The organism is Saccharopolyspora sp. NPDC003752 (assembly GCF_053605825.1).
Genome location: NZ_JBSGJZ010000015.1, coordinates 1 through 113,831 on the forward strand (window position 1 = coordinate 1; position 113,831 = coordinate 113,831).

Sequence of the window (113,831 nt, forward strand, 5' to 3'; positions counted from 1 at the left end):
GTTTCGCGCGAAAGCGGCGTTCGCCACGCCTGAGCGCGCCGCTTTCGCGCGAAACCGCCGCCCGCACCACGCCGCTTCGAGGGCAGGAGCGCGCCGCGCCGCATCCCGAAGAGCGCCTGCAGCAACCGAAAACGCTCAAGCGGCGGGCGCTTCCGCGAGTTCTCGGGACTTGGGCTCGCGGGCCGGGTCGGGCCTGGTGCCGAGCACGCATGCCACGGCTCCCAGGGCCATTCCCAGCACGGCGGTGAGGGACGGCGTTTCGCCCAGGATCGGCCAGGACAGCAGGGCGGACACGGGCGGGACGACGCAGAACAGGGCGGTCGTCCGGCTCGCGCCGCCGACCGCGATCGCCCGCAGGTAGAACGCGGTCCCGGCCACCGATCCCGCCAGGACCAGCCACAGCAGCACCGCGGTCGCCTGCCCCCAGTGCGTGACGTGGCCCTGCTCGAACACCGCGATCACGCCGACCGCCAGCGCCGCCGCACCCGACTGCACGGCGCCGCCGGCCCGGACGTCGACCCCGGCGCAGTACCGCTGCTGGTAGAGCCCGCCCGCGGAGAAACCGAGCAATCCCAGCAGGGTGAGCAGGATTCCCGGGTTCACCGCGCCGTCGGCGAGCACCTGGCCGCCGAGCGTGACGACGACGGCGAGCACGCCGAGGACGAGCCCGATCGCGCGGATCCGGCTCAGCCGCTCGCCCAGGAATCCGGCCGCGAGCGCCGCGGTGAGCACCGGGTTCATGGCGAGCACCAGCGCGGTCACCGATGCCGGGACCCCGACGGCCATCCCGCCGTAGCACCCGGCGAACTGCGCTCCGCTGGTGAGGATTCCGGCGACGGCGGTGTGCCCGAACCGCTTGCCGCTGGGCCAGGTCGCGCGGGAGCAGACCGCGATCGCCGCGAACACCGCCGCGGCCAGCGCGAGCCGCACGGAGGTCAGGAGGAACGGGGGAGCGGCGCCGACACCCAGCTTCCCGGTGGGGAATCCGCTGGCCCAGATGACGACGATCGGCGCCGCCAGCGGCAGCGGGATCGAGCGGGTGCTCTGCATGATCCCAAGCCTCGCCCGTCCGGCCCGGCCGCGTCCAACGACGATAAGTAATCGCGATCGATTTCAATCGCTGATCGGTTAGGGTGGTCGCATGGGTGCAGTGCTGGACATCGTCGCGTTGCGCAGCATGGTCGCGGTCGCCGACTGCGGCGGGTTCCACCGGGCCGCCGCCGCGCTGTCCCTGACCCAGTCAGCGGTCAGCCAGCACCTGCGCAAGCTGGAGCGGGTGCTGGACCGGAAGCTGGTGGTCCGGGAGGGGCGGCAGGCCAAGTTCACCGCGTCCGGAGAGCTCCTGCTGGCCGAGGCGCGGCGCATCCTCGGCGCGCACGACGAGGCGCTGCGCCGGCTCGGCGCGGAGGAACGCCGCACGCTCGTCTTCGGCTCCACCGAGCACGCCGCCGACCGGCTGCTCCCCGAGCTGGCGACCCGGATGCGAGCCGCCTTCCCGGCGTTCGAGGTGCGGTTCCGCCTGGACCGGACGGCGCGGCTCGCGGAAGCCGTGGACCGCGGCAGCGTCGACATCGCGCTGCTGATCGACCCGTCGGTCGGCGGGCGGAGCCGGGACGCGGGCTGGCTCCGGCTGGACTGGTACGCGGCACCGGACTGGGCGCCGCCGGGCCCCGGCGAGCCGCTGCCGATGGTCGTCTTCGACGAGCCGTGCACCACGCGGCGGCTCGCGGTCGACGCGGTGACCGGGATCGGCCGGCGTCCGGACCTGGTGTGCGAGGCCGCCGATCTGGCCGGGGTGCTCGCGGCCGCGCGGTCCGGCCTCGGCGTCGCGCTGCTGCCGTCGGCGAAGCCGCGCCTGGAAGGGCTGGTGGTGCGCGACGACCTCCCGCAGCTGGATCCCGCGCCGCTGCGGGTCCGGGCCCGCCCCGGACTCGACGACGACCTCGCGGACCTCGTCGCGAAGACGGCGCGCGAGGTGGTCGAAGCGCATTCGTGAGACATGCCGGAGGGCGCCCCCGGCGGGTCGGAGACGCCCCCGGCTCCGCGTCAGGCGGGCAGGTGCACGCGGCGGTGCAGGCGCTCGCCGATGTCGCTGGCCGCGTTGTCCAGCAGCTTGTGCGCCAGTTCGAACAGGGCGCGGGCGATCGCGATCTCGTCGCCGATCTGCGGTACCTCCGGGTCGTCCGGGTGGCGGCGCGCGGTGCCGTGCCCGTGCAGCGCCTGACCGCCCGGGGTGGTGAACCCGACGTCGGCGGTGGTCTTCGCGCCCGCCTCCACGACCTGCAGGTTCAGCGTGATGGTGTGGGTCTCGTTCATGGTCGCCTCCTGTCCCCGTCGGCCCGCGTTCCCGCAGGCCCTTGAGGTCGCCGTAGCCCAAGCATGCGCTGGCCGACCAGAGCAGCGGAAGACCGGTGTTCACCCGTCCGGGTTGCCCCGTTCGGCCGCGCAGACCGGTAAGCGCGACGTACCCAACCGGCCCTCGTCGCCAAACAAGGCCTTCGCGTGATCGGCTTCACCCGGGGTTTGACCTCGGGTCGCGGGGCAGGCAAGGATACGGCCGCCGACAGTGCAGGAACCCGGTGCGAATCCGGGACGGTCCCGCCACTGTGACCGGGGAGTGGGCCCCACTCGTTGCCACGGCTGCGTGCAGCTGGAAGGCCGGGGTGCCGCGTCGATTCGGGAGTCAGGAGACTGCGCGCCGGCCCCGCGCCGCGCCGCGGCGTGCGGACACCGAGCCCCTCGGGCGGGAAACCCAGGAGGTCGGATATCCCATGTCTCGGGATGCCGAAGAGAGTCGGCCGCAGGCCGGCTGGGGCGCCATCGAGCGCCGGAAAGCAGCGGTCGTGCTGGCCGCCGTCGGAGTGCTCCACCTGGCGGGTTGGGGCGCGTACCTGCTGCAGCAGCAGGAGTTCGGCGCTGTGGGAGGGCTGGCCGCCGCGGGGATGACCGCGTACCTGCTCGGATTGCGCCACGGGTTCGACGCCGACCACGTCGCGGTGATCGACGACGCCACGCGGCTGCTGATGCAGCGCGGCAGGCGACCGGTGTCGACCGGCATGTGGTTCGCCCTCGGGCACGCCAGCGTCGTGCTCTTCCTCGCCGTCGCGGTCGCTTTCATCGCCGGGCCCGCCGCGCAGCAGTGGGCCGAGGAGGCCGGCGTGCGGGTCGCCACGGCGGTGGACCTGATCGTGATCGCGGTCCTGACCGCGCTGGCCGTGCTCAACGCGCTGGTGCTGCGCGATGCCCTGCGGCTGCTGCGCCGCGCCCGCCGCGGCGCGGTCGACGAGGCCGAGGTCGAGCTGGTGCTCGGGCGGCGCGGCCTGCTCGCCCGGGTGCTGCGGGGGCGGATGCGCAACGTGGCCCGCTCCTGGCACCTGTTCGGCATCGGGCTGCTGTTCGGGCTCGGCATGCAGACCGCCACCGAGATCACCGTGCTCGCCATGGTCTCCCCGACCGAGCACCTGTCCGCGATCGCCGTGCTGAGCCTGCCGCTGCTGTTCGCCGCCGGAATGTGCACAGTGGACAGCGTGGACGGCATGCTGATGTCCCGGGCCTACACGTGGTCGCTGGCGCGGCCGCTGCGGCGGTTGTGGGTCAACGTGACGACCACCGCGCTGACGGTGGTGCTCGCCGCGGTCGTCGCGCTGGTCGTCCTCGCCGGGTTGCTCCAGGAGCTCGGCGCGTCCTTCGCGGAGCCGGTCGCGGCCATCGGCGACCACTTCGAGCTGCTCGGCTATCTGACGCTGGCCGCTTTCATGGCAGTATGGGGCGGCGCCGCGCTCTGGTGGAAAGTCGCCGCCCGCGGCGACGACGCGGAACGCGCGTGACCGGCGTCCACCGGCTGTGCCAGGTGGCGCCCCGAGGTCAGGCCGGTGATCGTGAGCCACGACGAGGTGGCCTACCGCGTGGCTGCGCCCCCGAGCACAAGGCCCCGGCGAGTTCGCCGGGGCGGAGCCGACATGGACTACGGACATGACCAAGCACACTGAACAGCACTACTTCGCCGGGCTCGACCTCGCCGGGAAGCGGGTGGTCGTCGTCGGCGCGGGCACCGTCGCGCAGCGCCGGGTCCCGCGCCTGATCAACTCCGGTGCGCTGGTCGACGTGATCGCGCCGGAGGCGACCCCGGCCGTCGAGGCGATGGCCGAGGCGGGCGACCTGACGTGGCACCGGCGCCCCTACGCCGACGGCGACCTGGAAGGTGCTTGGTACGTCGTGGCGTGCGCGACCGGGGCCGAGGTGAACGCCGCGGTCGCGGCCGAAGCCGAGCAGCGCCGCATCTTCTGCGTCCGCGCCGACGACGCCTCGCAGGGGACCGCCGTCACGCCCGCGGTGGCCCAGCACAGCGGGCTGCTGCTCGGGGTGCTGGCGGGCGGCGACCACCGGCGTTCCGCCGCCGTGCGGGACGGGCTCGTGGAGGCGTTGCGCACCGGTGTGGTCGACGAGTGGTCCGAGCCGCCGGCGCCGGGCGTCGCGCTCGTGGGCGGCGGCCCGGGCGACCCGGACCTGATCACGGTCCGCGGGCGCCAGCTGCTGGGCCGCGCGGACGTGGTGATCACCGATCGCCTGGCGCCGCGCGAGCTGCTCGAAGAGCTCGGCCCGCACGTGGAGGTGGTGGATGCCTCGAAGATCCCCTACGGGCGGGCGGCCAACCAGGACGTCATCAACTCGCTGCTGATCGAGCACGCCAAGGCCGGCAAGTTCGTGGTCCGGCTCAAGGGCGGCGACCCGTACCTGTTCGGGCGCGGGTTCGAGGAGCTGCTGGCGTGCGTCGAGGCCGGGATCGCGGTGACCACGGTTCCCGGGATCACCAGCGCTTTCTCGGCTCCCGCCGCGGCCGACGTGCCGGTCACCCACCGCGGCGTCGCGCACGAGGTCGTGGTCGTGTCCGGGCACGTCGGGCCGCACGACGAGCAGTCGCTGGTGGACTGGCCGGCGCTGGGCCGGCTGCGCGGCACCCTGGTGCTGATGATGGCGGTCAAGCGGATCAGGGAGTTCGCGGCCGTCCTGATCGAGCACGGCCGCGACCCGAAGTCGCCGGTCGCGGTGGTGCAGGAAGGCACCACGCGCAACCAGCAGACGCTCCGCACCACGCTCGGCGAGGTCGCCGACGCCGTGCGGGACGCGGAGATCAAGCCGCCCGCGGTGATCGTCGTCGGACCGGTGGCGGACCTCGCCCCGCAGTCGCGCCGGTAGTGTCGAAGTCCCGCAATTTCCATTGAAATCGGACCTTCGATTTCAATGGAAATTGCGGACCGTCAGCGTGTTGCGCCAGGACACGCCGATGGCTGTGGACAACCTCCGCAATTTCAATGGAAATTGCGGGACGCCGGGGCGGGGTCTGGTAGCTCTGGCCCGCCCCGGACCGGTTGTCAGCGCTGGCCGGGCCCGTCCTCCAGATCGCCCTCGGTCTGCAGGTAGACGTCTTGCAGCGCCTGCAGGGTGTCCGGGTTCGGCTCCTGCCACATCTGCCGGTTGGCGGCCTCCAGCAGCCGCTCGGTGATGCCGTGCAGCGCCCACGGGTTGGACTCGGTGAGGAACCGCTGGTTCTCCTCGTCCAGCACGTAGGTCTCGGCGAGCTTCTCGTACATCCAGTCGGCCACGACGCCGGTCGTGGCGTCGTAGCCGAACAGGTAGTCCACCGTCGCCGCCAGCTCGAACGCGCCCTTGTAGCCGTGGCGGCGCATCGCCGCCAGCCACCGCGGGTTGACGACGCGGGCCCGGAACACCCGCGACGTCTCCTCGGTCAGGGACCGGGTGCGGATCGAGTCGGGGCGCGTGCTGTCGCCGATGTAGGCCGCCGGGGCCTTGCCGGTCAGCGCGCGGACCGTGGCGATCATGCCGCCGTGGTACTGGAAGTAGTCGTCGGAGTCGGCGATGTCGTGCTCGCGCGTGTCGGTGTTCTTGGCCGCCACGGAGATCCGCTTGTAGGCGCTCTCCATGTCGGCGCGGGCCGGTTCGCCGTCCAGCTCGCGCCCGTAGGCGAAGCCGCCCCACACCGCGTACACCTCGGCCAGGTCGGCGTCGTCGCGCCAGTTCCGGCTGTCGATCAGCGGCAGGATCCCCGCGCCGTACGCGCCCGGCTTGGAGCCGAAGATCCGCATCGTGGCGCGCCGCTCGTCGCCGTGCTCGGCGAGGTCGGCGTGCGCGTGCGCCCGCACGAAGTTCTGCTCGTCCGGCTCGTCGAGGGCGGCGACCAGGCGCACGGCGTCGTCGAGGAGCGCGACCACGTGCGGGAAGGCGTCGCGGAAGAAACCGCTGATGCGGACCGTGACGTCGATGCGGGGGCGGCCCAGCTCGTCGAGCGGGATCACCTCCAGCCCGTTGACCCGGCGCGACGCCTCGTCCCAGGTCGGCCGGACGCCGAGCAGCGCCAGCACCTCCGCGATGTCGTCGCCGGAGGTGCGCATCGCGCTGGTGCCCCACACCGACAGGCCGACCGAGCGGGGCCAGTCGCCGGTGTCGGCGCGGTAGCGGTCGAGCAGGGATTCGGCGATGGCCCATCCCGTCTCCCAGGCCAGGCGGCTGGGCACGGCCTTGGGGTCGACCGAGTAGAAGTTGCGGCCGGTGGGCAGGACGTTGACCAGCCCGCGCAGCGGCGACCCGCTGGGACCCGCGGGAACGTACCCGCCTTCGAGGGCGTGCAGCGTCGCGGTCATCTCGTCGGTCGTCGCGGCGAGCCGCGGCACCACCTCGGTCGCGGCGAACTCCAGCACCCGCACGACCGCGTCCTCGGCGCTGCCGAGGACCTCCCGGCACACCTCGGGCGCCGAATCCGGGCTCCAGCCGCGGTCCTCCATCGCCTGGACCAGGGCGTGCGCGCGGGTCTCGACGTCGTCGACCTGCTCCCGGGCGGCGCTGCCGTCCTCGGCGAGCCCGAGCGCTTCCCGCAAGCCGGGCAGCGCGGCGCTCTGCCCGCTCCACATCTGGCGCGCGCGCAGCATCGCGAGCACGAGGTTCACCCGGGCCTCGCCGGCCGGGGCGTCGCCGAGCACGTGCAGGCCGTCGCGGATCTGGGCGTCCTTGACCTCGCAGAGCCAGCCGTCGACGTGCAGCAGCATGTCGTCGAATTCCGCGTCGTGCGGCCGTTCGTCGAGCCCCAAGTCGTGGTCGAGCTTGGCGGCCTGCATGAGCGTCCAGATCTGGCTGCGGATCGCGGGCAGCTTCGCCGGGTCCATCGCCGAGATGTTGGCGTGCTCGTCGAGGAGCTGTTCCAGCCGGGCGATGTCGCCGTAGCTCTCCGCGCGGGCCATCGGCGGCACGAGGTGGTCGACCAGGGTGGCGTGCACCCGGCGCTTGGCCTGGGTGCCCTCGCCGGGGTCGTTGACCAGGAACGGGTAGATCAGCGGGAGGTCGGCGATCGCGGCGTCCGGGGCGCACGAGGCGGACATGCCCGCCGTTTTCCCGGGCAGCCATTCGAGGTTGCCGTGCTTGCCCAGGTGCACCATGGCGTGCGCGCCGAACTCGTCGATCAGCCAGCGGTAGGCCGCCAGGTAGTGGTGGCTCGGCGGCAGGTCCGGGTCGTGGTAGATCGCGATCGGGTTCTCGCCGAAACCGCGCGGCGGCTGCACCATGAGCACGACGTTGCCCGCGCGGACGGCGGCGAGCACGATCTCGCCTTCCGGGTCCTGGGAGCGGTCGACGAACAGCTCGCCCGGCGGCGGTCCCCAGTGCTGCTCGATGGCGGTGCGCAGGTCCTCGGGCAGCGTCGCGAACCAGCTCGCGTACCGGCGCGCGGGGATGCGGACCGGGTTCCCGCTGAGCTGCTCCTCGGACAGCCAGTCGCGGTCCTGGCCACCGGCGGCGATCAGCGCGTGGATCAGCGCATCGCCGTCCTGGTCCGCGACGCCTGGCAGCGCGTCGGGGCCATCCTCGGGTCCGATGTCGTAGCCCCGCTCGCGCAGCGCCCGCAGCAGGCGGACCGCGCTGACCGGCGTGTCCAGGCCGACGGCGTTGCCGATCCGGGAGTGCTTGGTCGGGTAGGCCGACAGCATCAGCGCCAGGCGCTTGTCCTGCGGCGGCACGTGCCGCAGCGTCGCGTGCCGGACCGCGATGCCGGCGACCCGGGCCGCCCGTTCGCGGTCGGCCACGTAGACCGGCAGCCCCTCGGCATCGTTCTCCTTGAAGGAGAAGGGCACGGTGATCAGGCGGCCGTCGAACTCGGGCACGGCGACCTGCGTGGCCATGTCCAGCGGCGACAGGCCCTCGTCGTTGTCCTCCCAGGCCTCGCGGCTGCTGGTCAGGCACAGCCCCTGCAGGATCGGGATGTCGAGTTCGGCGAGCGCGCCGACGTCCCACGCCTCGTCGTCACCGCCGGCGGAAGCGGTGGCGGGCTTCGTGCCGCCCGCGGCGAGCACGGTGACGACCAGCGCGTCCGCCCGGCCGAGCTGCTCCAGCAGCTGCGGATCGGGCGCCCGCAGGGAGGCGCAGAACAGCGGCAATGCCTGGCCACCGGCGTCTTCGATGGCCTCGCACAGCGCGTTCGCGAACGCGGTGTTGCCCGCCATGTGGTGCGCGCGGTAGTAGAGCACGGCGACGGTCGGGCCTTCGGTGCGCCGCGGGGTCCGCTCCAGCACGCCCCAGGTCGGGGTCTCCGCCGGCGGCTCGAAGCCGTGCCCGGTGAGCAGGATCGTGTCGGACAGGAAGCGGTGCAGCTGAGCCAGGTTGTCCGGGCCGCCGTGGGCGAGGTAGCGGTGCGCTTCGGCGCACACCCCGCCCGGCACGGTCGAGCATTCCATCAGTTCCGCGTCCGGCGCCTGCTCGCCGCCGAGCACGATCACCGGGCGCGGGCCCGCGAGCAGCGAGTCCAGGCCCTCTTCCCAGGCCCGGCGGCCGCCGAGCAGCCGCACGACGACGAGGTCGACGTCCTCCAGCAGCGGGGGCAGGTCGTCCACGCCCAGCCGCGCCGGGTTGCCGAGCCGGTACTCGGCGTCGGCGGCCCGCGCGCTGAGCAGATCGGTGTCCGAAGTGGACAGAAGTAGGATCATGCGGACCGCTCCTCGGCGTGGCGACCGGCGTCGCGGGGCCTGGGCGCGCGTGCGCAGCGCATGACGGCACCTCCCTCGGGGTCCTCGCCCCGGTTCGTAGGTCGCGGCGACCGGAGTCTCCTGGCTCCCGGATCAGCGCTCGCTCCGTCTTCCCGTCCAGTTAGGACAGTGACTTCCCTGGAGTCCGCTCCCCGGTGACAGTGGCGGGACCGCGCCGGATTCGCACCGGCTTCCTCCACCGTCGCCGCTGAATGCTGCGACCACTCTTCGCAACGGGGTGATCTTACGTCAAGCGGCGCGGGCATGACGCACGTCGCACCGCGCTTGTTTTGCGTCCGCAACTACCTGGGTCCGTAGTATCAGCCGGGTGTTGCACAGAGCCAGACCAGAGCGGGACGCGTGTCCCGGCGCGCTGCGGGTGCACGAGGCAGCCGACGGCGGACTGGCCCGCATCCGCGTCCCGGGCGGCGTGCTCACGCCGCCTCAGGTCCGGGCGATCGCGGCGGCCGCGGCGCTCGGCGACGGCGGCGCGGAGCTCACCTCGCGGGCGAACGTGCAGGTGCGCGGACTGCCCGCGGGAGCGGAGGAGGAACTCGCCGCCGGGCTCCGGGCGGCGGGGCTGCTGCCCTCGGCAACGCACGAACGGGTCCGCAACATCATCGGCTCGCCCTCGGCGGACGGCCGCGAGCTGGTCGACGTGCGGGCGGTGGCCCGGGAACTCGACGCGGCGCTCTGCGCGACGCCGTCGTTGGCGGACCTGCCCGGACGTTTCCTGTTCGCCATCGACGACGGCCGCGCGGACGTCATCTCGCTTGGCGCCGATGTCGGCCTGCTCGCGGAGCGCGCGGACACCCTGGCGCTGGTGCTCGCCGGCGTGGATTCCGGAGTGCGATCGACCCCGGACCAGGCCGCCGGCGTCGCCATCGCCGCGGCGGAGGCGTTCCTGGCGGAGAAGGCCGAGCAAGGGCTCTCGGCTTGGCGGCTGGCCGAACTCGACGACGGTGCGCGCCGGATCGCCGACCGCCTCGGCGCCGTCCCGGGCGGGCCGCTCCCGTCGAACCCGCCGGCGACGCATTCGCAGGTCGGCGCGGTGGAACGGTCCGACGGAACGGTCGGGGTGGTGGCCGGGGCACCACTGGGCCGCCTGTCGCGGGACCAGCTGGATATCATCACCGCCGCGTCCGACGCCGCGGGCGAACTTCGCCTGACGCCGTGGCGGACCGTCGTCCTGCCCGGCTTGCGGCTGGACGAAGCCGGTCGGTGGCTCTCGGAACTCGGCGCGCACGGCCTGCTCGTCGATCCGTCCTCGGCCGGTGCCGGGGTGACCGCGTGCGCCGGTCGTCCCGGCTGCGCGAAGGCGCGGGCCGACGTCCGCGAAGACGCCCAGCGCGCATCGGCGGGCGGCGCTCTTGCGGTGCATTGGTCGGGTTGCGAACGGCGCTGCGGCCGACCGCAGGGGCGCGTCGTGGAAGTGCTGGCCACCGGTGCCGGCTACGAGGTCGGTCTCGACGGCGAGACGCGGGCATCCGGCGCCGATGTCGACCAGGTATCCGCCGCGCTCGTCGCGGCACGGAGGACAGTGTGAACGAGAACAACGGGGCGACCCGCTACCGAGGGGTGCCCGAATACGTCCGGGAAGGCGCGGAGATCTACCGCCGCTCCTTCGCCACGATCCGCGCGGAAGCGGCCCTGAGCGGCCTGCCGCCGGAGGTGGCCGGGGTAGCGGTGCGGATGATCCACGCCTGCGGCATGGTCGACCTGGTCGACGACCTGGCGTACTCGGCGAACGCGGTGCTCAACGCGCGCGCGGCCCTCCGCGCCGGTGCGCCGGTGCTGTGCGACGCCGCGATGGTTGCCGCCGGCGTGACCCGGCGCCGCCTGCCCGCGGACAACGACGTGATCTGCACGCTGTCCGACGAGCGGGTCCCGGGCCTGGCCCGCGAGCTGGGCACGACGCGCAGCGCCGCGGCACTGGAGCTGTGGCGCGACCGGCTGGCGGGATCGGTCGTCGCGATCGGCAACGCTCCGACGGCGCTGTTCCGGTTGCTGGAGATGATCGAGGACGGCGCCCCGAAACCCGCCGCGGTGCTGGGGCTGCCCGTCGGCTTCATCGGTGCCGCGGAATCGAAGGAGGCGTTGGCGGCGCACCCCGCCGGGCTGGACCACCTGGTGGTGCACGGCCGCCGCGGCGGCAGCGCCATGGCGGTGGCCGCCATCAACGCGATCGCGAGCGAGGAAGAGTGAGCAGCAACGGCAAGGGCACGCTTTTCGGCGTGGGTCTCGGCCCCGGCGACCCGGAGCTGGTGACGGTCAAGGCCGCCCGGCTGATCGAACGGGCCGAGGTGATCGCGTACCACAGCGCCCGGCACGGCAGGAGCATCGCGAGGTCCGTCGCCGAGCCGTACCTGCGGCCGGGGCAGATCGAGGAGGCCCTCGTCTACCCGGTGACCACCGAGACCACCGACCACCCGGGCGGCTACCAGGGCGCCATCGACGAGTTCTACGCGGACTGCGCGGCCCGGCTCGCGGCGCACCTCGACGCCGGGCGGGACGTCGTCGTGCTCGCCGAGGGCGACCCGCTCTTCTACGGCTCCTACATGCACATGCACAAGCGGTTGGCCGGCCGCTTCCGCGCCGAGGTCGTCCCGGGCATCACCTCGGTCAGCGGCGCGTCGGCGGCGCTAGGGCGCCCGCTGGCCGAACGCGACGAGATCTTCACCGTGCTGCCGGGCACCCTCCCACCGGACGTCCTCGCCGAACGGCTCGCCACGACCGATGCCGCCGCGGTGCTCAAGCTGGGGCGCACCTTCGAAGGAGTGCGGCAAGCATTCGAGAAGGCGGGCCGCCTGGACGAGGCCTGGTACGCCGAGCGTGCGACCACGGATCGGCAGCGCCTGCAGCCGCTCGCGGACGTCGACCCGGAAACCGTCCCGTACTTCTCGCTGGCGCTGCTGCCCGGACCGGCGAATTCGGACACCGCGCTCCACGCCGCCGCTGCGGCCGCCGACCGCGGCGCGGAGCGGGGCGAGGTCGTGGTGGTCGGACTCGGACCCGGCGGCCGCGAGTGGGTGACGCCGGAGGCGCAGGCGGCGCTCGCCGCGGCCGACGACCTGGTCGGTTACGCCCCGTACCTCGCCCGGATCCCGGACAACCCGCGGCAGCGCAAGCACGCGTCCGACAACCGGGTGGAGGCCGAACGCGCGGAGTTCGCGCTGGAGCTGGCCAGGCGCGGGTCGCGGGTCGCGGTGATCTCCTCCGGCGATCCCGGCGTGTTCGCGATGGCCAGCGCGGTGCTGGAGGTCGCGGCGGAGCGATCGGACGTGCCCGTGCGGGTCCTGCCGGGCATGACGGCGGCGCAGGCGGTGGCCAGCCGCGTCGGCGCGCCGCTGGGCCACGACTTCTGCGTGCTGTCGCTTTCCGACCGGCTCAAGCCGTGGGAGGTGATCGTCGAGCGGCTGCGCGCCGCGGCGTCGGCGGACCTGGTCATGGCGATCTACAACCCCGCTTCGCGCAGCCGGACCTGGCAGGTCGCGGCCGCCCGGGACGCGGTCCTGGAGCACCGCTCGCCCGACACGCCGGTGGTCATCGGCCGGGACGTCGGCGGCCCGGCGGAGAGCATCGAGGTGGTGCGCCTGGCCGACCTCGATCCGTCCGATGTGGACATGCGGTGCCTGCTGCTGATCGGCTCGTCGACGACGCGGCTCGCCGTCGGCGCCGACGGGCGCGACGTCGTGTTCACGCCGCGGCGCTACCCGGCGTGATCTCGTTGGCGCAGCGCGGAATCGAGCCAGGCGACGGCGTCCTCGACGGTCTCGGCCGAGGGCGCGGTGGGCTGGGGCGGTCGCTGGACCACCACCACCGGCAGCCCGAGTTCGCGGGCCGCGGTGAGCTTCGCGCTGGTCATCGAACCGCCGCTGTTCTTGGTGACGACGATGTCGATGCGGTGCTCCCGCAGCAGGGCGAGCTCGTCGTCGACTGTGAACGGCCCGCGGGCGAGCAGCACCGTGGTGTGCGGCGGCAGCGGCGGTTCCGGCGGATCGACGGTCCGCACCAGGAACCGCAGGTCGAGCGCGGCGAAGTGCGCGAGGCCCTGCCGGCCGGTGGTGAGGAAGATCCGTTCGCCCAGCTCGGGCAGCAGCTCCGCGGCCGCCGCCAGGGACGGCGCCGCCCGCCAGTCGTCCCCGGGACCCGGCCGCCACGCGGGGCGGCGCAGCACCAGGATCGGGCACCCCGCGAGTTCCGCTGCCGCCACGGCGTTCTCGGTGATCGCGCCGGCGAACGGGTGGGTGGCGTCGACGACCGCGTCGACCTGCTCGCGCCGAATCCAGTCGGCCAGCCCGTCGACACCGCCGAAGCCGCCGACGCGCACTTCGCCCGGCGGCAGCTTCGGCTCGCGGACCCGGCCGGCGAGGGAGGACGTGACGCGCAGGTCTGGCCGCTCGGCAAGCCGTTCGGCGAGCTTCCTGGCCTCGCCGGTGCCACCGAGGACGAGCACGCGGGTCATCCGACCCGCCCCGTTGTCGCTGCGAACCGCATGAGGAGCATTCTCCCGGTATGAGCGGGCGAGGGGAGGGATCGGGCCTCCGGTACGGCTGGACGACGGGGGCCTGCGCCACGGCGTCGACGGCGGCTGCCTACACGGCGCTGCTGACCGGGACGTTCCCAGATCCCGTCGAGATCGTCCTGCCGAAGGGGCACCGCCCGGCCTTCGCGCTCGCGCGCGAGCGGCTGGGCGACGGCTGCGCGACGGCCGGTGTGATCAAGGACGCCGGCGACGATCCCGACGTCACGCACGGCGCTCTCGTGTCGGTCACGGTCTGTCCTGCGGAACCGGGGCAGGGCGTGGTGTTCCGAGCGGGAGAAGGGGTGGGCACCATCACCAAGCCCGGTCTGCCGCTGCCGGTCGGCGAACCGGCGATCAACCCCGTGCCGCGGCAGCTGATCCGCGACGTCGTCGCGCGCGTCGCCGCGGAGCACGGCGGCAGCGGCGACGTCGTCGTCGAGGTGTCCGTCGACGACGGGGCGGAACTCGCCCGGCACACCTGGAACCCGCGGCTGGGGATCCTGGGCGGACTGTCCATCTTGGGCACCACGGGCGTCGTCGTGCCGTACTCGTGCTCGGCGTGGATCGACAGCATCCGCCGCGGCGTCGACGTCGCCCGGGCGGCAGGGCTCGAACACGTCGCCGGGTGCACTGGGAGCACCTCGGAGAAGGTCGCCGCGGAACTCCACGCGCTGCCCGGCGAGGCGCTGCTCGACATGGGCGACTTCGCCGGCGCGGTGCTGAAGTACCTGCGGCGGCACCCGGTTCCCCGGCTCACGATCGCCGGCGGCATCGGGAAGATCTCCAAGCTCGCCGACGGGCACATGGACCTGCACTCCAAGCGGTCCCAGGTCGATTTCGCCTCGCTCGCCGGGATCGTGCACGACGCGGGCGGCAGCGGCGAACTGGTCTCCCGGATCAGGGGCGCCAACACCGCGCTCGAAGCGCTGCAGCTCTGCCTCGCCGCGAGCCTCCCGCTAGGCGATCTCATCGCCGAGCGGGCACGGGCGGTGTGCCTCGAAACCCTGCGCGGGGCACCGGTTTCGGTGGACGTCGTCGTCATCGACCGAGCAGGCACCATCGTCGGCCGCACCGAGGCGGACTAGCGCGCGGGCCGCCGCAATCCGGTGGTGCTCTCAGCGGAAGTCGGGAAGGCTCGCGCGCATGGTTTCGGTATTGCAGAACGTGGCAATCGACTGCGCGGACGCCTACGAGCTCGCCCGGTTCTGGAGCGGCGTGACCGGCCGTCCGCTGCATCCGGAGTGCGAGCCGGGCGACCAGGAGACCGAGGTGATGCTGGCCGAGGGGCCGGTGCTGCACTTCAACCAGGTGCCCGAGCCCAAGGAGATCAAGAACCGGATCCACCTGTGCTTGCGCCCCGAGACCTCGCGCGAGCAAGAGGTGGAACGGCTGCTGGGCCTCGGCGCCACCTTCGTCGCCGATCGCCGGAACGCGGACGGCTCGGGCTGGGCGGTCCTCGCCGACCCCGAAGGCAACGAATTCTGCGTTCTCCGCAGCGAATCCGACCGGGCCGCGATGGATTCACACACCATCCCGACGGGCGACGCATGACCACCGCCACCACCTGAGAGCTCGTCCGGCGAACGGTGTCCCGCAATTTCCATTGAGCCTTTTTCATCCTGGTCGGCCCGCAACCGCGGGTCGCAAAGCCACACGTCGATGAGGTGTCGCATGCGCCGCAGGCGCATAGCCCACCTACGACACCGGCACCGCCGCGGGTTCTCAGAGGCTTCCTGGCGAGGACGGCCCCTCCGCCGTGTATTGGACATACATCAGGAGGGGCACCCACAGTCCAGGGAGCCTCTGAGGTTCCGCTACCCGCACCGCCACGCAGAACGAGGTTGGAAAAACCTCATTGAAATCGAACCTTCGATTTCAATGGAAATTGCGGGACACCCAGGGCCCAAGCCCTAGTCGCGGCAGCGGGCGGCGGAGTAGAGGTGGCTGTCGGGGAACTCCGACGCGGTCAGCACCTGGCCCACCACGACGACGGCGGTTCGCACGATGCCCGCGGCGCGCACGCGTTCCGCGATGTCGGAAAGCGTTGCGCGCAGGACGATCTCGTCCGCGCGGCTCGCGTTCGCGACCACGGCCACGGGGCAGTCCGCACCGTAGTTGGGCAGCAGCTCCTCGACGAGCTGCTCGATGCGGTTGACCGCGAGGTGCAGCACCATCGTCGCCCGGCTCCGGCCGAGCGTGGCGAGGTCCTCGTGCTCGGGCATCGGTGTCGCACGTGCGGAGGTGCGGGTGAGCACCACGGTCTGCCCAACCCCTGGCACGGTGAACTCCCGCTTCAGCGAGGCCGCCGCGGCCGCGAACGCCGGCACGCCCGGCACCACCTCGTAGGGGATCCCGGCCGCGTCGAGCCGGCGCATCTGCTCGGCGACGGCGCTGAACACCGACGGGTCCCCGGAGTGCAGCCGCGCCACGTCGAGCCCGGCCCCGTGGGCGGCCACCATCTCGGCGAGGATCTCGTCCAACGTCAGCTTCGCCGTGTCCACCAGCCTGGCGTCGGCCGGGCAGTGCGCCAGCAGCTCCGCCGGGACCAGGCTGCCCGCGTACAGGCACACCGGCGACGAAGCGATCACGTCGCGCCCCCGCACGGTGATCAGGTCTGCGGCGCCCGGCCCGGCACCCACGAAACGCACTGTCATCGCTTGCTCACCGCCCACTGCGTCACCGGCATCGCCGGTCGCCAGCCGGTGTAGCCACCGATCGGCGCCGCGCGCTCCACCGAGATCCGGACCAGCTCACCGCCGTGGCGGCCGTACCAGTCGGTCACCAGCACCTCCAACTCCAATGTGACCGCGTTGACCACCAGCCGACCGCCTCGCCGCAGAGCAGCCCAGCACGCCTCCAGCACGCCCGGTGCGGTGCCACCGCCACCGATGAAGATCGCATCGGGTTCGTCCAGCCCGTCCAGCGCGCGCGGCGCGGCTCCGGTGACGACCTGGACGCCGGGGACGCCCAGCGCGCTCGCGTTCGTCGCGATGCGCCGTGCCCGGTCCTCGCGGTGCTCGATCGCGATCGCCCGGCAGGCCGGATCGCTGCGCATCCACTCGATCGCGATGCTACCGGCGCCCGCACCGACGTCCCACAACAACTGACCGGGCGTCGGGGCCAGCCGCGCCAGCGTGATCGCCCGCACGTCGCGCTTGGTGAGCTGCCCGTCGTGCTCGAAGGCGTCGTCGGGCAGACCTGGCGTGCTGGGCAGGAGTTTCGCGTCGGGAGCCGGGCGGCACTCGACCGCGATCACGTTGAGCGGACTCACCGCCGGCCGGTCCCAGTCGTCCGCGGTGGAACTCGTCCGGCCCTCCTGCACGCCCCCGAGGTCGGACAGCACCGTCATGCTGCTCGGCCCGTAACCGCGGACCCGCAGCAGCGCGGCCACCTCGTCCGGCGTGCCGCCGTCGGAACTGAGGACCAGCAACCGGTTTCCCGGCTGGAGCCGGGGGTGCAGCAGCTCCACCGGCCTGCCGACGAGGCTCACGACGGCCGTTTCCTGCAGCGGCCAGCCCATTCGAGCGCAGGCCAGCGACAGCGATGACGGGTGCGCAACGATCCGCACCCGATCCCGGCCCAGCAACTTCACCAGGGTCGCGCCGACCCCGTAGAACATCGGGTCACCGCTGGCCAGCACGCAGATCGACCGGTCGGCGTGCTCCGCGAGCAGGCCGGGCAGCGCGGGCAGCATGGGCGTGGGCCAGGTCACCCGCCGTCCGTTCGCTTCGGGCACGAGGTCGAGCTGTCGCGAGCTGCCGAACAGCACATCCGCGGAATCGACGATCTCCCGGGCGTGCGGCGACAGACCCGCTGCGCCGTCGGCCCCGATTCCCACGACGTGGACGAGCTCCGGCTTCTCCTGGTGAACGGTCACCGCACCACCTCACCACGTCGCCGCTAGACCGTGCCGAGGACCTTCGTCACGGAGATCTCGATCACCACGCGGGACGGGTTGGGGCGGGGCTTCTTGTAGCGCTGCTCGTACCGGGCCTCCGCGTCGGCCACGGCGCCGGGATCGTCCCGCACCACGGCGCGACCTTCCAATGTGGACCAGCGCCGCCCGTCGACCTGGCAGACCGAGGCGGGCACGCCCGCCGGCCCGGCGGCGAGGATCTGTCGCACCTTGTGCGAGGTGCCCGAGGAGATCACGCGCGCGACCGCCGACTCGACGTCGAGGGTCACGCCCACCGGAACGACGTGCGGTGTGCCATCGCGGCGCACCGTCGTCAGCGTGCACAGGTGCCGTTCCTGCCAGAACTGCAGGAAATCCTCGCCCTTGCCGTCCAGCGGCGACTTCTGGCCCACCGGTTTCCCCTCCTGCTCGGGTTAGCGACGCGTTGTTCACGAGCGCCGCAGCCGCGCGTCACCCCCGGCGCGCACCGCCGCGGTCGTTGCGGGTGCCGTGGCCTCGCCGGGCACCGCGCCCGGACGGACCGTGCACGCCGCGGCCGGCGCGATCTCCATGCGCGCCTTCGGCGCTACGGCCGCTGTCGCGGCGCCCCTGGCCGTTGCCGTCCGCACGGCGCGGCCTGCGGCTCGCCCTGGGCTCGCCGGCCTCGTGCTCGGTGCGCCGCTTCGCGCCTCGCGGCGCTTCGCTCTGCCTCGCGCCGCGACTGCGCGGCGCACCGCCCTGCTTCGCGGGCCTGCTGCGCGGCGCTTCGCGCCGCTTCGGGTCGACGATGGCGACGCCGTCGGGTTCGCGGGCTCCGGTCAGGCGCGCCAGTTCGGCGTCCTCCGGGCCGACCGTCGTGGTCGTGGCCGTGACCCCGGCCTGGTTCGCCATCGTCCGGAAGGCCTGCTTCTGGTCGTCCGTGACCAGGGTGACGACGGTGCCGGTCGCGCCCGCACGGGCGGTTCGGCCCGCTCGGTGCAGGTAGTCCTTGGGGTCGGCCGGCGGCTCGACGTGCACCACCAGGCTGACGTCATCGACGTGGATGCCGCGCGCGGCGACGTTCGTCGCCACCAGGGTCTCGGTCTCGCCGGTCTTGAACTCGTCGAGGATCCGGGTGCGCGCGTTCTGGGCCTTGCCGCCGTGCAGCGCACCGGCCCGGATCCCGACCGCGCGCAGCTTCTTCGCCAGCCGGTCGGCGTGGTGCTTGGTGCGCACGAACATGATCGTGCGGCCCTCGCGGGCCGCGATGCGGGCGAGCACCGCCTGCTTCTCCGCCGCGGACACCAGGAACTGGTGGTGCTCCATGCTGTCCACGCTCGCCGCCGGGGGCGCCAGCGAGTGCACCACCGGGTCGGTCATGTAGCGCTCGACGAGCTTGTCGACGTCGCCGTCCAGCGTCGCGGAGAACAGCAGGCGCTGGCCGTCGGCCGGGACCAGGTCGAGCAGCTCCCGGACCTGCGGCAGGAAGCCCATGTCCGCCATCTGGTCTGCCTCGTCGAGCGCGGTCCGCTCCACTTCGGACAGCACGCAGGTGCCCTGGCGCACGTGGTCGGCCAGCCGGCCGGGCGTCGCGACAAGCACGTCCACGCCCCGGCGCAGCGTGTCGGCCTGCCGGGTGAAGGAGGTGCCGCCGACGACCTCGCGGACGTAGAGGCCGAGCGCCTTGGCCAGCGGCTTGAGGGCATCGGTGACCTGCGTCGCCAGTTCGCGGGTCGGCACCAGCACCAGCCCGCGCGGGTGCAGCGGACGGGCGTTGCCCTCCTGCATCGCCAGCAGCGGCAGGCCGAAGGCCAGCGTCTTGCCGGATCCGGTCTGGCCCCGGCCCAGCACGTCCCGTCCGGTCAACGCGTCCGGGATGGTGGCCGCCTGGATCGGGAAGGCCTCGACCATCCCGTTGTGGGCCAGGGCGCTCACCAGCCGCTTCGGCAGCCCGAGCTGGTCGAAGGGCGCCGGGTCGACGGCTGTGACGCCGACCTCGTCGAACAGGCTGCGCTTCGGCGCCGGCTGCTGGGATTGCGGGCGGCGCCGGCGGGGCCGCCGGGACGAGCGCGCGGGCGTGTTGGACGAACTTGATGGCACGAAGAAACTCCCGAGATGCGGCACGTCACGGGGAGGCTTCGCGGAGACCGCGTGCGATCGCAAGGACGAGCCCGGCGCATGCGCGCCGATGGATGTGGATTCCGAGTCCGTCGACTCGTGGTCGGCCGGTGGGTTTCCGGCCCGGTTCAGCGCCGAGTCTAGCCGATCACGCGCGGTCGCCGGTGGCTGGCGTGCGTGGTGGCCGGACCCGGCGCTGAGACCGCGGTCACATCACATTTCCCGCTGTGGCAAGGAGAACCGTCAGTGCCTCGGGATCCGCCAGGCGCTCGTCGGCGCCGCGGGCGCGGAACCAGCCGGCGATGTTGTCCGCATCACGTCGCAGGAATTCGAGCCCCCGCGGATTCGCCGCGAGATCGACCGCCTGCGGCAGGTCGATCAGCATCAGCTTGCCCTCGTGCACGAGCACGTTGTACGCGGACAGGTCGCCGTGGGTGAAACCCTGCTCGGCCAGCACCACGAGCGCGTCGACGAGTTGCAGCCAGAGCTCGTCGAGCTCGTCCGGCGTCGGCCGCAGCGCCGCGAGCCGCGGAGCCGCCGTCCCGTCGGCGGAGCCCAGGAACTCCAGCAGGACCTCGGTGCCGACGCGCTGCACGGGGTAGGGCACCGGCACGCCGGCCAGCCACAGCGACGACAGCACGGCGAACTCCGCCACCGCCCACTGCTGCGCGATCATGCCGCGCCCGAACGAGCTGCGCTGCTGCATCGCCCGCATCTCGCGGGACTTGCGCATCTGCCTGCCTTCGAGATAGCCCGCGTCGCGGTGGAACATCCGGTGATCCATGTCGCGGTACCGCTTCGCCGCGAGCAGGCAGGAACTCCCACCGGGCACCGACCTGCGCAGCAGGTGCACATCGGCTTCCTTGCCGGTCTTGAGCACGCCCAGCTCGTGGTCGACCGCGGCCAGCTCGGTCACCAGCCAGGACGGGTGCGGCCCGGGGCCGCGTTCCCCGGTGTCCCAGGTGGACCAGCGGTCGGCGCCGTCGGGCAGCGGTCGTGGTTCTGGCTCGTCGCGCAGTGCGGCGAGCAGGGTGCGTTCCTCCTCGGTGAGTCGGCCGCGCCGCATCGGCTCGTCGTCGAAGCGGCGCTTCTTCGACTGCTTCGGCTTGCGGTTCTTGATCGGCTTCGTGATGCGGATGAAGTCCGGGTCGTACTCGTCGTACGCAGACAAGATCTGGTGCTCCTCAAGCGGGACCTCCGCCGGGCACCGGTGTTTCAGCGCACGCGTGGCGGAGAGAGGCGGGTTCTGCGGTAGCTGCGCGGAATACGCACGCGCGCGAAGGTCACAAAGGCAACCACGGCGAACCTCCCTCCAGCTTTCCGAGCTGCGCGAACTGGTCGAAGCAAGTCTGATCGATCGACGGCCGCCGCCGCAACCGAATTTCCGCGCCCGGGAAGTCAGGCCCGGACGACGACGCAGAGCCCGCGCGCGCCCTCGCGTTCCACCTGCAGCCCGGCGTCGTTGGCCACGTCGAGGACGTCGTCGAGCGCACCGGGCTCCTCGGGCGTCCGGGCCAGGGCCCGGGCCAGCTTCCCCTTGTGCGACTTGTTGTGGTGGCTGACGACCTTCCGCTTGCCCGCCGCGTCTTCGGACAGCACGCGAACAGCAACGGCGTTCGGCACCTTGGCCAGCGCCGAGTACGCGCCCGACCGCAGGTCGACCACCAGCGCGTCGGCGTCGGCGAGCACCGGCTCCAGCGCTGGGCGCCACACGCTGCGCAACGTCCCGAACCCGGGCAGCGCGCTGCCCCCGGACAGGCGGTAGGCGGGGATCGCGTCGGTGCCCCGGACCAGCCCGAACAGTGCCGAAGCGACGGCCAGCCGGGCATCGGCCCGCGAGCGCTCGGCGGCCGACAGCGACCGGACGTCCAGCGCGTCGTAGAGCACCCCGGTGTAGCGCTCGAGTGCCGGAGAAGTGGGCGAATCCCACAGCTCTGCGTTGCGCTCGACCTCCTCCACCTGGCGCTCCGACAACCCCAGCGCGGCCAGACTGGCGGGCACGTCATCGGCCAAAGTGGACAGTGCCTCGATCAGCTTCCGCCGGGTGGGCGTCAACTCCGGATGCGACAGGGCGTCGAGATCCAGCGGCGCCCCGGCGCCGCCAACGGCCTTGGTCTCCGAAGGAGGAAGCAGAACCAACACCCCACCAGGCTAAGCGGTCCCCAGGCGAGGCCGACCAGCCCGGTGCGCAGCACCTCGCCTCCGAGGTCACGCAATTTCCATTGAAATCGAACCTCCAATTTCAATGGAAATTGCGTACTGGTGCTTCAACGCGGCTTGGATCCTCGCAACGACCTGGTCGAAACCCTCCCGGAGCTGGTCGCTCGTCACGACGATGACGACCCACCCGAGACTCCTGAGACGGTTCCGCCGGATCTCGTCGCGCTTGATCTGCGCCGGGTCCGCATGCCATCCCCCGTCGTACTCGACCGCGACCCGGGCGGCTTCGAAGGCGAGGTCCACGCGCGCGACGAATCCATCACCATCGAATACCTCCAGTTGCGGAACCGGGCGTAGTCCGCGCAGCGCGAGTTCGACGCGGAGGATCGATTCCGGCACGGACTCCGCGCGGCCGTCGAGATGTTCGAGCCGCATACGAGCCCGGACGATTCCATGATCCTTCCTGCCGACAAGGAAGCCCGCGATCTCCTCGATCGTGATGCTCCCCGCGTGCAGCAGCGCGTCGCAGTACGCGACGGCCTGGGACATCGAGCGCTGCTTCAGGATGTCGAACGAAATGCGCGGAAATCCCGCCACCCCGATCCCACGCCACGACGAATGCTCGAAGTCGAAGGCTCGGGCAGCGGTGCAGCGGAGTCCGTTCCTGCGAAGCATCCCGTCCTCGCGGGGCACGATCACTTCGACCGGCGCCCTGAAATCCGCGAGCGGCACACCACGCAGCGTCGCAGCGGATCGGCCGGTGATCACCGAGCCGCTCGGCAAGGTCATGGCCGCTGCGGCACATTTGAGCTCGTGCGTCAGCTGGGTGTCGCAGGTGGTGTAGACCCCGTGCAGCACCTTGCGGAAGGCGCTGCCCCGCAACTGCCAGTCGGTGAGGCCCGCGGCAATGGCCTCGGAGCGGAGGAAGAGCTTGTGGGGAGTGTCGCCGATTTGGGGAGGGAACGCTTGGAGTCTCATGTAGATGTAGAGGCGCGAGACCCTCGATCAGATACACCTCGTCGAAAATCTGTGGATAGGTCGACCCCCTTGTGGATAACTCCCGCAATTTCAATGGAAATCGAAGGTCCGATTTCCATTGAAATTGCGGGACCTCGAGTCGGGACGGGGGGCGTCAAGCGGGGGAGAGGGTGCGGTCGGTGGTGGCCGGTAGGGCGGACAGGCCGTGGATGATCGACGTCGGGCGGCGGACCACCGCTCCCGCCCGGCGCAGCCCCGGCAGGCGGGTCGCCAGGCAGCGGAACGCGATCTCCGCCTCCAGCCGGGCCAGCGGCGCGCCCAGGCAGTAGTGGATGCCCGAGGAGAACGCGAGGTGATCACCCCGGTCCGGGCGGGTGATGTCGAACCGGTCCGGGTCGTCGTGCACCGCCGGGTCCCGCCCGGCCGACGCCAGCACCGCCAGCACCGGCGTGTCCGCCCGGAGCCGGCGACCGGCCAGCTCCACCGGCTCGTGCGCGATCCGCATCGTCACCTGAACGGGTGGATCCCAGCGGAGCGTCTCCTCGACCACGGCCGACGCCATGCCGGGATCGGCCCGCAGCAGATCCCACTGCTCCGGGTGCTGCAGCAGCGCGAGGGTGCCGTTGCCGATCAGGTTGACCGTCGTCTCGAAGCCGGCGACCAGCAGCAGGTCGCACAGCTGCACCAGCTCGGCGCCGGTCAGCTTGTCCTGGTCGAGGGCCGCGACCAGGTCGCTGACGATGTCCTCGCCGGGCTCCGCGCGGCGCTGCTCGATCAGCCCGGTGAACATCGCGTCGAGCTCGCCGAAGGACTCCCGCATCTGCCGGAGCTGGCGGGCCGACCGGACCCCGTCCAGCGCGCCGGCCAGCACCGTGCCGTGGTGCGCCAGCCGCTGCGCGTCCAGCGGCGGCAGCCCGAGCAGCTCGCAGATCACCCGGATCGGCAGCGGCCCGGCGAAGTCCCGGACCACGTCGAACTCGCGGCGCTCGGCGGCCTGGTCCAGCAGGTCGTGGGCGATCTGCTCGATGCGCTCGCGGTAGGTCTCCAGGCGGCGCGGCCGGAAGGCCGGGGCGGCGAGCTTGCGCAGCCGCGAATGATCGGGCGGATCGAGCTCCAGCAGCGAGAGCTGCAGGTCAACGGCGGCGGCCGTCGGGTCGCCGTAGGAGCCGTCGCTGGTGCGCACGCCGAACCGCCGGTCCCGCAGCACCTCGTCGCACAGCTGGTGGGTCGTCGCGACCAGCACCCCGAGCTTGCTGCGCACCAGCGGCCCCTGCTCGCGCATCTGCCGGTAGAGCGGGTACGGGTCGTCCCGCCACGGGGCGTGCAACAGGCGTGCCATCGGGTCGCCGCGCACCGCGAAGAGCCAGGTCAGCGCCCCCTGAGCGAGCAAACGCGCGCGGAGGCTCCACTCCGCTGATCGGCCGCCGTCGCTGCGGGCCTGCTGAGCGGACATCGGACCCCCTACGTGAAACGGACACCTCGTTCGAGGTAACCGCACCCGCGGCGGCCCGACAATGGGCCAACCGGATCAGTGTCCGCTGGCCACGCAGAACTCGTTGCCCTCCGGGTCCTGGAGCACGGTCCAAGCCAGGCCGCCGGGCCCCTCGTGCTCGCCGACCTCCGTGGCGCCCAGCTCGACGAGGCGGCGCACCTCGGCCTGCCGGTCGGTGGTGCCCAGGTCCACGTGGACGCGGTTCTTCCCGGCTCGCGGCTCCGCCACCTGCTGCAACCCGAGCGCCACCCCGCCCTCCTGGTTCGCGGCGAGCATCACGAACTCGCCGACGTCGAGGACGACGGAGGTGTCCAGGGCCTGCGTCCAGAAGTCGGCCAGCCTCCGGGGCGATGCGCAGTCGATCGTCACCATGCCGATGTCCAGTGCCATGGCGCGGAAGATAGGCGCCGACCCCGACAGCCGCCGGGCGGCGCGGGTAATCCGCTGGTGGTGACCCCGGGGTGGGTCGCTACCCTGCGGTTGACGTATCGGGCCGGACGAGGAGCTAGTAGCCGTGATCACGAGGATGTCGACGTTGTTCCTGCGTACCCTGCGCGAGGATCCGGCCGACGCCGAGGTGCCGAGCCACAAGCTGCTCGTCCGCGCCGGCTACGTCCGCCGGATCGCGCCGGGCATCTATTCGTGGCTGCCGCTGGGCCTGCGGGTGCTGCGCAAGATCGAGGAGGTCGTGCGCGAGGAGATGAACGCGATCGGCGCGCAGGAGATCCACTTCCCCGCGCTGCTGCCGAAGGAGCCCTACGACGCGACCAACCGCTGGACCGAGTACGGCCCGAACCTGTTCCGGCTGAAGGACCGCAAGGGTGGCGACTACCTGCTCGGTCCGACGCACGAGGAGCTGTTCGCGCTCACCGTCAAGGGCGAGTACAGCTCCTACAAGGACTACCCGGTCATGCTGTACCAGATCCAGACGAAGTACCGGGACGAGGAGCGGCCCCGCGCCGGCATCCTGCGCGGCCGCGAGTTCGTCATGAAGGACTCCTACTCCTTCGACCTGGACGACGAGGGCCTGGCGAACTCGTACCAGCTGCACCGCGACGCCTACATCCGGATCTTCGACCGGGTCGGGCTGCGCTACGTGATCGTCGCGGCCACCTCCGGCGCGATGGGCGGTTCGGCGTCCGAGGAGTTCCTGGCCGAGAGCGAGACCGGTGAGGACACCTTCGTCCGCAGCACCGAGTCGGGCTTCGCCGCCAACGTCGAGGCCGTGGTCACCCCCGCGCCGCCCGCCGAACCGATCGAGGGCAAGGCGGCCGCCGAGGTCCACCACACGCCGAACACGCCGACCATCGAGACCCTGGTCGACTACCTCAACGCCAACACCGACCGCAAGTTCACCGCGGCCGACACGCTGAAGAACGTGCTGGTCAAGACCCGGCAGCCGGGCTCGTCGGACTGGGAGCTGCTGGCCGTGGGCGTGCCCGGCGACCGCGAGGTCGACATGAAGCGGCTGGAGGCGTCGCTGGAGCCCGCCGAGGTGGCGCTGCTGGAGGAGGCCGACTTCGCCGCCAACGCGTTCCTGGTCAAGGGCTACATCGGCCCGAAGGCGTTGCAGGACAACGGCGTCCGCTACCTGGTCGACCCGCGCGTGGTGACCGGGACGGCGTGGGTCACCGGCGCCGACAAGACCGACCACCACGTGGTGGACCTGCTGTGCGGCCGGGACTTCACCCCGGACGGCACCATCGAGGCCGCCGAGGTCCGCGAGGGCGACCCGTCGCCGGACGGCCGCGGCACCCTGGTCGCCGCGCGCGGCATCGAGATCGGCCACATCTTCCAGCTCGGCCGCAAGTACGCCGACGCGTTCTCGCTGGACGCGCTCGGCCAGGACGGCAAGCCGAAGCGCATCACCATGGGTTCCTACGGCGTCGGGGTGTCGCGGCTGGTGGCCGCGATCGCCGAGCAGAGCCACGACGAGGTCGGCCTGGTGTGGCCGCGCGAGGTGGCGCCCGCCGACGTGCACGTGGTGATCGCGGGCAAGGACGAGAGCATCCGGGAGCGCGGCGAGGCCATCGCGGCCGAGCTCGACGCGGCCGGCGTGCAGGTGATCCTGGACGACCGGACGGTGTCGCCGGGCGTGAAGTTCGCCGACTCCGAGCTGATCGGGGTGCCGACGGTCCTGGTGGTGGGCAAGGGCCTGACCAGGGGCGTCGTCGAGGTCCGCGACCGTCGCTCCGGCGACCGCGCGGAGGTCGAGGCGGACAACGCGGTGCAGCACCTCATCGACGTCGTCCGCGGCTGAGAGGCCCGAAGCCGATCACGGGGCCGTGGGTCCGGGGTTTCCCGGGACCCACGGCCCCGTTTCTTCGCTGTTCCGGCAGCCGCAGGTCAGGACAGCGCGGTGAGCACCGCGTCGGTGTCGGCGAGGTTCGGCAGGACCGCGTGGGCGCCCGCGGCTCGGAGGTCGTCCTCGCTGCTGGAGCCCGTCGCGACGCCTACCGCGACCGCGCCGAAGCGCAGCGCGCCCGCGACGTCGTGCGGCGTGTCGCCGACGACCACCACGGCGTCCGGGGAGATCGGCCCGCCGTGGCGGTCTTCGGCCTTGGCGACGGAGTCCGCGATCAGGTCGTGGCGGTGCACCGAGGCCTCGCCGAAGCCGCCGATCTCGAAGTCGACGTGGTGGTGCAGGCCGAACGATTCGAGCTTGTGGAAGGCGACCTCCGCGAGGTTCCCGGTCACCAGCGTCTGCGTGAACCGCGGTTCGTCGGCCAGCGCCGTCAGCGCCCGGGCCGCACCGGGCAGCGCGCTGCCGCGCTGCGAGAGCTCGTCGCGCGTGTCGGCGACCGCGCTGGTCAGCGCCGCGAACATGGCCGCGATCGTGGGCTCGTCCGGGGTGCTGCCGTGGATCTCCAGCACGTCCGTGGTGATCGCCAGCTCGGTGCGGCCGGCGGTGTCCGGCATGCGCTGCAGAGCCTTCCCGGTCACGTCCGCGAGCGCGCGGCGGTACCAGCGGGAGCCGAAGCCCCGGGCGTCGATCAGGGTCAGGTCGATGTCCCACAGCACGAGTCGCGTCACCGCACCATCCTGCCAGCCGACAGGCGGTGCGGTGACGCCCGATTCGAGGGCTCAGGCGGCGAGCTCGCGGCGGGCGGTCTCGGTCACGATCGACATGCCCAGCACCGTCAGCGCCAGGCAGCAGATCAGCATGATCGCCACCGGCATCGCCGAATGCGTCGCCCGCAGCAGCGCCGCGCCGATCAGCGGTGCGGCGGCGCCGGCGACCACCGTGGCGGCCTGATATCCCAGCGACACCCCGGAATACCGCACCGAGGTGCCGAAGAGCTCGGCGTAGAAGGCGGATTGCGCGCCGGTCAGCGTGCCGTGCAGCAGCAGCCCGACCGCCACCGCCAGGAACACCAGCACCGGATCGTGGCTGCCCACCAGCGGGAAGAAGATCACCGTCCACAATGCACAGCCGATGGCGGCGGTGATCGCCACCGGGCGGCGGCCGAGCCGGTCGGACAGCGCCCCGCCGGCGAGCATCGACAACGCCTGCACGAGAGAACCGACGGCCACCGCGGTGGTCGTGATCGTGGTGGGAAGCCCGATGTTGCCCGCGTAGACCAGCAGGAAGATGGTGAACACGTAGAACGCGGCGTTCTCGCCCACGCGCGCCGCGAACACCGCGAACACCGCCCGCGGGTACTGGGCCAGCGCTTCGAGCACCGGCGCCCGCTCCTCGCGGCTCTCCTCGGCGACGGCCTGGAACAGCGGCGACTCGGCCACCCGCAGCCGCACCCACAACCCGATGACGACCAGCACGATCGACGCCAGGAACGGGATCCGCCAGCCCCACGCTGAGTACTGCGCGCCGGTCGTCGCGGTCGCCATCGCGGCCAGGGCGCCCGTGGCCAGCAGGTTGCCCAGCGGCCCGCCGGTCTGCGGCCACGCGGTCCAGAAGCCGCGCCGCTCGCGCGGCCCGTGCTCGGCCACCAGCAGCACCGCGCCGCCGAACTCGCCGCCGAGCGCGAAGCCCTGCACCAGCCGCAGCAGCGTCAGCAGCAGCGGCGCCGCGATCCCGATCTGCTGGTAGCCCGGCAGCACGCCGATCAGCACCGATGCGGAGCCCATCAGAACCAGGCTGATCACCAGCAGCCGCTTGCGGCCGACCCGGTCGCCGAAGTGCCCGAACACCAGGCCGCCCAGCGGCCGGGCGGCGAACCCGACGGCATAGGTGACCAGCGCCAGCAGCACGCCGAGCAGCCCGTCGGAATGCGGGAAGAAGACCGGGCCGAACACGGTGGCCGCGGCCGCCCCGTACAGGAAGAAGTCGTAGAACTCGACGGTGGTCCCGACCACGCCCGCGGACACCACGCGGGCCAGGCGGCGAGTTCCCCCAGCTGTTGTCGTCACGGTCGCAAAGAGTGCTCGCGCGACCACGCCCCGCGCAAGATCCCGGCTCGAAGTTGCCTCATCCGCAATGCCATTGGAATGAGGTTTTTCCAGCCTCGCTCCGGGTGGCGGCGCGGGTAGCGGAACTCAGGCGCTCCCCGGACTGTGGGTGCCCACCTTGAAGCGTCTGAGAACCCGCGGCGGTGCCGGTTGCGGGAGGTGGGGTGCGCGGTCACGGCGCCCCAGTCACGGCTGCTCCAGGATGAAAATCGCGATCAGCCGGGAACGAAGCTCAGGCGGACCCGGCGGACCGGATTGTCCACATTGGTGTCCACCAGGCACACCGACTGCCAGGTCCCCAGCGCCATCTCCCCGCCCAGCACCGGGATGGACGCGTACGGCGGGACGAACGCGGGCAGCACGTGGTCCCGGCCGTGGCCCCGCGAGCCGTGGCGGTGCCGCCAGCGGTCGTCGGCGGGCAGCAGGTCCCGAAGCGCGGCGAGCAGGTCGTCGTCGCTGCCCGCGCCGGTCTCGATGATCGCCAGCCCGGCGGTCGCGTGCGGCACCCAGACGTTGAGCAGGCCGTCGCGCGCCCGGGCCGAACGCAGGAACCGCTCGCACTCCGCGCCCAGGTCGTAGACGACTTCCACGGAGCCGGTCCGGACCTCGATTTCCTCGCTGTGCATGGGTTCAACCGTAAGCAGCGGTACCGGAACCGGCCCGGCCGGTGCGAGGATGCGGCCATGCGTGAGGCATTCGGTGCGCGGTTCGACGTCCCGGACGGCTATCTCAACACCGCGAGCATCGGCATCCCGACCGCCGACGCGGCCCGCGCGGTCGCGGAGTCGGTCGCGCGCTGGGGGAGCGGCCGCGACCTGCCCGAGGACTTCGAGCCGGCGGTGGCCGACGCGCGGGCGTCGTTCGCGGCGCTGGTCGGCACCACCGCGGAGCGGGTGGCGATCGGAGCCACCGCCTCCCAGCTCGTCGGCCTGGTCGCGGCGAGCCTGCCGGCGGGCGCTCGCGTGCTGGTCGCCGAGAACGAGTTCACCAGCGTCGTCTTCCCGTTCGCCGCGCAACCGGACGTGCAGGTCACCGAGGTGCCGTTGGACGAGATCGCGGAGCACGCCGCGGACCACGACCTGGTGGCGGTCAGCGCGGTGCAGTCCAGCGACGGCCGGATCGCCGACCTCGACGGCCTCCGGCGTAGCGCCGCCGCGGGTTCGACGCGGGTCCTCATCGACGTCACGCAGGCGCTGGGCTGGCTGCCGGTGCGGCTCGACTGGGCCGACTGGGTCGTCGGCGCCGCCTACAAGTGGCTGCTGGCACCGCGCGGCGCCGCCTGGCTGGCGGTGCACCCGGATGCGCCCGAGGTCGTGCCGACCTGCGCGAACTGGTACGCCGGGCAGGACCCGTGGAGCACCACCTACGGCCTGCCGCTGCGGCTGGCCGGCGGCGCCCGCTCGCTCGACCTCTCGCCGACGTGGTTCGCGCAGGTCGGCGCGGCGGTGGCGATGCGATGGCTGGCCGGGCTCGACATGGCCGCGGTAGCCGCGCACTGCACCGGGCTGGCCGACGAGTTCAGCGCGGCGCTGGGCCTGCCCGCCGCCGGATCCGCGATCGTCTCGGTGCGGGTGCCGGACGCCGTGTCGAAGCTCACGGCGGCCGGGATCACCTGCGCGGCGCGAGCGGGCCGGGCACGACTGTCATTCCACCTCTACAACACCTCCGCCGACGTCGAGCGCGCGGTGCGTGCGCTGCGATGACCATCCGGGGTGTCCGACTTGTAATCAGCGCCCGCTACGGTTGGTGCTCGTGCCGGACCGACGAGGTGTGCCCGAAGAGATGACGGGAGCACAAGCCAACACGCAGCGCGAAACCACGCCGCTGCGGCGCGACAACTCGCTTATCAGACCGGATCGCGCGCCGGTGCCGCCGCCGGACGAGGCCACTCGGCCGGCGTTCGCCCCACCGCCCCGCCGCGACCAGCCGCCGCCGGTGCAGCAGCCGCCGGTGCAGCCGCAGGCGCAGCAGCAGCCGACGAGCTGGCAGGCCCCGGTGGCGCAGCCGGAGCCGCAACCGCGTCGCATCACGCCGACCGGCTGGCTGCTGCGCGGGCTCGGGCTCGTCGCGATCTCGGTGCTGTCCGGGCTGATCTGGCTGATGATCAAGCCGGACACCGATGACGAGGCCGCGCCGCCGCCTGCGGAGGTGCCGCGCTACGAGTTCGTCCCGATCCACCGCGAGGAAGCGTTCCAGGGCTGCCAGAACGTCTCCACGGCCAAGATCAAGAGCTTCTTCCAGAAGCAGGAGTGCGCGCACCTCACGCGGGCGCTCTACAGCACCAAGCTGCCCGACGGCACCCGGGTGCTGACCTCGCTGGTCACGGTCCTGATGCCGGACGCGGCCACCGCGCAGCAGCTCAACGACCTGACCACCAAGGACGGCACGGGCAACATCCGGGACCTGGTCGACGACGGCCGGGACGGCACCAAGGGCATGCCGGGGCTGGACGACGACGCCTACGCCTCGGGCCGCCAGGACCGGCTGGTGGTGATCGGCGACTCGGCCTACTTCGACAAGAACACGCCGCACAAGGACCCGGTGCTGCTCGACGTCACCAAGGAAGCGCTGAAGCTCGGCTGGCCGCAGGAGCAGACCCCGCGCTGACCGCCGGGGTCAGGGCTGACCGGGGAAGGGCTTCGCGGCGGGCTGCGCGCCGACGGTGAGCCTCCACCGGGTGGCCCGGACGGCAGCGGTGGTCAGGCCGTCGAGCGCGATACCGCGCAGCGCGGCGTCCTCGGTGTTCTCCAGCACCGAACGCCAGCCGGTCTCGCAGTCGGTCTCCGTCTTGACCAGCAGCCCGATCGCGGCCTTCTGGTCGCTCACCGACTCCCCGACGTCGTACGCCGGCTGAGCCGCCGGCGGCGTCTGCTGCGCGTCGCGGATCACCCGCTCCGCGGTGTCGCGCAGCCTCCGGTGCTGCCCCATCGCGTCGCCGATCGCGCTGCGCACGCGGGATTCGCTCGCGAACGCGCTCGCCAGCCCGTACACCCACACCGCCGCGTGCTCCGCGCTCAACGCGCTGCGCAGCGCGTTTCCCGCCTCGTCCGAAAGCTCCGTCATCCGAGCACCTCCCGCAGGCTCGCGCAGCTCGCCGCGACCGATCCCAGCAGGCCGGCGCGGTAGGGCTCCACCCCGGCCACCAGCTGGACCGCCCTGTCCTGCGCGCCGGCCAGCGCATCGCGCAGCGCCTTCGCCGCCGTGCTCGCCGAGGACGGGGCCTGCTGCGGTGCCGGATCGGGCACCGACGGCGGGTCTTCGGGGTCGCGCGGATTGACCCGGTCGACCTCGCGCTGCAACGCGGCGGCGTGCTCGGAACGCGCCGAGGCGATCTCGCCGGCGGCGTCGGCCAAGCCCGAATGCGCCTGCGCGATCGCCTTCGCCAGCTGGGCGTCGGACTTCGCCGCGGCCGCCAGCGCCACCAGCGGGTCGGGCTCCTCGGGTGCCGAGCTGCACGCCGCGGTCAGCGCGGCGGCGACCGGAACGGCCGCGAACAACCGCAGCGCGCTCCGCCGCCCCAGCAGCGACCTGGCTCGCGAAGGGGATTCCACGTCGGCCTATCCTGCCAGGCGATCACCCGGCCGGACGCCCGGGCATCGCCCCCGGTGATCGGCACGATCCGCCGATCGTTGGGGTCCCACGCCGCGCTCGGGTGCGGGTGGACGCGATACCCTGGGCGACCGCGGCCGGCACGGACAGCACTGGTCGTGAACGTCCCGCCGGCCGGCCCGGCCGCGAGACCCCGTGCCGCGATGTTTCCAGGTCTGCCCCAGACCCCGATCGGAATTTAGGGAGTGCCAACGTGTCCAGCCCGCCGCGCGGTGCGATCACCGCGCAGCTGGAGCCCGTCGTAGCCGAGGCCGTGGCTAGATCGGGCTTCGACCTCGAGGAGTTCGACGTGCAGCAGGCCGGCCGCCGCCGGCTGATCAAGGTCGTCATCGACTCCGACGACGGCGTCGGGCTCGACGAGATCTCCGACGTCAGCCGCGCGGTGTCGGAGGTGCTGGACGCGCACGAGCACGTCCTGGCCGGCTCCTACACGCTCGAGGTCACCTCGCCGGGCGTGGACCGGCCGCTGACCCGCGCGCGGCACTGGCGTCGCGCCCGCTACCGGCTGGTCAAGATCCGGTTCGCCGACGGCGAGAAGTTGGTGGCGCGGGTCGGGGCGGCCGATGATGAAGGAGTCACGGTGCTGGTCGCCGGCGAACTGCGCCGGGTGGCCTACCGTGATGTCGAACGCGCGGTGGTCGAGGTGGAGTTCCAGCAGCCACCGGCGGAGGATTTGGTCAAGCTGGAGCGGGCTGCGAGCGGCGTTTCCCAAGAGGGGGACGACCGGGAAGACACGGAGGAGTCGAGGTGAACGTCGACATCGCGGCGCTGCGGGCGATCGAACGCGACAAGGACATCCCGTTCGAGACGGTCCTGGAAGCGATCGAATCGGCACTGCTCACCGCATACCGCCACACCGAGGGGCACCAGCCGCACGCGCGGGTGGAGGTGGACCGCAAGACCGGTGTCGTGCGGGTCCTCGCGCACACCCTGGCGGCCGACGGCAGCGTGCAGGAGGAATGGGACGACACCCCGGAGGGGTTCGGGCGCATCGCGGCGACGACCGCGCGGCAGGTCATCCTGCAGCGGCTGCGCGACGCCGAGCACGAGCGCACCTTCGGCGAGTTCTCCGCCAAGGAGGGCGAGATCCTCGGCGGTGTCATCCAGCGCGACGCGCGCGCCAACTCGCGCGGCATGGTCATCGTGTCGGTCGGCGACAGCGAGGGCGTGATCCCCGCCGCCGAGCAGGTGCCCAGCGAGAACTACGAGCACGGCACCCGGATCAAGTGCTACGTCGTCGGGGTGTCCCGGAGCGCGCGCGGACCGCAGATCACGCTGTCCCGCACCCACCCGAACCTGGTGCGACGGCTGTTCGCGCTGGAGGTCCCGGAGATCGCCGACGGCACCGTGGAGATCCCCGCGGTGGCGCGGGAGGCCGGGCACCGCTCCAAGATCGCGGTGCGCTCGACCGTCAGCGGCGTCAACGCCAAGGGCGCCTGCATCGGGCCGATGGGCTCGCGGGTGCGCAACGTGATGAGCGAGCTCGGCGGCGAGAAGATCGACATCATCGACTACTCGGACGACCCGGCGACCTTCGTCGGCAACGCCCTGTCGCCGGCCAAGGTAGTCTCGGTGGAGGTCGTCGACGAACGCACCAAGACCGCGCGGGTGGTCGTGCCGGACTTCCAGCTCTCGCTGGCGATCGGCAAGGAAGGCCAGAACGCCCGGCTCGCGGCTCGGCTCACCGGCTGGCGGATCGACATCCGCAGCGATGCCGACCCGGGTGCGTCGGCTGCTCCGGCGGCGCAACCCCCGGCGCAGGCGTCCGGTCTGGACCCCGCGGTGGAGGGACTGCCGACCGTGGGTTCGGCCGAGTAACGTCGTCGGGTTAGAATCAGAGGAGGTTCGACGCGAGGGGAGCGACAATCCGCACACGGGTGTCCGGTGAGCACGGCGAAAGCCGTGAGCCGGTTCGTACCTGCGTGGGGTGTCGTGCCCGGACGTCATCCTCTGAGCTGCTGCGTGTGGTGGCTGAGGTCGGTCGGGCTGGTCCCGTCGCCGTACCCGATCCACGACGTCGGCAACCGGGCCGGGGCGCTTGGCTGCACCCCGATCCGGCGTGCCTTCGTCTGGCCGAACGGCGCCGGGCTTTTCCGCGTGCACTCCGTGTGCCGGGAGTCCTGGACACCTCGGCCGTGCAGGCCCACCTGAGTGCCGGGCAACAGCAGCAGGCGGCTCAAGACGTGACCGACGCGGGATCCGTCCCGCGCCAGGCAACTGAAGGAAAGCAGGTCGACCCGTCATGAATCAGCCGTGAAGCTGAAGCCATGAACGCGCATCGGCGATAGGACGAGGTCGAGCGGGACTGCCGCCCGGCCTCACCCAGATGAGGAGAGCAGTGGCAGGCAAGGCCCGCGTACATGAGCTCGCCAAAGAGCTCGGTGTTACCAGCAAGGAAGTTCTGAACAAGCTCGCCGAGCAGGGCGAGTACGTGAAGTCCGCGTCGTCCACCGTGGAAGCCCCGGTGGCCCGCAGGCTTCGCGACGCACTCGCCAAGCCCTCGGCGTCGAAGAAGAGCGACGCCGGCGGAGGCAAGCCCGCTCCGGCAGAACCCAGGCCATCCCGCGCCGATGCGGCGGCGCCGAAGCCTGGACCCAAGCCCGGCCCGCGCCCCGAGGCGCCGGTCGGTGAGCGTCCCAAGCCCGGCCCCAAGCCGGGTCCGAAGCCGACTCCCAAGCCCGAGCCGGAGGTCATCAAGCCGGCCGAGCAGGCACCGGCAGCCAAGGCGGCCGAGTCGCGTCCGGCGCCCGGCCCCAAGCCGGGTCCGAAGCCCAGCCCGAAGCAGGGTGGCGACGGCGACGCCGGCGTGGTTCCGCCGCGTCCGAAGGCGCCCAAGCCGGGCCCGCGGCAGCCGCGCGTCGGCAACAACCCGTTCGGCGTCGGCAGCGGAGCGCCGCAGCAGCGGCCGCCGCGGCCGGGCCCGGGTGGCCGTCAGGGCGGCGGGCAGGGTCCCGGCCGCCAGCACGGCGGTCCCGGTGGCCAGCGCCAGGGCGGCGGTCAGGGTGCCGGTACGGCCCCGGCCGCGGGCAACGCCCCGCGCGGTGAAGGTGGCTCGCGCCCGAACCCGGGCATGATGCCGCCGCGTCCGAACCCCGGCATGATGCCGCCCCGTCCGCCGCGCAGCGGTGGCGGTCCCGGCGGTGGCCGCGGTGGTGGCGGCGGTGGCCGTGGCGGTCCGGGTGGCGGCGGTGGCCGTCCCGGTGGTGGCGGCGGTCGTCCCGGTGGGGGCGGCGGCGGCTTCCGCGGTGGCGGTGGCGGCGGCGCCCCGAGCGGTGCCCCGGCCGGCGGTGGCTTCCGCGGTCGTCCCGGCGGCGGTGGCCGTCCGGGCGGTCCCGGTGGTCGCGGCGGTGCTGCCGGTGCGTTCGGTCGTCCCGGCGGGCCCGCGAAGCGCGGTCGCAAGTCGAAGCGGCAGAAGCGCCAGGAGTACATGGAGAACATGCAGGCGCCGTCGGTCGGCGGCGTCCGCCTCCCGCGTGGCAACGGCGAGACCCTTCGCCTGCGTCGCGGTGCTTCGCTGACCGACTTCGCCGAGAAGATCAACGCCAACCCGGCCTCGCTGGTGCAGGCGATGTTCCACCTCGGCGAGATGGTCACCGCGACCCAGTCCGTCTCCGACGAGGTGCTGGAGCTCCTCGGCCAGGAGATGAACTACAAGGTCGAGATGGTCAGTCCGGAGGACGAGGACCGGGAGCTGCTGCAGTCGTTCGACATCAGCTACGGCGACCCGGGCAGCTCCGAGGACGAGCTGGCGGCGCGGCCGCCGGTGGTGACCGTCATGGGTCACGTCGACCACGGTAAGACGCGACTGCTGGACACCATCCGGAAGACGAACGTGCAGGCCGGCGAGGCCGGTGGCATCACCCAGCACATCGGTGCCTACCAGGTCCTCACCGAGCTGGAAGGCAACGAGCGGCCGATCACGTTCATCGACACCCCGGGTCACGAGGCGTTCACCGCCATGCGTGCCCGCGGTGCCAAGTCGACCGACATCGCCGTGCTGGTGGTGGCCGCCGACGACGGCGTCATGCCGCAGACGGTGGAGGCGATCAACCACGCCCAGGCGGCCGGTGTGCCGATCGTGGTCGCGGTGAACAAGATCGACGTCGAGGGCGCGAACCCGGCGAAGATCCGCCAGCAGCTCACCGAGTACAACCTCGTCGCCGAGGAGTACGGCGGCGACACCATGTTCGTCGACATCTCGGCGAAGCAGGGCACCAACATCGACAACCTGCTCGAGGCGATCCTGCTCACCGCGGACGCGGCGCTGGATCTGCGGGCCAACCCGAACATGCCCGCTCAGGGCGTGGCGATCGAGGCCCACCTGGACCGCGGTCGCGGTCCGGTGGCCACGGTGCTGGTGCAGCGGGGCACGCTGCGGGTCGGTGACTCGGTGGTGGCCGGCGACGCCTACGGTCGCGTCCGCCGGATGATCAACGAGAACGACGAGGACGTCCCCGAGGCGCTGCCGTCGCGGCCGGTGCAGGTCATCGGTTTCACGTCGGTGCCGGGCGCGGGCGACACCTTCCTGGTGGTCGACGAGGACCGGGTCGCCCGGCAGATCGCCGACCGCCGCGGGGCCCGCATCCGCGAGGCGCAGAACGCGGCCAAGCGCAAGCGCGTCAGCCTCGAGGACCTGGACAAGGTGCTCAAGGAGACCAACCAGCTCAACCTGATCATCAAGGGTGACAACTCGGGTACCGTCGAGGCGCTCGAAGAGTCCCTGATGAAGATCGAGGTCGGCGAAGAGGTCGAGCTCCGGGTGATCCACCGCGGCGTCGGTGGCATCAACGAGTCGGACATCAACCTCGCCACCGCGGAGAACACCATCGTCCTGGGCTTCAACGTCCGGGCCGAGGGCAAGGCGGCCGAGGTCGCCAACCGCGAGGGCGTGGAGATCCGGTACTACTCGGTGATCTACCGGGCGATCGAGGACATCGAGCAGGCCCTCAAGGGCATGCTCAAGCCCGAGTACGAGGAAGTCGAGCTGGGCCGGGCCGAGATCCGCGAGGTCTTCAAGTCCTCCCGGATCGGCACCATCGCGGGCTGCATGGTCACCGAAGGCATCATCAAGCGCAACGCCAAGGCGCGCTTGCTGCGGGACAACGTGGTCGTCGCCGAGAACCTCAGCATCAACTCGCTGAAGCGGTTCAAGGACGACGCCACCGAGGTCCGCGAGGGCTTCGAGTGCGGTCTGACCCTGGGGTCGTACAACGACATCAAGGTCGGCGACGTCATCGAGCCCTACGAGATGCGCGAGAAGCCGCGCGACTGAGCCGGTGCTGCGCAGGGGGTCGTCACTCGACGGCCCCCTGCGTGCCGGTTCGCCCCCGCGGTGAGGAACACCCATGTACGTCGGTGTACTCGAACTGGACGTCCTCCTCGGCGACGTCCACTCCCTGAAGCAGAAGCGCGCTGTCGTGCGGCCCGTGGTGGCCGAGTTGCGGCGGCGCTTCGAGGTTGCCGTCGCCGAGGCCGGGAACCAGGACTTGCACCGCCGCGCGCTGTTGGGCGTCGCGGCCGTCTCCGGCGACGCCGCGCACGTGCGCGAAGTGCTGGAAGCGTGCGAGCGGTTGGTCGCCGCACGCCCCGAACTGGAACTGCTCTCCGCCCGCCAACGCATGCTCGGGCCGGAGGACTAGGAGTTCCTGGTGGTCGTTCTGCGCGAGAACCCGCGGCGGCGCGAGTCGAGTCCCACACCGCAAGCGGCTAGCGCCGCTTTCAGACGAACTGAACTTTCCCCGAAGGAGGTGCGCCGTGGCTGATACGGCGCGCGCCCGCAAACTCGCCAAGCGCATCGCCCAGATCGTGGCATCCGGGCTGGAGCACGAGGTGAAGGACCCGCGGCTGGCGATGGTGACGGTCACCGACGCTCGGGTCACCCCCGATCTGCGGGATGCCACTGTCTACTACACCGTGTTCGGCGACGACGCCGACTACGCCTCCACCGCGGCCGCGCTGGCGAGCGCGACCGGGGTGCTGCGGTCCCGGGTCGGGCAGCAGACCGGCGTCCGGTTCACCCCGACGCTGACCTTCGTCGCTGACACCGTGCCGGACAACGCGCGGCGGATGGAGGAACTGCTCGCCAAGGCCAAGGAGGCCGACGAGGAGGTCGCCCGGTTGGCCTCCGGAGCGATGCCGGCCGGCGACGCCGATCCGTACCGAGCCAGCACCGACGATGACGAGTTCGCCACCGACGGTGCGGACGAGGGGTCGTTTTCCGACGCCGATGTGCGTCGTGGGCCACAGAGTGGTTGAGTCGCAGCTCAGCATCAGGTGCGTTGGACGTCGGCGGCCGGAACGGCCACCGATGTCGTGGAGGTGAACCTGTGCGCGGGCAACCCGATAGCGACCGCACCGGCGGCGGCCAACCGGTCACCGTCGATCCGGTCGAGCAAGCCGTAGCCGAGGCCGCTCGCAAGCTGTCCGAGGCCTCGGACGTGACGTTGTTCGCGCACATCAACCCGGACGCGGACGCGCTCGGCAGCGCGTTGGCGCTGGGCCGGGCGCTGCGGCAGCGCGGCTGTGCGGTCCGGGTGTCCTTCGGGATGCCGGACCTGCCGCCGTTCTCGCTGCGCGACCTGGACGGCGACGACCTGGTGGTGTCGGCGGACGAGGTGCCCGCCGCGCCGCCGGTGCTGGTCGTCTGCGACACCGGGAGCCTGCAGCGGCTCGGCAAGCTCGCCGATCGGGTCGACGCGACGATCGCCGCAGGCGGCGACGTCATCGTGATCGATCACCACGTGTCGAACACCCGCTACGGCACGCTGCACCTCGTCGACGAGCACGCCGAGGCGACGGTGATGATCGTGCTCCGGCTGCTCGACGAGCTCGGTGCGGAGCTCGACCTGCCGACCGCGCGGTGCCTCTACGCGGGCCTGGTCACCGACACCCGGTCGTTCCGGCACGCCAGTGCGTCGACGCACCGCGCGGCGGCGCGGCTGCTGGAGGCCGGGGTCGACCCGGAGGCGACGACGCGGCCACTGCTGGACACGCATCCGTTCGCCTGGATGAACATGCTGTCCGGGGTGCTGGGCGAGGCCCGGCTGGAGCCGACCGCGGCGCAGGGCCTCGGGTTCGTGCACGCGACGGTGCGGCTGGCCCATTCCGACGGGCTGCGCAGCGAGGATGTGGACAGCGTCATCGACGTGGTGCGCACGACGAGCGAGGCCGAGGTCGCCGCGGTGCTCAAGGAGACCGCGCCGGATCACTGGTCGGTGTCGCTGCGCTCGGACAGCCGCGTCGACGTCGGCCACGCGGCGGCGGCGTGCGGCGGTGGCGGGCACCGGCTAGCTTCCGGCTTCACGGCGCAGGGCCCGGCGGAGGAGATCATCGCGGCGATGCGCAAGGCCCTCGACGAGGCCCCGCTCCTGGACTGACGCCCGCACCGAGGCCCATCTCGCACCGGTACCCCGCAATTTCCATTGAAATCGAAGGTTCGGTTTCAATGGAACTTGCGGACCTCCGGCGTGTCGCATCCCGACATGCCGGACGTTGTGGACAACTTCCGCAATTTCAATGGAAATCGGACCTTTGATTTCCATTGAAATTGCGGGCGATCCTGGGCGTCAGGTTCGGCGGCGGGCTCGGAAGGCCGCGACGTGCATGCGGTTCGCGCAGCGGGGGCTGCAGAAGCGCTTGGCCTGGTTCGTCGACGTGTCCAGGAAGTAGGTGTAGCAGCCCTCGGCTCCGCAGCGCCCCCAGCGCGTCGTGCCGTGCTGGACCACGCCCTGCGCCAGGCCCCACGCAGCCGCCGCCGCGACTTCGTCGACCGCCGGTGCGTCCGGGCCGGCGACGTGGACGTGCCAGTTCGGGGTGCCGTCGTGGCTGCCGTGCCCGGAAAGCCTGGGCCGGGGCGGGTGCGCCGACAGCAGGGCGTTGATCTCGGCGAGCACCGTCTCGCCGTCGTCGGCCACCATCGCGTCCAGCGCCCGGCGCAGCCCGGCCCCCACCGAGCGCAGGAGCGGCAGGTCGCTCGCGTGGAGCCGGTCGGCCCACCAGGGCTCGTCGTGGAGCGCGGCGCGCACCGCGTCGAGGCTGCTCAGATCGGCGTTGGCGATCCGCAGCGCAACGGCGGCGTAATCAGCGTTGTCCATCAGTGGTCCTTACCCGTACCCTTGACCGTCAGGGGCGAACCCGCCGATCACAGCTTACAAGGAGACAGGGTGCCGGATCTGGGGGAGCGCGTATCGCCGCGCCGGGTGCTGGCGCTCGCGGTGCCCGCGCTCGGCGTGCTGGCCGCCGAACCGCTGTACGTGCTCGTGGACACGGCCGTCGTCGGTCACCTCGGAGCGGTGCCGCTCGCCGGGCTCGCGCTGGGCGGCACGCTGTTCACCCTGGTGTCTAGCCAACTGACGTTCCTGAGCTACGGAACCACCGCGCGCACCGCCCGGCTGCACGGCGCCGGGCGCCGCAAGGACGCCGTCGCGGAGGGCGTGCAGGCGACCTGGCTGGGCGTCATCGTCGGCGTCGTTCTCATGGTGCTCGCGCAGCTGCTGGCCGTCCCGGTCGCGGAGCTCATGGCGGGCCCCGGGCCGATCGCCGACGCGGCCGCGACCTGGATGCGCATCGCGCTGTGCGGCGCGCCGATGGTGCTGATCACCATGGCCGGCAACGGCTGGATGCGCGGCGTGCAGGACACCGCGCGGCCGCTTCGGTACGTGCTGGTGGGCAACGGCGTTTCCGCCGTGCTGTGCCCGCTTTTCGTCTACCCCTTCGGCTGGGGGCTGGAGGGTTCGGCGGTCGCGAACCTGATCGGCCAGACGATCGCCGCGGCGCTGTTCGTGCGGGCGCTGTTCGTCGAGCGGGTGCCGCTGAAGCCGGAGTTCGCGAAGATGCGCGCCCAGCTCGGGCTCGGCCGCGACCTGGTGCTGCGGACGCTCGCGTTCCAGGCGTGCTTCCTGTCGGCGACGTCCGTGGCGGCGCGGACCGGCGCGGAAGCCGCGGCGGCGCACCAGGTCGTGTGGCAGCTGTGGGCGTTCCTGGCGCTCGTGCTCGACTCGTTGGCCATCGCGGCGCAGTCGTTGGTCGGCGCGGCGCTCGGGGCCGGTTCCGCGCCGCGCGCCAAGGGAATCGCCCGGCAGGTCACCTGGTACAGCCTGGGGTTCGGCATCGTGCTCGGGTTGGTGTTCGCAGCGCTCTCCGGCCCGCTGCCGACGTTGTTCACCACGGACGGCGCAGTGCTGGCGGCCATCCCGCACGCGTGGTGGTTCTTCGTGCTCCAGCAGCCGATCGCCGGCGTGGTGTTCGCGCTGGACGGGGTGTTGCTCGGCGCCGGTGATGCCGCCTACCTGCGGACCGCGACGTTGCTGAGCGCGGCCATCGGCTACCTGCCGCTGATCTGGTTGTCACTGGCGTTCGGCTGGGGCCTGGTGGGGATCTGGACCGGGCTGACCCTGTTCATGGTCCTGCGGCTGATCACGCTGCTGCTGAGGGCCCGCTCCGGCCGGTGGGCCGTCGTCGGCGCCACCCGGGCCGAAGCCACCGCGGGGTGATCCCCGCCGCGCGGGTCACTGCCAGAACCAGGACTGCTCCCGGACCTGGCGATAGGCCTCGCGGCGGCGCTCCGGGTCGAGGCGCTGGATGTAGACCATGCCGTCGAGGTGGTCCGTCTCGTGCTGGAGGCAGCGCGCCATCAGTCCGCTGCCCGACACCGTGACCGGCTCGTTGTCCGCGTCCACGCCGCGCACCACCGCGTGCTGGGCGCGGCGGGTTTCGAACCCGAGCCCGGGCAGCGACAGGCACGCCTCCACGTCGTCCTGCACCTCGTCGGAGAGTTCGACGATCTCCGGGTTGACGACGTACCCGATATCGCCGTCGACGCGGTAGCTGAACGCCCGCACCCCGACGCCGATCTGCGGCGCGGCGACCCCGGCGTGCCCGGGCGCGTCGACGGTGTCCAGCAGGTCCGCGACGATCGAGCGCAGCCGCTGGTCGAAGACCGTGACCGGCTCCGCCGCCATGCGCAGCACCGGGTCGCCGAAGCGCCGGATCGATCGGAATGCCACCGCTGACCTCCTCGCAGTTCCGCCGCCACCCTAGCGACGGGCGCCGCGCCGGGTCGGGGAAGATGTCTCCTCGTGTCCGAGCGCTCCCGCAAAACGCGTCCCACCGTTCCACCCGGCCTGCTGGTGATCGACAAGCCGGCGGGGATGACCTCGCACGACGTCGTGTCGCGGGTCCGCCGCATCATGGGCACCCGCCGCGTCGGGCACGCCGGGACGCTGGACCCGATGGCCACCGGGGTGCTGGTGCTGGGCCTGGAGCGGGCCACCAAGCTGCTCGGCCACCTCGCCCTGGACACCAAGGCGTACCTGGCGACGATCCGGCTGGGCGCGGCCACCACCACCGACGACGCCGAGGGCGACGTGGTGTCCGAAGCGGACGCCTCCGGCGTGGCCGAGGAGGCGATCCGGGCCGGCATCGCGGAGCTGACCGGCGACATCCAGCAGGTGCCCAGCGCGGTCAGCGCCGTGAAGATCAACGGCCGCCGCGCCTACGAGATGGTGCGCAACGGCGAGACCGTCGAGCTGGCCGCCCGGCCGGTCACGGTGTCGCGCTTCGACGTGCTGGCGCTGCGCCGCACGGAGCGCACGACCGACCTCGACGTGCTCGTCGAATGCTCGTCGGGGACCTACGTGCGAGCGCTGGCGCGCGACCTGGGGGCCGGGCTCGGCGTGGGCGGGCACCTCTCGGAACTGCGCCGGACCCGGGTCGGCCCGTTCGGGCTGGCCACGGCGCGCACCCTGGACCGGCTGGAGGCCGAGCCCGGGCTGTCGATGGGCCTGGACCAGGCGGTCGAGACCGCCTTCCCGCGCCGCAACGTGGACGCCGACACCGCCCGTGCCCTCTCCCACGGCCAGGTCGTGCCCGCGGCCGGCGTCGAGGGGACCTACGGGATGTTCGATCCGGACGGCCGGGCGGTGGCCCTGGTCCGCGATCGCGGCCGGACCGCGAAGGCGGTGCTGGTGATCATTCCGGCGAACTGACGCATTCCGGTCGAACCCCCCTCCGCTTCGCCGGCGATTTCGGTGACTGGTGTCACATCCCTGGAACCCGGGGAGGAGTCGCTCGTCCCACGGCTAGTCCGATCCAGTGACGACAGACGTTGGGAGCAGCATGCGCAAGCGATTAGTCGGGGCGACCGTCGTGTTGGCGGCGGGGTTGGCGCTGAGCGGCTGTGCGGCAGGGGGTGCGCCGCAGCAGGCGACCGGCGGTGGTTCGCAGGCCGGGAGCCGGCCGGTCGAGGCCAGTGCCGGTCAGCAGCAGGAGACCACCGAGGCGGCCGGCTCGAACCAGGGCGGGAACGGCGCCGGCGACCGGCCGTGCGAGGCGTCCGACCTCGACGCGAAGTTCGTCACCGCCGAGAACTACGACGGGCGCCCGAGCAACGGCCAGTTCAGCGTGACCAAGAACAGCAACGACATGACCCCGTGCGTGCTCGACGGGTACCCGGAGATCAAGGCGATGCGCGGCTCCGAGGGCGGCGCGACCATGCCGGTGGCGATCCAGCAGGTGGCGGCCGACGGCGCGCAGCCGATGCGGTTGGACGGGCACGGCGGTTTCGCCAGCTTCAACATCACTTGGACGACCTCCGGTGACGACGGTGGGTGCGACATGCCGGGGGCGCTCTCGGTGCGGCTGCCGCGCGCCGGTTCCCAGGACATCGAGGTGCCGGTCAACCAGGGCCGCGACAACTCCCTGCGGATCTGCGAGAACGACGAACTCCAGGTCCAGCCGTTCGGCGACTACACGAGCTGAGCCGAGCGCCCGCCCGTGCCGCGCGACCCGTGGCACGGGCGATGGCGTTCCGGCCATCGGGTGGCGGCGCAGTAGGCTTCCTGGTCGTGCAGCGTTGGCGTGGTTTGGAACAGATTCCCGGTGGCTGGGGCCGGTGCGTGGTCACCATCGGCGTCTTCGACGGGGTGCACAGGGGGCATCAGCAGCTGATCGCGCACGCGGTGCGGCAGGCCCGCCGCCGCGGCGTGCCGTGCGTGCTGATGACCTTCGACCCGCACCCGTCCGAGGTGGTGCGCCCGGGTAGTCACCCGGCGCAGTTGACGACCCTGCGGCGCCGCGCCGAACTGGCGGAGCAGCTCGGGGTCGACGTCTTCTGCGTGCTGCCGTTCACCCGCGAGATCTCCCGCGTGCCCGCCGAGGAGTTCGTGCACGCGATGCTGGTGGAGCGGTTGCACGCGGCGGAGATCGTGGTCGGCGAGAACTTCACCTTCGGCCACAAGGCCGCGGGCAACATCGAACTGCTGGCCAAGCTCGGCGAGCGGTTCGGCTTCGAGGTCGAGTCCGACGCGCTGGTCTCCGGGCCGGTGGAGCGCGCCGACGACGCGGGCGGCCCCTCGGTCACCTTCTCCTCGACCTACATCCGCTCCTGCATCGACGCCGGCGATGTCGTGGCGGCCGCCTCCGCGCTGGGCCGCTACCACCGGCTGGAAGGCATCGTGGTGCGCGGCGCCGGGCGCGGCGGCAAGGAGCTCGGCTTCCCGACCGCCAACCTGTCCACCCCGCCGCACGCGGCGATCCCCGCCGACGGCGTGTACGCCGCGTGGTTCACGCACCGCCGGCGCGGCTCGGTGCTGCCGGGCGAGACGCTGCCAGCGGCGGTGTCGGTGGGCAGCAACCCGACGTTCTCCGGCACCGAGCGCACCGTCGAGGCGTACGTGCTGGACATCGACGCCGACTTCTACGGCGAGCACGTCGACCTGGACTTCGTGCAGCGGCTGCGGTCGATGGAGCGTTACGACACGGTCGAAGCGCTGATCGAGCAGATGCACCAGGACGTCGCCGAAACCCGGCGGATCCTGGCCGTGGGCGGGTGAGGCGGTATGCCGGACCCCCGAACGGGGCAGCCGCGTCCGCCGCGCGGCGCACCGTTGTCGGAACGCTTTTCGGATTCCCGGCCACGCCCGGCCGGTGACCTGGCAGTATTCAGGGCCGGATCAACAGCCGCCCGCGGCCGGGTCGGCGCCGACACGGGGGGAACGAAGGTGGCGGAGAACAGCAACGTCCAGCGGAACCTCGCACTGCAGCGGCAGTGGTACGGAGAGCCGCTGGGGGACCGGGTGCGCCGCCTGGTCGTTGCGTTCCGCATCTCGCAGGCCCAGCTCGCGGAAGTGCTCGGGATCAGCGCGCCGATGCTCAGCCAGGTGATGAGCGGCCGCCGGGCCAAGATCGGCAATCCGTCGGTGCTGGCCAGGCTGGTGATGCTGGAGCGCAAGGTGCTCATCCCCGGTGTCGCCGCGGGTGACGAGGACGCGATCAAGCAGGCGCTGGAGGACGTCCGCCAGTCGCGCCCGTCGGTGGGCCGCGACAACCTGCCGGTCATGGGTTCGGCGAACGGCGAGGAGGCCGCCTGGCCGGTGCTGCGCGAGGTGGCCAAGCCCGGCGAGCTCGCGGCGGCGGCGTCGCTGCTGGAGGGCCGCTACCCGGCGTTGGCGCAGCTGCTCCGCCGCGCCGCCAACGGCGACCCCGACTGAGCTCCCGCGGAGCCGCCGCGCGGGCTTCCGGGGAGTGCGCGGACACTGGGGTATGCGTTTGTTCACCGCGCTGTGGCCGTCGGACGAGGCGGTGCGGCACCTGGCGTCGGCAGTAGACCGGCTCCACCCGGACCGATTGGCCGAGGCGACCGCGGGCCTGCGCAAGTTCCGCTTCACGTCCCCGTCGCGCTGGCACCTGACGCTTCGCTTCCACGGCGACGACGCCGACGAGCAGCGCGTGACCGACCGGCTCGACCAGCGCGTCGCCGAACTGCTGGAGACCGACCCGTCATCGCCGCGCCTCCGGCTGGCCGGTGCCGGGACGTTCCGCGGCGTGCTGTGGGTCGGCGTCGAGCCGGAAACCGGATCCGACGACGCCGCGCTGCGCGAGCTGGTTCGCGCGGCCGGTGGCGATCCGCGCGGTCACACCGCGCACCTCACCATCGCCAGGTGGGTCGCCGGGCGCGCCGACCGCGAGCTGCTGCCGGGGCTGTTCGCCGGCTACGCCGGCCCGTGGTGGCGGCCGCGCGATCTCGCAGTGGTGTGCAGTGACCTGCGGGAAGGCGGTCGGGAGTACCGGACCGTGCACCGGGTGGCGGTGACGCGCGAGACGCCGGGTTGACCCGATCGCAGCAGGTCTCCCTGTTATCCTGGCGTGTGGAGCGGCTGCAGTCCGTGGTGGCCGCATCCGGTCGACCTGGGGTCGACCCGCCACCCGATCGATCGGTCGGGCGTCGCTGACACGGGACATCGAAGGAGTCAATTCGTGGCGTTGTCCACTGAAGACAAGAAGCAGATCCTGGCCGAGTACGGCCTGAAGGACGGCGACACCGGTTCGCCGGAGGCCCAGGTGGCCCTGCTGACCAAGCGGATCGTCGGGCTGACCGAGCACCTCAAGCAGCACAAGCACGACCACCACTCGCGTCGTGGTCTGCTGCTGATGGTCGGTCGTCGCCGCCGTCTGCTCAACTACCTGACCAAGGTGGACATCGAACGCTACCGTTCGCTGATCCAGCGACTCGGTCTGCGTCGTTGACGAACACCGGGGGGAGCGGCCGATGGGCCGCTCCCCCCGGTGCATGAAGAACGGACGGCGCTGCGCGCGCCGTCGCAACTGAAGAGCGCTCACGGTGGCACGCACCGGACAGGCGTCCGCCGGTCCTCGGTAGTGGCTGCCGGGCAAGTCGTCGCAACAGACGTTCCCGGGGGCTTCGATCGATGGCCGGCCTCGTCGGACCACGATCCGGATGCTCCTGCCGTGGGCCTCGTGAAACCGAGGAGTCAACCTTGACTGAACCCCAGATCGACGAGGGCGTCTACGAGGCCACCGCCGTGCTGGACAACGGCGCGTTCGGGACCCGGACCGTCCGGTTCGAGACGGGCCGGCTGGCCAAGCAGGCCGCCGGCAGCGTCGTCGCCTACCTCGACGACGACACGATGCTGCTGTCCGCCACCACGGCGTCCAAGCAGCCGAAGGAGCACTTCGACTTCTTCCCGCTGACCGTCGACGTCGAAGAGCGGATGTACGCCGCGGGCCGCATCCCCGGCTCGTTCTTCCGCCGCGAGGGTCGCCCGTCCACCGACGCGATCCTGACCTGCCGGCTGATCGACCGGCCGCTGCGCCCGTCCTTCGTGGACGGCCTGCGCAACGAGGTCCAGGTCGTCGTCACCGTGATGAGCCTGGTGCCCGGCGACCTCTACGACGTGCTGGCGATCAACGCCGCGTCGGCATCCACCCAGCTGTCCGGTCTGCCGTTCTCCGGCCCGATCGGCGGCACCCGGGTGGCTTTGATCGACGGCCAGTGGGTGGCCTTCCCGACCCATGAGCAGCTCGAGCGGGCCGTGTTCGACATGGTCGTCGCGGGTCGCATCGTCGGCGACGACGTGGCGATCATGATGGTCGAGGCCGAGGCCACCGAGAAGACCGTCAACCTGGTCGCCGAGGGCGCGCAGGCGCCGACCGAAGAGGTCGTCGCCGCTGGTCTGGAGGCCGCGAAGCCCTTCATCCGGACCCTGTGCCAGGCGCAGCAGCAGCTCGCGCAGGCCGCCGCCAAGGAGGTCCAGGACTTCCCGGTGTTCCCGGCCTACGCCGAGGACGCCTTCACCGCCGTCGAGCAGGCCGTCTCCGGTGAGCTCGCCGAGGCGCTGAAGATCGGCGGCAAGCAGGAGCGCGAGAGCCGGCTCGACGAGATCAAGGCCGCGGTGCTGGAGAAGGTCGGCACCGGCGAGGGCCAGCAGTTCGAGGGCCGCGAGAAGGAGGTCGGCGCCGCCTTCCGGTCGCTGACCAAGAAGCTGGTGCGCCAGCGGATCATCCGCGACCAGGTCCGCATCGACGGCCGCTCGCTGACCGACATCCGCAGCCTGTCCGCGGAGGTCGGCGTGATCCCGCGGGCCCACGGCTCGGCGCTGTTCGAGCGCGGCGAGACCCAGATCCTGGGTGTCTCCACGCTGAACATGCTGCGCCTGGAGCAGACCATCGACTCGCTGTCCCCGGACACGACGAAGCGGTACATGCACCACTACAACTTCCCGCCCTACTCGACCGGTGAGACCGGCCGGGTCGGCAGCCCGAAGCGGCGCGAGATCGGCCACGGTGCGCTGGCCGAGCGCGCGCTGATGCCGGTGCTGCCGACGCGCGAGGAGTTCCCGTACGCGATCCGCCAGGTCTCCGAGGCGCTGGGCTCCAACGGGTCCACCTCGATGGGCTCGGTGTGCGCCTCGACGCTGTCGCTGCTGAACGCGGGTGTGCCGCTGAAGGCGCCGGTGGCCGGCATCGCGATGGGCCTGGTGTCCGACGAGGTCGATGGGCAGACCCACTACGTGGCGCTGACCGACATCCTCGGTGCCGAGGACGCCTTCGGCGACATGGACTTCAAGGTCGCCGGCACGAAGGACTTCGTGACCGCGCTGCAGCTGGACACCAAGCTGGACGGCATCCCGTCCGAGGTGCTGGCCCAGGCGCTCGGCCAGGCCCGCGACGCCCGGTTCACCATCCTCGAGGTGATGGCCGAGGCGATCGGCAAGCCCGACGAGATGAGCCCGCACGCCCCGCGGGTGACCTCCATCAGCATCCCGGTGGACAAGATCGGCGAGGTCATCGGCCCGAAGGGCAAGATGATCAACTCGATCACCGAGGAGACCGGCGCGGAGATCACCATCGAGGACGACGGCACCATCTACGTCGGTGCCGCCGACGGTCCGTCCGCGGAGGCCGCGATCGACAAGATCAACGCCATCGCGAACCCGCAGCTGCCGAAGGTCGGCGAGCGCTTCCTGGGCACCGTGGTCAAGACCGCGGCCTTCGGCGCGTTCGTCTCGCTGCTGCCGGGCAAGGACGGCCTGGTGCACATCTCCAAGCTGGGCAACGGCAAGCGCATCGGCAAGGTCGAGGACGTGGTGAACGTCGGCGACAAGCTGCGCGTGGAGATCGCCGACATCGACAGCCGCGGCAAGATCAGCCTGGTGCTGGTCAACGACGAGGCGGAGAAGGCCGAGGGCGAGGCCAAGCCGGAGGCCGAGACCCCGGCGCAGTGACCGATCGGCGCGCGTGACGCGCTGTCCAATGCGGCCCGTCCCGGAACTCCGGGGCGGGCCGTACGGTTGTGAGTCGTCAACTCACGATGTCGCGACGAGACCAAGGCGGTTGGTGTTTGATGAGCGGCGGCAGCCGCTTGCGGTGCGGGGCTCAACTCGCACCGCTGCAGACGTCTCCTCGCGAGGACAGCCCCGACGTGGTGAATTGGCGTCGGGGATCCCACAGCGAGGGGGGCGTCTGAGGTTCCGCCACCCGCACCGCTACGCAGACCAACTTCGAAATACTCTCTAAAGGGACATGAAGAAGCAGACACGCGCCGGGTACCTGCAGCGTCCCGGGACCACTCGAATCCTCGGCGGCACCGGCGACGCGGCCGTGCGCCGGACGGTTTTGCCGGGCGGCTTGCGGGTGGTCACCGAGCCCGTGCCCGGCGTGCGCTCGGCCTCCGTCGGCATCTGGGTCGCGGTGGGTTCGCGCGACGAGGGCCGCCCGCAGGCCGGTGCCGCGCACTACCTGGAACACCTCCTCTTCAAGGGCACCGCCAAGCGCACGGCGGTGGACATCGCGCAGGAGATCGACGCCGTCGGCGGCGAGCTGAACGCCTTCACGGCCAAGGAGCACACCTGCTACTACGCGCACGTGCTCGACCGCGACCTGCCGCTGGCGATCGACATGCTCTGCGACGTGGTCTTCGACGCGCTGAACGCGAAGTCCGATGTGGATGTCGAGCGCAGCGTGGTCCTGGAGGAGATCGCGATGCGCGACGACGATCCCGAGGACCTGCTGCACGAGCTGTTCACCTCGGCGGTGCTCGGCGACCACCCGCTCGGCCGTTCCGTGCTGGGTACCGAGGACTCCATCACCGAGATGACCCGGGCCCGGGTCAACGGCTTCTACCGGCGCAGCTACGAGATGCCGAAGATGGTCATCGCCGCCGCGGGCAACGTCGACCACGGCCGCGTGCTCCGGCTGCTGCGCAAGGCGCTCGGCGACCGGCTGGACGGCGACGTGCTGCCCGCGCCGCCGCGCACGGGGCGGGCGCGGCTGCCGAAGCAGAAGCCGCTGGCGCTGCACACCGACGACACCGAGCAGGCCCATCTGCTGATGGGCTGCCGCGGTTTCGACCGCTACGACGACCGCCGCTTCGCGCTCGGCGTGCTCAACGCGGCGCTGGGCGGCGGCATGAGCTCGCGGCTGTTCCAGGAGGTGCGGGAGCGGCGGGGCCTGGCCTACTCGGTGTACTCGGCCACCACGGCGTACTCCGACGCCGGGACGTTCTCGGTGTACGCGGGCTGCACCCCGGACCGGCTCGGCGAGGTCGCGACGGTGATCCGCGGCGTGCTCGCCGGCGTCGCGGCCGACGGGCTGACCGCGGACGAGGTGGAGCGCGGGCGCGGGCAGCTGCGCGGCGGCCTGGTGCTCGGCCTCGAGGACAGCGCGTCCCGGATGAGCCGGATCGGCAAGATCGAGCTGAACTACGGCAGGCACTTCACGGTCGAGGAGACCCTGGAGCGCATCGACGCGGTCACCGTCGACGACGTCGCGGAGCTCGCGGCCGAGCTGCTGCGCCGGCCGCTGACCACCGCCGTCGTCGGGCCGTACGACTCGCCGGCGGACCTGCCCGACGGGGTGTGACCCCGGACTCGACCGTCCGCAATTTCCATTGAAATCGAACCTTCGATTTCAATGGAAATTGCGGGCCGGGGCACCCGCGAGCGGGCGTGGGGTGCCCGTTACCTCGGAGAACGCCGGTGCATAGACTCGCGGCAGTGCGGCGTCGAGGTGGAAAGGTAGTCGTCACGTGAACAGCCCGATCAAGGTCGGCGTGCTGGGTGCCCGCGGGCGGATGGGATCCGAGGCGGTTCGCGCCGTCGGCGAGGCTCCCGACACCGAACTGGTCGCCGCGATCAACCGCGAAGACGGCCTCACCGGGTTGCTCGACGGCGGCGCTCAGGTCGCGGTCGACCTCACCCATCCCGATGCGGTGCTCGACAACATCCGGTTCTGCGTCGAGCACGGCATCCACGTGGTGGTCGGCACCAGCGGGCTCGGCACCTCGGAGCTGGACACCGTCCGCTCCTGGCTGGCCGACCGGCCGGAGGTCGGCGTGCTGGTGGCGCCGAACTTCGCGATCGGCGCGGTGCTGTCGATGCGGTTCGCCGAGCTCGCCGCGAAGTTCTTCGAATCCGTGGAGATCGTCGAACTGCACCACCCCAAGAAGGCCGATGCGCCGTCGGGCACCGCCGCGCGCACCGCGCAGGTGATCGCGCAGGCGCGCGCCGAGGCGGGCCTGGGCGAGGTGCCGGACGCGACGACCAAGGAGCTCGACGGCGCCCGCGGCGCGGACGTCGACGGCGTGCGGGTGCACTCGGTGCGGATGACCGGGCTCGTCGCGCACCAGGAGGTGCTGTTCGGCACCGAGGGCGAGACGCTGACCATCCGGCACGACTCCTACGACCGCCGCTCCTTCATGCCCGGGGTGCTGCTGTCGATCCGCGAGGTCGGGTCCCGGCCGGGCCTGACCGTCGGTCTCGACGCGCTGCTGGGGATCTGAGTGGCCCGCAAGCTGATGACCCCGCGGACGTCCGCGTTCGTGGTGGCGATCGTGCTGCTGGTGTACCTGGTGCTCATGGGCGGCCGCGCGATCACCATGATCACCAGCGGGCAGCCGGTGTTCATCGCCCTCGGGGTGGCGGTCTTCGTGCTGCCGGTGCTCGGCGCGCTGTTGGTCGTCGATCAGCTGCGGTTCGGCGCGAGCACCGAGCGGCTCGCGCAGCGGCTCTACGACGAGGACGCGCTGCCGGACGTCTCGCACCTGCCCCGGCGGCCTTCCGGCCGCGTCGAGCGGGAGGCGGCGGACGCGTACTTCGACGAGAAGCAGGCCGAACTCGAAGCCTCGCCGCAGGATTGGCGGCGTTGGTTCGCGCTGGCGCAGGCCTACGACCTGGCCGGCGACCGCAACCGCGGCCGCAAGGCGATGCGCCGCGCGATCGAGCTGGAGCGCGAAGAATCCGCGCGGTGACGCGGTTTTCGCCCGGCGCTACTCGTCCCCGCCGCGGGATCGCCCCGGCGTGATCAGCCTGGTTTCGCAGGCCAGCACCACTAGTTGCGAGCGGCCCTGGGCGTCCAATTTGGACAGCAGTCGGCCGACGTGGGTTCGCGCGGTGGCCGGGCTGATGAACAGCCGCTCGGCGATCTCGGCGTTGGAGCACCCGGCGCCGACCTCGGCCAGCACCTGGAGCTCCCGCTCGGTCAGCCCGGCCAGGCGATCGGCGTCGAGCGAACGGGAACTCGCCGCCGCGGCCTGCCCGGGCGACAGCATCGCCTCACCACCTGCCACCACCCGCACCGCCTCGTGCATCTGCTCCGGCGCGGTGTCCCTCAGCAGGAAGCCCGCCGCCCCGGCGCGAACCGTCCCGTCCGCAATCATCGGCAGCGCAGGACCTCCGAATGCTTGCGTCCAGAGCAGCTGGTGCAGAACGCCGTAGATGATGCCGACGATCAGCAGGGTGTTGGAACGCGTTGGGCACCCGAAGCCACCGCACGACCGCCAGCCAGACCGCGCTGGCCACGAACACGAGCAACGAATTGGCTAGCGGGCCCGCGAGGCGGAGATCGTGCGACCACCCGCGGCACGCCCAGCAGCGCCAACCCGAACACCGCCGACAGCGGCATGCCGAGGGATTCCCGCATCAGCGCACCTCTTCCCGGTGGTAGCGGAGGAAGCCGATGAACGCCGTCGTCGCGGTCACGGCGCTCGCCGCCAGCCGGAACCAGTGCCCGGTCTCGACCGCGACCTGCCGCAGGAACTCGGCGGAATGCACGATGATGCCCTCGGTGAACACGATCTCGTTGCGCGGCCAGAAGTCGAGAACCCGCCGCCCAGCAGCGAAGCCAAACGCGTTCGCGTCGCCGGCCTGGAAGCTCTCGCGCCGTACGCATCTCCACGTACGCCGTGCTCGGTCCGAAGTGGACCGCCTCTTGGCTCGCCGCAACGCCGGCGGCATTGCGGGTGATCCTCAGGCACAATGGGTTCAGGCGCGCGGACCGCGGCAGCTTTTCGGGAATTGTGAAATAGATGTTTCGCGGCGGCCGCAAGATAGGGTTACGTTGTTAACTCCTCTACCGCTCTTCGGGTGAACGCGGACGCGTGCTGCGCTTTTCCGGGTAACGATGTGCGGCGATCTCACCAAGTGGTTGGGCCGTTGACAGCGTCCCCGGTAATCCCGATCATTTCAGCCATGTCTAGGTTCGCCACTCTGGTGGCTCGCCTGCATGTCGATTTGGTGCAGCAGGCCAGCGCGCTCTGTTGCGCCGGCTAGGGCTCTCCTTTCGCGGAACCGGGCCTGGCGTGACAACGCAGGTTTCCCCCGGTCCGATGTGTTCCCTTCGGCATCGCCGCTTTCTCCTCTAGCGCGCGTTTTTCCGAACGTGCCGCCGGTGGGGTTCCGGCATGCCTTCAGTCGGGTGATTCCACGGATTCTCGGAGCACAAATGAAGATACGTTTTCGCAGATGGCCCACCGGGCTGGCCGCCGTGCTGCTGGCGGTCGGCGCGGTCACGCTACCCGTCCAAGATGCCTACGCAGATGTCGAAGTGTCGACGCAATCGGTCAAAGGTGCCGACGGCAAGGACTACACGGTCACCAACCACCTGGTGAAGAGCGCGCTGGAGAAGTCGCAGTCCGACGGCAAGCGCAAGGAATGGCTGCTGGTCTGGGCCGGCGACGAGAACATCGCCGACACGGTGGTCCCGGACGTGCGGAACCTGCCCGGATCGCTGGGCGGCGGCCCCGGCAAGGCCTCGAACGCCCTGCCCGGTCCGGACTTCCTCGCCGTCATCGATGCCACTCCGGGATCGCCCGGATATGGCCAGGTCGTCAACACCATCACCGTCGGGCCGCTGGTGGAGAACGAGCCGCACCACATGCAATACGTGTGGCACAAGGGCGACACCATCTACGCGGGCGCGCTCTTCGGCGCCGCCACCTACGCATTCGACGTGACCGCCCTGCCCAACGTGAAGCTGAAGGGCATCAGCCTGCCGACGCAAACGCTCGGCGGCTCCGTGCCCGACGCCTACTGGGTGCTCAAGGACGGCACGGCGTACGCGACGTACATGGGCGGACCGGTCGCGCCCGGCCCCTACCGCTACGACGACGGTTCGGTGCACATCGGCAACGGTTTCGCAGGCAGCCCCGGTGAAGTCGTGCGCTTCGACGAGAACGCCAAGGTGCTCTCGCAGTCCCCGGCGGCCACACCCGGCGGCGACAACGAGAAGCTGTGCGCCAACCTGCCGAGGCTCGGCGAGCCGACCTGCGCCAACCCGCACGGCATCCAGGCCCGCGAGGACCTGAACACGCTGGTGACCGCCGACTACGTCGAGCCGCGCAACATCATCCTGGACCCGGTGAAGGCGCCGTCGCCGTACCTGCGCCGGCCCACCGTGCGCACCTGGGACATCTCCGACCGCAACCACCCCAAGCTGAAGGCGGTGTCCTACCTGCCGGACGGTCCCCGCGCCGACCCGAACGACCCGCTGCACCAGGAAAGCCGCGCGGTGATGGAGACGACCGTCACCAACCTCCCCGGTCACAAGGGCGCCTTCGCCCAGACCATGCAGGGCGGCGCGGTCTTCTACACGCCGGACATCACCGCGGCCGAACCGCACTGGCGGCAGGTCTTCGACGACGGCACGGCCAGCCCCGGCTTCGACGCGGCCAACGACCGCAACGGCGGCAGCTCCAACGGCGGCTGGATCCAGACCAGCCCGGACGACCGGTTCCTGTACCGGGCGATCCAGGGACGGCAGCCCGGCACGTTCGGGCCCGACGACCCGGGCACCACGGGCGGCGTCTACGTGCTGGACATCTCCAAGCTCGTCGGAGCGGGCGACGACTACAAGTGCTCGATCGACACCAAGCAGGAGGCCGAGCACGGCGGCGCCGAGGCCGACTGCCCGACGCTCGCCGGCACCACCCCGATCAACCCCGGCAAGCCCGGCGCCGGCCCGCACTGGGGCGCGTACGACAACTTCGTGCTCGGCCCGGACGGCTTCTACCAGGAAACCCAGCAGCCGCAACGGCTCGCGGTGTCGAACTACTTCGTGGCCCGATCCGGCCTGGACGGCGACCACAAGGTCAACGTCGTGAGCCTGGGCAAGGACGGCTCGGTGTCGGTGGACGACGAGTTCCGCGACGAGGTCACCGGCGAGGTCGGCGTGAACTTCAACCGGCGGTCCTGGCCGCACGGCGAGTTCGGCAACGCCAAACCGCACTCGGAGCTGTTCGTGGTCGCCGACGGCGACGTGAAGTAAACCGCGCACCCGGTGGAGGAGCCGTTCTCCCGCGGAACGGCTCCTCCCTGGGAGGGCGATTTCACGTGAAATCGCCCTCCCCCACGCGTGGCAAGTGGCGATTTCGCGCGAAATCGCCGGAACCCGAGCGAGAGAACGCGAGTGGCTGATGGAGAACATGCACTCCCACACCGGGGTGTCCAGTGTGGATCTGCTGGCCTTGGTGCTGCGGATTCTCCTGCTGACCAGCACCGCGGTGGTCGCCGGCGTCGGCCTGCTGCGCGCCGTCGTGGCGGTGCCGCCGTGGCTGGCCTGGACGGCCGGCGGCGTCGCCGCGCTGGCCAGCGGGTGGTCCGCCGCGGTGCTCGACATCAACATCGGTTTCGCGGTAGCGCATGCGATCCTCGCGCTGGCGGTGCCGCTCGCGTTGCGGTGGCGGGCCGCCGCGACCTATCTCGGGTTCGCGCTGGCGCTGCTGCTGATCGCCGAGGCCGGGCTCGGGCATTCGTCGCTCGCGTTCTTCCTCGACACCGTGTTCGCCGCCGTCGCCGTGGTCTGGTTCGGCTTCGCCGTCGGATCCTGGCGCGACGACGGCGGGCTGCGGCCCGGCCCGGTGGCGCTGACCGCGGCCTTGGCACTGGCCGGGGCCGCGCTCGCCCAGCTGCTGTTGTCAGGCCTGCTCGACCGCCGACTGGTGGACAGCGCTTACGGATTGGCGCTCCTCGGGCTGGTCGTGGCGTCACTGGGAGTTCTGGTGCTGACCGTGGTGCTCCGCGACGTCCAGCGGGTTTACCGGCTGGGTGCGGTGGGAGTGCTGGTCGCGGTCGTCGCCTGGACCGCCCTGCCGGGCATTCCGCAGCCGCACGACCTGGCGGTGCCCGGTATCCCACGGCTCGCGTCGGCCGCCGGTACACCGGTGCTGGTCAGCCCGCACCGGCCGGGGCGGAACCTGGTGCACTTCCCGGCGAGCGCGGGACTGGACGTCGTGGTCGAATCCGGCGGCCGGATCTCGCGGGCCGTGCCGCGACCGGGCAGCACAGGAACCTGGGCCGAGGTCGAACTGGCCAGCGGGCGCAGCGATTTCGTGGTGCGTCGCGGGGCGGAGCAGGGCACGGTGGACGTCGACACCGGCGAGCTCCCCGCGCTGCCGGATGCCGTCGCCGCGGACGGGCCCGAGTGCGCCAGCGCCGCGCTGGGCGGCATCGTGGCCGGGGCTCCGTCGGTGCTGGACAGCTGCCCATCCGCAGCGTTGTCCACAGAGGACGAGGATGCGCTGCGCAAGCAGGTCGGCTACCTCGCCGCAGCCGGGGTTCCGTCGATCACCGTGATCAGCGACGAATCGCCCCGCTCCCGAGCCGCCGCCGACGCGGTGCTTTCCCAAGCACAGCAACGCGGACTGGCGATCCGGGACGATCCCGGCGGCGCGTTGCTCGTCGTTTCCGGCTGGTCGCGTGCCGCAGAAGCCCTCGAATCCAGCAACAGCGGTCCGGGCTACATCTACGGCGTCCACCTCGCCCCGTGGCTGCTGCACGGGCCGGTCGTGAACGCCGTGGCCGGCTCGTCGATCCCGCTGCGCTTCGACCCCCGTGACGAGCGCTCCCTGACCTACGGCATGACGCTGGCCGGCGTGTTCGGCGGCGAACCCCCGTCGCTCGCCGGATTCCGCCGCTGGCTGGCGGCGCGCCAGGAGAACCTCGCCGGCGACGTCGCGATCTACGCCTCCGCCCAGGTGGACGTGATGCGGATGGCCAACCACCCGCACGGCAGTTCCGCCGCGGGCCAATGGATTCCGCAGGGCACCATCGTCGCCATTTCCGGCCCCCTCCCGTCCTGACCCAGAACCAGGAGTGCTCATGTCTGTTGTGGACGTATCGCGTCCGGTCGTCCCACCGGTGCAGGCGCCACCGGCGCAGCGCGGCGTGGTCGCGATCGGTGTCGCTGCAGCCGCCGTGGTCGGCCTCGCCGTCAACAACGCCGCAGGCTGGAAGCTCACCGTGCTCTACGCGATAGGCCTCGCGCTCGGGCTCGTGCTGTTCCATTCCCGCTTCGGCTTCACCTCGGCGTGGCGGCAGCTGGTGACCGTCGGCCAAGGCCGGGCGATCCGGGCGCACATGCTGATGCTGGGCGTGGCGTGCCTGCTGTTCTCCGTGCTGTTGGGCAGCGGCGCGAGCCTGTCCGGAACACCGGAGGGCACCGTCGCGCCGGCCGGGCTCGGCGTGGTGCTGGGCGCGTTCCTGTTCGGCGTGGGCATGCAGGTCGGCGGCTCGTGCGCCTCCGGGACGCTGTTCGCCGTCGGCAGCGGGCAGACCGCGATCCTGTTCACCCTCGGCGGCTTCATCGCCGGCTCGGTCGCCAGCGCCTTCGCCGCCGACTGGATCAAACTGCTGCAGAACACCGGACCCAGCGTTTCGCTCGCCGACACGCCATTGGGGTACGCCGGGGCACTGGTCATCTCGCTGCTGGTCATCGGTGCCATCGCCGGCGCATCGGTGCTGATCGAACGCCGCCGCACACCGCCGCCGATCGAACAGCCACCGACCGAACGCGGCGTGCTGCGGGCGCTGCGCGGCTCCTGGCCGCTGTGGGTCGGGGCGCTGTTGTTAGCCGGGCTGAACGCGCTGACGCTGTTCGTGTCCGGGCACGCCTGGGGAATCACCTCGGCGTTCGGCTTGTGGGGCGCCAAGATCCTCGGCTGGGTCGGCATCGACATCTCCGGCGCGCCGTTCTGGAGCGTGCCCGAGAACGCCGCGAAGCTCTCGGCTTCCGTGCTCACCGACCGGATTTCGGTGATGGACTTCGGAATCATGATCGGCGCGCTTATCGCCGCCGCCCTCGCCGGCGCCTTCACCCTGCACCGCAGGATCCCGTGGAAGCTGGCGGTCGGCGCCGTGCTCGGCGGCGTGGTCATGGGAATCGGCGCCCGGCTCGCCGGTGGCTGCAACATCGGCGCCTACTTCTCGGGCGTGGCCTCGTTCAGCCTGCACGGCTGGTTGTGGGGCGCGATGGCCCTCATCGGCACCTTCGCGGGCGTCGCGCTGCGCCCGCTGTTCGGGCTCACCAACCCCAAGCCGTCCGACTCCGTCTGCTGATCTGCCGCGCGGAAACCGCGTGGAACACCGAGAAATGGAGGAATCATGGCCACATCCATCCGCAGGTTCGCCGCGGCGACCGCGACCGCGCTGGCCGCCTGCCTGCTGACCGGCGGCGTCGCCACGGCCGAGCCGATCTGGGTGCTGCCCGGCGTCGACCTGGGCGCGGTGCTCGGCCCCACCGTCCAGTTGCCCACCCAGCTGCTGCAGCCCGTCTTCGACGTGCTCGGCGGCTGAGGAACGACCCGAAGACGAATTGAGGAGGAAGAACATGAAGCGGACCGCAGGACGTGCCGTCGCCGCCTCGTTGCTCGCCGGAGTCGCCTTGCTCGGCGCCGGCCCGGTGGCACTCGCCGAGGCACCGCAGGGGGACGGCGTGGCAGTCGTCGACGAACCCGACACCGGCGACCTGAACAACAAGTGGACCTTCGCGCCGCTGGGCGTGCCGGTCTTCGGTCTGATCGACTCGGTCAGCGGCGTCCCCAAGCGCCTCGGCCTGGTTTGAGCCGCCACGCTCGGGATGACGTCGCTGGTCACGGGGCCGTGAGTCCTTCGGGTCGCTGCAGCGGCCCAACGGGTTCACGGCCCCGCGCCCGCAGGTCAGGAGCCTTCTCTCCGGGATCGCCCGGTCACAGCCAGCCGACGACCACACCCGGCGCGATCGCCAGCGCGCCGAAGCGGATGAAGCGCCCGATGAAACCCGTGACCAGGAACGTGGTCAGCGGCACCTTCGCCCAGCCCGCGATCACCGCGATCGCGGCGAACGGCGGCAGGCTCGCGGCCGCGCTGATCAGCAGCACCGCACCGGTCCACACCGGACGACGACGGCAGTTCGCCCGGAACTTCTCCATCCACTCGCGCCAGCGACTGTCCTTCCGCTCCCGCTCGGTCTTTCGCCGGAACATCCGGGGCAGCCGGATCGAGCCGCGCGCCGCGTAGTAGTGCAGCAGTTTTCCGGCGATCTGCCCGGCGGCGATGACCAGCGCCAGCAGCCACCAGGGGATCTCCGGGCCCTTGAGCACCAGCCCGATCGCGAACAACTCGACGCTGATCAACGGGAGCAGCGCGGAGGCCACCGACACCCCGAAGGCGGTGGACAGCAAACCGATCACGGTCAGCACGATCGCTCCCAGCGAGCTCGGACCCCAGCAGGCGGTGTGTGGCCGGCAACCCCGCGCGTGCCCGAGCGAGCACGGCACCGGTGTTCACCGTTCTTCGAACTGCAATTCCATCGGACCCGACAACCGCAATTCCCGCAGCGGACGGCCGCCGGCGTCCAACGTGCGTACCGTACCGTCCGGAGCCCAGCCCGCACTGCGGAAGAAGGCCATCGACGCCGTGTTCGCCTCCGGCACCCACGTGATGCCGCGCGTGGCCCCGCCCGCGGCGAGCCGCTCCACCATCGCGCCGAGCAGCCGCCTGCCGTGACCGCGCCGTCCCCAGCGCGGCTCCACCAGCAGCGCGCTCACCAGCGCGACCGTGGCCGCATCCTCCGGCAGGGTGCCGTTGGCCGCCGCCGCCTCCGCTTCCGGGGCCGGGCCTGCCGCGCAGAAACCCACGATCCACGGGCCTTCCGTCGCGACCAGCACTGCGGCCGGACCGTCGGTCAGGGCGTGCCGCCACTCCTGCTCGGTCGCCGCGCTGTCCAACTCGTCCAGCACCGCCGCGGGCAGCAGCTCGGTGAAGGCGGTGCGCCACGTCGTCAGCTGGATGCGAGCGATCTCCGCGGCATCGGACGGCACAGCTTCCCGCACATCGGCATCGGCCATGGCGACAACCTAACGTGCCCGACCGGCTACCGGACCGGCCGCCCTGCAACCGGTACCGGGACTTCCGGTTCCGGGTGAATCCCGCCCGGGCGCGGAAGAGCGGGCCTCTGGTGATCGGATTGTCAGGGGTTGCTGGCACGATCTGGCGGGTGCAGACCATGAGCCGCGACACCGCACGCCGACTCGCTTTGGCCGCCCAGGGATTCGCCGACCCGCCGCCGCGCGGCGAGGTGACGCGCCGGCACCTGCAGCGCGCCCTGGCCCGCACCAAGCTCCTGCAGCTCGACTCGGTCAACGTGGCCGTCCGTGCCCACTACATGCCGCTGTTCAGCCGGCTCGGCGGCTACACGGCCGAGCTCCTCGATGCGGCGGCCTGGTTACACCGGTCGCGGCAACCACGCCTGCTCGTCGAGTACTGGGCGCACGAAGCGTCGCTGATCCCGATCGAGGACTGGCCGCTGCTGCGGTGGCGGATGCGGGAGTACGGCGGGGCTTGGCGACGGCGCAGCCGCGAGCTGCTGGAACGCTCGCCCCAGCTGATCGACGACGTGCTGACCGCGGTGAAGGAACTCGGGCCGATCGGCGCGGGCGGCCTGGAACGCGAGCTCGGCGGCGGCGAACGCCAGGGGAGGGGGCCCTGGTGGAACCGCACCGACACGAAACGGGCCTGCGAACTGCTGTTCGCGATGGGCGAGCTGACCACCGGCACCCGACGCGGCTTCGAACGGCTCTACGACCTTCCCGAACGCGTGCTGCCAGCGAATGTCCTCGCGCACGAACCGGAGGACGACGAGGCGATTCGCGCGCTGGTGGAGCGGTCCGCGCACGCGCTGGGCGTCGCCACCGAACCGGATCTGCGGGACTACTACCGGCTTTCGCCCGCGCAGTCCCAGCAGGCCGTGGCCGAACTGGTGGAGGACGGCGTGCTGGAGCCGATCGTGGTGCAGGGCTGGCGGCAGCCCGCGTACCGCTACACCGCGGCCCGAATCCCCAGGAAGGTCATCGGCCGTGCGCTGCTCTGCCCGTTCGACCCGCTGATCTGGGAACGTTCCCGCGCCGAACGGCTTTTCGAGTTCCGCTACCGCATCGAGATCTACGTGCCCGAGCCCAAGCGGCAGTTCGGCTACTACGTTTTCCCCTTCCTCCTCAACGGTGAACTGGTGGCCCGCGTCGACCTGAAGGCCGACCGTGCCGCCGGCGTGCTGCGGGTACCGGGCGCGTTCCTCGAAGCCGGCCGCGATTCGGGCGAGGTCGTGCCGGAACTGGCCGCCGCGTTGCGCGACATGGCGTCCTGGCTCGGCCTCGATGACGTCGTGGTCGGCGCCAGGGGAGACCTGGCCAAGCCGCTCCGCGCTGCCAGCCGCTGATCGCGGAAGCCCGCCGAGAGCGGTGACCGTGCGGGCGGCGCGCGTTCAGCTCGCGCAGGTGCCGTCCGCGCGGTCGTGTTCTTCTTGCGCCGCCATGACTTCGTCGCCGTGGCGGAATCCCCATTCGCCGAGCATCTCGATCGGGCCCAGCAGGCTCTCGCCCAGCTCGGTCAGCCGGTACTCGACCCGGGGCGGAGCCTCCCGGTAGGTGCACCGGTCGACCAGGCCGTTGTACTGGAGCCGGCGCAGCGTCTCGGAAAGCACCTTGGTGCGGATGCCACCGATCTGCCGTCGCAGGTCGATCGGACGCAGCGGCCCCTTGCGGAGCGCCCAGACGACCACCGGATTCCACGTGTTGGACAGCAGGTCGAACGCCAACCGCGCCCGGCAGTCGGCGAGGAACTCGCTGTTCGCGGGCAACACCTCGGACATCTCGGTCATGGGACTCTCCTCACCTGCCTGGAACCCCATCCTGCCCGGCCGTGAGGCACCGATTGGTAGCCATCGGGCCGCTTAGCGTCGAAACGGCATGCCACCGGAGAATTCGGACGAAAGCGAGAAGAGACCTGTGCGAATCGGGATTCTGGGCGCCGGGAACATGGCCGACGCGCTCGGTACACAGTGGACGCGAGCCGGTCACCACGTGATGGTGAGCGGTCGCGACCCGGCCAAGGCAAGAGCACTCGCGGAGCGACTCGGGCCGTCGGCGCGGAGCGGAACCTTCGCGGAAGCCGCCGAGTTCGGCGATGTCGTCCTCGTCGCCGTGCTGCACTCGGCGGTCGCCGACGTGCTCACCGCTGCCGGAGCCGAGGTCGGCACCTTGCGAGGCAAGGCGTTGATCGATTGCACGAACGCCGTCATCCCCGATCGCTTCACCCTCGACCTCCCCGCCGGAACCTCGATGGCCGAACGGATCGCCGGCCAGGCGGTCGGGGCGCACGTCGTCAAGGCCTTCAACACCTGCCACGAATCCGTCTGGCGTTCGACCCCACCGGTTTTCGACGGCCGACCGCTGGTCGTTCCGCTGTGCGGGGACGATGCCGTGGCGATCGCCACCGTTCGGTCGCTGGTGACCGACATCGGCTGCGTACCGGCCGACGGAGGCCCGCTGGAACGAGCGTCGCTGCTGGAAGCCACCACCGCTTTCATGATCGGCCTGTGGTTCCGCGGCGTCGATGCGCAGGCCATGTTGCCTCCGCAGAAGTACGGCACCGGCGGCTGACCACCCGCGGCGACGAGCCCGGCCGCGTCGATGGATCGGTCGTCGCGCGGCCGATCCATCGACGCCGTTCGGCGCTCACACCAGGCCTTCCACGTTTCACGTGGCTGTCGTCAACATGGCATCGCCCGTTCCTGTGCGGCCGAAGATCTGCAGCTTCGGCTCCTTCTCGGGAGGTACTTCGGAGACCACCAGGTCGCTGCTCGCCGTGCCGGTGGACGAGTTGAGGTCCACCTCCGCGGAGGTTCCGCGGTGGACGGACACCTGCAACTCGCCGGAGCCGGTGATCAGTTCGACCTGCCCGGCGGTCGCGTCCGCGACCGTCAGGTCGCCGCTGCCGGAACGCACCAGCACGTCACCGGACACGGTGCCGAGCCACACGTTCCCACTGCCAGTGGCCACCGACGACGCCGTCTCGATCACGGCGATCTCGACGTCACCGCTGCCGCTGCGCGCATGCACGCCGCCGGCCATCGTGCCCAGCCGGAGCTGGCCGGAACCGGACCGGATCGTGGCTCGATCCGACGCCCGCTCGATCGCCACCGTGCCGGAACCGGCCTGAACGTTGATCCGCCCGGCCGTGCCGGTCACGCTGATCTCGCCGGAGCTGGAGTGCACCCCGACCTCCGAGTCCAGCGGGGCGCGAACCTTGACCGCCAGCGGGACGTTGCGCAGCGGGGCGTTGGCCGGTGTCCGGATGGCGAGCCGGTTGCCAGTGAGGTCGATCCGCGTCCGCCGCACGGCCTCGGAGATCGGCTCCTGCGCCCCGCGCCCGCGGTCGGCCTCGCCACCGGTGCGGATGCCGGCCTCGCTGAACTGCTCGGTGACCCAGCTCAGCAGCCCGGTCAGGCCGCCGCGCCAGTCCGGCCCGCTGGCGGCTGCATCGTGCCGGACCTCGACGTGGGTCGTCGCGGTTTCGGCCAACTCGATCACGACCGGCCCCAGGCTGTTGCCGATGTCGATGCGAATCGGCCCGGCGGTGTCGAAGTCCTGGCTGCGCACCAGTTCGGCCAACCGCTCCTCGGCGCTCGACCGCTCCTCCGCGTCCGGCCGGTCGGCGGGCTCGGCCGGACCGCCGCCCGTTGTCTCGTCGTTCGTCATCGCAATCCCCTCCTCTCAGCCTTCGACCCAGCCGCGCACTCGCGAGCCGGGCTCGCCGCGCCACCGCCCGCGCGGGCCGCCGCCGGGCGGTCCCCATGGTCGGCCGCGACCGTGCCGCGGGTGGTCCCACGGGCCGCGCGGTCGCCCGGTGTGCAGCGCACCCTGAACCGCCTGCGCGACCCAGGTGTTCAACGACACGCCCTGGCTCGACGCGGCCTGTTCGGCCTGCGACTTGATCTCCTCCATCAGGCGGAGCGTGATGCGGCTGATGTCACCGCTGTCACCGCTGGGCGGGGGTGGTGGCGGCTCGGCCTCGTCCTCCACCGTGGGTGGTGCGGTGTCGCCGCTGACCACCACTCGGACGTCGCGGCCGTCGAGGCGGATGTCGACGACCTGGCCGTCCAGCAGGGTCGTCACCTCCGCTGCCAGGTCGGACAGTGCGTTCATGATCGCCAGCCGTGCGGCTGGCTCGATCGCGCCGGACAGCACCGCCGCGGTCTGCCGGGTCTGGTCGTCCCCGGCGGAGGCGGCGGAGCTCAGGTCCTCGCGAAGCTGCTCGATGTAAGGGCTCAGATCCATGACACCAATATGACTTCATAGATGGCGTCATGCAATGACCTGATGGTGTCATCTGGCGTCATGGGATCTTGTCGGGGCCGCCGGTTACGCTCGATGCACACATGGGGAGTCGCAAACGGCAGTCGTCGACCGCCGTCCAGAGCAGGAAAGGGGCCCGCCCGTCGTGACCGAGATCGTGCGGCCGAAAGTGCAGCTGATCGGCAAGACCGAGTTCTTCCCGCCGGAGGACGTGCCCTGGTCGACCGACGCCGACGGCGGGCAGGCGCTCGCGGAGTTCGCCGGTCGCGCGTGCTACCAGTCGTGGCGCAAGCCGAACCCGGCCACCGCCACCAACGCCGGCTACCTGAAGCACATCCTCGAGGTCGGCCACCTGTCCGTGCTGGAGCACGGCTCCGTGTCCTTCTACCTGTCGGGGATGTCGCGCTCGCTGACCCACGAGCTGATCCGGCACCGGCACTTCTCCTACTCGCAGCTGTCGCAGCGGTACGTGCCGGAGCGCGACGCCGCGATGGTCGAGCCCGACGTCATCGCCGGTGACCCGGAGCTGCACGAGAAGTTCGTGCAGGCCACCGAGGCGAGCGTCGCCGCGTACACCGAGCTGCTCGCCGCGCTCGAGGAGAAGTTCGCCGACGAGCCGAAGGCGACGCTGCGCCGCAAGCAGGCCCGGCAGGCGGCCCGCGCGGTGCTGCCCAACGCGACCGAGACGCGGATCGTGGTGACCGGCAACTACCGGGCGTGGCGGCACTTCGTGGCGATGCGCGCCTCCGAGCAGGCCGACGTCGAGATCCGCGCCCTGGCCATCGAGTGCCTGCGGCAGCTGCAGAAGGCCGTGCCGAACGTGTTCAGCGACTTCGAGATCACCACGCTGAAGGACGGCACCGAGATCGCGTCCAGCCCGTTCGTCACCGAGGGCTGAACCGGGTTCTCCCAGGTTTTCGCGAATCGGACGGCCGGCTCCCGCCTCGGGCGCCGGCCGTCCGCGCATCCCGGGCCGCCGGCAGCGGTCCCGCCCCAGCAGGGAACCGATCGGTCCGCCGCACAGTCAAAGGACTGATCCGGCTCATCTGATTGGATGAACGGCGAGGCGGGAACGTTTGCGCTGCGTGGTCGCGCGCGAGGACTTCGGTGGAGGACGGCGCAGTGGTTGAGCAGGTCGGGCCAGGGCAGCAGGCCCGGGTGATCGGCGGTCGGTACCAGGTCGTCCAGGAGCTCGGACGCGGCGGCATGGGGATCGTCTGGCGCGCCTGGGACCAGGTCATCGGCCGCGAGGTCGCGATCAAGGAACTGCACCTGCCCGACGGCGTGCCCCCGGCCGAGCGGCAGGTCTTCGAGGAGCGGGTGCTCCGCGAGGCGCGCACCGCGGGACGGTTGAACGACCCGGCGGTGGTCACGGTGCACGACGTGCTGGCCGAGTCCGGCGTCACGTACATCGTGATGGAGCTGGTGCAGGCGGTCACCCTCAGCGACTACGTCGCGCAGTGGGGTCCGCTGCGCCCCGAGCAGGCCGTGGACCTGACCCGCAAGGTGCTCTCCGCGCTGGAGACCGCGCACGCGGCCGGGATCGTGCACCGCGACGTGAAGCCGAGCAACATCATGGTCGCCGACGGCCGGGTCAAGCTGGCCGACTTCGGGATTGCCCAGACCCTGGACGACCCGAGGCTGACCAGCAGCGGCGCGATCGTCGGCTCGCCGTCGTTCATGGCGCCGGAGCGGATCAAGGGCGCGGACGCCTCGCCGGCCAGCGACCTGTGGTCCCTGGGCGCGACCCTGTTCTTCGCGGTCGAGGGCTGGATCCCGTTCGAGCGGCAGACGACGGCCGCCACGCTCCACGCGGTGCTCAACGATCCGCCCCGGCTGTCCGGCCCGCACGGCATGATCGGCTCGGTGATCACCGGGCTGCTGATCGCCGATCCGCGGGCGCGGTTCACCGGCCCGCAGATCCGGGCGCTGCTGGACAGCGCGCCCGCCAACGGCGGCAACCCGGACCAGACCCTGCCGGTCGGCAGCCCCACCCGGGTCGCCCCGGGGGCGCCGAAGCCGAAGCGGTCCAAGGGCCCGTGGCTGATCGCTGCGGCCGTCGCCGCCGTCGTGCTGTTCGTCGCCGGGCTCCTGGTCGGGCGGTTCGCGCTGGTCGGCGGCGGTGCGCCGGCCGCGATGGATTCGACCCTGGTGTTCGGCGAGGGCGGCGACGTCGCTGGTTTCGACCCGGACGCCAAGGACTGCGGCACCGGGAAGATCACCGCGGGCAAGCCCATCAACAACACGGCGTCCTGCTCCGACCCGCACGACTTCGAGTTCTACGCGTCGGGCTCCGCGTTCAGCTCCAGCAGCTACGACACGGCTTATCCCGGCAAGGACGTGCTGGTCGCATACGGCGAGGGCTACTGCTCGATGTACTTCGCCTCGGACAAGGTCGTCGCGCCGGGCAAGCAGACCACGTTGCGCTACGTCACGCTCGTCCCCTCGGAACAGAGCTGGAACGCATACCGCCAGTCCGAAGGCGACCGGAAGGCCGGCTCGCAGAGCATCTACTGCGCCCTCTACAGCGCGTCCGGCGACAAGCTGCAGACTTCCGCGACGAAGTGATCTCCTGCGCCACCCCGGGCATCGGCGGTGGCTAGAGTGGGCGCATGGGTGTGGCCAGCGATGAGCGCCAGCAGTTGTGCGACCTGTTCGAGCGGCTCGGCCCGGACGCGCCGACGCTGTGCGCCGGGTGGAGTACCAAGGACCTCGCGGTGCACCTCGTGGTGCGCGAACGGCGGCCGGACGCGGTGGCGGGCAAGTTCGTGAAGGCGCTCGTCGATCGCAGCGAGCGCATCCAGAACGAGCTCCGCGCGCTGTCCTGGCCGGAGCTGATCGACCAGATCCGGCAGGGTCCGCCGAAGTGGAACCCGCTCGGCTTCTCCGGCGTGGACGAGGCGGTCAACGCCGCCGAGTTCTACGTGCACCACGAGGACGTCCGGCGGGCCCAGCCGGATTGGCAGCCGCGCCCGTCCGACCCGGAGCGCGAGGAAGCGCTGTGGAAGTCGCTGACCCGGGTCGCGAAGATGTTCTACGGGCGCAGCCCGGTGGGCGTGGTGCTGCGGCGCCCGGACGGCACCGAGATCGCGGCCAAGCGCGGTCCGCGCACGGTGCGCTTCGTCGGCGAGCCCAGCGAGCTGATCCTGCACGCCTTCAGCCGTCGTGCAGCGAAGGTCACGTCCGAGGGCAACGAGGCCGATGTGCTCGCGGTCGAGGACCTGCGCCGGTCTTTTTGACGCGAGGGGCGGAAACTCGCTCGCGCGGCGGCGGCCGGACCGGAAGAAACACGGCGTTCCCAGGCCTGCGGACGCCGGGTTTCCCGAATGTGCGCTGAGGCTGATCCGGCCGCTCTGAACAGGGAACTCACCAGGTAGCGTCAGGGCCATGACCGTCTGCCCCACTGCCAGTCCGGGCCGCCCGTTCGGCCGCGTCCTGACCGCCATGGTCACGCCGTTCGACGAAGACGGAAAGCTCGACCTGAAGCTGGCGCAGGAACTCGCCACGTATCTGGTCGACAGCGTCGGCAACGACGGCTTGGTCGTCAACGGCACCACCGGCGAGAGCCCCACGACCAGCGACCACGAGAAGCAGCAGCTGCTGCGCGCCGTGGTCGAGGCGGTGGGCGACCGCGCGACCGTGGTGGCCGGTGTCGGCACCAACAACACCGAGCACTCGGTCGAGCTCGCGCGCGCCGCTGAGCACGCCGGTGCGCACGGCCTGCTGGTCGTGACGCCGTACTACTCGCGCCCGCCGCAGGAAGGGCTGTTCCAGCACTTCTGGACGGTCGCCGACGCCACCGAGCTGCCGGTCATGCTCTACGACATCCCGCCGCGCTCCATCGTGCCGATCCAGGTCGACACGCTGAAGCGGCTGGCGGAGCACCCGCGGATCCAGGCGGTCAAGGACTCCAAGCACGACCTGCTGGCCGGTAGCGAGGTGCTGGCCAGCACCGACCTCGCCTACTACTCGGGTGAGGACCCGCTCAACCTGCCCTGGCTGTCGGTCGGCGCGGTCGGCTTCGTCAGCGTGATCGGCCACGTGGTGGGGGACCGGCTGCGCAAGATGCTGGACGCCTACGAGGCGGGCGACGTCGTCGGCGCCCGGGAGGTCCACAATGGACTTCTGCCGGTGTACCGGTCGATGAACTTCGTCGGCGGAGTGATCTTCTCGAAGACGGCGCTCCGGTTGTGCGGCTACGAGACCGGGCAGCCGCGGCTGCCGCTGCCCGCGGCGACCGAGGAGCAGGTGCGGTTGATCACCAGCGACCTGTGGGATGCTGGCCTGGTACTGGTCAATCCGGACGCCGCACAGAGGTGAACCAGCGTTGAGCGCAAAGGCGACAGCCACCGAGTACCACCCGGTGACGCCGACATCGTCGGCCCCACCACCCCCGCTGGCCGACGGTGGGCTGCGCGTCGTAGCGCTCGGCGGCATCGGCGAGGTCGGCCGGAACATGACCGTGTTCGAGCACGCGGGCCGGCTGCTGATCGTCGACTGCGGTGTGCTGTTCCCCGAGGACGACGCGCCGGGCGTGGACCTGATCCTGCCGGACTTCGCCGCGATCGAGAACCGGCTGGACGACATCGACGCGCTGGTGCTCACGCACGGGCACGAGGACCACATCGGGGCGGTGCCGTTCCTGCTGCGGCTGCGGCCGGACCTGCCGGTGGTGGGGTCGAAGTTCACCCTCGCCCTGCTGGCGGCCAAGTGCCGCGAGCACCGGCTCGACCCGGTGCTGGTGGAGGTGGCCGAGGGGCAGCGCAGCAAGCACGGCGCCTTCGAGCTGGAGTTCTTCGCGGTCAACCACTCGATCCCGGACGCGCTGGCGGTCGCCATCCGGACCCCGGCCGGGGTCGTGCTGCACACCGGTGACATCAAGCTCGACCAGCTGCCGCTGGACAACCGGCTGACCGACCTCGCCGGCTTCTCCCGGCTCGGCGACGAGGGCGTGGACCTGTTCCTGGTGGACTCCACCAACGCCGAGGTGCCCGGGTTCGTCACGCCCGAACGCGAGATCGGGCCGGTGCTGGACCGGGTGATCGGCAAGGCCACCCAGCGCGTGATCGTGGCGTGCTTCGCCAGCCACGTGCATCGCGTGCAGCAGGTGCTGGACGTCGCCGAGACGCACGGCCGCAAGGTGTGCTTCGTCGGCCGTTCGATGGTGCGCAACATGGGCATCGCGAACGATCTGGGCATGCTGCGCGTGCCGGATGGGCTGCTGGTCGACCTCGACGAGGCGCTGGCGATGCCCGAGCACATGGTGGCGTTCGTCTCGACCGGATCGCAGGGTGAGCCGCTTTCGGCGCTGTCCCGGATGGCGCGCGGTGAGCACAAGCAGATCCACATCCGCGCCGGCGACACCGTGGTGTTGGCGTCATCGCTGATCCCCGGCAACGAGACCGCGGTGTTCGGCGTGGTCAACGGCCTGGTCCGGTTGGGCGCCAACGTGGTGCACCAGGGCCACGCGAAGGTGCACGTGTCGGGGCACGCCTCGGCCGGTGAGCTGTTGTACCTCTACAACGCGGTGCGGCCGAGCAACGTCATGCCGGTGCACGGCGAGTGGCGGCACCTGCGGGCGAACGCCGAGCTGGCGCGGCTGACCGGGGTGCCGGCGGATCGCGTGGTGATCGCCGAGGACGGCGTCGTGGTCGACCTGGTGGACGGCATCGCCGCGATCGCCGGCCGGGTCGAGGTGGGGCACGTCTACGTCGACGGTCTGTCCGTCGGTGACGTGGGCGAGTCCACGCTCTCCGACCGGCTGGTGCTGGGCGAAGGCGGGTTCATCGCGATCACGGTCGCGGTGGAGGCGTCGACCGGCCGGGCGGTGTCGTCCCCGACGATCTCCGGTCGCGGCTTCTCCGACGACCCGAAGGCGCTGGACGACGTGGTGCCGCTGGTCGAGATGGAGCTGGCCCGCACCGAGGCGGAGGGCATCACCGACACCCACCGGATCGCCCAGGCGGTGCGCCGGGTGGTCGGGCGGTGGGTGGCCGAGACCTATCGCCGGCGGCCGATGATCGTGCCGAACGTGCTTCCGGTCGGATCCTGAACCGATCGCCTGGTCGAGTGGCCCATTGGTCCGTTTTGTCGACTATTGTTGATCGCTGTCGGTGGCCGAGATCTCCAGTGGGTGATCTGCGGAACCCGTTGGGAGCACACGGCGGGCCTGCCTGGAGATCCACTGCGAGGGTGGGTCTCGCCGGTTCGGGGCGCATTCGGACTCCTGGACCGGAGGAATCACCAACGGGAGATTGGGGTCTGAAGTGCGTACCTCCGCTCGACTCTTCGGCGCTGCCACTGCCGCGGCCGCAATGCTGGCGATCGGTTCCCCCGCGTTCGCCGACAGCCACGGCAACAACGGGATCAACGTGCTGAACGACAACAACGTCAGCGTGCTGCCGATTCAGCTGTGCGGCAACAACATCGGCGTCCTCGCCATCGTGGCGCCGATCGCGTCCCCGCAGATCAACAACTGCGTCAACGCGCCGATCTTGGACCACTGACGCACGACCTCGTAACCTAGGACGAAGTGCCGGCCTCCTTCTCGGAGGTCGGCACTTCGCTTGTTCCCTGGCATCGACGACGAAGGGCCGGTCTCCGTGGGGAGGCCGGCCCTTCAGCGGGCTGTCAGTGCCAGTTGGCTTGCAGGGCTTCTTGCAGGACCGCGGGTTGTTGCGGGCGGACCTTCAGCGCGCCCACGCCCTCCGGGGTCGGTTGCGGAAGCGGCTCGCACGTGGTGTCCGGACCGTCACCCGGCTTGCGGGCCGGCAGCTTGCCGGTGGCGAGGTAGTCGGCGATCTGGTCGTCCAGGCAGGCGTTTCCGCCGAGCGAGCCCGAGTGCGTGGTGCCGCCGGGCAGGCTGATCAGGCTGGCGTTCGGGAAGCGCTTGCGGGCTTCCAGCGCGCCGGGGAACGGGGTCGCGGCGTCCAGTTCCTCGCTGATCAGCAGCGCGTCGGTCACCTTGCTGCCGTCGACCTCGACCGGCTTGCCCGGCTTCGCCGGCCACGAGCGGCACGGCGCGTTGTACCAGGCGTTGGCCCACGTCTCGAACGGCGCCTTCGCGTACACCTCCCAGTTGTCCTTGCTCCACTGCTGCCAGCTCTGCGGCCACTTCACGTCGGTGCACTGCACCGCCAGGTAGACCGCGAAGCCGTTGTCGTCGCCGGGCGGGTTGGCGCCGTCGTAGATCTTCTTCAGCGACTCCCAGTCCCCGTTGTGCACCCAGCCCGAGAACGCCTTGGCGCGGCGGTCCCAGGTCGCCTGGGAGTAGCCCGCGTTCAGGAACAGGTCGGTCCACTCGTCGGAGCCGATCACGTCACCGGCCGGCTGCTGGTCGAGCTTGGCGAGCTGCTCGTAGTAGAGCTTCTCCACGTCGGCGCCGGTGGTGCCCAGGTGGTAGGTGGCGTCGTTCTTCGCGATCCAGTCGAAGAAGATCTTGATGTTGCGGTCGAAGGCCACGTCCTGGTTCAGGTTCGCGTCGTACCAGACGTCGTCGACGTTCACGACGCCGTCCATCACGACCCGGCGCATCCGCTCGGGGTGCAGGGTGCCGTAGACCTGGCCGAGGTACGTGCCGTACGAGAAGCCGTAGTAGTTGATCTGCTCGACACCCAGCGCCTTCCGGATGCTGTCCATGTCCTCGACGACATCCGTGGTCTTGATGTGCTCGATCAGCTTGCCGTTGTTCCCGCACGCCCGCGCGTAGCCCTCGGACCGGTCGAGCCAGGCCTTCTCCAGCTCCGGGGCGGTCGGCACGTAGTGCGGACGGTCGTAGGAGAAGTAGTTCGGGTCGCAGGAGAGCGCGGGCCGGCTGGAACCCACCCCGCGCGGGTCGAACCCGATCCAGTCGTAGGCGGCGCCGGCGCCCTTCGGCACGTACGCGCCGAGCATCGACAAGGTCAGGCCGGATCCGCCCGGTCCGCCCGGGTTGACCAGCATGACGCCCTGGTACTGGTCGTCGGGCACGGTGTGCTTGATCCGCGAGACCGCGAGCGAGACCTGCTCGCCCGTCGGATCGGCGTAGTCCATCGGGGCGGTGACCGTCCCGCACTCCGCCCCGGCCTTCTGCAGGTTCGGGTCCTCGCATTGGCCCCATTCGACCGGTGCGGGCTGGAAGACCGGTCCGGGTGCGGCCGTTGCCGTGCCGATGGCAGGCGACAGGCCGACCAGCAGACTGGCTGCCATGGCAGCGGTGACGACTTTTCTCATGTTTGCCCCGTCTGTCCAGTTTGGTGCGCCCGAATGGCGACCAGTGTGGACAGTTAACGGGATCAGCTGAGGTCGGACCCCATGGTTGGCGAGAATTGGCCTACCCGTGTGCTCCTAGCCCGGCATGTTGAGCGCGACTCAGTGAGATCCGGGGTGGCCGCATCGGCTACTGCTCAAGATCGTCGATTGCCGCATGATCAGCCCCGAATGCACTGCTGGATGCCACAACCACGATAGGCAAGATCTACCACAGTTACATCGGCGCGCGCACCTGTGCGCTAAGATGACCAACTGATCTCCACCGAATGGGCGTTGCCGTCGCTATCGCTTCCGGTGATCAACCGATTAGCCGACGCGCTTTACCGATGATCGTTCCTACGATAGTACGCGGAAGGCTGTCTGGGGGTGGGCGGTGGAGTTCTCTTCGCTGGTCGTGGTGCGGAGTAAGTCTGGTGAGCTGGAAGCACTGAGCAACGCCGAGCGGGAAGAAGCACGAGCTGTCCGCATCTGCATTGATTTGGTGGCAGACGGCAGTGCTTCGCTAAAGAAGCTTGCCAACGCGGTCAAGCATTTCCACCGTTGCGGTCAGAGAGTGTTGCTCGACGTGAGGAAGCTGCACCGCTCCAGCTTGCTCTGGGAACAGCCAGGCGGTCCCATGGACGCCATTGCTCGGTACCTGACCGAAGGGCCAGACGGGCAGCTTCCGCTCGACGCGGAGCTGCCGTTCTCTCCAGTGGTCTCGCTGATGGCTGCCGACCATGAGCTCCACGTGATTGCCTTGTTACGAGAAGCATTCTCCTGCTCGCTCGGCATTCGAGTGCCAGTGACCTTCCCGGCCTTGGAAGCCGTGGAGCGAATCGAGTACTTCTTGGCGGCGTTGAGGGCTGACACAGGTGATGTGGAGGTACTCATCGACGCGGGATTTTTGTCGGGCAAATCCTTGGTTGCCGAGTGCGGTCGATTGATCACGGAGCTCGGCGCGAGATTTGCGTTCGAATCCATCACCTTGCTCAGCGGTTCCATCCCGGAAAAGCGGGACAAGCTCGCGCCCGGTGTGTTCGACCGGCCCGAGTTCGATCTTTGGCAGCGGGTCAGACCTTGCACGTCGGCGCTCCGCTATGGCGACTACGGAATCGTCCACCCGCGCGCCCCCGAACCGGCCAAACCGAACACGCCTATGAACATCCCCAACCCGTACCTCTTCTACACGAGCTCCCGCCGTATCCGATTCGCCCGCAGGAACATGGCCCGCGGCGCGAACAAGCGGCCGTTGCCCAGCGAGGATGCTGCAGCTTACTTCCGCGAGGTGGCGCAAGAAATGGTCATGTCGCAGGAGTACGAGCAGAGTGCAACCGCTTCATGGGGAGATCGCCGGCTGTGGCACTGCGCCAACGGAGACGTGGCGGCAAAGCGCTCGCCTGACTGGATCGCGATCGGGACTTCGCACCACATCGCGCACCTGGCTGCTAGGGGAGATCGCGCGGCGTGATCACGGGCGCCAGGGGCTGGGTTTGTCGGTGGCCGGGCGCGTCGGGTCGAAGTGGTGGGGCGCTCCGAGTTCTCCCTCGCGCAGCGGCACCATGCCGGTTGCGATGGCTCGCATGATCCGGTCGCGGGCCCTGGTCGCGTCGCCGACCCGGTCCGCGGACAGGTCGCTGAGGTCCACCGGCGCTCCGAAGTGGACCTTCAGCTTCGGCCGGCGGCGGACGGCCCGCAGCCACGACGCGAACAGGATCCAGAGGTCGCCGGTCTTCTCGACGCGGACCATGCCGTAGCACATCGCCTCGTGGGCGCCCCACTGGCTGACCGGCACCACCGCGGCGCCGGAGGCCAGCGCCATCCGGGCCACGCCCGTCTTCCCTCGCTCCGGCCACATGTCCGGTTCGAGGGTGATGCGGCCCTCCGGGTACATCAGCACCGGGTGGTGATCGCTGGTCAGCGCCGTGACGACCCGCCCCAGCGCCTCGCCCGCGGTGCTCTTGCCGCGGTCGGCGCGGACGTGCCGGCAGGTGCGGAGCACCGCGCCCAGCACCGGCGTGTCGAAGAGCCCGCCGGTGGCGAGGAAACGCGGCGCGAGGCGACGGGTGCGGCAGGCCGCGATCAGCACCAGCGCGTCGAGGTTGCCGATGTGGTTGGCGGCCAGCAGCAGCGGCTTGCCGCGCACCGAATCCGGCACATCGCCGGTGACCTCCAGGCGCCCGGTCAGCCCGATGATCGCGCGGTCGACCCGCATCAGCGCGCGCCACAGCAGCGGCGCGTCGCGGAACAGCTTCTCGCGGTCGGTTCGGCGTGTCGGCTCGTTCGGACTGGAAGGTAGGGCGACCATGATGGTCGAGGATCTCACGCGCGCTGCGCCGGTTGGAGCGGATTGCCCGAAAAACGGCCGACCTGCGATCTCCCGTGGCTGGTGTGACGCGCGAGGCGGGTGGAGATACCGTGTGGGGCATGGCGAGCCGGACATCGAACGGGGGACGGGGCTCGTCGCGTGGCAAAAGCGCGACCAAGAGTAACGGCTCCGCTGCCAGGAGTGGCGGATCGGGCAGGTCGGGCACCGCGCGGAAGAGCTCCGGGAGCGCCAAGCCCCGCCCCGGATCTACGCACGCACCCCGCAGACCAGCACCGAAGCGATCCGCCAGGACGAGTTCCAAGGGCGGCGGGAGCATCGCGCGCGGCGTCGGGAGCGTGGTCCGGGCGGTGGGCAAGACCAAGGAACTCGACCCCGCGCACCGGCGCGACGGGCTGGCGCTGATCTTCCTCGCGACCGCGGTGATCGCCGCCGCCGGCGTCTGGTGGCAGGCCGGCGGCCCGGTCGGGCACTGGTTCGACTGGGCGCTGCGCTCGGTCATCGGCGTGGCGGCCGTGGTGCTGCCGATCGTGCTGCTGATCACCGCCGTGCTGCTGATGCGCACCGAGACCAGCGCCGAGGCGCGGCCCCGCGTGGTGATCGGGTCGTTGCTGCTGATCTTCACCACGCTCGGCGTCCTGCACATCGTGTCCGGCGCCCCGCTCGATCCCGAGAACTGGGCGAACGCCGGCGGAGCCCTGGGCTTCGTCGCCGGCGGCCCGCTCGCGCACGGGCTCACCGGCTGGGTCGCGGCGCCGGTGCTGGTGCTGATCGGGCTGTTCGGACTGCTCGTGCTCACCGGCACGCCGGTGCGCGAGGTGGCGGCCCGGTTGCGCGGTCTCGGGCAGGAGGCCGAGGAGGCCCGCCCGGCGGCTGGCGCCACCAAGGAGCTGGAGGCCGATCCGGCTTCGGTCAAGCTGCGCCGGCCGTCCCGGCGCCGCCAGGCGGCGATGTCCGAAGAGGACCGACAGCTGTCCCTGGAGGACGTGCCCGAAGAGCAGCCCAAGCCCGCCAAGTCGAAGGCCGCCGCGGTGCCCGCCAAGCCGGTCGCCGAAGCCGCCGAGGAGAAGCCGAAGAAGAGCAGCAAGCCGCAGATCAGCCGCAGCGTCGAAGGCGACTACCAGTTGCCGCCGCTGGACGTGCTCACCGATGGCGACCCGCCGAAGAGCCGCAGCCGCGCCAACGACGCCATGATCGAGGCGATCACCGCGGTGCTGGAGCAGTTCAACATCGACGCCCAGGTCACCGGCTTCACCCGGGGGCCGACCGTGACCCGCTACGAGGTCGAGCTCGGTCCCGGCGTGAAGGTCGAGAAGATCACCGCGCTGACCAAGAACATCGCCTACGCCGCCGCGACCGACAACGTCCGGCTGCTGGCGCCGATCCCGGGCAAGTCCGCGGTGGGCATCGAGGTGCCCAACAGCGACCGGGAGATGGTGCGGCTGGGCGATGTCCTGCGCTCCGCCGAGGCGGGCAAGGACAGCCACCCGCTGGTGATGGGGCTGGGCAAGGACATCGAAGGCCACATGGTCACCGCGAACCTGGCGAAGATGCCGCACCTGCTGGTGGCCGGCTCGACCGGGTCCGGTAAGTCCAGCTTCGTCAACTCGATGCTGGTGTCGCTGCTCGCGCGGGCCACCCCGCAGGAGGTCAGGATGATCCTGATCGACCCGAAGATGGTGGAGCTGACGCCGTACGAGGGCATCCCGCACCTGATCACGCCCATCATCACCCAGCCGAAGAAGGCCGCCGCCGCGCTGGCCTGGCTGGTGGAGGAGATGGAGCAGCGCTACCAGGACATGCAGGCCAACCGGGTGCGCCACATCGACGACTTCAACCGGAAGGTCTCCTCGGGCGAGATCACGGCGCCGCTGGGCAGCGAGCGCGAATACCGGCCGTACCCGTACATCCTGGCCATCGTCGACGAGCTCGCCGACCTGATGATGACCGCGCCGCGCGACGTCGAGGACGCCATCGTGCGGATCACGCAGAAGGCGCGGGCCGCCGGCATCCACCTGGTGCTGGCGACCCAGCGCCCGTCGGTGGACGTGGTGACGGGCCTGATCAAGACGAACGTGCCGTCGCGGCTGGCGTTCGCGACGTCGTCGCTGACCGACTCGCGGGTCATCCTGGACCAGCCGGGTGCCGAGAAGCTGATCGGCATGGGCGACGCGCTGTACCTGCCGATGGGGGCGTCCCGGCCGGTCCGGGTGCAGGGCTCGTTCGTCGGTGACGACGAGATCCACCGCATCGTCTCGTACACCAAGGACCAGGCCGACCCGGAGTACACCGACGGCGTCACGGCGGCCAAGGCGGGCGAGAAGAAGGAAGTCGACTCCGACATCGGCGACGACCTCGACGTCCTGCTGCAGGCCACCGAGCTGGTGGTGACCAGCCAGTTCGGCTCCACCTCGATGTTGCAGCGCAAGCTGCGGGTCGGGTTCGCCAAGGCCGGCCGGCTGATGGACCTGCTGGAGTCGCGCGGCGTCGTCGGGCCGTCGGAGGGGTCGAAGGCGCGCGAGGTGCTGGTCAAGCCGGACGAGTTGGAGAACACGCTGTTCTCGATCCGCGGCGGGCCGCCACCGGACGCCGAGTGAATCCGGCGTCCCCGCATCTCCTGGATGCGGGGACGTTGCCGTTTTCCGCGTTTTAACCGGCATTTTCTCGACCAGTTCGGCTGGGTTCGTACTGCTCCATTTGCGCTTCTAAGATTGCGCTGAACGGAATTGTTAGAAGGGTTGATCTCCCGGTTCCGTGCGATAGTGTCCCGCCCGCTGACGGTTTATCCGCCGCGATTTCGAAGGGCTCTCGCATGGTCGTCCGGAAAGTCCGCGCCTGGTTATCGGTGTTGTTCGCCGCGTTGCTGCTGGTGGTGGGATTTCAGCCGATCGCGTCTGGTGTCCCGGCCGGTGGGCAGGATGTAGCGCCGTCCGATGTGGACAAGGGTGAGCTGTTGCGCACCGGCGGCAGCAGCTATCCGCGAATGGTGCGGTTGCAGCACTCCGGCCTGGCCGACGGGCGGGTGCTGGCCAGCATGACGACCTATGTGGACGGCGTCGGCTTCGCGGTCATCTACGAAAGCCGCGACGACGGCGAGACGTTCCGGCAGATCGGCGAGATCCGCGACCCGGAGGGCGCGGACGCGAAGGGCATGTGCTGCTCGACGCTGTACGAGTTGCCGCGGCAGGTGGGCGACATGCCGGCCGGAACCCTGCTGTGGGCCGGCACCGCCGGCGTCGGCGCGGACCCGGAGGAGCGGCACAGCAGCATCCGGGTGTGGCGCAGCGACGACCACGGGCGAACCTGGAGCTTCCTGTCGACCATCGTGCAGGCGCCGGTCGGGCCGGGAGTGTGGGAGCCCGAGTTCACGGTGTCCGCGCAGGGCGATCTGGTCGCGTTCTACTCCGACGACGGCGACCCGAAGCACGACCAGAAGATGGTCCAGGTGCGTTCCGCGGACGGTCGCAATTGGACCGATCTGCGGGAAACGCTGAAGAACGACAAGTTCACGGTGCGTCCCGGGATGTCCGGGATCCGGCAGCTGCCGGACGGCACTTATGTGATGGTCTACGAGGTCTGCAACTACGATCCGGTGCACATCTGCACGGTGTGGATGCGGACCTCGGCCGACGGCTGGGATTTCGGCGACCCGTACGACCTGGGCACGGAGATCGTGTCGGAAACCGGCGGGCAGCCGCTGGGCACGCCGACGATCGCGTGGGCGCCGGGGCCGGGCCCGAACGGGCGGCTGCTGCTGGCGTACCAGATGCTCGGCGGCGACAACGGCGGTTGGGCGCCGGGCAACGGGCGCACGCTGATGGTCAACGACAACCCGTCCGACCTGGCGCGGGGCTGGCGGGAGATCCCGTCCCCGGTGCAGCTCAGCTACAACAAGGGCAGCGTCTGCCGCAACTTCAGCCCGACGGTGTTGCCGACGTCGGACGGGAAGTCGGTCATCCACATCACGACGGACTTCGAGAAGTACATCGGGGGGCCGTGCGAGGCGTTCCACGCGACGGGCCCGATCGACGCGACGGCCGGAACGGCCAGCAGCCACGAGGCGAAGCCGATGGACCCGCGCCCCGGCCGCTGACGGCCCGCAATTTCAATGGAAATCAAGGGTCTGATTTCCATTGAAATTGCGGGAGTTGTCCACAGTCGTCGGCGTGTCGTGGTCCGATGCGCCGACGGTCCGCAATTTCCATTGAAATCGAAGGTTCGATTTCAATGGAAATTGCGGGGGATCAGCCGTGGCGGAGGGTGGCGTGGGTGGTGTTGAGGTCGTCGATCGCGTGGACGCCCAGCAGTTGGAGGGTCCGGACGATCTCGGCGCGGAGGATGTCCACCGTCTTCTGGACGCCGCGTTCGCCGCCCGCCATCAGGCCGTACAGGTAGGCCCGGCCGATCAGGCACGAGTCCGCTCCGAGCGCGATCGCCGCGACGATGTCGGCTCCGCTGATGATGCCGGTGTCCAGCAGGATCTCGGCCCGGCCACCGATCGCCTCGCGGACCGACGGCAGCAGTTCCAGCATCGTCGGGGCCCGGTCGAGCTGCCGCCCGCCGTGGTTGGACAGCACCACCGCGTCGGCGCCCCGCTCGACCACGCGCCGGGCGTCGTCGGCGTTCTGGATGCCCTTGACGATCAGCGGCCCCTGCCACAGCTCCCGCAGCCACTCCAGGTCGGTGAGGTTCAGCGACGGGTCGAACATCGAGTTGATCAGTTCCTGCACGGTGCCGGACCAGTGCTTGAAGGAGGCGAACGACAGCGGCTCGGTGGTGAGCAGGTTGAACCACCACGCCGGGTGCATCGCGCCGTCGGCGATGGTCTTGAGCGTCAGCTCCGGCGGGATCGTCAGGCCGTTGTGGGCGTCGCGCAGGCGCGCGCCGCCGACCGGCGTGTCGACGGTGAGCATCAGCGCCTCGTAGCCGGCGTCCTGGGCGCGCTGCACCAGCTCGCGGCTGGCCTCGCGGTCGCGCCAGAGGTAGAGCTGGAACCACTTGCGGGAGTTCGGCGCCGCAGCGGCCACGTCCTCGATCGAGGTGGTACCCATTGTGGACAGCGCGTAGGGGACGCCCGCGCGGTCCGCGACGCGGGCCACCGCGGGCTCGCCCTCGTGGTTCATCATGCGTGTGAAGCCGGTGGGGGCGAAGGAGAACGGCAGCTCGGAGCGGCTGCCGAGGATCGTCCTGCTGGTGTCCACCTTGGACACGTCCTGCAGCACGGAGGGGCGGAACTCGACGTTGCGGAAGGCCTGCCGGGCGCGGCGCAGGCTGATCTCGGCCTCGGCGGCGCCGTCGGTGTAGTCGAACACGGCGCGGGGCGTCCGGCGGCGGGCGATGGCCCGCAGGTCGGCGATCGAGTGGGCGGCCGATAGGCGCCGCTCGGTCGTGTTCAGCTGCGGGGGCTTGACCCGCAGCAGCGGACGCAGTTCGGACCAGCGCGGAAGTTGCCGCTTGACCATTCGTGTTCCCTTCTCGCCGTGCGCCGGGGCGCGAAGGGCACATTACCTTTTCGTGGCGGCGGAAAAACCCGTCGAAGACGGGGGAGGGCGCGTCCCGCCCGGACGCGCCCTCCCCCGATCGCGCTCGGTGCTCAGCCGTTCGCGCCGAGCCGCACGACCGCGCCCGTGGCGTTGACCGCGTGGTACTCCAGCAGCGAGCCGGTGCCGGAGAGCACCGGCTTGACCTGCGCCAGTTCGACGGCCTCGGCGGTCGACCCGCTCGTCCCGCCGAACTCGCGCACCGCGTAGTAGTAGATGTTCGCGGTGCCCTTGCAGACCACGTCGCTGCCGCAGACCGAGTACATGTCGGCCTTGAAGTTGTCGTCGACCTTCTTGCGGTCGTCCTCGCCGAACCGGTCCTGCCGCTTGTAGTTGCGGTAGCCGAAGTCGTGCCGCTCGCAGCTGGTGCGGAACTTGTAGCCCAGCGGCTTGTCCGGCGACATCGAACAGCCGTCGGAGGACCAGTCGAGCTGATCCGCGTGGGGCTGCTCGGCGCGGGTTTCGGTGAACGCGTCGAGGGAGAACTCGTACAGGTACTCGTCGGTCACCGCCCGCAGCTGGGTCTGGCTGAGGTCGGCGTGCGCGGTGCCGGCGGTGAGCAACAGCGCGCCGGTTGCCGCGGCGCAGGTGAAGAAGCCACGGCGAGCAGGGGAACGTTCCACGGCTGGTCTCCTCGGAGCCGAACGGATCACTCCCCGTGTTATAGCTGTTGCAGGTGGTGTTCGCGGGACGTTCGGGCATCCGGCACGAGAACGATGACCCCGAATTCGACCGGTCGGGGCGTTATCGGTCGAGTTCAAGGAGCATCCGGGTGTTACCGAGCGTGTTCGGTTTGATGTTGGCGAGGTCGAGGAACTCCGCCACGCCCGCGTCGACGGAGCGGCGCATCTCCTCGTAGACGTCCGGGCTGACCGGGGCGCCGTCGATGGTGCGGAAGCCGTGGCGGCCGAAGAACTCCGTCTCGAAGGTCAGCACGAACACCCGGGTCAGGCCCAGCTCGCGGGCGAGGGCGACGAGCTGGTGCACGAGGCGGTGGCCGATGCCGTGGCCCTTCGCCGCCGGATCCACCGCGACCGTGCGGATCTCGGCGAGGTCTTCCCAGAGCACGTGCAGCGCGCCGCAGCCGACGACGCGGCCGGCGCCGTCCGGCTCGGCGCGCTCGGCGACCCAGAACTCCTGGATGTCCTCGTAGAGGGTGACGAGTTCTTTGGCCAGCAGCACTTCGCCCGCGTAGGCGTCGACCAGGGACTTGATCGTCCGCACGTCGGCGATGCGAGCCCGTCGAATCGTTATCGCCGACGACGCATAGTCATTCATGGGGGCATCGTAGCGTCGCGATCCTGGCGTGGCATGCGCATTCTCCGCGCGTCACGAGCCCAGTCGCAGCAGCATGCGCGTGTTGCCGAGGGTGTTCGGCTTCACGTGCGCGAGGTCCAGGAACTGCGCCACGCCTTCGTCTGGCGAGCGGCGGATCTCGTCGTAGACGTCCGGCGGCACCGGGGTGTCGGCGATCGGCAGGAAGCCGTGGCGGCCGAAGAACTCGGTCTCGAAGGTCAGCACGAAGATCCGCGACAGGCCCAGCTCGCCGGCGGCGGTGACCAGGCCGGCGACGAGCGCGTGGCCGATGCCGCGGCCCTTGGTCATCGGATCGACGGCGACGGTGCGGATTTCGGCGAGGTCTTCCCAGAGCACGTGCAGTGCGCCGCAGCCGACGATCTGGCCTGCCTGTTCCGCGACCCAGAACTCCTGGATGTCCTCGTAGAGCGTGACGAGTTCCTTGCCCAGCACCACTTTCCCCGCGTAGTGGTCGATCAACGCCTTGATCGCGCGGGCGTCGCGGACTCGGGCCGGACGCACCTCGACGAGAGCTGTCATGTTAGGCAAGCCTAACCAACTGCGGGTTCGATTGTTCGGATGGTGGCCGTAATCTTGACCACGGCCGGGGTTTTCGCCCGACGGGCTCGTGCGCAGGGGGCGGCGGCGGGGACGTTACGCTCCTCGCATGTCAACCGAGCAAAATCACCGCCGAGTCGCCATGGTCACGCTCGGTTGCGCCCGCAACGAGGTCGACTCCGAAGAGCTCGCCGGCAACCTGCACGGCCGCGGCTGGGAGCTCGTCGACGCCGACGACGCCGACGTCGTGGTGGTCAACACCTGCGGGTTCGTCGAATCGGCGAAGAAGGACTCCGTCGACACGCTGCTCGCCGCCGCCGACACCGGCGCGAAGGTCGTCGCCGTCGGCTGCATGGCCGAGCGCTACGGCGCCGAGCTCGCCGAGCACATGCCCGAGGCCGACGCGGTGCTCGGCTTCGACCACTACGCCGACCTCGCCGACCGGCTCGACGACGTCGTCGCCGGGCAAGCCATCCAGTCGCACCAGCCGCGGGACCGGCGCAAGATGCTGCCGATCACCCCGGTCGCCCGGCCCGCCGCGGCCGCCGAGGTCTCGGTTCCCGGGCACGGCTGGGTCCCGGCCGCCCGCGCGGTGGCGCGCCGCCGGCTCGACGACTCGCCGGTCGCCGCGTTGAAGCTGGCCTCCGGCTGCGACCGGCGCTGCTCGTTCTGCGCCATCCCGTCCTTCCGCGGTTCCTTCCTGTCCCGGCCGCCGGAGGAGATCCTGGGCGAGGCCGCCTGGCTGGCCGAGCACGGCGCGAAGGAACTGTTCCTGGTCAGCGAGAACTCCACCTCCTACGGCAAGGACATGGCCGACGCGCGGGCGCTGGAAGTGCTGCTGCCGAAGCTAGCCGCCATCGACGGCGTCGACCGGGTGCGGGTGTCCTACCTGCAGCCCGCCGAGACCCGTCCCGGTCTGGTGCGGGCCATCGCCACCACGCCCGGTGTCGCGCCGTACTTCGACCTGTCGTTCCAGCACTCCAGCGAGTCGGTGCTGCGCCGGATGCGCCGGTTCGGCTCCACCGAGTCGTTCCTGGCGCTCATCGAGCAGATCCGCGAGCTCGCCCCGGAGGCGGGCATCCGCAGCAACGTCATCGTCGGCTTCCCCGGCGAGACCGAGGACGACTTCGCCGAGCTGCAGGACTTCCTCACCCGGGCGCGGCTGGACGCCATCGGCGTGTTCGGCTACTCCGACGAGGACGGCACCGAGGCCGCCGGCTTCGACGGCAAGATCGATCCGGACGTCGTCGACGAGCGCGTCGAGAAGCTCTCCGACCTCGTCGACGAGCTGATCGCGCAGCGCGCCGAGGACCGCATCGGCACGGAGGTGCGGGTCCTCGTCGAGCGCGTCAGCGACGAGGAGTGCGCCGGCCGCGCCGAGCACCAGGGACCGGAGGTGGACGGGGAATGCCTCGTCACCGATCCTGGAGAGGTCAACGTGGGTGATGTGCTGCTCTGCCGGGTGGTGGACAGTGAAGGCGTGGACCTCGTGGTGCGCCCGATCGACAGCACGCCCGCGCAGAACAGGCCCGGGGAGCAGCCATGACGGCCGATGGCGCGACGTCCGACTCCGCAGCGGCGAACCCGACCGGGGCGCGGTCCGAACCCGTGCCGCTGGTCAACATCGCCAACATCCTGACCGTCTCCCGGCTCGCGCTGGTACCGGTCTTCCTCGTCGCGCTGTTCTGGGAGGACGGGCACGACACGCTGTGGCGGTGGATCGCCACGGCGGTGTTCGCGATCGCCTCCATCACCGACCGCATCGACGGTGACCTGGCCCGCAAGCGCGGCCTGGTCACCGACTTCGGCAAGGTCGCCGACCCCATCGCGGACAAGGCGCTGACCGGCGCCGCGCTGGTCGGGCTGAGCCTCCTCGGCGACCTCGGCTGGTGGGTCACCTGGGTGATCATCGGCCGCGAGGTCGCCGTCACGCTGCTGCGGTTCTGGGTGATCCGGCACGGTGTCATCGCGGCCAGCCGCGGCGGCAAGGTCAAGACGCTGCTGCAGGCCCTCGCCATCGGCTTCTACCTGTTGCCGCTCGGCGCTTGGGCCGACGTGCCGCGCTGGATCGTGATGGGCGCGGCGCTCGTCGCCACGGTCGTGACCGGGCTCGACTACGTCGTGCGCGCGGTGCGGCTGCGCGCCGCCGGCCGGGCCAAGGTCGGCGCGTGATCGTCGATCAGATCGGGTTGTCGTTATCGCAGGTCGCGGCCTTGATCGAGGCATTGCGGCGGCGCGGCGAGACGGTCGCGACCGCGGAATCGTTGACGGCCGGCCTGGTCTCCGCCGTGCTGACCGACGTGCCCGGGGCCAGCGACGTGGTCCGCGGCGGGCTGATCGTCTACGCGACCGATCTGAAGGCGGAGCTGGCCGGGGTCGATCGCGATCTGCTCGCGGCGCACGGCGCGGTGCACCCGCGGGTCGCGGAGATGCTCGCGGACGGCGCCCGGCGGCGCTGCGGCGCGGACTGGGGCATCGGGCTGACCGGCGTGGCCGGACCCGACCCGCAGGACGGGGTGGCGCCGGGCACTGTGCACCTCGGGTTCGCGGGGCCGGACGGCGCGACGGTGCGGTCGGTGCGCCTCGACGGCGATCGGCACGCCGTGCGGGCTGCGGCCGTTCGGGTGGCGCTGGAACACTTCGCGGGTCTGCTGCGTTGATTCAACGGGGCGCTGTGCGCTGGCAGAAGGCCGCGCCCGGGAACGGTCACCGTGCGTTCGCCCTCGGCGGACTTGTGGACGATCGTTCTCGTTCGGGCCCTCGGATGAGTAACGTAGGTGGCGTTCACGCGTGGTGCACGCGGTAGGCGACGAAGGAAGGGAGGCGCGCGATGACCGTATTGTTGCGGGAGGCGGTCGGTGAACGACTGCGCCGCGCCCGGACCGCACAGTCTCGGACCTTGCGGGACGTTTCGCGCGCTGCCCGGGTGAGCCTCGGATATCTCTCCGAGGTGGAACGGGGCCGCAAGGAGGCGTCCAGCGAGCTGCTCGCCTCGATTTGCGGCGCCCTGGACCTGCCGCTGCCGGAACTCCTGGTCACCGTGGCCGGCGATCTCGACGAGACGCTGGTGGTGCCGTCGGGTGTCGAGCAGGCAACACCGGCGGAGATCGACGGCGGCCGCCTGGTGCCCAGCCTGATCGGCACCGAGCTCTCCGACGCCGAACTGGCCAAGCAGCAGCTGACCGGCGCCGAAGCCAGCGCGGACGCGGAACCGCGCGCCTGCGCGGACCGGCTGCAGCCGATGCTCAGCCAGCGGATCAGCGCGCCGGTGCGCAAGCCCGGCGGCGTAGTGGTGGCTGCGTAGGAGCAAGACCAACCTCGTGAGTGCCGGAGCGGGTATATGCCCGTTTCGGCACTCACGACCGTTTTCGGGGCCCGGTGGCCGGGCGGTGGCGGCTTTCTGGTTCGATCTTGGGTCGTAGCTCCGGGTAAATCCCGGAGAACTACCGTGTTTGGTGGAAGCCGACACGACTACCTGACACGATGGAACCAGCGGGCACGCCCGGTGCGGTCGTGTCGGCATGGGGCAGCCGAGCACAGAAGAAGGCAGGCGGAGGAGATGGCCAACCCGTTCGTGAAGGCCTGGAAGTACTTCATGGCGGCGTTCTCGTCGAAGGTCGATGAGCACGCGGACCCGAAAGTGCAGATCCAGCAGGCCATCGAGGAAGCCCAGAAGCAGCACCAGAGCCTCTCCCAGCAGGCCGCTTCCGTGATCGGCAACCAGCGCCAGCTGGAGATGAAGCTGAACCGGCAGCTCGGCGAGGTCGAGAAGCTGCAGGCATCGGCGAAGCAGGCGCTGGTGATGGCCGACCAGGCGCGCGCCAACGGCGACGAGGCGACCGCGCAGAAGTACGAGGAGACCGCCACCCAGCTGGCCAGCCAGCTGGTCACCGCGGAGCAGGGCGTCGAGGACCTCAAGACGCTGCACGACCAGTCGCTGGGCGCCGCCGAGCAGGCGAAGCAGGCGGTGGAGCGCAACGCGCAGATCCTGCAGCAGAAGATCGCCGAGCGCACCAAGCTGCTCAGCCAGCTGGAGCAGGCCAAGATGCAGGAGCAGGTCTCCGCGTCGATGCGGCAGATGACCGAGATCGCCGCGCCCGGCACCACGCCGTCGCTGGAAGAGGTCCGGGACAAGATCGAGCGCCGCTACACCACCGCGCTGGGCGAGGCGGAGCTGGCGCAGAACAGCGTGCAGGGCCGGATGCTGGAGGTCCAGCAGGCGTCCATCGACGCCGCCGGCGCCAGCCGGCTCGCGCAGCTGCGCGCCTCGATGGGCACCGGGCAGCAGCAGGTGACGGGCGGACAGCAGCAGCAGATCGCCGGCGGTTCGCAGGCTGCCGGTGAGCCTGCGACCCAGCCCCAGCAACAGCAGAATCCGCAAGCCGGCCAAGCCTGAGCGAGCGAGGCGTGAAGTCCCGCAAGCAGGAACTGACGCAGTTGGGCGAGGCCGCGCTGGAACAGATGCGCGGCCCGCTCCTCTCCGAGGTGCGGCGGAGGTTCGCCAACTGGCGCGATCCGCGGGCTCGGCTGCTGCGGCAGCGCAAGCGGACGAAGCGGGCTGCTGCGGGCAGCGCAGCCTCGGCCGGCGTGTTCGGCGCCGGCGCGGCCGCCTCGGCGTCCCTGCCGGAGATGTGGAGCGCGCTGGGCGGCATGGGGGAGTTCCTGCAGTACACGAGCACCGTCGGCCTGGGTGGCCTCGCCGTCATCAGCGGCGTGGGCGCGGTCAAGGTGGGACTGAAGTACCGGCGGCTCATGAGGACGCCGCTGCCCGAGCCGCAGCCGGAGCCCGCGCCGCTGCCCCCGCAGGGGTCGGCGGCGCGGGCTCCGATGCAGCGGTTGCGCGATGCGGAGCAGAGCCTGCGCCATGCGTTGGCGCAGCTGACGTCGGCGGGCGCGGGCAGCGCCGCAGCCGACGCGCGGGCCACCGCGGACATCGCGGCAGCGGAGCTGCGGCGCGTCGCGGAGCGGATCGTCGCCGTGGAGGCGGCGATCCCGCACGCGCCGGAGACGCAGAGGCCCGCGTTGCAGGCTGATGTGCAGCGGTTGCGCGAGGAGCTGGACGAGGGCCTCGACGGTTACGGCGGTCTGGTCGCCGCCGCGGGGCGGGCCGTGGCCGCCAGCGGTGCTCCGGAGCAGAAGTACCTGATGCAGGACGCGACCGATCGGCTGGCCGGGCTCGCGGCCGGATTGCGGGAGATCTTCGGGCCGGACGGGCCCAGCGCGGACCCGCAGCGTCGATCCGCCCAGGACTGACGCGACACGCCGAGCCGATATCACTGCTGGTAGTCGACGTTTTCGTCGATCCGCCGAGCGGGTTGGCTTGATTGTGTGATGCGAAATAGTAATCTTCCCTCTGTCATCACATGCCGTGGCAGGGCCTCGCCCGACCGGGCGGCTCGGGGGAGGACGATGTGGCGTTGTGGACCGTGCACGGCAACGGTCGACGCCTGGTGCGCGATGCCGTGGTGGCCTCCGAGGAGCGGCTCAGCTGGCCGCTGACCATCGGATTCGGACTGCAACACCTCCTGGCGATGTTCGGCACCACGACGCTCGTGCCGCTGCTGACCGGCTTCCCGCTGACGACCACGCTGCTGCTCTCCGGCGTCGGCACCCTGCTGTTCCTGCTGCTCACCCGGAACCGGGTGCCCACCTACCTCGGCGCGTCGGTGGCCTTCGTGGTGCCGTTGGGAGCTGCCGCGGGCGAGGCCGGTGCGAGCCCGGCCGCCCTGCTCGGCGGGATCATGGCGGTCGGCCTGGTGGTGATGGCCGTCGGCGTGGCGGTCAAGGCGCTGGGCGTGCGGTTGCTGGAGTCCGCGATGCCGCCCGTGGTGACGGGCGCGGTCGTGCTGATGATCGGGCTCAGCCTCGCGCCGCAGTCGGTGTCCTGGTTCAGCGAGCAGCGCGTGCCCGCGGCGCTGACGCTCGGCACGATCGTGCTGCTCACTGTCGTCAGCCGGGGCATGGCCGGGCGGGCCGCGGTGCTGATCGGGGTGCTGGCCGGGTGGATCTACGCCGTGCTGGCCGGTGACCTCGTCCCGGAGCGGCTCGACGAGCTGGCCGCCGCGCCCTGGTTCGGGCTGCCCCAGCTGATCGCCCCGCAGGCGCACATCTCGGTGATGCCGTTCGTGCTGCCGCTGGTGATCGTGCTGGTCGCCGAGCACGTCGCGCACCTCAAGGCGGTCGCCGCGATGAGCGGCCGCGACCTCGACCCGTACGTCGGGGACGCGCTGATCAGCGGCGGTCTGGCCACCACGCTGGCCGGCTCGGCGGGCGGGTCGGCGCTGAGCAGCTACGCGGCGAACATCGGGGTGATGGCCGCGACGCGGGTGTACTCGACGGCGGCCTGCCTGGTCGCCGCGGTGGGCGCGATCGTGCTGTCGTTCTCGCCGAAGCTCGGCGCCCTGATCAACACGATTCCGCTCGGCGTGCTCGGTGGCGCGACGCTGGTGCTCTTCGGGCTGCTGGCGCTGGTCGGGGCGCGGATCTGGCTGGACGCCGCGGTGGACTTCGCGGATCCGGTGAACCTGGTGGTGATGGGCACCGCGGTGATCGCCGGGGTCGGCAACCTGACGCTGCAGGTGGGGGAGCTCCGGATCACGGGCCTGGTGTGGGGCTCGGTCGGCATCGTGCTGGTCTACCCGATCCTGCGGAGCCTCGCCGACGCCCGCGACGCGGCCGCCGAAAGCTGACGCCCGAATCCGCGAATCCTTGGGCTGAATTGGCCATGATGTCGGGGATCCCACAGCGAGAAGGCCGCAGCAACTCCCGCAGGGGGACCGCTACCCGCACCGCGACGCAAAGCGAGCCTGGAAACGACCTCTGTCAGGGTTGGCAGTGGGGGCAGTGGTAGGTGACGCGGGCTTCGGCGTCGTCGCCCTGGGTGCCGCGGCGGACCGGGCCGCCGCAGCGCAGGCAGGTGCGCCGGTCGTAGACCCAGTGCCGCGCGCCGCGCCGCAGGCTCTTGGTGGTGGACTGCTCGGGGTGCCAGGCGTTGCGCAGCAGCAGTTCCCGGCACAACCGCACCGCGCGGGCCGCGTCGATCTCCGCGACGGGCGTCCACGGCGAGCGGCCCAGCAGGAAGCACACCTCCGTCTTGTAGATGTTGCCGACCCCGGCCATCACGGTCTGGTCCAGCAGCGCCCGGCCGAGTTCCCGGTCCGGGTCGGCGGTCAGCCGCCGGATCGCCTCGGTCGCGTGCCCGTCGTCCCACGCCGGGTCGAGCAGGTCCGGCCCGAGGTGGCCGATCAGCTCGGATTCCGCCGAGGTCGGCAGCCAGCGGAGGTCGTGCAGGTTGAACCCGACCGCCACCCGGTCGGCCGTGCCCAGGACGGCCCGGGCCTGGTGCGCCGGCCGCCGCCACCTGGTGCCGGGGGAGTAGAGGTGCCAGGCGCCGTCCATGCGCAGGTGGTTGTGCAGGGTGTGGCCGTCGTCGAAGCGGATCAGCAGGTGCTTGCCCGCCGGGCGCACTTCGCGCACCCGCCGGCCGTCGAGATCCAATGTGGACAGACGGGGGTGCCGCAGCTCGCCGCGGGTCAGTACCTGCCCGGCCAGCGCCTCGTGCAGCCGGTGGCAGGTGAGGAAGACCGTGTCGCCTTCGGGCAGGGCTCGCTCACCCCTCGGCTGCCAGCTTCAGGCCGAGGCCGATCAGCACCGTCGCGGTGATCCGGTCCAGCCAGGCGCGCACCCGCTGCCGCTGGAACAGCGCGCGGGCCCGGCCGGCGAGCCACACCAGCGCGGTGGACCACAGCAGCCCGATGGTGATGTGCGTCGCCACGAGCAGCGGGCCCCAGGCGAACGCCGCCGCCCCGGGCGGCAGGAACTGCGGCAACAGGCTGACGTAGAACACACCCACCTTGGGGTTGAGCAGGTTCGTGACCATCCCCGAGCGCAGCGCGCCGAAAGCGGTCAGCGCCACCGGCTCGACCGGGACGTCGTCGGCCTGCAGAACCCTGTTGCGGGGCAACGACTTCCACAGCGCCGAGCCGCCCAGCCAGAGCAGGTAGGCGGCGCCCGCCACCCGCACGATGTCGTAGGCCACCTGGGAGGCGGTGAGCAGCGCGGTCAGGCCCGCGATGCTCGCCGTGCCCCAGATCAGGCAGCCGAGGTTGATCCCGAGGAACGTCGCCACCCCGACGCGGCGTCCGCCGAGCAGCGAATGCCGCAGGATCAGCATCGTGTCCAGGCCGGGCGTCAGGACACCGATCAGCGCGACGAAGACGAACGTCAGGAACAACGTCGTGGTCATTCGGCACCGTCCAGCACTTCGTCGTCGTCGGGCTCGGCGCGGCGCGGTCGGCCGGCGCGCAGCGTGCGGGCCAGCACCAGGTTGAACGCCAGCGCGACCTCCCGCGCTCCCGGCGTGCCCCACTGGTGGATCGGCATGCACGCCCCTTGCGCCTGCTGCACGGCCAGCCGATCGGGCAGCGCGACCGGCAGCACCAGCGGGCCGAAGATGTCCCGCAGCTCGTCGATGCGGAACTGGTGCTCGTGGGAGCGCGGCCGAACCCGGTTGACGATGACGCCGAGCGGCTGCAGGTCCGGGTTGGTCGACTGGCGCTCGGCCTGCACCGCCTCGAACGCCCGCTGCACGCCGGAGACCGCGAAGATCGTCGGCTCGGTGACCAGCAGCGCGCGATCGGCGGCGATCAGCGCGGAGCGGGTCAGCCGCCCCAGCGACGGCGGGCAGTCCAGCAGCACCAGCTGGTACGGCAGCTCGCCGTCGGCGATCAGGCCGTCCAATTCGGACAGTGCCGTGGTGAGGCGGGACAGGTGCTCGCCGTCGCCGTGCTGGCCGTTGTGGCTCTCGGCGTCCTCGGAACCGACCAGGACGTCGACCTCTTCGCCCCAGGAGCTGCCGGTCACCGCCGCCCGCAGCACCTCCGGGCTCGGATCGGCCAGGACGTCGCTGAGACCCTTGGTGGTCTCCTCCGGCTCCAGGCACGCGGTCGCGTTGCACTGCGGATCGAGGTCGACGACCAACGTCCGAACCCCGCGGCGCATGGCGGCCGAGGCAAGCCCGAGCACCACGGTCGTCTTGCCCACGCCACCCTTGAGACTCAGCACTGCCACCGTCTGCACGGGTCGTAGCCTACGGAACCGGGGACCGTCCCAGAACTGCTCCCTGAAACTTGATCAACGCCAGTGGTGCGGGTGGCGGAACGGATTCTGCGGAATGCCGCCGGGGATCCGCCGATCCGCACTCCGGTGAAACCCGCCCGCGATCCCGCATTACGCTGCTCACCATGAGATCCGACGCCGTCCACCAGGTGCTGGAAGCCGAACTCGACGCTGCGCGGCGGCGACGCGGCGGGCGCCCGCCGCGGGTGCTCGACGTCGGTGGCGGCAGCGGCGTGTGGGCCGTGCCGCTGGCTTCCGCGGGCTGCTCGGTGACGGTGGTCGATCCGAGCCCGAATGCGTTGGCGATGCTCCAGCGCCGGGCCGTCGACGCAGGCGTGGCCGACCAGATCACCCCGCTGCAGGGCGATACCGACGCGTTGTCGGCGCTCAGCCCGGAAGGCGGCGCCGATCTCGTGCTGGCGCACGGGCTTCTGGAGGTCGTCGACGACGTCGAAGCGGCGGTGTCGGCGCTGGCCGAGGCCACCGCACCCGGTGGTGCGGTGTCGGTGCTGGCGGCCAACCGGTACGCCGCGGTCCTGGGCTGGGCGCTGGCCGGCCGGCTCGCCGAGGCGCTGCAGCTGATCCAGGACCCGAACGGGCGGCTCGACGAGGCATCGGACACCCTGCAGCGGCGGTTCGACACCGACGGCCTGCGCGAGGTCCTGACGGGTGCCGGATTGGCCGTGGAGCTGATCCAGGGACAAGGCGTGCTCAGCGACCTGGTGCCCGGCTCGGCGCTGGACAACAACCCCCGGGCGGCCGACACGATGGCCGAGCTGGAGCGGGCGGCGGCACGCCGAGCGCCGCTGCGCGACATCGCGACCCGGCTCCACGCCATCGCGCGCCGACCGGCCTGACGTCGCCGTTTCCGCCAGGCGTGGCGGCGCGGTGCGGATCGATCACTGCCCCGAGGGGATGATGTCGGCAACCTCGCACAGTTCCGGTGCCGGGACCGGGTAGTACTCGCGTGCCGGGAACCGTATCCTCAGGGGTGACGCCCCCAAGCGTTCGCCGGTCCCCAGCCTATGTGGGCAAAAGCCCACCGGGTCTCCGGCGCCACTGAGAGACCTGTGCCGGAGGAGGAGTCATGCCACTCTCCGAGCACGAGCAGCGACAGCTCGAACAAATCGAGCGCGCGCTCTACGCCGAGGACCCCAAGTTCGCCTCCACCGTGCGCGGAGGACGGCTGCATCGCCCATCCAGACGTCGGCGGCTGCAGGGCATCGCCGTCTTCGTCCTGGGGTTGGCCCTGCTGGTAATCGGTGCGGTGATCCCGGCCCTCAGGCCGGCCGACATCCCCGTGTTGAGCGTGGTCGGCTTCCTCGTGATGTTCGGCGGAGCAGTGATCGTCCTGTCCGCGTTGCGCGGTGGCGGGGACGACATCGAGTCGGGACTGGAGAACGGCGGTGGTGGTCGGCCGAAGCGGGGCGCGGACCGCAGCAAGCCCGGACGCAGCTCCTTCACGCAGCGCATGGAGGAGCGTTTCCGCAAACGCTTCGATCAATAGCGGCTGATCGACCCGGAGATCGCCGCCGGTTCCGCACCACGAAGCGGAACCGGCGGCGATCTCCGCTATGCGCGCACTTTCACGACGGCCGGTCTCTGCGGCCGTCGCAGGGGAAACCTCGCGCCGATTTCGCGCGAAGTCGGCGGTCTCCACGCCTGCCGATTGGCGATTTCGCGCGAAATCGCCAACCCTCGCCACAGGGCTTCGTCGCTGCAGAGGCAGATTCCTGACGTCGCGGCACCACATCACGCCGGGGCAACCCAAAAGGTTTCCGCGCGTTGCTCCGGGTCAGCGGTTGGCTTGGCGGAGCTCCAGCACAGAGCGGGGGAACAGGCGCGAGCGCCAGTCCAGCGGCGCCGTGCGACGGAGGCTGTCCAGGACGCCGCGCAGCGTCTCCGGGAGCGTCGCCTCCGGCTCCTGCCCCGGTGGTGCGTACCACTCCCGCTCCACCGCCACCACCAGCGCTCGCATCGCCTTGGCACCGGACTCGTCCAGGCCGTGGCGCTCGATCAGCCCCGTCGCGACGCGGCGCGCGGTATCGGCGGCCGCCGGCCGCGTGCCCCGGTCCTGGAACTCGTCCAGCACCTCCCGCCACGCGATCCCCGCGGCGCCCTCCGCGCCTTCGGCGACCGCGCGCAGCCGTCGCCTCCGGCGGATCTCCCGCACCGCGGCCGGCGCCGCTAGCAGCACCGACGCCAGCACCAGGACGCCGATCACGACCGGCCACGGGTTCGAGCTCTCCGCCTCGCGCGGTGCCCGGGGGGTACCGACGTCCGCGCCGTCCGGGTGCTCCGACCCGGGCACCGAGCCTGCGGTGGGCGGCGTGCTCGGCTGGGGCTGGCCGGGCTGCGGCGCCGGTTGCTGAGCCTGGTTCAACTCGCCGCCGAGGAACTCCGGCAGCGCGGCCCGGCCGTCGCTCAGCGGCGTCGGGTCGAAGGTCTGCCAGCCCCAGCCGGGGAAGTACGCCTCGACCCAGGCGTGCGCGTCCTCGGTGGTGATCACCCGCTCGTCGCCGTCGCGGTAGCCGGGGGTGAAGCCGATCGCCACCCGGGACGGGATGCCGACCGAGCGCAGCAGCACCGCCATCGACGAGGCGTACTGCTCGCAGAACCCGCGCTTGCCGCGGAACAGGAAGTCGGACAGGGCGTCGCCGCCGGTCGACGGGGCCGTCTGCAGGTCGTAGCGGAAGCCGTTGGCCGGGTCGGTGAAGTAGCGGTTGAGCGCGACCGCCTTGTCGAAGTCGGTGGGCGCGTTCGCGGTGAGCCGCCTGGCCAGGTCGGCCACCTGCGGCGGGATTCCCGCGGTGTCCAGGTACGCGGGCGCGATCGGCGCCGGGCCGTGGGCCTGGCGCAGCTGGTCCGGCGTCGGCCGCTGGACGAGCAGCTGCTCGACGTAGGGGCGGCTTTCCTGGTTGGTCTGGGTGAACACGATCCCGGCGGCCGGGTCGTAGCGCCAGTTCGTGCCCATCCCCGAGACGAACAGCGGGACGCCGAACACCGGCAGCCACGGGTCGCGGTAGCCGATCGGCTGGATCTCGACCCGTTCGTAGTCGCCGAGCATGATGTCCGTGCCGTCGGGCAGCGCGAGCTTGGCGTTGGCGTCGACGCCCTGGGTGAGGCCCTCCAGCTCCCAGCCGCGCTCCGGGTCGAACTTCCGCAGCGTCATCGCCCGCAGGTAGGTGTCCTGCCGCAGGCCGCGGACCCGGAACAGCTCGACGACGCGGTCCCGGTTGAGCTGGCCGCGCAGCGAGGTGAACGGCTGCAGCCCGATGCCGTCGGTGCCGCTGAACTGCTCCGGCACGGATCCCGGCAGCCGGCCCTCGGTGCCGACGCCGGTGAACACCACGCCCGTGAGCACCGCGATCACCCCGGCGGTTCCGGCGATCGTGGCGGTGGAGCGGCCGAACACGGTGTGCGCGACCTGGTTGCGGTCCTCCTGCCGCCGCCACCTGCGGTGCTGGCCGCCCGAGGCCAGCAGCACGGCGTAGCCCAGCGCGCCGGCGGTGAAGGCCCACCCCGGCAGCATGTCGTCGGCCAGCGACGCCGGGACGGCGAACACGCACAGCAGCACCAGCCCGGCCACCGCCGGGCTGCGGTAGGCAACCACGATGACGTCGACCGCCAGCGCGACCAGCCCCAGGCCGAGGCAGACCATCAACTGCAGCGCCGGTTCGGCGGGCACCGGCGGCACCCCGGTCCGCACCAGGTCGCCGGACTCGGCCAGCAGGCGGCCGAGCTCCCCGAGGGCCGCCGGGCCGGGCAGCACGCCGAGCACCGCGCTCTCGGCGAACTGCGCGGTCAGGACCACCAGCAGGCCGAACAGCTGCGCGAGCACGGTCAGCGGCAGCGACCACCGGACCCGGCGGCACAGCGCCCCGATGACCGCGATCACCAGCACAGTGATCATCGTGGGGAAGACCCACCGGCTGTCGGCCAGCACGCCGGCGAACGCCGTCGACGCGCACAGCACGGCCAGCGCCGCGGCCGCGGTCGCCACCAACGACATTTCGATGGCCGCCGTCATCCGGTTCGCGGTCACGTCGCGACCTCCGATTCCGGTGCGGTCGTCTCCCGGCAGAGCCGCTGCCAGGCGTCGGAGGTCGCGACCTCCGGGCCGTCCACGACGACCACCGTCCAACCGGCCGCGCGCAGCCGCCGGGCGGTCTGCTGCGGATCGAAACCTCCGCCGTTCTCCCCGTTCCAAGCGCCGACGTCGAGCAGCAGCGCGAGACTACGAGTCTCTTGTGGACGGAGCTTGGTCAGCTCGGTGACCGCCGCGGTGGTCGTCTCGCCGAGGACCGCGATGAGCTCCTGCCCGCTGCCCGGGTCGCGGGTGGCCACCAGGTCGCGCTGCGGCGAACTGCGCACCGCGGCCAGCGCGTCCAGCACCGCGTCGTCGTCGTGCCCGCCGTCGGACGGCCCGGCGCCGCCGGTCAGCACCTGCCCGTCCTCGGTGACCAGCCGGACCTGCTGGCCGTTCTGGTGCAGGTGCAGGCAGATGCTGGCCGCCGCGGAGATCGCCCACTCGACGCTGCTGCGCGCGCCGCTGCCCCGGTGGGCTGCCGAACGCCGGTCCAGCAGCACCGTGACGCCGCCGTGCCAGGGCCGTTCCTCGACCCGCACCATCAGTTCGTCGCGGCGCGCGGTGGACTTCCAGTGCACCCGCCGGATGTCGTCGCCGTGCCGGTACTGCCGCACCATCGTGTCGTCATCGCCGTGCCCGGAGCGCAGGCGGGTCGTGCCGTCGTCGCCGGTGCCCAGCCCGGAACCGGCGGGCAGCCCGGTGAGCCGGAACACCCTCGGCACCGCCACCAGCCGGTTGCGGCCGGCGAGCTCCCGTTCGAACTCGGAGAGCCCGAAGGGGTCGTTGATCCGGGTGCGCAGCGGCCCGATGTGGTGGATGCCGCGCAGCGTCGGCGTCACCGAGTACTCCAGGATCGTGCCGCCGTGCCGGGGCGCCGCGTCCAGCCGGAACCGCGGCCGCCCGCCGAGCGCGTGCGGGGTGTTGTCCTCCAGCACCAGCCCGTCGACCGGGAGCCGGCCGCTGCCGGTGACGTGCAGCTGGATGCTCGCCTCGGTGCCGACCGGGACGCGCGGCTGCACCACATGCCGCCGGGCCGCGATGCCGAACCGGGTGCGGCTGGCGAGCACCAGCGCCAGCAGCGGCAGCGCGATCACGAACGCCGACACCCGCAGGAGGTCCCGCTCGTCCAGCACGAGCGCGCAGATGCCGGCGGCCACGCCCGCCGCCAGCAGGCAGCGCCCGCGGATGGTCAGCCCCGAGAGCACGACTACCCGCGTTCGCCGTCGCTGTCGCCGCGCGGCACCGGGATCCGGTTGAGCAGCTGCCGCACCAGGTCCGTCGCCGAGCGGCGCGACGCGCGGGCCTCGCTGGTCAGCACCAGCCGGTGGGCCAGCACCGGGACGGCGATCGCCTGCACGTCGTCGGGGACGACGAACTCGCGACCGGACAGCGCGGCCTGCGCGCGGGCGGCGCGGACCAGCTGCAGGGTCGAGCGGGGCGAGGCGCCCAGCCGCAGCTCGGGCAGCTGGCGCGTCGCCGTCACCAGGTCGATCGCGTAGCGGCGGATCTCGGTGGACAGGTGCACCCGGCGCACGGCCCGCAACAAGGCCTGCACCTCGCCGCCGTCGGCGACGGGGCGCAGGTCGCGCAGCGGGTCGTGCCCGGCGTGCTCGTCCACCATCGCCAGCTCCGCCTTGGCGTCCGGGTAGCCGATCGACACCCGGGTCGTGAAGCGGTCGCGCTGCGCCTCGGGGAGGGCGTAGGTGCCTTCCATCTCGATCGGGTTCTGGGTGGCGATCACCATGAACGGCGCGCTGAGCCGGTAGGTCTCGCCGTCGACGGTGACCTGGTTCTCCTCCATGCACTCCAGCAGCGCCGACTGGGTCTTCGGCGAGGCCCGGTTGATCTCGTCGCCGACGACGATGTTGGCGAACACCGGGCCGGGCCGGAACTCGAAGGACTCGGTCTGCCGGTTGTAGATGGACACGCCGGTGATGTCGCTGGGCAGCAGGTCCGGGGTGAACTGGATCCGGCTCACCGAGCAGTCGATGGACCGAGCCAGGGCCTTGGCCAGCGAGGTCTTGCCGACCCCGGGCACGTCCTCGACGAGCAGGTGGCCCTCGGCGAGCATGGTGACCAGCGCCACCCGCACCACCTCGGGCTTGCCCACCAGGACCTGCTCGACGTTGGCGGCGATGCGCTGGATGGTGCCGTGCAGCCGGTCGATGCTCGGTGCGGGCTCGGTGCCGGCCGGCGCGGCGCCGGACAGCTGGGCTTCAGGCGTCACGCCACCTCCTGCGTGTTGCGGCGCGGCAGCACGCCGGAACGGTCGCGCATGCGAACCTCCAAAGTCTGCGGCCGGCGGGTGGCTGTCGCGGTCCGCGCCGGCATCGCCCGGCAAAGCGGAAACGATCACCTGATCGAGACCGGCGGGCACGTGCAGTGTGCCAAACCGGCGGTGCCCGGCGGGACACCCGCACCGAACCTCGCCGCGGGCGGCGGACCGCCTCGCCCCACTTCGCCCCACCGGGCTCGCGCCACCGGCCGGCCACCGGTGCCCGGTCGGGCGGTTCCCGAGCATAACCGCGCGCTCTGACGGGTTGATCAAGGTCGGGCCGGCGTTACCCCCCACTTCGCCGCCACGCTGTGCTACCAGGGCAAACGGGGCCAATCCTGCCGGGGGAACCGGGGCAACTCGTGTTGACGGTGGAGTGAAGTGGGGTAGTGTGGGGGAAGGTGGGGCTAACGGGGGTCCTGCCGCTTGAAGTGGGGCACCGCTCGAAGTGGGGCGCCGTTTCAGGTGGGCACTGCTTCCGATGGCCATCGGGTTTGGCGACCAGCGGGAGCACCGGCTCGGAGGCCGTTCGGGGAGTGGGCGGCGCCGGGGCGGTCCGGGGTCGTCGTGCGGGCGGCCTGGGTGGGGAGGTGGACCGGGATGTTCCTCGGCACCCACCACCCGAAGCTCGACGACAAGGGGCGCTTGACGCTGCCGGCCAAGTACCGGGAAGCATTGGCGGGGGGGTTGATGGTCACCAAAGGACAGGACCACTGCCTCTACGTCTTCCCGCGCGACGAGTTCGAGCAGATGGCGCGCAAGGTCGCCGAGGCGCCGTTCACCAACGAGGCGGTCCGCGCCTACCAGCGGTACCTGTTCGCCGGCACCGACGAGCAGCAGCCCGACGGGCAGGGGCGGATCAAGATCGCGGCGGAGCTGCGGCGCTACGCCGGGCTGGCCAAGGAGTGCGTGGTCATCGGCGCGATCAACCGCCTGGAGATCTGGCACTCGGAGAGGTGGCAGAGCTACCTCGACGAGCACGAGGAGGGCTATGCGAAGGCGCAGGAGGAGGTGTTGCCCGGCGTGTTCTGAGCGTTTCGCCGACCGGCGGGGCGGGAGTTGACGGCAAGGGACCCGGGTTTCGTGAGGCCTCGGTCCGCTCGGCTATCGCATGCCTGGTGCATCTTCCCCGGCACCAGGACGCGACGGGCGGGCGGGGACCTGACGGGATCCGGAAAACCAGGGGGCTTACCGAAGATCGCCACGCGCCGTTCGCGCGTGGCGATCGGCGGTATTTCGACCGCGGTGTCGAACCGGAACGGGGCACGCGGGAAGGGAGGGACCGCCGTGGCCGAACAGCGGCATGATCAGGGCGGATCCGCCCGCGACAAGCACGTTCCCGTGCTGCTCGACCGGACGCTGGAGCTGCTCGCGCCCGCGCTGTCCCGCGAGGGGGCGGTGGTCGTCGACGCCACGCTCGGCATGGGCGGGCACTCCGAGGCGATGCTCGCCGCGCACCCCGGGCTGACGCTGGTCGGGCTGGACCGCGACACGGACGCGCTGCGGCTGGCCGGTGAGCGGCTCGCGCCCTACGCCTCCCGGATCCACCTGGTGCACGCGGTGTACGACGAGTGGGCCGACGTGCTCGCCGACCTCGGACTGCCCGAAGTGGACGGTGCGCTGTTCGACCTCGGGGTGTCCTCGCTGCAGCTGGACGAAACCGCCCGCGGCTTCGCCTACGCGCACGACGCCCCGCTGGACATGCGGATGGACCCGGGCGCGCCGCGCACCGCCGCGGACGTGCTCAACACCTACAGCGCGGACGAGCTGGCGCGGGTGCTGCGGACCTACGGCGAGGAGAAGTTCGCGGGCAAGATCGCCGCGGCGATCGTCCGGGAACGCCAGAAGGAGCCGTTCACCAACAGCGCGCGGCTGGTCCAGCTGCTCTACGACACCGTGCCGGCGGCGAGCCGGCGCACCGGCGGGCATCCGGCCAAGCGCACCTTCCAGGCGCTGCGCATCGAGGTCAACGCCGAGCTCGACGTGCTGGACCGCGCACTCCCGGCGGCGCTGGACTCGCTGGCCGTGGGCGGTCGGATCGTGGTGATGTCCTACCACTCGCTGGAGGACCGGATGGTCAAGCGGGCCTTCGCTGACCGGACGAAGTCGCGCACCCCTGTCGACCTGCCGGTGGAACTGCCGGGCCACGGACCGGAATTCCGGTTGCTCACCAGGGGCGCCGAGCTCGCCGGTGAGCAGGAGATCGAGGCCAACCCCAGGGCCGCGTCGGTGCGGCTGCGAGCCGCGGAGCGGGTCGGCCGGGGGAACGCATGAGTAGCCCTGTGTCAACCCGAGTCCTCCTCAACCGCACCTCAGGGGAACGTGACGCGAACCAGCCACAAGAAACTGCGAAACGCGGGATTGCGCCGAACGCAACCACAACTGTGAAACGCGGAGAGGCGGAACTGCCATGAGCGGCAAGGCGAGGGAGGCGAGATGACTGCACCTACGCGTGCCGGCAAGAAAGCCGCTTCGCGGGCGGGTTCCGCCGAGCGAACGCAGCAGGTCGCCCAGAAGACTGCGCAAAAGAGCAGCCAGAAGAAGTCGGGGCAGAAGCCCACCCAGAAGTCCGGGCAGAAGACGAGCGAGAAGCCGCGGACGCGGTCCGCCGCGGCCGAGCGCGCCTATGCGCGTCGCGAGGAGCGGCGGGACCGGTCGGCGCGGGAGCCCGCCGACCGGCGGCCGCGCCAGCTGCGGCAGGGCGTGGAGGAGCGGCGTCCCGCGGCGAAGCCGAAGCCCAAGGCGAAGGCGAAGCAGCTGCACGAGCGGGTTTCGCTCGCGCGGTTGCCGCTGGTGGTCGTGGTGATGGCGGTGCTGGCCACCGGGCTGGCCGCGACGTTGTGGCTGTCCATCGCCGCGGTCAGCGGCAGCTACCGGCTGCAGCAGGGCGAGGACCAGATCAACGCGCTGAACGAGCGCAAGGAGCAGTTGCTGAGCGAGGTCAGCTCGATGGGCGCGACGCCGGAGATCCAGCGTCGCGCGGAGGAAGCCGGCCTGCGGCAGGCGCCGTCCCCGGCCCGCCTCGTCCAGCAACCGGACGGCTCGGTGACCGTCATCGGTGAGCCGAAGAAGGTCACCGCGGCACCGCCGCCCGCTCCGCCGCAGCCGCCGGCGGAGCAGCCGCAGGCCGGGCAGCCTCCGGCGGCGGGGGGCCAGGCGCCGCAACAGCCTCCCGCGGACCAGCAGGTCGCGCAGGCGGGCCGCTGATGGCCCGAGGGTCGACCAGCGGCGTTCGGCGGCGCACCGCGCGCACGAACGTGGCCGGCAGCAACCGGCGGCTGCTCGTCGGCCGGTTGCTGTTGGTGATCGCTTTGGTGCTCACCGGCGGCAAGCTGATCCAGGTGCAGGGGTTCGAGGCCAGCGCCCTGTCCGAGAGGGCGCAGGCGCAGCGCGCGGCCAAGCAGATCATCCCGGCCGAGCGCGGATCCTTCACGGACCGCAGCGGGAACGTGCTCGCGTTCAGCGGTGAATCGCGGCAGCTCTACGCCAACCCGAACCAGCTGACCAAGACCTTCGACGAGGAGCACGCGAAGAACCCCGCGAAACCCACTTCGGAGCAGTACAAGCGGGAGATCGCCCGCTACATCGCGCAGGTGCTGCCGGGGGTGATCAGCGAGCAGGAAGTGCTGGACGCGCTGTTCAAGGACGCCGGGTTCACCTACTTCGGCCCGCCGATCGATCCGAGCCAGGCGCGGCTGATCACCGAACAGTACCCGCACATCGGGGCCGAGTACCGGGCGACCCGCGAGTACCCGGCGCGCGACGTGGGCTCGAACATCATCGGTGCGGCGAACTGGCGGCCGGATGAGCGGAAGGTCAAGGGGCAGATGGGTCTGGAGGCCTCGATGGACCCGCTGCTGGCCGGCACCGCCGGTGAGAAGGTCTCCGACACCGCGAGGGGTTCGAGCCTGGTCATCCCCGGCACCGAGCGGGAGCTGAAGGCGGCGGTCCCGGGCTCCGACGTGCAGCTGACCATCGACTCGGACCTGCAGTTCATGCTGCAGCGCCAGCTCGCCGACTACGCCCGTGCGGCACAGGCCAGGAGCGCCAGCGCGGTGGTGCTGGACGCCAAGACCGGCGAGATCTACGCGCTGGCCAACGACAAGGCCTTCGACCCGGGCGCCTCGTCGTGGGGCGACAGCCCGGACAGCAACCCGGCGGTGACCACGCCGTTCGAGCCGGGCTCGGTGGGCAAGGTGATCACCGCGGCCGGGGCGATCGAGAACGGCATCGTCAAGCCGGACACCGTGCTGCAGGTGCCGGGCTCCATCAAGGTCGCCGACCGGACCGTCGGCGACGCCTGGCCGCACGGCACGCTGCCGCTGACCTTCACCGGCGTGCTGGGCAAGTCCTCCAACGTCGGCACGCTGATGGTCGCGCAGCAGCTCGGCGAGGACCGGTTCTACGACCTGGCCAAGAAGTTCGGGCTGGGCCAGGTGACCGGCAGCGGCCTGCCGGGTGAGAGCGCGGGCAGCCTGCCGCCGCGCCAGTCCTGGTCCGGGTCGACGTTCGCGAACCTGCCGATCGGCCAGGGCCTTTCGATGACGGTGCTGCAGATGGCGGGCATGTACCAGGCGATCGCGAACGACGGGGTGCGGGTGCCGCCGCGGATCATCGCGGCGGAGACCGGGCCGGACGGCACGCGCGTGGAGCGACCGCGCCCGGAGGGCGTGCGGGTGGTCAGCCCGGAGACGGCGCACACGGTTCGGGACATGCTGCGCTCGGTGGTGCAGAACGGGCCGGGGCGCGAGCAGGACGGCACCGGGCCGGGTGCCGCCTTGCCGGGCTTCCAGGTCTCCGGCAAGACCGGGACGGCGCAGCAGGTCGACCCGGCCTGCCGCTGCTACAGCCAGTCGAAGTACTGGATCACCTTCGCCGGGATGGTGCCCGCGGACAACCCGCGCTTCGTGGTGGGGCTGATGCTGGACCAGCCGGCGTACGGGACGCAGGACGGGTCGTCGGCGGCGCCGCTGTTCAACGAAGTCGCGTCGTTCCTCACCCAGCGCTACCAGATCCCGCCGTCCAAGGAGCAGGCGCCGATCCAGACCCTCCAGGTCCCCTGACGGCGCTCGGCGTCAGACGGTTTCGTCTCCCTGGAAAGAGTGGCAGCACTGGAGCGGCTAGCTGCGAGACCTGCTGGCATTCGAGCAAGTAGCTCGGCTACTTACGTCCAAGGAACTGGGGCGAATAGAAGGACGGGACAACTGTGGCGCGCGCCTCTCGGTCAGCAGACACTGCTCGAGAGGCGCCCCATCTCTGATGCGTGATGGTGCCCCAGGCGCGGTCCTACATGGCTCGAAAATCGCCGTAGACTATCCCCGCGACGATGTGTCGTCGTAGAGGAAGGTCCAGCTGGGGTTGGTGGATATGAAGAAGCACGGCTGGACTCGGCTGTAGTAGCGCAAAAATTCGGTGCGCACGACGAGGCACTCGTGCTCGGTCTGGTAAACGTTGGGGTGGACCCATGCCGCATGTGCTTCAGTATTTGACGTCAGACTGATTCCTGTGACCGCAACGGCAACTGCTGCGGCTCCTGTGATCTTACGGGCAATGTTTCGCATCTTTGTTGCTCCCCTTTGGTTGAACCAATGACGTGGCAAATTCTTGCACACGAGGGAGGTTTCGTAGGGAGTTTTCGATGCTTCTCCTCCTTTGTTGGTGTTTGCGCTCATCGCCAGGCCTGGAGGCTCGGTTTTGCCACGGGTGCGACCCGCGCGCGGGGTGATCACGTACGCGGCCAGGTGTTCGGTGGTAAGGAACCCGAGCAGCGTGCGCCGATAATCGACCAGCATGATCAGCGCTTCCTACGGCGCGAACCGCTCGGTGATGCCGCGGATGATGGTCCGCAGCAACGTGGTCCGGACGGATCCGCGCTCGCCGGTGGGAACCGGTACGGCAACTCCGTCGGCAGCAGCCGCACCGGCGGCGCCGAGTATCCGCGCCAGCCGGACCGCACGCGGTCGACCAGGTCCGCGACGGCGTCGGCGTGGCTGTCGCGGTAGACCCCCTGCGCCGGTCGGGGCCACCGCCCCTTCTCCCGGGCGGCTTCCACCAGGGTGTCCAGCTTCGCGCCGTCCACCCGGGGTAGCGCGGTGCGGAAGTCTCCAGCGATGGCAATCAGATTCGGTAAGCCGACGGGGCCTTGCCGCGCATTTCGGCCAGCGTGGTTTCGAGGAGGCTGGTTTCGGGCTCGCCGCCGGACACGTATGCCGTCTTGAACCGCTTGATGCCGTCGGGGGTGCGCAGGTATCCGACGCCGGGCTCTGGCGGCAGGTCGCAGGCGTCGGACACTCCGATCGCTGCGCGGGACTCGGCCGCGCTGAAGGTCCTCAGCGCGATGCGGTAGGACAGCTTTCTCCAGAAGGGGTGCCACTTCTCGTCGTCGGCCCGTTGCGAGGCCAGCAACATGCGGACGCCCAACGAGCGGCCCGTCCGGTGGATCGTCACCAGCGTGTCGATGAAATTCGGCTGTTGCGCCAGCATCCCGTCGAGCTGTTCGAGGATCACGAACAGCATCGGCAACGGCTCCTGGCAGCGCTGGTCGCCGGATTCTCGCATCTGGCGGTATTCCCAGATGTCCCTCGCGCCCACGCCGCTCAATGCATCCATCCGGCGCTTCAACTCGCCGTTCAGCGTTTCCTGGAACCTGCCGAGCAGGTCGTCGGAGATCAAGGCGGGGGAGGTGGCCGAGACGTGCGGCGCGTTCTTGAAGTGGCGGAACGTCGCGCTGCCCACGTAGTTGGCCAGCACGAAGTTGACGTCGGTCGGCGGATGCGTGGTCATCAGGCCGAGGACGATGGTGCGCAGGAGCTCCGACTTGCCAGAGCCAGCGGCGCCGATGATCAGGCCGTGCGGCCCGATTCCGCCGAGTTCGGCTTCCTTGAGGTCGAGCTCGAACGGATTCCCGGCTTCGTCCACCCCGATCGGGATCCGGTAGAGGTCCTCGATCGGGCGCGGCGCCCACGCTCGGTCGACGTCGAAGCCCGGCCCCAGGTTCAACAGGTCAGCGGCCAAGTTCGGCGGTGCCTCGGGCGGCAGGATCTGTCGCGCCGAAGGGGCTTCGTCGCGCATCGCTGCCAGGGTGGTTGCGAGCAGCCCGTTCTCGGAATCGCTTTGGGGCACGGTCGCGGTCTTGAACTGCTCGATGTTGTCCGGAGTGCGCAGATATCCGCGGCCGGTGCCGGTCGGTATTTCGCTGGCGTCGGGGATTCCGATCACCATGCGCGACTCGTCGGCGTTGAAAGTCCTCAGCGCGACGCGGAAGGGCAGGAACGGTTCGAGAGATCGCAGATCGCCCTGTTCCAGCCGGTGCGAGGCCAGCAGCATGTGGACGCCCAGAGAACGTCCCAACCGCCCGATCCGCACCAGGATCTCCACGAAGTCCGGCTGTTCTTCCAGCACTCTGCGGAATTCGTCGATGACCACGAAGAGGGCAGGCAGCGGTTCCTGGCAACGCTGATCGCCGGACTCCCGCATCTGCCGGTATTCCCAGAAGTTCTTCGCCCCGGCGGCCCTCAGCAATTCCATGCGGCGGCTCGACTCGACGTCCAGCGAGTCCCGCAGCCGCCGGACCAGATCCGGATCGGACTCCAGACCGGGGGCGAAGGCCGAAACGTGCGGCGCTTTCTCGAAGTCGCCGAACGGTGGGCCGGCGATGTACTCGGCGAGCACCAGGTTCACATCGGTCGGGGAGTGCGTCGTCACGAGGCCGGTCACGATCGAGCGCAGGAGGCTCCCCTTGCCGGAGCCGCTACCGCCGATGATCAGGCCGTGTGGCCCCATTCCACCGCGGGCCGTTTCCTTGAAGTCGAGCTCCACCGGGGCCCCCGACTCGTCCACGCCGATCGGGATCCGGTAGAGGTCCTGCGCCGGGCGTGGCGTCCAGGCACGGGCGACGTCGAACCCCGTCCCCAGGTTCCACAGGTCAGCGGCCGGAGGAGACGTTTCCTGCTGCGGTGGCAGCAAGATCTGCCGCGCGGCTGGGCCCTTGCCGCGCATCTCGGCGAGGGTCTCTGCGAACAGGTCGTCATGGGAATCACCGTGCCGTGCAGACACGGCCCTGAACTTCTGGGCAGTGGCAGGAACGCGACACAGGTATCCGAACCCGGGGCCGGCCGGGAGGTCGTAGGCGTCGGTGCTTCCGATCGCCATGCGGGACTCGTCGGCGGTGAAGGTCCTGAGCGCGACGCGGTAGGTCAGAAACCCTTCGAGGGGCCGCAGATCTCCCCATTGCAGTCGGTACGAGGCCAGCAGCATGTGGACGCCCAGGGCACGTCCCATGCGACCGATCTTCACCAGCACCTCGGCGAAGTCCGGCTTCTTTTCCAGCGTCCTGGCGAATTCGTCGATGATCACGAACAATGCCGGCAGCGGCTCCGCGCAGCGCTGGTCACCGGCATCCCGCATCTGCCGGTATTCCCAGTAGTTCTTCGCTCCTGCGCCGCTCAGCAATTCCATGCGGCGGCTCAACTCCGCTTCCAGCGAGTCCTGCAGCCGGACCATCTGGTCTGGCTCCGGGTCGGGGACGAATGCCGAAACGTGCGGTGCGCCCTCGAAGTCGCCGAATATCGGGGCGCTGTGGTCGCCGGTCAGCACGAAGTTCACGTCGGTCGGCGAGTGCGTGGACATCAGGCCGAGCACGATGGAGCGCAGGAACCACGGCTTGCCGGAGCCGTTCGCGCCGATGATCAGGCCGTGCGGTCCGAGCCCACCGAGGGCCGTTTCCTTGAAGTCGAGCTCCACCGCGGTGCCCGACTCGTCCATGCCGATCGGGATCCGGTAGAGGTCCTGCGCCGGGCGTGGCGCCCAGGCGCGGGCGATGTCCAAGTGCGGTCGCAGGTTCCACAGCTCCGCCGGGTCGGCGTCGTGGATCCACGCCTCGGTCATGCACGGTCCCCCTGAACGTCGTGATGCGGCAAGCCATGTATATCAAGCGGCCTGCCGCACCACGGTCGTTCGACCGACCCGCCGTCAGACGGCTCCTCCGGTCTTGCTCGGTGAGGCCTGGATCTCCTCGGCGGGGGCTTTGAAGCGGGACAGCGTCAGGAACAGCGCCGCCGCCGCGAAGCCGCAGAACGCCAGCAGGTACAGGCCCGCCGTCTGCGAGTGGAGGGAGGTCTCGATCCAGGTCTTCGCGATCGGGGCTACGAACCCGCCCAGGTTGCCCAGCGAGTTGATCAGGCCGATGCCGGCCGCCGCGGCCGTGCCGGTCAGGTATGCCGCCGGGAACGTCCAGAACACCGGCTGCACCGAGATGTACCCGGCGGCGGCCACCGACAGGCCCGCGATCGCCAGCACCGGGCTGCTGAAGTAGGCCGACGCCGCGATGCCGACGGACCCGGTGGCGACGCAGGCCGCGGCGACGAACCGCTTCTTGGGCTGGGCGAGCCGGTCCGCGCCGGTGGACACCGCGATGTTCACCAGCAGCGCCACGGTCCACGGGATCGCCGTCACCAGGCCGACCAGCAGGCCGACCTTGCTGCCCACGGCGGCGGCCACCTGCGTCGGCAGGTAGAACGTCATGCCGTAGACGCTGCACTGGATCAGGAAGTAGATCAGGCAGAAGAACAGCACCCGCCGGTCCACCAGCGTCGACCACATCCGGTGCGGGCCGTGCGCCTTCTTGGCCTCGGCCTCGCGGTCGACCGCGGTCTGCAGGGCGGTGCGCTGATCGGGCGAGAGCCACTTGGCGTCGGCCGGCTTGTTGTCCAGGTAGAAGTACGCCCACACGCCGACCACGCACGCGATCAGGCCTTCGACCGCGAACATCCACTGCCAGCCCAGGATTCCCGCCACGCCGTCGAGTTCCAGCAGCAGCCCGGAGAGCGGGCCGCCGAGCACCGACGCGAGCGGGATGCCGAAGTAGAACAGCGCGTTGCAGCGCGCCCGGTACGCGTGTGGCACCCAGTAGGTGATGTACAGGATGACGCCGGGGAAGAAGCCCGCTTCGGCGACGCCCAGCAGGAAGCGCAGCAGGTAGAACAGGAACTCGCTGTTCACCAGGGCCATCGCGGCCGAGATCAGGCCCCAGGTCACCATGATCCGGCACATCCACCAGCGCGCGCCGACCCGCGTCATGATGAGGTTGCTCGGCACCTCGAACAGCGCGTAACCGATGAAGAACAGCCCGGCCCCGAGCGCGTAGGACGCCTCCGAGATCCCCGCGTGCGCCTGGAATTCCTGCTTGGCGAACCCGATGTTGACGCGATCCAGGAACGCGATCACGTACATGAAGAACAGGAACGGCAGCAGCCGCACCATGACCCGCCGGATCGCGGTCGTGAGCGCCTCGTCGGGCGCTCGCTCGCCGGTGTGCACCATGCCTCCCCGCTGAGGTGGTGAGTGTTCGAAATATCGAACTGCGTTCGTGATTTGGGTCACGAGCGTAGGGCTGCGGGTCGGGGCCGTCAATGGCGCGTCCGGTATCGCAACCATTGTTCGAGATCGCGGATGGTCGGGGCCGGGCTATTGCGCCCGGCCGAGCGAGCTGGTTACGTCGCAGTGGTCAGACCATGGTCCCGACATGGAGGAAGCATGAGCAGCCCTGTGTCAACCTCAGTCCTCCTCAACCGCACCTCAGGGGACCGTGACGCAACCCAGCCACGAGAAACCGCGAAACGCGGGATTGATCCCGGACGCAACCACAACTGTGAATCGCGGAGAGGCGGAACCGTGAAACGCGGAGAGGCGGAACTGGTATGAGCACGCCACGGCGCAGTGCGAGTTGGTTCGGGGCCCACGGCCGGGCCGGGATGACCGCCCGGTCCTGGGTCAAGAACCAGGGCTACAGCGACGAGGTGTTCGACGGCCGCCCGGTGATCGGCATCGGCACCACCTGGTCCGAGCTGGCGCCGTGCAACGCCCACCAGCAGCGGATCGCCGAGGCGGTCAAGCGCGGGGTGTGGCAGGCGGGCGGTTTCCCGCTGGAGTTCCCGAACATGGCGCTGGGCGAGACGCTCATGCGCCCGACCACCATGCTCTACCGCAACCTCCTCGCGATGCAGGCCGAGGAGACGATCCGCGCCAACCCGCTGGACGCCGTCGTGCTGCTGTCCGGGTGCGACAAGACGACCCCTGGCCTACTGATGGCGGCGGCCAGCGTCGACCTGCCCACCGCGATGCTCACCGGCGGGCCGATGCTCAACGGCAAGTACAAGGGCACCGACATCGGCTCCGGCACGGCCGTCTGGCAGGCCGAGGCCGACCTCGTGGCGGGCAAGATCACGCAGGACGAGTGCTACTTCATCGAGGGCTGCATGTCCCGATCCAACGGGCACTGCATGACGATGGGCACCGCGTCCACGATGGCCTGCATCGTCGAGGCGCTCGGCATGCAACTGCCGTACGCGGCGTCCTGGCCGGCCGTCGACGCGCGCCGCTACGCCGCCGCTCAGCAAACCGGGCAGCGCATCGTCGAGATGGTCGAGGAAGACCTCAAGCCCTCCGACGTGCTGACCCGCGACGCGTTCCGCAACGCGATCCGGGCCAACGCCGCGATCGGCGGCTCCACCAACGCCGTCGTGCACCTGATCGCCATCGCCAAGCGCGTCGGCGTCGAGCTGACCGTCGACGACTTCGACACCGACACCCGCGAGGTGCCGACGCTGGTGAACCTGCAGCCCAGCGGCAAGTTCCTGATGGAGGACTTCTGCTACGCGGGCGGGCTGCCCGCGGTGCTGAAGGAACTCGGCGACCTGGTCGAGCGCTCGGCGGTGACGGTCACCGGCCGCTCGATGGGCGAGAACATCGCCGGCGCGGAAGTGCACAACCGAGAGGTGATCACCGCGTTCGACGAGCCGTTCCAGGCCGTCGGCACCGGAACGGCGGTGCTGCGCGGCTCGCTCGCGCCGGACGGTGCGGTGATCAAGCAGTCCGCGGCGTCGCCCCGGCTGCTGCAGCACCGCGGCCCGGCGATGGTCTTCGAGGACGTCGACGACTACTACGCGGTGTGCAAGGACGACGATCTGGACGTCGACGAGAACACGGTGCTGATCGTCCGCAACGCGGGACCGAAGGGCTATCCGGGCATGCCGGAGGTGGCCAACGTGCCGGTGCCGAAGAAGGTGCAGGACCGCGGATTCGACGACATCGTGCGGATTTCCGACGGCCGGATGAGCGGCACCGCTTACGGCACAGTGATCCTGCACGTCACGCCGGAGGCGGCAGCCGGCGGCCCGCTGGCCTTCGTGCGCACCGGCGACATCGTCAGCATCGACGTGCCGAACCGCCGCCTCGACCTGGAGGTGCCGGCGGAGGAGCTGAGCCGCCGCCGGGCGGAGTGGAAGGACCCCGACAACCCGTACCCGCGCGGCTACCAGCGGCTGTACTACGACCACGTGCTGCAGGCGTCCGACGGCGCGGATCTGGACTTCCTGGTCGGCAAGTCCGGCAGCTACGTGCCCCGCGACGGCCACTGACGGCGGTCGCGGGTCTTCCGGGGCTTCCTGGGAGACCCGCGACCGCCGGGAGTGTCCACTGTGGTCAGCCGCGCGGCACCTGCGGGTCGCTCCAGCCCAGGTAGTTGTTGAAGTAGGAGACACTGTCGGCGTGGCCGATCTTGCCGCCGATGCTGCTCGCGTAGATGCCGCCGTTGCCGTCGGCGATGCCGACGTGCCCGTACTGGCTGATGTTCCAGTACACGAACGCGCCCTTGGGCGGGGTGGAGCCGTCGGTGTGCGCCTTGCCCGCGCGCACCGCGCCCTGCCAGTGCGCGATCGCGGACGGCCAGACGCCCGTCGTGCCCCAGGCGTTCTCCACGGCCTTCTCGCAGAGGCCCTGGTAGGAGGTGTCGCCCTGGTGCTTCTGGAACCACTCGACGGCGCCCTGCGCGGTGCCATCGGCGGGACTCATCTGTTCGGCCTGCGATGCGGGTTCGGCGATCACGCTCGGCGCGGCGAGCGGAGCGAGCACGAGTGCTGCGGCAACACCGCAGGCGCCGGTTAATCGAACGAGACGGTTCTTGTTCACGAAGTCCTCCCGGAGCGCAAAAATCTCCAACGAACGGGAAGGACGCTAGCGATCCCCGCAGCCGAACACCATCAAGAACACCTGAACAGCCGATGACAGCCGGCTCCACCACCGGTGTCAGCCGGCGAGGCACGAGTGCAGGCGGCGAAGCCCCTCGGCGATGTCGGGTACGCCGATCCCGCCGTATCCGAGGACGAGCCCCGGACGACCGCGTTCCGCCTTCCGGTACGGACGCAGCGCGAGGACTCCGACGCCGGTGTCCCACGCGCGTTCGGCGATCGACTCGTCGTCGGTTCCCTCCGGCAACAGCGCCGCGAGGTGCAGGCCCGCAGCGGCTCGGATCGGCTCGACCAAGCCGGTGAAGTCCCGCCGCAATGCGGTCGAGATGAGTTCATGCCGTTGCGCGTATTCGGTGCGGGCGCGACGAATGTGCCGGGCCAGCAAGCCTTCCTCGATGAACTCCGCGAGCGCGGCCTGCAACGGCATCGGCGCGTGCAGATCGGCGACGTACTTGGCGGCCTGCAGCGCGGCGCGGAGGCTTCGCGGCGCGATCAGGAAACCGATTCGCAGCACGGGCAGGAGCACCTTGGACATCGAGCCGACGTAGATCACCCGGCCCGCGCGGTCGAGGCTCTGCAACGGTTCGATCGGCCTGCCCGAGAAGCGGAATTCGCTGTCGTAGTCGTCCTCGATGATGACCGAGCCGGTGCGCTCGGCCCACTCCAGCAGCGCCGTCCGGCGCAGCAACGACATCGGCATCCCGAGCGGGAACTGGTGCGACGGCGTGACGTACACGATCCGGGCGCTGTCGGGGATCTGGTCGACCTGGATGCCTTCGGCGTCCACCGGTACGCCGACGACCTTCGCGCCCAGCGCCCGGAACAGCTGACGAGGCGGCGGATACCCCGGGTCCTCGACGGCAACGCAGGTCCCGGGTTCGATGAGGACCCGGCCGACCAGGTCGAAGGCCTGCTGTGCCCCATTGGTGACCACCACGTCGTCGGCGGTCGCCCGCACGGCCCGGGACACCCCGACGTGCCGCGCCAGCGCGGCGCGCAGCCCGGAATGCCCGGCGGGGTCGCCGTACATCGGCGAACCGACGCCCGACGTGCGGAACCAGTGGGCCAGCAGGCGGCGCCAGGCCGCGTGGGGGAACAACCGGATGTCGGGAATTCCGGCTCGGAAGTCGAAGGCCGGGGTGGGCCGATCCATCCGGGGAACCCGGATCCGCTCCCAGCCGGGGACGGGCCGGATGTCCTGCCCGGCGGCCGATTCCGGTGCCCGGTCGAAGCCGCCCGGCTGCACGTAGGTGCCCGATCCGGTTCGGCCGGCCACGAAGCCCTCGGCGGTCAGCCGGTCGTAGGCGGCGCCGACGGTGTTCCGGGACACCGACAGGCGTCTGGCCAGTTCGCGAGTGGGTGGCAACGCCTCGCCGGTGCGAAGCCTGCCGTCCAGGACCGCTGCCTTGACCTGCCGGTAGATCTGCCCGGCCAGGTCGTCCCGGCCGACCAGGCTCACGTGGAATTCCACGCCGCGAGGTTAGCCGGAATCGGCCCAGTGGAGTTGGTGGAATTTGGCTCTACCGCTGGGCCGATGGCCGTCCATAACCTCGACGCGTGGACATTCGGAACTTGCACTGGCGGGCCATGCGGGGCACCGGTGACGTGATCGCCCAGATCCGCCCCGACCAGCTGCGCCTGCCCACGCCGTGCGCGGACTGGACGCTGCACGGGCTGTTGCGGCACATGGTGAGCGAGAACCTGGCGTTCGCTCGCGCCACCACGTCGGGTACAGAACCGTCCGATGTGGACTGGGATGCGGGGCGGCTCAGCGCCGACCCGGCGGAGGACTACCGCAGCTCGGCCGCCGAGTTCGGCAAGGCGTTCGCCGCCGAAGGCGTGCTGGACCGGCAGGTCCGGGTCCGGGAATTCGGCGTGTTCCCCGGCAGGGCGGCCCTGGTCCTCCACTTCGTGGACATGGTGGTCCACGGCTGGGACGTGGCGAAAACCATCGGCGCCCGCTACGAACCGGATGAGGGCCTACCGGCCACGGCACTGGAACTCATGCGTCGAAACCCGCCACCCCAGGACGGCACTGGAGTCTTCGCCCCGATGATCGAAGTTCAGGACTCGGCGCCTGCCCTGGACAAGCTGCTAGCCTTCCTCGGCCGCAACCCGAATTGGCCGGAACCGCGATGAGCACCAGAGCTACTCAAGGCATGGTCGGGTAGTCGAAAACGATGATCGGCTCCTCGACGTCGTCCGACGGCGCGCTGTGGAGTTCGGCGAGGATTGCGTCGGCCTTGTCGCTGGAGAGGTCGACGAGGCCGATGTGCAGCGGTGCGTTGTTGGCTTCGCGGGCGGTGAGGGCTGCCGGCAGGGCGTGCAGCAGCTCGACCAGGACCGGGCGGTTCTTCACGCCGAGCTGCTCGACCTTGGTGAAGAGCAGGGCTTTCGCCGGAACCCGGGCGATCGCCTCGGTGAGAGTGCCGGCGTCGGGTGAGACGGCGTGGATGAGGGCCCGGGTGGACGGCACGTTGCGGACATCGACCTCGATCAGGCGTTCAGGGCCGCTACCGAGCTGCTGAATCCAGCGATCCACCTGCGAATGCGGCAGATCGACGTGGATGGCGCCGGTCGCCGGATTGATCCCGGGAAGATGGTTCGGGCGAACGGCGTGCACCACGACCGCCGGGCGCGGGGGTTTCGGTGCTTCCATCGTGATGACGCGGTCGCTGAAGTTCTCCGCGTACTCGACTGCGATTTCGGGTGGCAGTGCGGCGCG

General features: G+C 71.0%; 105 protein-coding genes and 2 riboswitches (1 of these 107 running past the window's edge). Of the genes, 60 read left to right on the forward strand and 45 right to left on the reverse strand.

Annotation, left to right across the window (positions count from 1 at the left end):
• Positions 1 to 135: 135 nt before the first annotated feature.
• On the reverse strand, positions 136 to 1,050 hold the full coding sequence (locus tag ACWEV3_RS20555) for a DMT family transporter (RefSeq protein ID WP_452615436.1): 915 nt from the start codon (positions 1,048 to 1,050) through the stop codon (positions 136 to 138).
• Positions 1,051 to 1,141: 91 nt separating this feature from the next.
• Between ACWEV3_RS20555 and ACWEV3_RS20560 the strand changes: the two genes are divergently transcribed.
• Positions 1,142 to 1,996: a LysR substrate-binding domain-containing protein gene (locus ACWEV3_RS20560; protein ID WP_452615437.1), complete on the forward strand. Its 855-nt coding sequence runs from the start codon at positions 1,142 to 1,144 to the stop codon at positions 1,994 to 1,996.
• 50 nt (positions 1,997 to 2,046) lie between these two features.
• Here ACWEV3_RS20560 and ACWEV3_RS20565 read toward each other — a convergent pair whose 3' ends face one another.
• Positions 2,047 to 2,316 (reverse strand): DUF1876 domain-containing protein, encoded by a 270-nt coding sequence (locus tag ACWEV3_RS20565; RefSeq protein ID WP_132487319.1) that lies wholly within the window; start codon positions 2,314 to 2,316, stop codon positions 2,047 to 2,049.
• A 253-nt stretch (positions 2,317 to 2,569) separates the two neighbouring features.
• Positions 2,570 to 2,694: riboswitch (cobalamin riboswitch) on the forward strand.
• 77 nt (positions 2,695 to 2,771) lie between these two features.
• Between ACWEV3_RS20565 and ACWEV3_RS20570 the strand changes: the two genes are divergently transcribed.
• Together ACWEV3_RS20570 and cobA are read left to right on the forward strand one after the other, a co-directional pair.
• Positions 2,772 to 3,827, forward strand: coding sequence for a HoxN/HupN/NixA family nickel/cobalt transporter (locus ACWEV3_RS20570; RefSeq protein WP_452615438.1), 1,056 nt, complete (start codon positions 2,772 to 2,774; stop codon positions 3,825 to 3,827).
• A 145-nt stretch (positions 3,828 to 3,972) separates the two neighbouring features.
• Positions 3,973 to 5,196 carry a uroporphyrinogen-III C-methyltransferase gene (gene cobA, locus ACWEV3_RS20575; protein ID WP_452615439.1) on the forward strand — a complete coding sequence of 408 codons (1,224 nt, stop codon included), beginning with the start codon at positions 3,973 to 3,975 and terminating at the stop codon, positions 5,194 to 5,196.
• Between the two features lie 176 nt (positions 5,197 to 5,372).
• Here the strand turns inward: cobA and cobN are convergent, their stop codons facing one another.
• Positions 5,373 to 8,987: a cobaltochelatase subunit CobN gene (cobN, locus tag ACWEV3_RS20580; protein WP_452615440.1), complete on the reverse strand. Its 3,615-nt coding sequence runs from the start codon at positions 8,985 to 8,987 to the stop codon at positions 5,373 to 5,375.
• A 94-nt stretch (positions 8,988 to 9,081) separates the two neighbouring features.
• A riboswitch (cobalamin riboswitch) is annotated at positions 9,082 to 9,268 on the reverse strand.
• Positions 9,269 to 9,354: 86 nt separating this feature from the next.
• Between cobN and cobG the strand changes: the two genes are divergently transcribed.
• From cobG to ACWEV3_RS20595, 3 genes are read left to right on the forward strand one after another with little or no spacing between them, the layout of a single operon-like run.
• Positions 9,355 to 10,572 carry a precorrin-3B synthase gene (gene cobG, locus ACWEV3_RS20585; RefSeq protein ID WP_452615441.1) on the forward strand — a complete coding sequence of 406 codons (1,218 nt, stop codon included), beginning with the start codon at positions 9,355 to 9,357 and terminating at the stop codon, positions 10,570 to 10,572.
• On the forward strand, positions 10,569 to 11,231 hold the full coding sequence (locus tag ACWEV3_RS20590) for a precorrin-8X methylmutase (RefSeq protein ID WP_452615442.1): 663 nt from the start codon (positions 10,569 to 10,571) through the stop codon (positions 11,229 to 11,231). The genes cobG and ACWEV3_RS20590 overlap by 4 nt, the downstream gene beginning before the upstream one ends.
• Positions 11,228 to 12,748, forward strand: coding sequence for a precorrin-2 C(20)-methyltransferase (locus tag ACWEV3_RS20595; protein WP_452615443.1), 1,521 nt, complete (start codon positions 11,228 to 11,230; stop codon positions 12,746 to 12,748). The genes ACWEV3_RS20590 and ACWEV3_RS20595 overlap by 4 nt, the downstream gene beginning before the upstream one ends.
• Here ACWEV3_RS20595 and ACWEV3_RS20600 read toward each other — a convergent pair.
• Positions 12,736 to 13,491 (reverse strand): cobalt-precorrin-6A reductase, encoded by a 756-nt coding sequence (locus ACWEV3_RS20600; RefSeq protein ID WP_452615444.1) that lies wholly within the window; start codon positions 13,489 to 13,491, stop codon positions 12,736 to 12,738. The genes ACWEV3_RS20595 and ACWEV3_RS20600 overlap by 13 nt on opposite strands.
• A gap of 50 nt (positions 13,492 to 13,541) precedes the next feature.
• Here ACWEV3_RS20600 and ACWEV3_RS20605 point away from each other — a divergent pair, with 50 nt between their 5' ends.
• Together ACWEV3_RS20605 and ACWEV3_RS20610 are read left to right on the forward strand one after the other, a co-directional pair.
• Complete coding sequence (locus ACWEV3_RS20605; protein ID WP_452615445.1) at positions 13,542 to 14,636, forward strand: cobalt-precorrin-5B (C(1))-methyltransferase; 1,095 nt, start codon at positions 13,542 to 13,544, stop codon at positions 14,634 to 14,636.
• A 58-nt stretch (positions 14,637 to 14,694) separates the two neighbouring features.
• Positions 14,695 to 15,102 (forward strand): VOC family protein, encoded by a 408-nt coding sequence (locus ACWEV3_RS20610; protein ID WP_452615446.1) that lies wholly within the window; start codon positions 14,695 to 14,697, stop codon positions 15,100 to 15,102.
• A gap of 359 nt (positions 15,103 to 15,461) precedes the next feature.
• Here ACWEV3_RS20610 and cobM read toward each other — a convergent pair whose 3' ends face one another.
• From cobM to ACWEV3_RS20655, 9 genes are all read right to left on the reverse strand, one after another.
• Positions 15,462 to 16,205, reverse strand: coding sequence for a precorrin-4 C(11)-methyltransferase (gene cobM, locus ACWEV3_RS20615; protein ID WP_452615447.1), 744 nt, complete (start codon positions 16,203 to 16,205; stop codon positions 15,462 to 15,464).
• Positions 16,202 to 17,428, reverse strand: a complete 1,227-nt coding sequence (cbiE, locus tag ACWEV3_RS20620) for a precorrin-6y C5,15-methyltransferase (decarboxylating) subunit CbiE (RefSeq protein WP_452615448.1) — start codon at positions 17,426 to 17,428, stop codon at positions 16,202 to 16,204. Before cbiE ends, cobM begins: the two co-directional genes overlap by 4 nt.
• A gap of 23 nt (positions 17,429 to 17,451) precedes the next feature.
• Positions 17,452 to 17,859 carry a pyridoxamine 5'-phosphate oxidase family protein gene (locus tag ACWEV3_RS20625; protein WP_397531472.1) on the reverse strand — a complete coding sequence of 136 codons (408 nt, stop codon included), beginning with the start codon at positions 17,857 to 17,859 and terminating at the stop codon, positions 17,452 to 17,454.
• A gap of 58 nt (positions 17,860 to 17,917) precedes the next feature.
• Positions 17,918 to 19,525: a DEAD/DEAH box helicase gene (locus tag ACWEV3_RS20630; RefSeq protein WP_452615449.1), complete on the reverse strand. Its 1,608-nt coding sequence runs from the start codon at positions 19,523 to 19,525 to the stop codon at positions 17,918 to 17,920.
• Between the two features lie 226 nt (positions 19,526 to 19,751).
• Positions 19,752 to 20,714 carry a serine protein kinase RIO gene (locus tag ACWEV3_RS20635; protein WP_452615450.1) on the reverse strand — a complete coding sequence of 321 codons (963 nt, stop codon included), beginning with the start codon at positions 20,712 to 20,714 and terminating at the stop codon, positions 19,752 to 19,754.
• A 227-nt stretch (positions 20,715 to 20,941) separates the two neighbouring features.
• Positions 20,942 to 21,685, reverse strand: a complete 744-nt coding sequence (yaaA, locus tag ACWEV3_RS20640; RefSeq protein ID WP_452615451.1) for a peroxide stress protein YaaA — start codon at positions 21,683 to 21,685, stop codon at positions 20,942 to 20,944.
• Positions 21,686 to 21,751: 66 nt separating this feature from the next.
• Positions 21,752 to 22,681, reverse strand: coding sequence for an endonuclease domain-containing protein (locus tag ACWEV3_RS20645; RefSeq protein WP_452615452.1), 930 nt, complete (start codon positions 22,679 to 22,681; stop codon positions 21,752 to 21,754).
• A gap of 154 nt (positions 22,682 to 22,835) precedes the next feature.
• Positions 22,836 to 24,134, reverse strand: a complete 1,299-nt coding sequence (locus tag ACWEV3_RS20650) for a cytochrome P450 (protein ID WP_452615453.1) — start codon at positions 24,132 to 24,134, stop codon at positions 22,836 to 22,838.
• Positions 24,135 to 24,209: 75 nt separating this feature from the next.
• On the reverse strand, positions 24,210 to 24,563 hold the full coding sequence (locus ACWEV3_RS20655) for a VOC family protein (protein WP_452615454.1): 354 nt from the start codon (positions 24,561 to 24,563) through the stop codon (positions 24,210 to 24,212).
• A 124-nt stretch (positions 24,564 to 24,687) separates the two neighbouring features.
• On the opposite strand from ACWEV3_RS20655, the gene ACWEV3_RS20660 reads away from it, so the two are divergent.
• Complete coding sequence (locus ACWEV3_RS20660; RefSeq protein ID WP_452615455.1) at positions 24,688 to 26,433, forward strand: proline--tRNA ligase; 1,746 nt, start codon at positions 24,688 to 24,690, stop codon at positions 26,431 to 26,433.
• Positions 26,434 to 26,519: 86 nt separating this feature from the next.
• Here ACWEV3_RS20660 and ACWEV3_RS20665 read toward each other — a convergent pair whose 3' ends face one another.
• The 3 genes from ACWEV3_RS20665 to ACWEV3_RS20675 form a co-directional block, all read right to left on the reverse strand.
• Entirely contained in the window at positions 26,520 to 27,206 is a 687-nt protein-coding gene (locus ACWEV3_RS20665) for an HAD family hydrolase (RefSeq protein ID WP_452615456.1), read from the reverse strand.
• 51 nt (positions 27,207 to 27,257) lie between these two features.
• Positions 27,258 to 28,544 (reverse strand): MFS transporter, encoded by a 1,287-nt coding sequence (locus ACWEV3_RS20670; RefSeq protein WP_452615457.1) that lies wholly within the window; start codon positions 28,542 to 28,544, stop codon positions 27,258 to 27,260.
• Between the two features lie 254 nt (positions 28,545 to 28,798).
• Positions 28,799 to 29,209: a YjbQ family protein gene (locus tag ACWEV3_RS20675; protein WP_452615458.1), complete on the reverse strand. Its 411-nt coding sequence runs from the start codon at positions 29,207 to 29,209 to the stop codon at positions 28,799 to 28,801.
• Between the two features lie 57 nt (positions 29,210 to 29,266).
• Between ACWEV3_RS20675 and ACWEV3_RS20680 the strand changes: the two genes are divergently transcribed.
• Positions 29,267 to 30,286 (forward strand): aminotransferase class V-fold PLP-dependent enzyme, encoded by a 1,020-nt coding sequence (locus ACWEV3_RS20680; protein ID WP_452615459.1) that lies wholly within the window; start codon positions 29,267 to 29,269, stop codon positions 30,284 to 30,286.
• Positions 30,287 to 30,365: 79 nt separating this feature from the next.
• Complete coding sequence (locus ACWEV3_RS20685) at positions 30,366 to 31,190, forward strand: hypothetical protein (RefSeq protein ID WP_452615460.1); 825 nt, start codon at positions 30,366 to 30,368, stop codon at positions 31,188 to 31,190.
• Positions 31,191 to 31,199: 9 nt separating this feature from the next.
• On the opposite strand, the gene ACWEV3_RS20690 is transcribed toward ACWEV3_RS20685, so the two are convergent.
• Both ACWEV3_RS20690 and ACWEV3_RS20695 read right to left on the reverse strand, forming a co-directional pair.
• Positions 31,200 to 31,646 carry a ferritin-like domain-containing protein gene (locus tag ACWEV3_RS20690; protein WP_452615461.1) on the reverse strand — a complete coding sequence of 149 codons (447 nt, stop codon included), beginning with the start codon at positions 31,644 to 31,646 and terminating at the stop codon, positions 31,200 to 31,202.
• Complete coding sequence (locus ACWEV3_RS20695; RefSeq protein WP_452615462.1) at positions 31,643 to 32,134, reverse strand: hypothetical protein; 492 nt, start codon at positions 32,132 to 32,134, stop codon at positions 31,643 to 31,645. Before ACWEV3_RS20695 ends, ACWEV3_RS20690 begins: the two co-directional genes overlap by 4 nt.
• A gap of 251 nt (positions 32,135 to 32,385) precedes the next feature.
• Between ACWEV3_RS20695 and rimP the strand changes: the two genes are divergently transcribed.
• The 7 genes from rimP to ACWEV3_RS20730 all read left to right on the forward strand — a co-directional run bounded on the left by rimP (position 32,386) and on the right by ACWEV3_RS20730 (position 39,568).
• The gene (gene rimP / locus ACWEV3_RS20700; RefSeq protein WP_132487366.1) at positions 32,386 to 32,943 is read left to right on the forward strand and encodes a ribosome maturation factor RimP; all 558 of its coding nucleotides are present in this window, start codon (positions 32,386 to 32,388) and stop codon (positions 32,941 to 32,943) included.
• Positions 32,940 to 34,010: a transcription termination factor NusA gene (gene nusA, locus ACWEV3_RS20705; RefSeq protein WP_452615463.1), complete on the forward strand. Its 1,071-nt coding sequence runs from the start codon at positions 32,940 to 32,942 to the stop codon at positions 34,008 to 34,010. Before rimP ends, nusA begins: the two co-directional genes overlap by 4 nt.
• Before the next feature lie 149 nt (positions 34,011 to 34,159).
• On the forward strand, positions 34,160 to 34,438 hold the full coding sequence (locus ACWEV3_RS20710; RefSeq protein ID WP_452615585.1) for a YlxR family protein: 279 nt from the start codon (positions 34,160 to 34,162) through the stop codon (positions 34,436 to 34,438).
• Between the two features lie 92 nt (positions 34,439 to 34,530).
• A complete protein-coding gene (gene infB / locus ACWEV3_RS20715; protein ID WP_452615464.1) occupies positions 34,531 to 37,464 on the forward strand; it encodes a translation initiation factor IF-2 in 2,934 nt (977 codons plus the stop codon).
• 73 nt (positions 37,465 to 37,537) lie between these two features.
• Positions 37,538 to 37,831 carry a DUF503 domain-containing protein gene (locus ACWEV3_RS20720; RefSeq protein ID WP_132487374.1) on the forward strand — a complete coding sequence of 98 codons (294 nt, stop codon included), beginning with the start codon at positions 37,538 to 37,540 and terminating at the stop codon, positions 37,829 to 37,831.
• Between the two features lie 115 nt (positions 37,832 to 37,946).
• Complete coding sequence (gene rbfA / locus ACWEV3_RS20725) at positions 37,947 to 38,447, forward strand: 30S ribosome-binding factor RbfA (protein WP_452615465.1); 501 nt, start codon at positions 37,947 to 37,949, stop codon at positions 38,445 to 38,447.
• Between the two features lie 164 nt (positions 38,448 to 38,611).
• A complete protein-coding gene (locus ACWEV3_RS20730; protein WP_452615586.1) occupies positions 38,612 to 39,568 on the forward strand; it encodes a DHH family phosphoesterase in 957 nt (318 codons plus the stop codon).
• A gap of 189 nt (positions 39,569 to 39,757) precedes the next feature.
• On the opposite strand, the gene ACWEV3_RS20735 is transcribed toward ACWEV3_RS20730, so the two are convergent.
• The gene (locus tag ACWEV3_RS20735) at positions 39,758 to 40,285 is read right to left on the reverse strand and encodes a CGNR zinc finger domain-containing protein (RefSeq protein ID WP_452615466.1); all 528 of its coding nucleotides are present in this window, start codon (positions 40,283 to 40,285) and stop codon (positions 39,758 to 39,760) included.
• Positions 40,286 to 40,354: 69 nt separating this feature from the next.
• Here ACWEV3_RS20735 and ACWEV3_RS20740 point away from each other — a divergent pair, with 69 nt between their 5' ends.
• Positions 40,355 to 41,683, forward strand: coding sequence for an MATE family efflux transporter (locus ACWEV3_RS20740; RefSeq protein WP_452615467.1), 1,329 nt, complete (start codon positions 40,355 to 40,357; stop codon positions 41,681 to 41,683).
• Between the two features lie 15 nt (positions 41,684 to 41,698).
• On the opposite strand, the gene def is transcribed toward ACWEV3_RS20740, so the two are convergent.
• Positions 41,699 to 42,196, reverse strand: coding sequence for a peptide deformylase (gene def, locus ACWEV3_RS20745; protein ID WP_452615468.1), 498 nt, complete (start codon positions 42,194 to 42,196; stop codon positions 41,699 to 41,701).
• Positions 42,197 to 42,268: 72 nt separating this feature from the next.
• Here def and truB point away from each other — a divergent pair, with 72 nt between their 5' ends.
• The 10 genes from truB to ACWEV3_RS20795 all read left to right on the forward strand — a co-directional run bounded on the left by truB (position 42,269) and on the right by ACWEV3_RS20795 (position 52,236).
• Positions 42,269 to 43,177: a tRNA pseudouridine(55) synthase TruB gene (gene truB, locus ACWEV3_RS20750; RefSeq protein WP_452615469.1), complete on the forward strand. Its 909-nt coding sequence runs from the start codon at positions 42,269 to 42,271 to the stop codon at positions 43,175 to 43,177.
• Positions 43,178 to 43,307: 130 nt separating this feature from the next.
• Entirely contained in the window at positions 43,308 to 43,949 is a 642-nt protein-coding gene (locus ACWEV3_RS20755; protein ID WP_452615470.1) for a DUF4232 domain-containing protein, read from the forward strand.
• Between the two features lie 86 nt (positions 43,950 to 44,035).
• Positions 44,036 to 45,022 (forward strand): bifunctional riboflavin kinase/FAD synthetase, encoded by a 987-nt coding sequence (locus ACWEV3_RS20760; RefSeq protein WP_452615471.1) that lies wholly within the window; start codon positions 44,036 to 44,038, stop codon positions 45,020 to 45,022.
• Between the two features lie 168 nt (positions 45,023 to 45,190).
• Positions 45,191 to 45,679, forward strand: a complete 489-nt coding sequence (locus ACWEV3_RS20765) for a helix-turn-helix domain-containing protein (protein WP_358575300.1) — start codon at positions 45,191 to 45,193, stop codon at positions 45,677 to 45,679.
• Between the two features lie 52 nt (positions 45,680 to 45,731).
• Positions 45,732 to 46,301, forward strand: coding sequence for a 2'-5' RNA ligase family protein (locus ACWEV3_RS20770; protein ID WP_452615472.1), 570 nt, complete (start codon positions 45,732 to 45,734; stop codon positions 46,299 to 46,301).
• 144 nt (positions 46,302 to 46,445) lie between these two features.
• Positions 46,446 to 46,715 carry a 30S ribosomal protein S15 gene (gene rpsO, locus ACWEV3_RS20775; RefSeq protein WP_093261676.1) on the forward strand — a complete coding sequence of 90 codons (270 nt, stop codon included), beginning with the start codon at positions 46,446 to 46,448 and terminating at the stop codon, positions 46,713 to 46,715.
• Positions 46,716 to 46,966: 251 nt separating this feature from the next.
• Positions 46,967 to 49,213 carry a polyribonucleotide nucleotidyltransferase gene (locus ACWEV3_RS20780; protein ID WP_452615473.1) on the forward strand — a complete coding sequence of 749 codons (2,247 nt, stop codon included), beginning with the start codon at positions 46,967 to 46,969 and terminating at the stop codon, positions 49,211 to 49,213.
• A gap of 298 nt (positions 49,214 to 49,511) precedes the next feature.
• Positions 49,512 to 50,849, forward strand: coding sequence for a M16 family metallopeptidase (locus tag ACWEV3_RS20785; protein ID WP_452615474.1), 1,338 nt, complete (start codon positions 49,512 to 49,514; stop codon positions 50,847 to 50,849).
• Positions 50,850 to 51,015: 166 nt separating this feature from the next.
• Complete coding sequence (dapB, locus tag ACWEV3_RS20790) at positions 51,016 to 51,768, forward strand: 4-hydroxy-tetrahydrodipicolinate reductase (protein ID WP_452615475.1); 753 nt, start codon at positions 51,016 to 51,018, stop codon at positions 51,766 to 51,768.
• A gap of 15 nt (positions 51,769 to 51,783) precedes the next feature.
• The gene (locus ACWEV3_RS20795) at positions 51,784 to 52,236 is read left to right on the forward strand and encodes a hypothetical protein (protein WP_358575442.1); all 453 of its coding nucleotides are present in this window, start codon (positions 51,784 to 51,786) and stop codon (positions 52,234 to 52,236) included.
• An 18-nt stretch (positions 52,237 to 52,254) separates the two neighbouring features.
• Here ACWEV3_RS20795 and ACWEV3_RS20800 read toward each other — a convergent pair whose 3' ends face one another.
• A complete protein-coding gene (locus ACWEV3_RS20800; RefSeq protein WP_452615476.1) occupies positions 52,255 to 52,644 on the reverse strand; it encodes a response regulator transcription factor in 390 nt (129 codons plus the stop codon).
• 262 nt (positions 52,645 to 52,906) lie between these two features.
• Positions 52,907 to 53,059 (reverse strand): hypothetical protein, encoded by a 153-nt coding sequence (locus ACWEV3_RS20805; RefSeq protein WP_452615477.1) that lies wholly within the window; start codon positions 53,057 to 53,059, stop codon positions 52,907 to 52,909.
• Positions 53,060 to 53,708: 649 nt separating this feature from the next.
• On the opposite strand from ACWEV3_RS20805, the gene ACWEV3_RS20810 reads away from it, so the two are divergent.
• The 5 genes from ACWEV3_RS20810 (at position 53,709) to ACWEV3_RS20830 (ending at position 59,102) form a co-directional block, all read left to right on the forward strand.
• Positions 53,709 to 55,529 (forward strand): hypothetical protein, encoded by a 1,821-nt coding sequence (locus tag ACWEV3_RS20810; RefSeq protein ID WP_452615478.1) that lies wholly within the window; start codon positions 53,709 to 53,711, stop codon positions 55,527 to 55,529.
• 157 nt (positions 55,530 to 55,686) lie between these two features.
• Positions 55,687 to 57,342, forward strand: a complete 1,656-nt coding sequence (locus ACWEV3_RS20815) for a hypothetical protein (RefSeq protein WP_452615479.1) — start codon at positions 55,687 to 55,689, stop codon at positions 57,340 to 57,342.
• 19 nt (positions 57,343 to 57,361) lie between these two features.
• Positions 57,362 to 58,597, forward strand: coding sequence for a YeeE/YedE family protein (locus tag ACWEV3_RS20820; RefSeq protein ID WP_452615480.1), 1,236 nt, complete (start codon positions 57,362 to 57,364; stop codon positions 58,595 to 58,597).
• 45 nt (positions 58,598 to 58,642) lie between these two features.
• Entirely contained in the window at positions 58,643 to 58,834 is a 192-nt protein-coding gene (locus ACWEV3_RS20825; RefSeq protein WP_132487414.1) for a hypothetical protein, read from the forward strand.
• 34 nt (positions 58,835 to 58,868) lie between these two features.
• The gene (locus ACWEV3_RS20830; RefSeq protein ID WP_452615481.1) at positions 58,869 to 59,102 is read left to right on the forward strand and encodes a hypothetical protein; all 234 of its coding nucleotides are present in this window, start codon (positions 58,869 to 58,871) and stop codon (positions 59,100 to 59,102) included.
• Positions 59,103 to 59,226: 124 nt separating this feature from the next.
• Here the strand turns inward: ACWEV3_RS20830 and ACWEV3_RS20835 are convergent, their stop codons facing one another.
• A complete protein-coding gene (locus ACWEV3_RS20835; RefSeq protein WP_235883686.1) occupies positions 59,227 to 59,718 on the reverse strand; it encodes a YqaA family protein in 492 nt (163 codons plus the stop codon).
• 84 nt (positions 59,719 to 59,802) lie between these two features.
• A complete protein-coding gene (locus ACWEV3_RS20840; protein WP_452615482.1) occupies positions 59,803 to 60,366 on the reverse strand; it encodes an N-acetyltransferase family protein in 564 nt (187 codons plus the stop codon).
• A gap of 149 nt (positions 60,367 to 60,515) precedes the next feature.
• Here ACWEV3_RS20840 and ACWEV3_RS20845 point away from each other — a divergent pair, with 149 nt between their 5' ends.
• Positions 60,516 to 61,733, forward strand: a complete 1,218-nt coding sequence (locus ACWEV3_RS20845) for a winged helix-turn-helix domain-containing protein (RefSeq protein WP_452615483.1) — start codon at positions 60,516 to 60,518, stop codon at positions 61,731 to 61,733.
• A gap of 45 nt (positions 61,734 to 61,778) precedes the next feature.
• On the opposite strand, the gene ACWEV3_RS20850 is transcribed toward ACWEV3_RS20845, so the two are convergent.
• Positions 61,779 to 62,174, reverse strand: a complete 396-nt coding sequence (locus tag ACWEV3_RS20850) for a winged helix-turn-helix transcriptional regulator (protein WP_452615484.1) — start codon at positions 62,172 to 62,174, stop codon at positions 61,779 to 61,781.
• An 88-nt stretch (positions 62,175 to 62,262) separates the two neighbouring features.
• Between ACWEV3_RS20850 and ACWEV3_RS20855 the strand changes: the two genes are divergently transcribed.
• Positions 62,263 to 62,955 carry an NADPH-dependent F420 reductase gene (locus tag ACWEV3_RS20855; RefSeq protein ID WP_452615485.1) on the forward strand — a complete coding sequence of 231 codons (693 nt, stop codon included), beginning with the start codon at positions 62,263 to 62,265 and terminating at the stop codon, positions 62,953 to 62,955.
• A 96-nt stretch (positions 62,956 to 63,051) separates the two neighbouring features.
• On the opposite strand, the gene ACWEV3_RS20860 is transcribed toward ACWEV3_RS20855, so the two are convergent.
• On the reverse strand, positions 63,052 to 64,053 hold the full coding sequence (locus ACWEV3_RS20860) for a DUF4097 family beta strand repeat-containing protein (protein WP_452615486.1): 1,002 nt from the start codon (positions 64,051 to 64,053) through the stop codon (positions 63,052 to 63,054).
• Positions 64,054 to 64,068: 15 nt separating this feature from the next.
• Positions 64,069 to 64,632, reverse strand: coding sequence for a toxin-antitoxin system HicB family antitoxin (locus ACWEV3_RS20865; RefSeq protein WP_358575283.1), 564 nt, complete (start codon positions 64,630 to 64,632; stop codon positions 64,069 to 64,071).
• A gap of 163 nt (positions 64,633 to 64,795) precedes the next feature.
• On the opposite strand from ACWEV3_RS20865, the gene thyX reads away from it, so the two are divergent.
• The 6 genes from thyX (at position 64,796) to ACWEV3_RS20895 (ending at position 71,156) form a co-directional block, all read left to right on the forward strand.
• Positions 64,796 to 65,548: an FAD-dependent thymidylate synthase gene (thyX, locus tag ACWEV3_RS20870; protein ID WP_358575282.1), complete on the forward strand. Its 753-nt coding sequence runs from the start codon at positions 64,796 to 64,798 to the stop codon at positions 65,546 to 65,548.
• Between the two features lie 224 nt (positions 65,549 to 65,772).
• On the forward strand, positions 65,773 to 67,218 hold the full coding sequence (locus tag ACWEV3_RS20875; protein WP_452615487.1) for a serine/threonine-protein kinase: 1,446 nt from the start codon (positions 65,773 to 65,775) through the stop codon (positions 67,216 to 67,218).
• A 44-nt stretch (positions 67,219 to 67,262) separates the two neighbouring features.
• Complete coding sequence (locus ACWEV3_RS20880) at positions 67,263 to 67,889, forward strand: TIGR03085 family metal-binding protein (protein WP_358575279.1); 627 nt, start codon at positions 67,263 to 67,265, stop codon at positions 67,887 to 67,889.
• Positions 67,890 to 68,037: 148 nt separating this feature from the next.
• A complete protein-coding gene (gene dapA, locus ACWEV3_RS20885; protein ID WP_452615488.1) occupies positions 68,038 to 68,970 on the forward strand; it encodes a 4-hydroxy-tetrahydrodipicolinate synthase in 933 nt (310 codons plus the stop codon).
• A gap of 7 nt (positions 68,971 to 68,977) precedes the next feature.
• Positions 68,978 to 70,702, forward strand: coding sequence for a ribonuclease J (locus ACWEV3_RS20890; RefSeq protein ID WP_452615489.1), 1,725 nt, complete (start codon positions 68,978 to 68,980; stop codon positions 70,700 to 70,702).
• A gap of 214 nt (positions 70,703 to 70,916) precedes the next feature.
• The gene (locus ACWEV3_RS20895; RefSeq protein ID WP_452615490.1) at positions 70,917 to 71,156 is read left to right on the forward strand and encodes a hypothetical protein; all 240 of its coding nucleotides are present in this window, start codon (positions 70,917 to 70,919) and stop codon (positions 71,154 to 71,156) included.
• A gap of 124 nt (positions 71,157 to 71,280) precedes the next feature.
• Here the strand turns inward: ACWEV3_RS20895 and ACWEV3_RS20900 are convergent, their stop codons facing one another.
• Entirely contained in the window at positions 71,281 to 72,861 is a 1,581-nt protein-coding gene (locus tag ACWEV3_RS20900) for an alpha/beta hydrolase (protein ID WP_452615491.1), read from the reverse strand.
• Between the two features lie 412 nt (positions 72,862 to 73,273).
• Between ACWEV3_RS20900 and ACWEV3_RS20905 the strand changes: the two genes are divergently transcribed.
• Positions 73,274 to 74,350 (forward strand): beta family protein, encoded by a 1,077-nt coding sequence (locus ACWEV3_RS20905; protein WP_452615492.1) that lies wholly within the window; start codon positions 73,274 to 73,276, stop codon positions 74,348 to 74,350.
• Here the strand turns inward: ACWEV3_RS20905 and ACWEV3_RS20910 are convergent, their stop codons facing one another.
• Positions 74,351 to 75,187 carry a lysophospholipid acyltransferase family protein gene (locus ACWEV3_RS20910; protein ID WP_452615493.1) on the reverse strand — a complete coding sequence of 279 codons (837 nt, stop codon included), beginning with the start codon at positions 75,185 to 75,187 and terminating at the stop codon, positions 74,351 to 74,353.
• Between the two features lie 119 nt (positions 75,188 to 75,306).
• Here ACWEV3_RS20910 and ACWEV3_RS20915 point away from each other — a divergent pair, with 119 nt between their 5' ends.
• Both ACWEV3_RS20915 and ACWEV3_RS20920 read left to right on the forward strand, forming a co-directional pair.
• On the forward strand, positions 75,307 to 77,802 hold the full coding sequence (locus tag ACWEV3_RS20915; protein ID WP_452615494.1) for a DNA translocase FtsK: 2,496 nt from the start codon (positions 75,307 to 75,309) through the stop codon (positions 77,800 to 77,802).
• Positions 77,803 to 78,017: 215 nt separating this feature from the next.
• Positions 78,018 to 79,298, forward strand: coding sequence for a sialidase family protein (locus tag ACWEV3_RS20920; protein WP_452615495.1), 1,281 nt, complete (start codon positions 78,018 to 78,020; stop codon positions 79,296 to 79,298).
• A 151-nt stretch (positions 79,299 to 79,449) separates the two neighbouring features.
• Here ACWEV3_RS20920 and ACWEV3_RS20925 read toward each other — a convergent pair whose 3' ends face one another.
• From ACWEV3_RS20925 to ACWEV3_RS20940, 4 genes are all read right to left on the reverse strand, one after another.
• A complete protein-coding gene (locus ACWEV3_RS20925) occupies positions 79,450 to 80,667 on the reverse strand; it encodes an alpha-hydroxy acid oxidase (RefSeq protein WP_452615496.1) in 1,218 nt (405 codons plus the stop codon).
• 131 nt (positions 80,668 to 80,798) lie between these two features.
• Positions 80,799 to 81,368 (reverse strand): phospholipase, encoded by a 570-nt coding sequence (locus ACWEV3_RS20930; RefSeq protein ID WP_452615497.1) that lies wholly within the window; start codon positions 81,366 to 81,368, stop codon positions 80,799 to 80,801.
• Positions 81,369 to 81,489: 121 nt separating this feature from the next.
• Positions 81,490 to 82,023, reverse strand: a complete 534-nt coding sequence (locus ACWEV3_RS20935) for an amino-acid N-acetyltransferase (protein ID WP_452615498.1) — start codon at positions 82,021 to 82,023, stop codon at positions 81,490 to 81,492.
• 51 nt (positions 82,024 to 82,074) lie between these two features.
• Complete coding sequence (locus ACWEV3_RS20940; RefSeq protein ID WP_452615499.1) at positions 82,075 to 82,581, reverse strand: amino-acid N-acetyltransferase; 507 nt, start codon at positions 82,579 to 82,581, stop codon at positions 82,075 to 82,077.
• Positions 82,582 to 82,708: 127 nt separating this feature from the next.
• Between ACWEV3_RS20940 and rimO the strand changes: the two genes are divergently transcribed.
• From rimO to ACWEV3_RS20975, 7 genes are all read left to right on the forward strand, one after another.
• The gene (rimO, locus tag ACWEV3_RS20945) at positions 82,709 to 84,145 is read left to right on the forward strand and encodes a 30S ribosomal protein S12 methylthiotransferase RimO (protein WP_452615500.1); all 1,437 of its coding nucleotides are present in this window, start codon (positions 82,709 to 82,711) and stop codon (positions 84,143 to 84,145) included.
• Entirely contained in the window at positions 84,142 to 84,771 is a 630-nt protein-coding gene (gene pgsA, locus ACWEV3_RS20950) for a CDP-diacylglycerol--glycerol-3-phosphate 3-phosphatidyltransferase (RefSeq protein WP_358575265.1), read from the forward strand. The genes rimO and pgsA overlap by 4 nt, the downstream gene beginning before the upstream one ends.
• Entirely contained in the window at positions 84,768 to 85,259 is a 492-nt protein-coding gene (locus tag ACWEV3_RS20955) for a CinA family protein (protein ID WP_452615501.1), read from the forward strand. The genes pgsA and ACWEV3_RS20955 overlap by 4 nt, the downstream gene beginning before the upstream one ends.
• A gap of 170 nt (positions 85,260 to 85,429) precedes the next feature.
• Positions 85,430 to 85,903 (forward strand): helix-turn-helix domain-containing protein, encoded by a 474-nt coding sequence (locus ACWEV3_RS20960; RefSeq protein ID WP_452615502.1) that lies wholly within the window; start codon positions 85,430 to 85,432, stop codon positions 85,901 to 85,903.
• 255 nt (positions 85,904 to 86,158) lie between these two features.
• Complete coding sequence (locus ACWEV3_RS20965) at positions 86,159 to 86,995, forward strand: PspA/IM30 family protein (protein ID WP_452615503.1); 837 nt, start codon at positions 86,159 to 86,161, stop codon at positions 86,993 to 86,995.
• A gap of 11 nt (positions 86,996 to 87,006) precedes the next feature.
• On the forward strand, positions 87,007 to 87,852 hold the full coding sequence (gene pspM / locus ACWEV3_RS20970; protein ID WP_452615504.1) for a phage shock envelope stress response protein PspM: 846 nt from the start codon (positions 87,007 to 87,009) through the stop codon (positions 87,850 to 87,852).
• 158 nt (positions 87,853 to 88,010) lie between these two features.
• The gene (locus ACWEV3_RS20975; protein WP_452615587.1) at positions 88,011 to 89,288 is read left to right on the forward strand and encodes a uracil-xanthine permease family protein; all 1,278 of its coding nucleotides are present in this window, start codon (positions 88,011 to 88,013) and stop codon (positions 89,286 to 89,288) included.
• 133 nt (positions 89,289 to 89,421) lie between these two features.
• Here the strand turns inward: ACWEV3_RS20975 and ACWEV3_RS20980 are convergent, their stop codons facing one another.
• Genes ACWEV3_RS20980 through ACWEV3_RS20990 form a run of 3 tightly spaced genes read right to left on the reverse strand, consistent with a single transcriptional unit; the run spans position 89,422 to position 91,677 of the window.
• A complete protein-coding gene (locus ACWEV3_RS20980) occupies positions 89,422 to 90,201 on the reverse strand; it encodes an Fpg/Nei family DNA glycosylase (RefSeq protein ID WP_452615588.1) in 780 nt (259 codons plus the stop codon).
• Between the two features lie 7 nt (positions 90,202 to 90,208).
• Positions 90,209 to 90,844, reverse strand: coding sequence for a LysE family translocator (locus ACWEV3_RS20985; RefSeq protein WP_452615505.1), 636 nt, complete (start codon positions 90,842 to 90,844; stop codon positions 90,209 to 90,211).
• Positions 90,841 to 91,677, reverse strand: a complete 837-nt coding sequence (locus ACWEV3_RS20990; RefSeq protein WP_452615506.1) for a ParA family protein — start codon at positions 91,675 to 91,677, stop codon at positions 90,841 to 90,843. The genes ACWEV3_RS20985 and ACWEV3_RS20990 overlap by 4 nt, the downstream gene beginning before the upstream one ends.
• Positions 91,678 to 91,841: 164 nt before the next feature.
• On the opposite strand from ACWEV3_RS20990, the gene ACWEV3_RS20995 reads away from it, so the two are divergent.
• Complete coding sequence (locus ACWEV3_RS20995; protein ID WP_452615507.1) at positions 91,842 to 92,573, forward strand: class I SAM-dependent methyltransferase; 732 nt, start codon at positions 91,842 to 91,844, stop codon at positions 92,571 to 92,573.
• Between the two features lie 230 nt (positions 92,574 to 92,803).
• Complete coding sequence (locus ACWEV3_RS21000; RefSeq protein ID WP_093261617.1) at positions 92,804 to 93,223, forward strand: DUF3040 domain-containing protein; 420 nt, start codon at positions 92,804 to 92,806, stop codon at positions 93,221 to 93,223.
• Between the two features lie 288 nt (positions 93,224 to 93,511).
• On the opposite strand, the gene ACWEV3_RS21005 is transcribed toward ACWEV3_RS21000, so the two are convergent.
• Genes ACWEV3_RS21005 through ACWEV3_RS21015 form a run of 3 tightly spaced genes read right to left on the reverse strand, consistent with a single transcriptional unit; the run spans position 93,512 to position 98,015 of the window.
• A complete protein-coding gene (locus tag ACWEV3_RS21005) occupies positions 93,512 to 95,761 on the reverse strand; it encodes a transglutaminase family protein (protein ID WP_452615508.1) in 2,250 nt (749 codons plus the stop codon).
• The gene (locus ACWEV3_RS21010; RefSeq protein WP_452615509.1) at positions 95,758 to 97,011 is read right to left on the reverse strand and encodes a DUF58 domain-containing protein; all 1,254 of its coding nucleotides are present in this window, start codon (positions 97,009 to 97,011) and stop codon (positions 95,758 to 95,760) included. Before ACWEV3_RS21010 ends, ACWEV3_RS21005 begins: the two co-directional genes overlap by 4 nt.
• Positions 97,012 to 97,013: 2 nt before the next feature.
• The gene (locus ACWEV3_RS21015; protein ID WP_452615589.1) at positions 97,014 to 98,015 is read right to left on the reverse strand and encodes an AAA family ATPase; all 1,002 of its coding nucleotides are present in this window, start codon (positions 98,013 to 98,015) and stop codon (positions 97,014 to 97,016) included.
• A gap of 666 nt (positions 98,016 to 98,681) precedes the next feature.
• Here ACWEV3_RS21015 and mraZ point away from each other — a divergent pair.
• The 4 genes from mraZ (at position 98,682) to ACWEV3_RS21035 (ending at position 103,144) form a co-directional block, all read left to right on the forward strand.
• Positions 98,682 to 99,113: a division/cell wall cluster transcriptional repressor MraZ gene (gene mraZ, locus ACWEV3_RS21020; RefSeq protein WP_132485633.1), complete on the forward strand. Its 432-nt coding sequence runs from the start codon at positions 98,682 to 98,684 to the stop codon at positions 99,111 to 99,113.
• Between the two features lie 255 nt (positions 99,114 to 99,368).
• A complete protein-coding gene (gene rsmH / locus ACWEV3_RS21025) occupies positions 99,369 to 100,355 on the forward strand; it encodes a 16S rRNA (cytosine(1402)-N(4))-methyltransferase RsmH (RefSeq protein WP_452615510.1) in 987 nt (328 codons plus the stop codon).
• Between the two features lie 162 nt (positions 100,356 to 100,517).
• Positions 100,518 to 101,288: a hypothetical protein gene (locus ACWEV3_RS21030; RefSeq protein WP_452615511.1), complete on the forward strand. Its 771-nt coding sequence runs from the start codon at positions 100,518 to 100,520 to the stop codon at positions 101,286 to 101,288.
• Positions 101,288 to 103,144: a peptidoglycan D,D-transpeptidase FtsI family protein gene (locus ACWEV3_RS21035; protein WP_452615512.1), complete on the forward strand. Its 1,857-nt coding sequence runs from the start codon at positions 101,288 to 101,290 to the stop codon at positions 103,142 to 103,144. Before ACWEV3_RS21030 ends, ACWEV3_RS21035 begins: the two co-directional genes overlap by 1 nt.
• Positions 103,145 to 103,393: 249 nt before the next feature.
• Here the strand turns inward: ACWEV3_RS21035 and ACWEV3_RS21040 are convergent, their stop codons facing one another.
• From ACWEV3_RS21040 to ACWEV3_RS21050, 3 genes are all read right to left on the reverse strand, one after another.
• Positions 103,394 to 103,873, reverse strand: coding sequence for a hypothetical protein (locus tag ACWEV3_RS21040; protein WP_452615513.1), 480 nt, complete (start codon positions 103,871 to 103,873; stop codon positions 103,394 to 103,396).
• A gap of 325 nt (positions 103,874 to 104,198) precedes the next feature.
• Positions 104,199 to 106,967: an FtsK/SpoIIIE domain-containing protein gene (locus tag ACWEV3_RS21045; protein ID WP_452615514.1), complete on the reverse strand. Its 2,769-nt coding sequence runs from the start codon at positions 106,965 to 106,967 to the stop codon at positions 104,199 to 104,201.
• Between the two features lie 84 nt (positions 106,968 to 107,051).
• Positions 107,052 to 108,401, reverse strand: a complete 1,350-nt coding sequence (locus ACWEV3_RS21050) for an MFS transporter (RefSeq protein WP_452615515.1) — start codon at positions 108,399 to 108,401, stop codon at positions 107,052 to 107,054.
• Positions 108,402 to 108,778: 377 nt separating this feature from the next.
• Between ACWEV3_RS21050 and ACWEV3_RS21055 the strand changes: the two genes are divergently transcribed.
• Positions 108,779 to 110,497 carry an IlvD/Edd family dehydratase gene (locus ACWEV3_RS21055; RefSeq protein ID WP_452615516.1) on the forward strand — a complete coding sequence of 573 codons (1,719 nt, stop codon included), beginning with the start codon at positions 108,779 to 108,781 and terminating at the stop codon, positions 110,495 to 110,497.
• Between the two features lie 64 nt (positions 110,498 to 110,561).
• On the opposite strand, the gene ACWEV3_RS21060 is transcribed toward ACWEV3_RS21055, so the two are convergent.
• Positions 110,562 to 110,990 (reverse strand): CHAP domain-containing protein, encoded by a 429-nt coding sequence (locus tag ACWEV3_RS21060; protein ID WP_452615517.1) that lies wholly within the window; start codon positions 110,988 to 110,990, stop codon positions 110,562 to 110,564.
• Between the two features lie 174 nt (positions 110,991 to 111,164).
• Entirely contained in the window at positions 111,165 to 112,577 is a 1,413-nt protein-coding gene (pdxR, locus tag ACWEV3_RS21065; RefSeq protein ID WP_452615518.1) for a MocR-like pyridoxine biosynthesis transcription factor PdxR, read from the reverse strand.
• An 86-nt stretch (positions 112,578 to 112,663) separates the two neighbouring features.
• Here pdxR and ACWEV3_RS21070 point away from each other — a divergent pair, with 86 nt between their 5' ends.
• Positions 112,664 to 113,245 carry a TIGR03086 family metal-binding protein gene (locus tag ACWEV3_RS21070; RefSeq protein ID WP_452615519.1) on the forward strand — a complete coding sequence of 194 codons (582 nt, stop codon included), beginning with the start codon at positions 112,664 to 112,666 and terminating at the stop codon, positions 113,243 to 113,245.
• A gap of 13 nt (positions 113,246 to 113,258) precedes the next feature.
• On the opposite strand, the gene ACWEV3_RS21075 is transcribed toward ACWEV3_RS21070, so the two are convergent.
• Positions 113,259 to 113,831 carry the 3' portion of a hypothetical protein gene (locus ACWEV3_RS21075; protein WP_452615520.1) on the reverse strand. 555 nt of this gene lie beyond the right edge of the window, so only the last 573 of its 1,128 coding nucleotides appear in the window; its start codon lies off the right edge, out of view — the gene reads right to left on this strand; its stop codon occupies positions 113,259 to 113,261.

Coding starts and splice junctions, on each gene's coding strand:
- ACWEV3_RS20655 (WP_452615454.1), bottom strand. CDS start 24,563: ATGGCACTGGACATCGGCATGGTGACGATCGACTGCGCATCGCCCCGG.
- ACWEV3_RS20795 (WP_358575442.1), top strand. CDS start 51,784: ATGACCCCGCGGACGTCCGCGTTCGTGGTGGCGATCGTGCTGCTGGTG.
- rimO (WP_452615500.1), top strand. CDS start 82,709: ATGTCAACCGAGCAAAATCACCGCCGAGTCGCCATGGTCACGCTCGGT.
- ACWEV3_RS20820 (WP_452615480.1), top strand. CDS start 57,362: ATGTCTGTTGTGGACGTATCGCGTCCGGTCGTCCCACCGGTGCAGGCG.
- ACWEV3_RS20940 (WP_452615499.1), bottom strand. CDS start 82,581: ATGACAGCTCTCGTCGAGGTGCGTCCGGCCCGAGTCCGCGACGCCCGC.
- ACWEV3_RS20935 (WP_452615498.1), bottom strand. CDS start 82,023: ATGAATGACTATGCGTCGTCGGCGATAACGATTCGACGGGCTCGCATC.
- ACWEV3_RS20985 (WP_452615505.1), bottom strand. CDS start 90,844: ATGACCACGACGTTGTTCCTGACGTTCGTCTTCGTCGCGCTGATCGGT.
- ACWEV3_RS20825 (WP_132487414.1), top strand. CDS start 58,643: ATGGCCACATCCATCCGCAGGTTCGCCGCGGCGACCGCGACCGCGCTG.
- ACWEV3_RS21045 (WP_452615514.1), bottom strand. CDS start 106,967: ATGACCGAGGCGTGGATCCACGACGCCGACCCGGCGGAGCTGTGGAAC.
- ACWEV3_RS21000 (WP_093261617.1), top strand. CDS start 92,804: ATGCCACTCTCCGAGCACGAGCAGCGACAGCTCGAACAAATCGAGCGC.
- dapA (WP_452615488.1), top strand. CDS start 68,038: ATGACCGTCTGCCCCACTGCCAGTCCGGGCCGCCCGTTCGGCCGCGTC.
- ACWEV3_RS20610 (WP_452615446.1), top strand. CDS start 14,695: ATGGTTTCGGTATTGCAGAACGTGGCAATCGACTGCGCGGACGCCTAC.
- ACWEV3_RS20570 (WP_452615438.1), top strand. CDS start 2,772: ATGTCTCGGGATGCCGAAGAGAGTCGGCCGCAGGCCGGCTGGGGCGCC.
- ACWEV3_RS20600 (WP_452615444.1), bottom strand. CDS start 13,491: ATGACCCGCGTGCTCGTCCTCGGTGGCACCGGCGAGGCCAGGAAGCTC.
- ACWEV3_RS20920 (WP_452615495.1), top strand. CDS start 78,018: ATGGTCGTCCGGAAAGTCCGCGCCTGGTTATCGGTGTTGTTCGCCGCG.
- ACWEV3_RS20720 (WP_132487374.1), top strand. CDS start 37,538: ATGTACGTCGGTGTACTCGAACTGGACGTCCTCCTCGGCGACGTCCAC.
- ACWEV3_RS20685 (WP_452615460.1), top strand. CDS start 30,366: ATGACGGGAGCACAAGCCAACACGCAGCGCGAAACCACGCCGCTGCGG.
- ACWEV3_RS20650 (WP_452615453.1), bottom strand. CDS start 24,134: ATGTCCGCTCAGCAGGCCCGCAGCGACGGCGGCCGATCAGCGGAGTGG.
- ACWEV3_RS20680 (WP_452615459.1), top strand. CDS start 29,267: ATGCGTGAGGCATTCGGTGCGCGGTTCGACGTCCCGGACGGCTATCTC.
- ACWEV3_RS20850 (WP_452615484.1), bottom strand. CDS start 62,174: ATGACCGAGATGTCCGAGGTGTTGCCCGCGAACAGCGAGTTCCTCGCC.
- ACWEV3_RS20555 (WP_452615436.1), bottom strand. CDS start 1,050: ATGCAGAGCACCCGCTCGATCCCGCTGCCGCTGGCGGCGCCGATCGTC.
- ACWEV3_RS20675 (WP_452615458.1), bottom strand. CDS start 29,209: ATGCACAGCGAGGAAATCGAGGTCCGGACCGGCTCCGTGGAAGTCGTC.
- ACWEV3_RS20880 (WP_358575279.1), top strand. CDS start 67,263: ATGGGTGTGGCCAGCGATGAGCGCCAGCAGTTGTGCGACCTGTTCGAG.
- ACWEV3_RS20960 (WP_452615502.1), top strand. CDS start 85,430: ATGACCGTATTGTTGCGGGAGGCGGTCGGTGAACGACTGCGCCGCGCC.
- ACWEV3_RS20830 (WP_452615481.1), top strand. CDS start 58,869: ATGAAGCGGACCGCAGGACGTGCCGTCGCCGCCTCGTTGCTCGCCGGA.
- ACWEV3_RS20645 (WP_452615452.1), bottom strand. CDS start 22,681: ATGAGACTCCAAGCGTTCCCTCCCCAAATCGGCGACACTCCCCACAAG.
- ACWEV3_RS21050 (WP_452615515.1), bottom strand. CDS start 108,401: ATGGTGCACACCGGCGAGCGAGCGCCCGACGAGGCGCTCACGACCGCG.
- ACWEV3_RS21035 (WP_452615512.1), top strand. CDS start 101,288: ATGGCCCGAGGGTCGACCAGCGGCGTTCGGCGGCGCACCGCGCGCACG.
- ACWEV3_RS20840 (WP_452615482.1), bottom strand. CDS start 60,366: ATGGCCGATGCCGATGTGCGGGAAGCTGTGCCGTCCGATGCCGCGGAG.
- ACWEV3_RS20910 (WP_452615493.1), bottom strand. CDS start 75,187: ATGGTCGCCCTACCTTCCAGTCCGAACGAGCCGACACGCCGAACCGAC.
- ACWEV3_RS20900 (WP_452615491.1), bottom strand. CDS start 72,861: ATGAGAAAAGTCGTCACCGCTGCCATGGCAGCCAGTCTGCTGGTCGGC.
- ACWEV3_RS21055 (WP_452615516.1), top strand. CDS start 108,779: ATGAGCACGCCACGGCGCAGTGCGAGTTGGTTCGGGGCCCACGGCCGG.
- ACWEV3_RS20735 (WP_452615466.1), bottom strand. CDS start 40,285: ATGGACAACGCTGATTACGCCGCCGTTGCGCTGCGGATCGCCAACGCC.
- cobN (WP_452615440.1), bottom strand. CDS start 8,987: ATGATCCTACTTCTGTCCACTTCGGACACCGATCTGCTCAGCGCGCGG.
- ACWEV3_RS20995 (WP_452615507.1), top strand. CDS start 91,842: ATGAGATCCGACGCCGTCCACCAGGTGCTGGAAGCCGAACTCGACGCT.
- ACWEV3_RS21040 (WP_452615513.1), bottom strand. CDS start 103,873: ATGCTGGTCGATTATCGGCGCACGCTGCTCGGGTTCCTTACCACCGAA.
- ACWEV3_RS20560 (WP_452615437.1), top strand. CDS start 1,142: ATGGGTGCAGTGCTGGACATCGTCGCGTTGCGCAGCATGGTCGCGGTC.
- cobA (WP_452615439.1), top strand. CDS start 3,973: ATGACCAAGCACACTGAACAGCACTACTTCGCCGGGCTCGACCTCGCC.
- ACWEV3_RS21030 (WP_452615511.1), top strand. CDS start 100,518: ATGACTGCACCTACGCGTGCCGGCAAGAAAGCCGCTTCGCGGGCGGGT.
- mraZ (WP_132485633.1), top strand. CDS start 98,682: ATGTTCCTCGGCACCCACCACCCGAAGCTCGACGACAAGGGGCGCTTG.
- ACWEV3_RS20855 (WP_452615485.1), top strand. CDS start 62,263: ATGCCACCGGAGAATTCGGACGAAAGCGAGAAGAGACCTGTGCGAATC.
- ACWEV3_RS20865 (WP_358575283.1), bottom strand. CDS start 64,632: ATGGATCTGAGCCCTTACATCGAGCAGCTTCGCGAGGACCTGAGCTCC.
- cobM (WP_452615447.1), bottom strand. CDS start 16,205: ATGACAGTGCGTTTCGTGGGTGCCGGGCCGGGCGCCGCAGACCTGATC.
- ACWEV3_RS20755 (WP_452615470.1), top strand. CDS start 43,308: ATGCGCAAGCGATTAGTCGGGGCGACCGTCGTGTTGGCGGCGGGGTTG.
- ACWEV3_RS20770 (WP_452615472.1), top strand. CDS start 45,732: ATGCGTTTGTTCACCGCGCTGTGGCCGTCGGACGAGGCGGTGCGGCAC.
- ACWEV3_RS20690 (WP_452615461.1), bottom strand. CDS start 31,646: ATGACGGAGCTTTCGGACGAGGCGGGAAACGCGCTGCGCAGCGCGTTG.
- ACWEV3_RS20860 (WP_452615486.1), bottom strand. CDS start 64,053: ATGACGAACGACGAGACAACGGGCGGCGGTCCGGCCGAGCCCGCCGAC.
- ACWEV3_RS20785 (WP_452615474.1), top strand. CDS start 49,512: ATGAAGAAGCAGACACGCGCCGGGTACCTGCAGCGTCCCGGGACCACT.
- ACWEV3_RS20925 (WP_452615496.1), bottom strand. CDS start 80,667: ATGGTCAAGCGGCAACTTCCGCGCTGGTCCGAACTGCGTCCGCTGCTG.
- ACWEV3_RS20965 (WP_452615503.1), top strand. CDS start 86,159: ATGGCCAACCCGTTCGTGAAGGCCTGGAAGTACTTCATGGCGGCGTTC.
- ACWEV3_RS20915 (WP_452615494.1), top strand. CDS start 75,307: ATGGCGAGCCGGACATCGAACGGGGGACGGGGCTCGTCGCGTGGCAAA.
- pgsA (WP_358575265.1), top strand. CDS start 84,142: ATGACGGCCGATGGCGCGACGTCCGACTCCGCAGCGGCGAACCCGACC.
- ACWEV3_RS20815 (WP_452615479.1), top strand. CDS start 55,687: ATGCACTCCCACACCGGGGTGTCCAGTGTGGATCTGCTGGCCTTGGTG.
- ACWEV3_RS20565 (WP_132487319.1), bottom strand. CDS start 2,316: ATGAACGAGACCCACACCATCACGCTGAACCTGCAGGTCGTGGAGGCG.
- ACWEV3_RS20605 (WP_452615445.1), top strand. CDS start 13,542: ATGAGCGGGCGAGGGGAGGGATCGGGCCTCCGGTACGGCTGGACGACG.
- ACWEV3_RS20810 (WP_452615478.1), top strand. CDS start 53,709: ATGAAGATACGTTTTCGCAGATGGCCCACCGGGCTGGCCGCCGTGCTG.
- ACWEV3_RS20800 (WP_452615476.1), bottom strand. CDS start 52,644: ATGATTGCGGACGGGACGGTTCGCGCCGGGGCGGCGGGCTTCCTGCTG.